The sequence below is a fragment of the Streptomyces sp. NPDC037013 genome, from assembly GCF_055607265.1.
Genome location: NZ_JBVJRV010000005.1, coordinates 1 through 112,261, shown reverse-complemented (window position 1 = coordinate 112,261; position 112,261 = coordinate 1). Strand labels below are relative to the sequence as shown.

The following is a 112,261-nucleotide window of genomic DNA, read 5'->3' as shown; positions in this document are numbered from 1 at the left end:
GGAGGAGGTCCATCTTGTACATCGTGGTGGGGCCGAACAGCTCGTCCTGCGCCCGGTAGTACGCGGCGGCCACCCGCGCGAAATGGCCGGTGCGCGGATCCAGCCAGTCCGGTCGCGCGAAGCCCACCCAGTCGCCCTGCGGGATGGTTCTCGCGCCCGGGTTCTTCGCCTCGAAGCCGGGCGGCACGGTCCCGAAGTATCCCGGCAGGACCGGCGTCATGCCCAGCTCACGCAGCCGGTCGCAGATGCGCCGGCCCAGCCGGGCGCGGGCGTCGAGCAGCTGCCGGGAGACCGGGTGCGGGAACGACGACATGTTCTGCAGGAGCCACCACGGCTGGTGGGCGGGGCCGGGTATCCAGGCCCGCAGTTCCTCGTCGGTGTGGCCGAACTCCTGGAAGGCGCGGTGGTACACGGCGTCCGCGCCCGCGTAGACGAGGACTTCGTTGTAACCGTGCAGGGCGAGCACGTCGATCTCGTGCTCCCAGTACTCCCAGTCGTGATAGGCGCCCGTGTAGCCGTCGTTGGTGTCGTTCAGGACGAAGCGGTGCGGGGTGTTGGCGGCGCCGGTGAGGGGCGCGGAGGGGGCGGGGAGCCGCTCGGGGAGGTGGTCGGTCCGGCTGCCGGCCCAGGTGATGCCGGCGTGCGTGACGTGTTTCAAGTAGTGGCGCAGTCCGGTGAGTTGGGTGGCCGGGCCGGTCGCCGTGACGGTGATGTGGCCGCGTTCGCCGGTGACCCGGAAGGAGTCCCCGGCGCCCGGCTTCACGGGAGCGGTGCGGAAGGTGATCTGGTCCCAGTGGCGGGGGAGCAGCCGCCGGGCCGCTTCGGCGGCGGAGGTCCGGCGCGGGGCGGGTGCGCCGCCGGCCGGGGTGGCGCCGCCGGCCGGGGTGCCGGAACAGGCGACGGCGGCGGCGCCGGCCGTGCCGGCGATGCCGGTGAGGAACGTGCGGCGGGGGAGAGGCATACGGGCTCCGTCGGTCGGAAGATCGGAAGAGGGGTGCGGGCGCGCGGTGCATACCGAGGTGTCTCTTCCCGCCCGCCGCGCCCCCGACGCGCCCCCGACGCGCCGGTGCGGCCCGCGCGTGTCCGGATCGGTTCGAGCTTGTTGGTTTCGGTGAACGGCGTCCTTGGGCCGCTCATTCATCGGAGCGATCGGCGCGGATTCGGCCAATAACACTGAACGAGCGCCCAGTTGGGCCCATTGACATCCGATGTATTCATCTCTACGTTCCCGAGCGACCCCCCACCCAGGGAAACCCCGGGAGCCGCCCCATGCGCCACAGAGCCACTGGACTCGCCCTGCTCCTCGCCGCCACTCTTGCCGCCACGGCCGTCCCGTCCGCCACAGCCGCCCCGGCCATCACCCCAGCCCCCGCCACCGCCCCCGCCACCACCTCCGGCCCGGGCACCGACCACGCCTCGGACGACCCCTTCACCGCCGACCGCACCAGCTGGTTCCGGCAGGACCGCTTCGGCATGTTCATCCACTTCGGCGCGTACTCGAACCTGGAGGGCGAGTACCGCCGCCCCGACGGCACGACCTGCCGCAACGCCGAGTGGATCAAGCGGCGGTGCGACATCCCCATGGACGCGTACGAGAAGCAGGCGCAGGACTTCGACCCCGCGGACTTCGACGCGAAGGCCGTCGTGAAGGCCGCCGCGGACGCCGGGATGCGCTACATCGTCATCACGTCCAAGCACCACGAGGGCTACGCGATGTGGCCGACAAAGGTGAACGACTGGAACCTGCGCGACCACTCGTCCTTCGACAAGAACCGCGACATCCTCGCCGAGCTGAAGAAGGCCGCCGACGACGCGGGCATCAAACTCGGCTTCTACTACTCGATCTGGGACTGGCACGACAAGGACTTCCCGGACCCTGCCACCTTCCCGAAGTACGAGAAGCGCATGTACGCCCAGCTCAAGGAGCTCGTCGAGAACTACGACCCCGCCCTGCTCTGGTTCGACGGCGAGTGGGACACCGAGAACCCCCACAACCCGTGGACCGCGCGGGACGGCGAGCGCCTGGAGTCCTACCTCCGCGGCCTCGACCCCGGTCTGGTCATCAACAACCGCGTCGGCAAGCGCCGCGTGGTCGACGGCGACTACGGCACCCCCGAGCAGGAGATCCCCGGCGCCCCCGTCGACGGCCAGCTCTGGGAGTCCTGCATAACCCTCAACGACCACTGGGGGTACGCCCGTTACGACGAGAGCTGGAAGTCGCCGCAGACCCTGACCCGCAACCTCCTCGCCACCACCTCCCGCAGCGGCAACTACCTCCTGAACGTCGGCCCCGACGCCCGCGGCCGCATCCCGCAGCCCTCCGTCGACCGCCTCAAGCAGATGGGCGACTGGCTGCGGAAGGACGGCCAGGGGAACGCGGTCTTCGGCGCCCGGTACGGCGGCCTCGTCGAGGAACCCGACTGGGGCTCGGTGAGCCGCAAGGGCGACAAGCTGTACGCGGCGGTCACGCGGTGGCCCGCGGCGGGCGGGACCCTGCACCTGAAGGCGCGCACGGAGTTCACGGTGCAGGAGTCCCGGGTCCTCGGCAGCGGCCAGAAGGTGACCGTCACCAGATCCGGCGACGGCTACGACCTCAAACCCTCCGGCACGGCCACCAACGACACGGCCACGGTGATCGAGCTGAAGGTCGACCCGGGCCCGACCGCCCGGCCGGGCCACGGCACGGGCCTGAAGCAAGAGCTCTTCGACAACCCGACGCTCACGGGCACCCCGAAGATCACCCGAACCGACGCCACCCTCAACCACGCCTGGAAGTACACCGGTTCACCGGCGGCCACGATCCCGGCCGACCGCTTCAGCATCCGCTGGACCGGATCGATCGTGCCGCGCCGCACCGAGACGTACACGCTGTCGACCGTCTCCGACGACATGGCACGCGTCTGGATCGACGGCAGGCCGGTCATCGACTCCTGGACCCCGCACGAGCCGAAGCTCGACAAGGCCCGGGTGGAGCTGGTGGCGGGCCGCCGCCACACGATCAGGGTCGAGTACGCGGAGCAGACGGGCGAGGCCCATCTGAAGCTGCTCTGGTCGAGCCCGGGGCAGGAACAGCAGATCGTTCCCCGAACGCAGCTGTTCACACCCTGACGGAGCAGATTCGCGGCGAATCAGGTCCCAAGTCCCTGATTCCTGGGACTTGGGACCATTGCCTCCGGGACCAACGGCGGGCAATCGCAGCCGTCGGTGTTGGCAATGTTGATCGACGTCCGTCTCCGAGAGCCGGACGTCCGACCACGGTGCCGACAGAGAGAGTGAACAGCCACGTGAGCGCGCCCGAAGCCCCCGAGACACCGGCACCACCCGCGCCCGAAGCCGTGGCCCGTCACCGTGCGCTCTTCCGCGCCATCCACCGCCGCAAGCACCCGCGGCTGCGCCGCTCCGACATCACGGTCACCGAAGAAGCCCAGGTCAAACGTGCGGTGAAGGCGACCGCCCTGGGCAACGCCATGGAGTGGTACGACTTCGGTGTCTACGCCTACCTCGCCGTGATCATCGGCAAGGAGTTCTTCCCCTCCGGGAACGACACCGCGCAGACCCTCTCCTCCCTGGCGACCTTCGCCGCGGCCTTCCTGGTGCGCCCCATCGGCGGCATGTTCTTCGGCCCGCTCGGCGACCGGGTCGGCCGCAAGAAGATCCTCGCCCTCACCATGATCATGATGTCGTCGGCGACGCTCGCCATCGGCCTGATCCCGAGCTACACCTCGATCGGCGTCTGGGCACCGGTCCTGCTCGTGCTCTGCCGCATGGTGCAGGGCTTCTCCACGGGCGGCGAGTACGGCGGCGCGGCCACCTTCATCGCCGAGTACGCCCCCGACAAGCGCCGCGGCTTCTGGGGCTCCTTCCTGGAGTTCGGCACCCTCATCGGCTACACCGTCGCCGCCGTCCTCGTCACCGCCCTCACCATGGGCCTCAGCGAAGACGCCATGCAGTCCTGGGGCTGGCGCATCCCGTTCCTCGTGGCCGCCCCGCTCGGCCTCATCGGCCTCTACCTCCGCCTGAAGCTCGACGAGTCGCCCGCCTTCCAGAAGATGGAGGAAGGCGAAGGCCCCGCGGCCGAACGCCAGAAGAAGTCCTTCAGGGAGTCCTTCTTCGGCCAGTGGCGCGCGATGCTGCTCTGCATCGCCCTGGTCGCCGCGTTCAACGTCACCGACTACATGCTGCTGTCGTACATGCCGACCTACCTCACGCAGCTCGGCTTCGGCGAGACCGGCGGCCTGATGTCCATCGTCCTCGTGATGCTGATCCTGATGGCCCTCATCAACTCCGTCGGCCGCCTCTCCGACCGCATCGGCCGCAAGCCGGTCCTGATGGCCGGCTCGGTCGGCTTCTTCGTCCTGGCCCTCCCCGCCTTCCTCCTCATCAAGCAGGGCGGCACGGTGGCGGTCTTCTCGGGCCTGCTCATCCTCGGCCTGGCCCTGGTCTGCTACCTCGGCGCCATGTCCTCGTCGCTGCCGGCCCTCTTCCCGACCGACGTGCGCTACGCCTCGCTCTCCATCGGCTTCAACATCTCCGTCTCCCTCTTCGGCGGTACGACCCCGCTGGTGGTCGCCGCCCTGATCGGCGCCACCGGCAACGACCTGATGCCCGCGTTCTACACGATGCTCGCGGGCCTGGTCGGCATCATCGCCGTCGCCGCGATGAAGGAGACGGCACGGCGCCCGCTGGAAGGCTCCCCGCCGTCGGTGGGGACGGACGAGGAGGCGCGGGAACTGGTGGAATCCCAGCGTCAGATACGCGAGGCGTAACGCACGAACTGCGCCCAGGCGCGGGGCTCCAGGGCGAGCCGGGGCCCCGCGGGACGCTTGGAGTCGCGGACGTGGATGGTGGTGGGGCAGGGGGCGACTTCCACGCAGTCGTCGCCTGAACCGCTGCTGTAGCTGGACTTGCGCCAGGTGAGGGCGACTTCAAGGCAGTCGCCGTCGCCACTGCTGCTGTAGCTGCTCTTGAACCACGCCAGTTCGGGGGTGCTCATTGCGCTCCTCGCATCCGCTCCAGCAGGCTCACCGAGTCTGCAAGGGAGAGAGCCTGTGAGCGCATCCTGGCATATCGCGCCTGGAGGACGCTGATCTCCTTCGGCTCGGAGATGAACTGGCCATTGCGCTGCCCCTCGTTGTAGGCATACCACTTGTTCTCCGGGGTCTCCAGCAGTTGCATGGGGCCCGCGAGGCCTGCATGGCTTCCACTCGCCAGAGGCATGATCTGAATCTCGATATTGCGGCGTTCGGTGAGACCGAGAATGTGCTGGATGACCTCCTGGGTGACGCTCGCCCCGCCGACGTGGCGCAGGAAGAGGTGTTCCTCAAGGATGAAGCTGTAGGCCGTGTTGGGACGGTCTATCAGCAGCTTCTGGCGCTCGGCGCGTGCCACCAGGTGAGTCTGCACCTGGTCGTCACTCAGCGGCGGAAGCTGGTCGACGAAGAGCGCCCGAGCGTATGCCTCGGTCTGCAAGAGGCCGGGAATCATGCGGCATTCGTACGTGTAAAGAGTCACCGCCTCCTGCTCCAACTGCGCCCACCTGCGGAACCAGGAAGCCAGCCCCCGCTGCCGTGACAGCTGGTGCACGGTCACCCGGAGCGTGCCGAACGCGTCCAGCGACGCCTCGCACCGGTCGACGAAGCGCGCCGGCGGGAAGCGTCTGCCCTGCTCGACGGAGGCGAGGAAATGGGCCGAGTAGCCGATCTCCGGGGCCAGCGCCTCCTGGGTGTAGCCCGCGCGTTTGCGGAAGCTCTTGAGGACCGCGCCGAAGGCCTTGAGGCCATCGCTCGGTTCGGGCTCGGTACCGCCCGGCGTACTTGACGACATCACGGGTATCCCCTGACGCTCGTTTACCTTCCCCGCCAACTCGCCCATCGTCACGTTGGGTCACCCGTACTGTCCACCGTTCGCACTCGTACAATTACTGAGCGTACGAGTTTCGCCCCTGGTGCCGGATCCCGTGGCGCGGCCACGGTGGGCGCATGCCGATCCGAACCGGAACCGCGCGGCCCGCCCGGGACTTCGCGCAGTGCTTCAGCGCCACGCCCCGAGGGGCCCGCCTCGCGAGGAGGCTGGCCAGGTATCACCTGGACGGCTGGGGCATCCCGTACGACAGCGAACTCTCGGACGCCGCCGAGGCGATCGTCGCCGAGCTGGCCGCGAACGCGGTGACGCACGGGCGCGTGCCGGGCCGTGACTTCCGGCTGCACCTGACGCTCCGCGCGGACACCCTCCGTATCGCGGTGACCGACACGCGGGGTGAACGGCTTCCTCCCGGCGTGGTCGAACTCCCGGACCCGGAAGCGGATTCGGGGCGGGGGCTCGTGATCGTGGCGGCGCTGGCCGCGGAGTGGGGGGTGGTGGGACAGGGCGTCGGCAAGACGGTGTGGGCGCACCTTGCCGTGAACGCTGTTGATTCCGGGGGGAGTTCGGGTCCGGAGTAGGCGGGGGCGGTGTTCACCGTGTGTACATTCGGGTGGGGTGTCACCGGACGCCCGGCGTACGCCGGGCCGACACGGACGGGCCCCACTCTCACGCAAGATCCATCCGTTCCCGGAACGAGGAGACATCGCGTGACCAGACACTGTCCGACCCGTCGAACAACCATAGGTGCGGTACTCGTTGCCCTGGCGGCCACGCTCACCGCGACCACGGCTGCCGCCCCGGCCGCCGAGCCGCTGCCCGCCGTCACGCCCCGGGCCGAGACGCCCGTGCTCCACGACGACGACGCGGGCGGCAACGCGGACGCCGACGATCCGGCGATCTGGCGCGACGCCGCGCACCCGGCGCGCAGCCTGGTGATCGCCACGGCGAAGGAGGGCGGTCTGCGCGCGTACGACCTGGACGCGCGCCTCGTACAGTCGGTCGCCGCCCCGCCCGCCACCGGCCCGGACGACGCGCCGGGCCGCTTCAACAACGTCGATCTCGTGCACGGCCTGAAGCTCTCCTCCGGCCGCGCCGACCTGGCCGTCACCAGTGACCGGGGCAACGACCGGCTGCGCTTCTACCGCATCGACCGCGACCGCCCCGGCGGCCCGCTCACCGACGTCACCGACCCGGCCGCCCCGCCCGTCTTCTCCGCCGACCAGACGGAGATCAACGGGCAGCGGACCGCGTACGGGCTCGCGACCTGGCAGGACAAGGCCAGCGGTCATTCGTACGCCCTGGTCAGCCGCAGGGAGCGGACCACCGTCGCGCTCCTCGAACTGCTCCCCGGCCGGGACGGCAAGGTCGGTTACCGCACGGTCCGCACCCTGGACCTGCCGTCGACGTTCCGGCTGCCGGACGGCACGTCGTGGACGCCGTGCGCCGAGCCCGGTGAGCTTCCGCAGGTCGAGGGCATGGTCGTCGACCCGGCGGACGGCACGCTCTACGCGGGGCAGGAGGACGTCGGCATCTGGCGCATGCGCGCCGACCTCACCGGAAAGCCCCGGCTCATCGACAAGGTGCGGGAGTACGGCGTCCCCGGCGTCTACGACGAGGGGACGGAGGAGTGCGTCCCGGGCGCCGACCCCGGCTACGGCGGCAAGCGGATCGCGGCCGACGTGGAGGGTCTGACCCTGGTCGCCGAGTCCGGCGGGGACGGCTACGTGCTCGCCTCCAGCCAGGGCGACAACACCTTCGCCGCGTACGACCGTGAGCCGGGCGATCACCACGAGTACGAGGGCGGCTTCCGCGTCACACCGGCCGGTGGCGCCCTGGACGGTTCGGAGGAGTGCGACGGGGCGGCGGCCCTGAACGAGCCGCTCGGCCCGGCCTATCCGCACGGCCTGCTGGTCGTCCAGGACGGTCACGACGCCCCCGGAGAGGGCGACCGGCCGGCCACGAACTTCAAGTTCGTGGACCTGGGGAAGGTCTTGAAGGCCTTGGACGACTGACCGGATCCTCATGGCGTCAGGGGCCGTCAGGGGTGCCAGGGCGTCAGGGGCGTCGCGGGCCCGGCCGCAGCACCGCCGTCGCCAGCGCGAGGCCGGCCGCCGCGATGCCCGTGGCGACCCAGAAGGCGAGCCGGTAGCCGTCGGCGGTGGCGGTGACGAGGTCCGTGCCCTGGCCGGTGAGGGAGTCGGTGCGGCTCGCGGCCAGGGTCGTCAGGACGGCGAGACCGAGCGAACCACCCACCACCTGCGTGGTGTTGAAGAGACCCGAGGCGAGTCCCGCGTCCTCGTCCGAGGCCCCGCCCATCGCGAGCCCCGTCACGGCGGGCATCGCGGCGGCGAACCCGGCCCCGAGCAGCAGCATCGCGGGCAGGACGTCGACGGCGTACGAACCGTCGGCGGGCAGCCGGGCGAGGAGCGCGAGGCCCGCCGTGATCAGGGTGAGCCCCGCGAGCAGGGTGCGATGGGCGCCGTACCGGCCGATGACCTTCGCGGAGAGTCCCAGCATCAGCACGCCGATGACGACGGGGGCCGGCAGGAAGGCGAAGCCGCTCGCCAACTCCCCGAAGCCCAGGACGCGTTGGAGGTAGAGCGCGCCGATGTACTGGAAGCCGTACATCCCGGCGATCATCAGCATCTGCACGGCGTTGGCGCCGGTCAGGGTGCGGGAGCGGAAGAGGCGGAGCCGGAGCAGGGGGTGGGCCGCGCGGGCCTGGCGGACCGCGAAGACGACGAAGAGCAGGAGTGAACCGGCGGCGAGGAGCGCCGTTTCGGCCGTGCCGTGCTCGGCGGCGGTGACGATGGTGTAGACGGTCAGCATCAGTGCGCCGGTGACGAGCGCGGCACCCGGGTAGTCGGCCCCGTCGCGCAGGCCGGCGCCGCGGTCGGCGTCGAGCACCCGTACCGCCGCGACCAGCGCCACGACACCGATGGGCAGGTTGATCAGAAAGATCCAGTGCCAGTCGAGGGTCTCGGTGAGCGCGCCGCCGAGGAACGTGCCGATCGCGCCGCCCGCCGCGCCGACGGCACTGAACACGGCGATGGCCCTGGCCCGGTCGCGCGGCTCCGGGAAGAGGGCGACGAGCATGCCGAGCACCACGGCGGAGGTCATCGCGCCGCCGACACCCTGGAGGGCGCGGGCCGCGACGAGCAGGCCGGGGCCGGTGGCGACCCCGCACAGCACGGACGCGACGGTGAAGACGGCGAGCCCCGACACGAACATCCGCTTGCGGCCGACCAGATCGCCCAGCCGTCCGGCGAGCAGCAACAGCCCGCCGAAGGCGATGAGATAGGCGTTGACCACCCAGGCGATCCCGGCCGCCGAGAACCCCAGATCGCTCTGGACGGACGGCATCGCGACGGTCACGATGGTGCTGTCGATGATGGTCATCAGCGCGCCGGACGACAGGACGGCGAGCGAGGTCCACGGGGACGCGCGCCGCCGGGGCGCCGGGGCGGGCAGCGTGGGGGCCTGCGACGCAAGGGCCTGCGGCGCTGGGGAGTTGACCTCGGACACGGCCTGGGACATGGTGACGACCTCCGTACCTGGCACCGTTGACCTGCAAAGGTGCACGACTTGTAACGGGGTTCATCGTGGGTGACCATGGTCGCCGGCAGAAGGAGGCACTTTGATGTCCCAGGGGAACACGCGTGTTACCGCCCAGGTCGTGAACGCGGAGGCGTGCCCGGTGCGGGAAGTTCTTGACAGGGTGGTCGGCAAGTGGAGCGTGTCGATCATCATCGCCGCAGCCCACGGCCCCATCCGCTTCACCGAACTGGAGCGCGCGGTCGAGGGCATCAGCCGCCGCATGCTGACCCTGACCCTCCGCAACCTGGAACGCGACGGCCTCCTCGTACGAACGGTCCACCCGACGGTCCCGCCGAAGGTCGAGTACGAACTGACACCGGTGGCCCGCGAACTCCACGGCACACTCCTGCGCCTCACCGGCTGGGCGGAAGAACACAGAGTGACGATCGCGGAGTCCCGCGCGGCCTACGACGAGAGGAAGGGCCTGGTGGACGCGTAAAGCCTCCGGTCGCCCGTAGCGGCTACTGTCTGACATTGGCTTGTGCACCTTGCAACGTGAGGCATCGGGGGTAGTCGGCCATGGGGGACCTGGGCAAGGGCGACTTCGAGGTGGCCTCGCACGGCCTGTCAAGGGCGGCGGCGGGAGCCCGGCCCGCCCAGGTGGCGTGGGCTTCGAAGAGCGACGTCGCCGAAGGATCGGCCACGGCGGATCAGGTGGCACTCATGGAGTCGTTCGCGGCGGATCACATCAGTGGCGAGGAGTTCGCCGTGGCGTGGCTGGGTGCCCGACGGACTCGACTCAGCCGGTGACCGGGGCGCGGGCCTGCGTGTCACCGGAGGGGGTTTTTCGAGAGGGGACATGGGGCGTGGGCCGGTCCGGAAATGGTGGTAGGTCCCTGGAGGAGCTGGAGGGTCGGCGCTGGCCGGATCCGCCCGCGGACGCGACCCCCATGGTCAGGAACGTGTACGAACTGCGGCGTCGTCCCGTCGGGACACTGGAGCCCCACGAGCTGGCCCGGCTGATCCGGCAGGACGTCGGGGTGCCCTGGCTGCTTCCCCCGGCCGTGGAGATCCTGCGGGACACCGTGCCGGAGCAGGCGGAGGGCGGCTGGTTCGACGAGGACCTGCTGTATGCGGTCGTCGCCGGCAAGCCCGAGGTCTGGGCCGCCGCCCCCGAACTCGCCCTGGAGCTCCGCGACATCGTGGCCGGCCTGACCGGCCTCTCGCGCTACGTCCGCAAGGAGATCGACGCGTTCCTCGCGGCGGCCTTCGGGGACGGCTGAGAGTACGCGCGGCCCGGCAACCGGCTTTTTCTGGAGCCGCACGTTCAACGCCGTGTCGCCCCTGTCGCCCCACCTCTCTCCCCGTACTCCAACTCCCGTGCCCGCAGCCCCGCCTGGAAGCGTGACGTGGCGCCGAGCGTCGTCATCAGCTCCGCGACCCGCCTGCGGTACGTGCGCAGGGACATGCCCAGTTCGCGTGCCGTCACCGCGTCCGTCTGACCGGCCCCGAGCGCCCGAAGGACCCGGCGCGCCTCCTCGTCCAGTACGGGCGGCCGCGTACGGCGGAACTCCGCGAGGTCGATGGCCGTCTCCCACGCCGCGTACACCAGCGTCCTGACGCCCTCGACCGCGACCGCGGACCGGATCACCGTGAAGGGCCGGACGCCCCGGACCGGTGCGCCCGCGAGGATCGCGATCCGCCGGTCGATGACGATCGCCTCGTGCACGAGCGGCGCCGCGGAGATGCGCACCTGCGCGCCCGACTCGGCGATCCGCAGCAGCCGTTCCTCGGACTCCTCGTCCGCGAGGGCTCGCGGCGTGTACAGCTTGCGCATCACCAGGCCGCCGGGGGTGAGCGGCGGCCGCCTGCCTCCGGCGAACGCGGCGTTGACCCCGGGCGAGAACGTCACCAGGTCCGCGGCCGCGCACAGAAACTCCTCCCGCGCTCCGGTGATCAGGTCGCCCGCCCGGCGCACCAGCTCCCGCTCGCCCCGCAGGGACACGATCTGGTCGTTCTGTGATGTGCTCGGCATGGTGGCGACAGTCTGCGGGGCCCCGCGCGGGGGGTCAACGCTGGCAGCAAGTGGCCATGTGTTCGCGTACGAAATGCGTACGCCGGAGGATCTGGCCATGGCGATCACCGAGAGCACCACTCAGCACCCGGGCGGCGCGGCCGCCTGTGCCGGCCAGTTCCGCATGGGCGGGGAACTCCTCGTCCACCGCATGGGATTCGGCGCCATGCGGCTTCCCGCGCCCCGCTGGGAAGGGCCCGCGCGCGACCCGGAACGCGGCATCGCCGTGCTGCGCCGCGCCGTCGAGCTCGGCGTGAACCACATCGACACGGCGGCCTTCTACTTCTTCGAGGACATCGCGGCCAACGACCTCATCCGCAGGGCCCTGCACCCGTACGCGGACGACCTGGTCATCGCCACCAAGGTCGGGCCCGGCCGCCTCCCGGACGGCAGCTGGACGGATCCGGCCGGCCCGGCGGAGCTGCGCGCCGCCGTCCACCGCAACCTGCGCGAGCTGGGCCGCGACCACCTCGACCTGGTCTACCTCCGCTTCCTGCGGAGCGACGGCCCCGGCGAGGACCGCTTCGCCACGCTGGCGGCGCTGCGCGAAGAGGGGCTGATCCGGCACCTCGGCGTCAGCAGCGCCACACCGGAACAGCTCGCCGAGGCGCGGGAGATCGCGCCCGTCGTCGCCGTACAGAACAGGTTCAGCCCGCTCACGCGCGAGCACGCGGAGCTGGTCGACCTGTGCGCGGAGCAGGACATCGCCTACGTCCCGTACTTCCCGTTCGGCGGCGCCGGAGCCCCCGACCTGGAGGTGCTCCGGCGCGTCGCCGACCGGCACGGGGCCACGCCCGCCCAGATCACGCTGGCCTGGCTGCTCGCCGTCTCCCCGGCGATGCTGGTCATCCCGGGCACGTCCTCCCCGGACCACCTGGAGGAGAACGTGGCGTCGGCCGCGCTGCGGCTCGACGCCGACGACCTCGCCGAGCTCACCTCACTCGCCTACCAGACCGCTTCCACCCACTCCGGGTGATCGATGAACGGGTTCCGGTTGTGCTGGAACCGGTCGAATATGACCTGGTTGCGGTTCTTCTCGAACGCGTCCGGCGGGTCCTCGTCGCTCCACTGCTTCAGGACGGAGAGGCGGCCGATGGCGGGCGCGCTGCCGTTGTCCACCTTGTCGTTGGGCTCCAGGTCGGGGAAGCCGTCCTCGCCGTCGTACCGCACGGCCATGTAGAGGATCATCCGGGCCACGTCGCCCTTGACCGCGTCGCGCGGTTCGAAGGAGTCGCCGTCGGTCAGGCTGCCGGGGGCTCCCGCGACGGCGCTGCCGCCGTTGTCGAAGTCCTTGTTGCCGCGGATGCTGTTGACCGTGACGTCCTCGGGACGCAGGTGGTGGATGTCGGTGCCGGGCCCGGTGGACGTGCCGAAGTCGCCGTGGGACTTGGCCCAGACGTGCTCGCGGTTCCAGTCGCCCTGGTCGCCGCCGCTCGCGCTCTTGCTCCGTGAGGTGCCGCTGTAGAGCAGGATCACGTGGGAACTGTCCGCCGGGTCCTGATCGGTCGTCTTCAGCGCGTCCCAGACCTGGTCGTACGTGAGCTTCGTCTGGTGGCTGACGATCGTGTGCAGCGCGGACTTGAGCTCGGGGCCCGTCTTGCCGAGCGCGTCCTTGTAGTACGTGTCGTCGTACGCGGCGCGGGGCGCGGTGATGGGGGAGGGCGCGGCGGAGGGCGTGGCGGAGGGCGTGGCCGTCGCGGTGGCCGGCAGGGTGATGCCGGCGAGCACCGCGGCGGCGGTCAGGGCCAGTGGTTTCCAGCGGTGTACACGCGGGAGGGGCATGTGGGGGTGTGTCCTTTCCCGGAGGTCTCGCGCGCGCCGAGCACCGGGCCGGGCGGCCAATCGGCGGGCGGTCTACGCGAGTTGACTAATCAACCATCGGGAGAGTGGCACGGATGTGCGTACGGCCGCGTGAACGGGATGGGTTGGTTGGGTGACGATGTCATGGACACGCTCTCGATGGCGCCGTCTACACCGCCTGCACGGTCACCGCCGCCCCCCGGACTGGCCCACGCCACCGGCGGGTTCGGCCTCTACGCCCTGACAGGGGGCGAGGCACTCGTCCTGGTCCTAACGGCCTTCGCCTCACGCTGAGGGGCGCCCGGCAGTCTCACGGTGAGCCATCCGCAAGGGCGGAGTCGGCGTGAGTGGTGCCAGTCGGTTGCCGTTCCTAGGGGTCCTAGGTTAAAACTAGGACCCCTAGGAAATGAGGAGTGTGCATGGCGCGGGCAGGGCTGACGGCGGAGCGGGTGACGATCGCGGGTGCCGAGCTGGCCGACGAGGTCGGACTCGACCAGGTGACCATGTCGCAGTTGGCGCGGCGGCTCGGCGTGAAGGACGCGAGCCTCTACGCGCACGTCCGCGGCCTCGAGGATCTGCGCGGACGGATCGCCCTGCTGGCGGCGGACGAGAAGACCATCCGCATCGCGGAGGCGACCTCCGGGCGGGCGGGCAAGGACGCGCTGGTCGCGTTCGCCGACGCATGGCGGGAGTACGCCCACGAGCATCCGGGCCGCTACGCGGCCACGCAAGCCGCGATCCAGATCGACCCCGAGCTGGCCGCGAACGCGCCCGGACCACGGCGTGCGGTCGAGCTGACCTACGGCGTGCTGCGCGGCTACGGACTGGCCGAACCCGACCTGACCGACGCGGTCCGGTTGCTGCGCAGCACGTTCCACGGATTCGTCGCCCTGGAGGCGGCAGGCGGGTTCGCACACGAGCGTGCGCCACAGCACTCCTGGATCCGTGCCCTCGACGCCCTCCACACCCTCCTGGAGCACTGGCCCCCGTCCCGAGAAGGAGACTCTTCATGACCGCCCCCGCCATCGGCAGCCTGCGCGTGAACGGCGCGAACCTGCACTACGAAGTACGCGGCCAGGGCCCCCTCCTGCTGCTGATCCCCGGAGGCGCGGGCGGCGCGGCATCCTTCGACGGCATCGCCGAGGACCTGGCCGCCGAGTACACCGTCGCGACCTACGACCCGCGCGGCATGTCCCGCAGTACGCTGGACGACCCCGAGGCCGACCAACGCGTGGCCGAGCACGCCGACGACGCGCTGCGGATCATGGATCTGCTGTCGCCCGGAGAGCCCGCCCGGGTGTTCGGCTCCAGCTCGGGCGCGATCACCGCCCTGCACCTGCTCACCGCCCACCCCGAACGCGTCGAGCGCCTCGTGGCGCACGAACCGCCGCTGGTGGAGGTCCTGCCGGACGCCCCCGTTCATCGCGCGCTCATCGCGCGCGTGCAGGAGACCTTCAACTCCGAAGGGCTCATGCCGGCGATGGCCGTGTTCGCCGCCGGCATGAGGAAGGACGGCGACACCGCCGAGCCGAAGGCCGCGGTCGAGCTGCCACCGCAGGCGGCGGCCCGGGCCGAGCGGACGATGGCCAACCTTCCCTACTTCGTCCGGCGCATCGTGCCCGGCTTCATGTCCTACGTCCCGGACATCCAGCGGCTGGAGGAACTGTCGGACCGATGCGTGCTCGCTGGCGGTGAGGACTCGCGCGGCGAGCTGCCCTACCGCCCGGCCGCCTTCCTGGCCGAGCGTCTCGCCATGGAACTCCGGCACTTCCCCGGCGGGCACACCGGCCTGACCACGCACCCCGCTGAATTCGGCGAGTTCCTCCGGAAAGCACTCCGAACCTGACCCCGCGTCCCCCCTCGGCGTGCTCGACCGTGGCCGGCAGAGATGGTTGCGCCGCGTTGCGTGCCGCAAGGCGTTCCACTTCTCGTACGAAGGCGGCGGCGAGGGACGCCTGACCTGCGGCCCGGGCCGCGACCCTCGTCCCCATGGCGCGGCCCGTCCAGTGGTGTCTTGAGGAGCTGCTGGCGTCGGGCGGTCAGCCCGGGGGCAGGGGCGGTGCCGGCGTCGCGGAGTGTGCGGGATGAGGTCCGCTCACGTCCGTCGCGGCGACGCGAGGACGTAGCGGCCGCCGCCGCGCGGCTCGGTGTGCTCGCCGGCCTGCCAGCCCGCCCGCTCCAGGGCCGCCGCGCACGCCCGCAGTCCCTCCGGCGTCGGTTCCCGGACGGCGACGGCCTCCGGCTGCGGCGTCTCCACCACTCGGTACCCCTCCTCGCCGGGGCCCGCCGGGCGGCACCCCGCCGCCTCCAGGGCCAGCGCCGCCGCCCGCACGAGATGCGTGCGCTCCCACGCGCAGGGGCGGTCCCTCGCCCCGTCCGTGTTGGTCATCCGGCGCAGCTCGACCAGGCCCTCCCAGGCGCCGCGTACCTCCCGCGCCCGTGCCGGGCCCCCGGGTCCCGGTGGCGCGGGCTCCGTGCCGGTGCGGGCGGCGAAGCCCCCGGAGGCGGCCGGGGGTGGGGGCGCGGCGGGGGCGGGGGTCGGCTCCTCGTCCGCCCCGTCCCGTATGCGATGGCCGGCCGGTGTCAGGAAATACGCGTGCGGGGGCCGGGGATGGCGGAAGGCGAGACGCGCCCGCACCAGGCCCGTCAGCTGGGACTCGCTGCCGGACAGGCGTCCGGTCCGCGGGTCCGCGGCCTCGATGATCCGTCGCTGGGCGGCTGTCGGAGGCTTCACCGCGCACGCACCCCTTTCCCGGCCGGTTCCGTCACCTGCCTTTGATGGTGCCCTGTGCCACTGACATCAGGAGTTCGAGGACCCGGCGGTCCTCGTCCGCGTCCGCCCGCTCCCCGGGGTCGCCCGGATACGTGTCGAGGAGCACGTCCGTCGCGCCGAGTCCCGCCAGTGTCTCCAGGTCGTCGCGGATCTGCTCCACGCTGCCGTGCCCGAGCGGCCGGTCCGGGGTGTCCTGCCGCTGCCCGAGCCGGATCTGCAGGCGCGGCACCAGGGCGGGGGCGGGGCGGCCCGCCTCATCGGCCTCGGCCGCGATGCGGGGGAGCGCCGAGTCCAGCAGCTCCCTGCTCGGCATGAACGGGTGCCAGCCCTCGCCGAGGCGGCCCGCGCGGCGCTGCGCCGCGGGGGAGTTGCCGCCCACCCAGACGGGCAGGTGCGGGCGGGTCGCGGGGGCCGGGGCGGTGCGGACGCCCTCGTACGAGACGTACTGGCCCGAGAAGGACGTCGGGTCCTCGCGCCACGCGGCGCGGATCGCCATCAGGTACTCGTCGGTGATCGCACCGCGCTCCCGGAAGGGCACGCCGAGCACCTCGTACTCGGCGGCGGACCAGCCCACACCGGCGCCCAGGATGAACCCGGCGTCGTTCAGCCGGTCGATGTTGGCGGCCATGCGGGCCGTCTGCAGCGGGTGCCGGTAGGGGATGACGGTGATGGTGGTGCCGAGCCGCAGCCCCGGCACCCGGCCCGCGAGATGCGCCGCGAGCACGAACTGGTCGTAGAACGGCGCCGGATAGACCTCGTGGACGTCGGGCGTCACCGCTATGTGGTCGGAGATCATCGCGAACTCGAAGCCGAGTTCACGCGCGTCGGTCGCCTGCCGGACGAGGGAGTCGGGGGTGGTGCCTGAGCCGAAGTTGAGGAGGTTCACGCCGTATCGCATGAGCGCAGTCTTGATGATCATCATCGCGCCTGTCGAATGCGGGGAGCCTCGCCGGCCGGGCCGCGACCACCGGCCGGGCCCGGCCCGCTCACCCGGCCGGGCCGGTCAACTCACCAGCTGCGGACGCAGGTTCCAGCTCGCCACCACATGCCGCCGGTGCTCCGTGGACAGCCGGCTCACCGTGCCGGTGGCCAGCAGGAACATCGAGCCGCCCGACGCGGGCAGGCCGAGACGGCGGGCCGTCAGGACGCGCAGGAAATGGCTGTGGGCGAAGAGGACGACGCTGCCCTCGTTGTCGGCGAGCGCCGCGTCCACCTTGGCCAGCATGCGGTCGGCGCGCTCGCCCACCTGCTCCGGGCTCTCGCCGGGGTGCTCCGGAGGCCCGGGGGCGACACCGTCGGTGAAGAGGTACCAGTCCGGCCGGGTGCGGTGGATGTCGAAGGTCGTGACGCCCTCGTACGCGCCGTAGTCCCACTCGCTCAGATCCGGGTCGACCCGGGCGTCCCCGAAGCCGGCCAGCTCCGCGGTCTCCCGCGCACGCTGCCGCGGACTGGTGAACGCCGCCCCGATCCGGAACCGCCCGATGAGCGGGGCGAGCGAGCGGGCCTGCTCCCTGCCGTTGTCCGTGAGGGGGATGTCCGTGACGCCGGTGTGCTTCCCCGAGAGGGACCACTCCGTCTCGCCGTGCCGGACGAGGAGCAGATCGCCCATGGTCGTGCCGTTCCTGTTCTTCCGGTGGTGGCGGCGCCGTCCGGCACCGCCACCACCGAGCCTGCCACGCCCCCCGGGCCGCACGCCCGGCGGGACCCGGCAAGCGGGTCCCGCAGCGACCCCGCGTCCCTACATGCCCTGCGGCACCCGGGCGGGGCGGCCCGAGCCGCGCGTCAGGGCGTAGCCGCCGACACCCGCGAGCGCCGCGAGGACACCGCCGGCCGCCGTCCAGAGCCAGCGCGAGGACCACCAGCCGCCCGACCAGCCGTCCTCCGGCTCCACCGCGGCCGCGGTCTGCCGCTTGTCCGAGCCCGCGCCCGGCACCAGCGGCTCACCGAGCGAACCGTCCACCGCCTGCGCGCCGCCCGCGTCGGTCGCCGTGACCTTCGCCTCGGCCCGCACCGGCAGCCCCAGGTCGTCCGCCTCGAGGTCGGTGACGGTCAGCCGCGCGTAGTAGGTGCCCGGCAGCGGATCGTTCGCCCACTCCTCCGACCAGGCCCTGACCGTGCGCAGCGTGCAGGAGAGGGAGACCGAGGCGGCGTCCTGCGCTGCCGTCCGCGCGGGCGTGCCGAGCCGGCAGGCCTGGCGGCGCCGCAGCCCGTCGTACACGTCGATCCGCCAGGTGGACGCGGCGTGCCGGGCCGCGGCGTCGGGGAGCTTCACCGTCGCGTGGACGGTGGCGCGCTGCCCGGTGTCGACGGGGAACGCCCAGTAGAGGTAGTCGCCCGTGGACGCCTCCGCCGTGGCCTCCTGGTCGATGCGGAGCGCGGGCGCGGTACGGAACGACGTGCCCGCCTCCGTGACCTTCTCCGCCGGCTCGTCGTCATCGGCCACCGCGAGTCCCGCGGCGCCGGTCACGGCGAGCAGGGCGGCACCGGTCACCGCGGCGAAGCGCCGCACCACACGTGTCGTACGCATCAGTTGGTCCTCCAGACCGCGAAGCGCCAGCGCGAGAGCCAGCCCCACACCAGGCCGGCCAGGAAGCCGACGAGGACGAGCAGACCGAGCAGCCACCAGCCGTGGCCGAGCCCGAAGAAGGCGACGTCCGAGGCCTCGTCGGGGGAGTCGACCAGGTCGACGGCGAGCTCGACCGGCAGACCCGGCGCCTTCTTCACGGACGCGGGCGCGGAGAACGAGTTGCTGACGCGCAGACAGACGGTCTCGGCCTTGTTCCCGCCGTCCTCCTCCTCGTCGTCCGCCTCCGGTATCGGATGCCGCAGCCCGGTCGATATGACGTCGGTGCGCCCGTCGCCGGACTCCTGGCCGCGCACGAGCTCACGGCCCTGCGGTGTCTCGGCGCGCAGCAGCACGCCGTAGTCCTGGTTGACGGCCCGGTCCGCGGCCACGCTCACCGAGGCGCGCAGCTCCTTGCCCGCCGGGACGCTCACGCGGTACCAGCGGTGCTCGCCGAACTTCTCGCGGTCGGTGTAGAGACCCGGCTTCAGCTCGGGGGCGTCGGTGCACTGCGCGGCGCCCTTCGCCTCGACGGGCGTGACGACCGGATCGGCCGCGCGGTCCACCAACTGCTTGACGCGGCCCGCCAGTTCGTCGGTGTGCCGGACCGAGGTGTAGGTGCCGCCGCTGGCCTCCGCGATGCAGCTCAGCTGGTCGCGGGTCTTGGCGTCGGGGACCAGGCCGAGGGTGTCGATGGTGAGGTGGATGCCCTTGGCGGAGATGTCGCGGGCGACCACGCACGGGTCGAGCGGCTGGCAGGTGTCCTCGCCGTCGGAGATCAGCACGATGCGGCGGCTGCGCTCGGCGGTGTCGTCCGTCAGGTCGTCCGCGGCCTTGAGCAGCGTCGGGCCGATCGGGGTCCAGCCGGTCGGCGCGAGCGTCGCCACGGCGGTCTTCGCGTCGGTGCGGCCCGCCTTGTCGAGCCGCTCCACGGGGTAGAGCAGCTCGGTGTCCTTGCAGCCCGTCCTGCGGTCGTCGCCGTGGTAGTTGGCGCCCAGGGTGCGGATGCCGAGCGCGACCTCGTCCGGGGTCGCGTCGAGGACCTCGTTGAAGGCCTGCTTCGCGGCGGCCATCCGGGACTTGCCGTCGATGTCGCGGGCCCGCATGGAGCCGCTGACGTCGAGGACCAGCTCGACCTTGGGTGAGGGCTGTGCCGGTTCGTCGTCGTCATCGGCGGCGGCGGGGCCCGCCGTGACGACACCGGCGGTCAGGGCGGCGAGCAGGGCGATGACCCAGGCCGCCGGCCGTTGTCTTGTGATCATCGCCGGATACTATTGATCTCCGGCGCGCATCCCCAAAACGAGGCCGGAACGGCACGCACAGCCACCGCCTGACCACACGTCACGCGCGGACGCGCGGCGTCAGTCAGTACGCGCACGCGTGGATCAGCGCCGCAGCTCCCGGCCGCCGAACGCCCCGGACCCGTCCGCCTGCTTCCACCACGTCTCCATCGCGGCCTGGTCCATGGCCCGCCAGTCCGGGGTCGCCTGGACGAGGGCCGCGCCGAGCCGCCGCCCCAGATCCACCATCGAACGGCCTGAGGGGGTCCGGTCCGCGTCGTACGCCGCCAGGGCCTCTGCCCAGGTGTCGGCCGCGGTGAGGGCCGACTCAAGGACCGTGGCGTCCTGCAACGCCTTGACCGCGCCCGCGCCGGTGTGCGGCCGGGCCACCGCCGCCGCGTCGCCGACCAGCAGGACGCGCTCGGCGGTGCAGCGGGGCGCGGTGAAGTCGTACATGGGCTGGAGGAACAGTTCGGCGGGCGCCGTCTCGCGCAGCACCGCGCCCCAGTAGGGCGGCAGCAGTTCGTCGGCGACGTACGCGAGATGCGCGGCGAGCGCCTCGGTGAGACCGCCCGGCGGCAGGCTGGTGGGCCCGGTGAGCCGCAGGTCGAGGCCGAGCCCGAGGTCGAGTCCGGGCGGCGGCGCGGTGTACAGGACCCAGTTGACGCGGTGGCCGCCCGCGCCGTCCGGGATGCGGTAGATGATGACGTGCCCGCCGGGGAAGACCGCGTAGACGCAGTCGTCCTCGGCCCACAGCTCCGGATCGGCCAGCCGTGCGTCGGGGAACGCGCCGCGCCAGGCGAGATAGCCGGCGTAGGCGGGCCGCACGTCCCCGAAGCGGGCCGCGCGGACCGCCGAGCGGTAGCCGTCGGCACCGATGACGAGGTCGTGGCGGGTGCGTTCCGCGTCGGTGGTCACCTCGACGCCCCCGTCGCCGCCGGGACCCACCGCCCGTACGGTGGCGCCCGTGCGGAACCCCACGTCCCGCGGCAGGCGGCCGCGCAACTCCCGCCAGAGCGGACCCCAGTTGTACGTACGGAAGGGGAACGGCAGCACGGCGATCTGCCGCCCCACGGGCGAGGGCGCCGCGTCGTCCCGCACGTACCAGCGCCGCCGCACGAGCTGCACCCAGGGCATGCCCGCGTCCATGTACCCGGCGGATTCCAGCTCCGCGTAACGGGAGTCGTGCACGGCGAGCCCCACGCCCCGGTCGGCCAGGTCCCCCGCGGCGCGCTCGTACACCGTGATCTCGTCCGCGCCGCCCCGGTGCGCGGCGAGGGCCGCGGCGCACCCGGCGATGCTGCCGCCCACGACGGCGACGCTGCCTCCACGCATCATGCGGCCATCCTGGCAGGCACCGTGACCACCTGTCAGCGCAGCGAGACCCCGCGCCCGGCGAAGAAGGGCTCGAACTCGTCGGCGGACAGTTCGGCGGTTCGGGTGCGGGCGTCGACGCCCGACGGGTTGTGGAAGTGCAGCCGCCCGTCGGCCGTACGCCCGGTGACCAGCACCAGGTGGCCGCCTCGGCCCGGCGAGGGGCGGTGCGGGCGGCGAATCTCGAAGTGCACCGACGCGATCACCTGCCGCCCCTCGTCGAGCAGCGCGCCGATCTCCTCGACGGTCAGGTGCCGGTGCACCTCGGCGCCGACGCCGTGCTCCTCGCGGGCGTACTCGGCGAACGGGGCATAGACCAGCCCCCGGATCACCCCGTCCGTCTCGGTGTACGCGCCGTACTTCAAGGCGCCGTCCCGCAGCGCGAAGAGGGAGGGCGCGGACTGGCCGAGCGCCATCCGGAAACAGGTGAGGCCGCACAAGTGGCCACACCAGCGCGCGTAGTCGTCGAGGGTGGCCGCGCCCGAGGTGCGCCACGCGGGGTCGGCGGCGCGGTCGAAGCCCTCGTACACGATGGGCGCGACGAGCTCGGGCGAGGCGAACTGCGTGTGGACGGGCACGGCACAGGTGGTGCAGGACGGCACGGTGCTCCCGGGGTCGGCGTCGGATCAAGGATTCACTGACGGTATCCGCTCAGGAAGCGGCCGATGCGGCTGATCGCCGCGTCCAGGTCGTCGGCGTGGGGGAGGGTGAGGATGCGGAAGTGGTCGGGGCGGGGCCAGTTGAAGCCCGTGCCCTGGACGACCTGGATCTTCTCCTGGAGGAGGAGGTCCAGGACGAACTTCTCGTCGTCGTGGATCGGGTGGACCTTCGGGTCCAGGCGCGGGAACGCGTACAGGGCGCCCTTCGGCTTCACGCAGGAGACGCCCGGGATCTCGTTCAGCTTCTCCCAGGCGCGGTCGCGCTGCTCGTGCAACCGGCCGCCGGGCGCGGTGAGTTCGCGGATGGACTGGCGTCCGCCGAGCGCGGCCTGGATGGCGTACTGGGCGGGGGCGTTGGGGCACAGCCGCATGGAGGCGAGCATCGTCAGCCCCTCCAGGTAGTTCTTCGCGTGCTGGCGCGGGCCGGTGACGACCAGCCAGCCCGACCGGAACCCCGCCACGCGGTACGTCTTGGAAAGACCGCAGAAGGTGAGGACCACGAGGTCGGGGGCGAGTGCGGCGACGCTGTGGTGCACCGCGTCGTCGTACAGGATCTGGTCGTAGATCTCGTCGGCGAAGACCATCAGGCCGTGCCGGCGCGCCAGGTCGAGGATGCCCTCCAGGATCTCCTTCGGATAGACCGCGCCCGTGGGGTTGTTGGGGTTGATGATCACGACGGCCTTGGTGCGGTCGGTGATCTTCGAGGCCATGTCGTCGAGGTCGGGGTACCAGTCGGCGGACTCGTCGCACACGTAGTGGACGGCCTTGCCTCCGGAGAGGGTCGTGACGGCGGTCCAGAGGGGGAAGTCCGGGGCAGGGATGAGGACTTCGTCGCCGTCCTCCAGGAGGGCCTGCACGGCCATGGTGACGAGCTCGGAGACGCCGTTGCCGAGGAAGACGTCGTCCACGGAGACCTCGTCGAGGCCGAGCGCCTGGTAGCGCTGGGCGACGGCGCGGCGGGCGGAGAGGACGCCGCGCGAGTCCGTGTACCCGTGGGCGTTCGGGAGCATCCGGATCATGTCCTGGACGATCTCCTCGGGCGCCTCGAAACCGAAGAGCGCGGGGTTGCCGGTGTTGAGGCGCAGCACGCTGTGGCCCGCCTCCTCCAGGGCGTTGGCGTGCTCGATGACGGGGCCCCGGATCTCGTAACAGACCTCGCTGAGCTTGCTCGACTGCCGGAACTCCATGCGGTGCGCCTCCCGTGACGTGTGTTACTTGGTTTTACCAAGGCTCCGCTTGGAAAGTCCAACAACTTGCATAGACTATGCCGCATGCCACCTCGCCGAAGCTACGACCAGTACTGCGCGGCAGCCCGGACCCTCGACGCCGTGGGCGACCGCTGGACCCTGCTGATCGTCAGGGAGCTGCTCGTCGGCCCCCGCCGCTACACCGACCTCCACGCCGACCTGCCGGGCGTCAGCACCGACGTGCTCGCCTCGCGCCTGAAGGACATGGAGCAGCGGGGCCTGGCGACCCGCCGCAGGCTGCCCCCGCCCTCGGCCGCGTACGTCTATGAACTCACCGCGAGGGGCCAGAAGTTGCGGCCCGTCCTGGCCGCCCTCGCCGCCTGGGGCGCACCCGCCCTCGCGGAGCGCGCGCCCACGGACGCGGTGCGGGCGCACTGGTTCGCGCTCCCGCTGCTGCCCCGGCTCGCCGCGACCGGCGCCGAAGGCGTCGTGGACGTACGCCTCGACGAGGGCTGCTTCCACGTACGCCTGACCGAGGGGGAGCCCGCCCACGGCGACGGGCCCGCGCCCGACGGCGCCGACGCGGGCATGGTCCTGGACGCGGCCACCTGCGTGGCGGTGAGCCGCGGCGAACTCACCGTCGGACAGGGCGTGAAGGAGGGCAGGATCGAGGTCACCGGCGATTCGGTCCTCGCCAAGGCGCTGCGCGCGACCTGAGGGGACCGCGCGGGCGGCGACATCCCTGGGGTGCCCTCGGCGTCACGGCAGGGGCGCGCCCCGGGCCGTGACCCACAGCTCGTACCACTCCTCGTGGGTGAGCTCGGGCTCGCGGCCGACCGCGTCGCGGCAGGCGAGGATGCGCTCGGGCCGGCTGGTGCCGATGACCGGCGCGATGCGGGCGGGATGGCGCTGGAGCCACCACAGCAGGATCGTCTCGGGCGTGGTGCGTTTGCGCGCGGCGAGGTCGGCGACCAGCCGCGCGGCCGGCGAGTCGACGCGGCCCGTGAAGCGGCCCTGGGCCAGGGCGCCCCACGCCTGGAGCCGCACGCCCTGCGCCACGCAATATTCGAGCGTGCCGTGCGGGAAGCCGTTCCCGGCCGCCGCCGGGGTGTTGACCAGGACACCCGCCTCGACCCAGTCCCGGTCGGCGAGGCTCATCTCCAGCTGGTTGGCGACGAGCGGGACATCGAGGTGCGCCTGGAGGTGCGCGATCTGCGCGGCGCTCATGTTCGACACGCCGAAACGGCGCACCAGACCCTGCGCGTGCAGGGAACCGAGCGCCGCCGCGATCTCCTCCGGCCCGGTCAGCGGGTCGGGCCGGTGCAGCAGAAGCACGTCGATCACGTCGGTCCTGAGCCGGGTGAGGCTCTCCTCGACGCGCCGGACGATGCTCGGCCCCCGCAGGTCGTACAGACCGGGCCTGCCCCCCTCGGCCTGCCGGATGCCGCACTTGGTCTGCACGACGATGCGCTCCCGCAGGCCGGACGCCCTGGCGAGCAGCTCGCCGAAGACTGCCTCGGCCTTGCCGTGCCGGTAGATGTCGGCGTGGTCGAACGCCGTGATGCCGATGTCGAGCGCGGCCGCCACGGCCGCCTCGGCGTGCGCGATGTCCGCGGCGGTGTGCGGCGCGGTGTCCCAGGTGCCGCCGAGCCCCATGCACCCGTACAGCGGCCGCCCGGCGGGTACCTCGTGGTCCGCGCTCAACGTCACTCCCTCCATGCGGCCGCTCAGGGGCGGAGCCGGGTGGCGGTGTCGAGGTAGAAGGCGTCGATGCTCTGGACGGCCTTCTCGAACTCCTCCAGGTTCACCGGCTTGGTCACGTACGCGTTGGCGTGACTGCTGTAGGCGCCGGTGACGTCGTCGGGCGCGGAGGACGTGGTGAGGACCACCACGGGGATCGCGTGCAGGTCCTCGTCGCTCTTGAGGACCTTCAGCAGGTCCCGGCCGTTCATGCGGGGCATGTTCAGGTCGAGGACGATGAGGTCGGGGCGCGGGGTGTCCGCGTCCCGGAGGTGCTCCAGCGCGGCCACTCCGTCCGGGACCTGGACCAGATTGCGCGCCCCGCGTTCGCAGAGGGCTTCCTGGATGAGCATCGCGTCGGCGATGTCGTCCTCGACGAGCAGCACGTCGAAGGGGCGGGCGGGGGTGGTCATCATCGGGTGCTCCGTGGGTCGTTCGTCGGAGTGGTGGAAGAGCCCGGGCCAACGGCGTCGGGCTCCCTGACGGGTCATGCCGCAGGCGGCACCGATCTGCGGGTAGGCGGCACCCGCACGGGCCGCGGCCACCGCCGCCTCCCGCTGGAGCCGCTCCGTGGCCTGCCGTACGTGGTCCAACAGGTGGAGCAGAGCCAGGGCGTGTGCCGGGCCCCCCGACGCCGGGGACGAGGAGGAATCCAGCAGCTCGCGCGTGAGACGCCGCGCAACGTCACTGACCGCCGCGTCCGCGACGGCAGCCGTCTCCTGCGCGGTGGTCCGCAGAGCGAAGTCGTTGCCTGGCATACCCCGCACCCTAGATCCCCCGGGCGGCGGCGACAACAACGGTTGTCGGCCTCTAGAGTGTGCTGGCCGTGATCCCTGACGGCCGAGAACCGGAGGAGCCCACACGATGACCGGCGACGAGAGACCACCGCACCCGCGGGGACTTTCCGCGTGGACGACCCTGCGCTGGCTCCGCGTGGGCGTGGCAGGTTCCCTGACGGTACTGGCACTGCTCGGAGCGGTGGGCACCTGGGTCCTTGGCAGGAGCCAGTCCATCAGCGACGACCTCGTCGACGTGCGCTCTCCCGCGGTGATCACCGCGATCCGCCTGGAGTCGGCCCTGCTCAACCAGGAGACCGGCATCCGCGGCTACGGACTCACCGGAGCGCCGGAATTCATCACCCCGTACGAGAAGGGGCTCGCCCGGCAGAAGGCGGAGTCCCGGCGTCTCACCGCGCTCCTCGACGGCGACCGGGCCGGCCTGGCCGACCTGAAGAGGGTACGGACCGCCGCCGAGGCCTGGCAGCGGCGGATCGCCCGGCCGATCGCCGCCGAACCGTCCGGCGCCCCCTCCGAGCTGGCCATCCGCCGGGCGGCGGAGGGCAAGAAGACCTTCGACGCCGTGCGCAGTGCCCTCAGCGGCCAGCAGGACCACCTGCGCGCGGACCGCGCCCGGGTCAGGGACGACCTCGAGGCCACCGTGGCCCTGCGCAACTGGGTGTTCGGCGCCATCGGGGTGCTCATCGTCGCCCTCGCGGGACTGGTCTTCGAAGGCCTGCGGCGCGGCATCAACCGGCCGCTGGAACAGCTCGGCACGGACGCCCGCGCCATCGCCGGAGGTGATTTCGAACACCCCATCACCCCGACAGGCCCCGCCGACCTGCGGCACCTGAGCGTCGAGATCGACTTCATGCGCCGGCGGCTCGTACGGGAACTGGCCTTCGCCGAGGAGGCGCGCCTGCGGCTGGACGCGCAGACCGCGGACCTCCAGCGCTCCAACGCCGAGCTGGAGCAGTTCGCCTATGTGGCCTCCCACGACCTCCAGGAACCGCTGCGCAAGGTCTCCAGCTTCACCCAGCTCCTCCAGCGCCGCTACGGCGGCCAGCTCGACGAGCGCGCCGACCAGTACATCGACTTCGCGGTCGACGGCGCGAACCGCATGCAGATCCTCATCAACGACCTGCTGGACTTCTCCCGGGTCGGACGGATGCACAACACCCACCAGAGCGTCGACCTGGGCGAGGTGCTCGACCAGACGCTCTCCGCGCTGAGCGTCTCCATCGAGGAGTCCGGGGCGGTCATCACCCACGACCCGCTGCCGACCCTGATCGCCGACCCCACGCAGATGGGCATGCTCTGGCAGAACCTGATCGGCAACGCCGTCAAGTTCCGCCGCCCCGACGTCCCGCCGAAGATCCACGTCACGGCGGCCCGCGACGGCGACCTGTGGTCCTTCACCGTCACCGACAACGGCATCGGCATCGCGCCGGAGTACGCCGACAAGGTCTTCGTCATCTTCCAGCGGCTGCACACCAAGGACGCCTACAGCGGCAGCGGCATCGGCCTCGCCATGTGCAAGAAGATCGTCGAATTCCACGGCGGCACCATCGGCATCGACACCGACCACCGCGACGGCGCCCGCATCGCCTTCACCCTGGCCCCGGAGCCCGCCGAGACGCCCGACCTCACGGTCCTGCCCGAGGCGACCCGCTCCGACCTGGAGCAGGCCCGATGACCGCGGTCACCGCGCTGGGCCCCCAGGAGGCCGCCGACGAGCCGGTCTACCGCATCCTCCTGATCGAGGACGACCAGGGCGACGCGCTGCTCGTCGAGGAACTCCTCCACGACACCGGGCTGCGCTTCGAACTCACCACCCGCACCACCCTGGCCCTGGCCCGCGCCGAGCTGGCCGCGGGCCGGACCGACTGCGTCCTCCTCGACCTGCACCTGCCCGACGTCTCCGGCATCGACGCGCTCGTCGGTGTCCGGGCCGTCGACCCGCACACCGCGGTCATCGTGCTGACCGGCCTCTCCGAGGCGCAGGCCGGCGCCGACGCCATGGGCGCGGGAGCCCAGGACTACCTCGTCAAGGGCAAGGTCGAGGCGGAACTGTTGCGCCGCACCGTGCGCTACGCCGTCTACCGCAGCAAGACCGAACGCGCCAACTCCGAGGCGCAGGCGGCCAAGTTGCGCGCCGAGGAGAACGCCCGCCTGGAACGCGGCCTGCTGCCCCAGCCGATGCTCGACACCTCCACGGTACGGGTGACCACCCGCTACCTGCCGGGCGCCGCCCTCACCCTGCTCGGCGGTGACTTCCTCGACGTGGTCGAGGGAGACGACGGAGTGCTCCACGCCGTCGTCGGCGACGTCAGCGGACACGGCCCCGACGCCGCCGCGCTCGGCGTCTGCCTGCGCATCGCCTGGCGTTCCCTCATACTCGGCGGCCACCGCGGCGCCGACCTGCTGCACCTTATGGAACGCATCCTGATCGCGGAGCGCGGCAGCCGGCACCTCTTCGCCACCTGCACCCTCCTCACCCTCGACCAGGACGCGGCCACCGCCACCCTCCACCTCGCCGGCCACCACGAGCCCCTCCTGACGACGGCCGAGGGCACCCGCGAACTGACCGCCGCCCACGGCATCGCCCTCGGCATCGCCCCCGGCCTGCGCGGCTGGCCCGCCACCGTCATCCCGCTCCCCGCCGACGGCGCCCTGACCCTGTACACCGACGGCCTCACCGAAGGCCACAGCGGCCCCGGCGACGAACGCCTCGGCGTCGAGGGCCTGCTCACCCTGATGGAGAACCTGCCGCCCGCGGACCCGGCGGCCCACGTCGACCTCCTCATCAAGGAGACCCACGCCCTGAACGCGGGCCGCCACTCCGATGACCTGGCGGTACTCCGCCTGGACTGGGGCAGCGGGGGCTGACACCACGCTGGATTACGATGGACACTCCCTGCCGGAGGCCAGAGAGTTGGGCGGCTCGAGAGAATGCTGACCGAGGTCACCGCGACCCGCTACGTGGAACCCCTGCGCACCGGTGGCTCCGTCCCCGGTGTCGTCGAGGCCGACGATCTGGGTACGTACGTCGTGAAGTTCACCGGGTCCGCCCAGGGCCGCAAGGCGCTCGTCGCCGAGATCATCGTCGGTGAGCTGGCGCGCCGGCTCGGGCTGCGCTTCCCCGAGCTGGTCCTCGTGCACTTCGACCCGGCGGTCGCCGCCGACGAACCGCATCAGGAGGTCCAGGACCTGCTGCGCGCCAGCGCCGGGCTCAACCTCGGCATGGATCTGCTGCCGGGGGCCAAGGACTTCACCCCCGAGGCCATCGACGTCGACCCGCTGGAGGCCGGCAAGGTCGTCTGGCTCGACGCGCTCACGGCCAACGTCGACCGCACGGTGCACAGTTCGAACCTGATGATCTGGCCGACGTTCGGCGTCCGGCCGCCGCGGCTCTGGCTCATCGACCACGGCGCGGCCCTGGTCTTCCACCACCGCTGGGGCGCGTCCGCCCCCGACAAGGCGTACGACTTCCGGCACCACGCCCTCGGGGTGTACGGGCCGGACATGGCGGCGGCCGACGCCGAGCTCGCGCCGCTGGTCACGGAGGCCGTGCTGCGCGAGATCGTCGGCCTCGTGCCCGACGCCTGGCTGGCCGCCGAGCCCGGCTTCTCCTCGCCCGCCGAGGTCCGCGAGGCGTACGTCGGCCACCTGCTGGCCCGCGCCCGCGCCTCGGCGGCCTGGCTGCCCACCTGCTTCCCCAGCAGGGGCGAGCTGGCGGCCGCGGACGCGCGCCGCGCCGCGGCCACCGAGAAGGGCCGGCCCGACTGGCTCAAGCGCGTTCCCGACCTGCACGGGAAGCCCGCGGCGGAGCAGGACTGGTCGCGTCACGTGGGCTGAGGCGCGGCCCGGGATGCCACTTGGCCCCCGGCGCTGTGCGGTGCCGGGGGCCAGGTGGTGACGGTACGGGAGACTCAGCCGAGCTGCTCGTAGGCCGGGAGGGTCAGGAAGTCCGCGTAGTCCGCGTCCAGGGAGACCTGGAGGAGGAGGTCGTGGGCCTGCTGCCACTTGCCGGCCGCGAAGGCCTCGTCGCCGATCTCCTCGCGGATCGCGGCGAGCTCCTGCGCGGCGACCTTGCGGGCCAGGTCGGCCGTGGCCGTCTCGCCCGTCTCGAAGACGACGCCCGCGTTGATCCACTGCCAGATCTGCGAGCGCGAGATCTCGGCGGTGGCCGCGTCCTCCATGAGGTTGAAGATGGCGACGGCACCGAGGCCGCGCAGCCACGCCTCGATGTAACGGATGCCGACCTGGACGGCGTTGACGAGACCGTCGTAGGTGGGCTTCGCGTCGAGGGAGTCGATGGCGATCAGGTCCTCGGGCGCGACCTTCACCTCCTCGCGCAGCCGGTCCTTCTGGTTCGGCTTCTCGCCGAGCACCGCGTCGAAGGACTTCATGGCGATCGGGACCAGGTCGGGGTGGGCCACCCACGAGCCGTCGAAGCCGTCGCCGGCCTCGCGGTCCTTGTCGTTCTTGACCTTCTCGAACGCGACCTTGTTGACCTCCGCGTCCTTGCGGGACGGGATGAAGGCGGCCATGCCGCCGATCGCGTGCGCACCGCGCTTGTGGCAGGTGCGGACGAGGAGTTCGGTGTACGCGCGCATGAACGGCGCGGTCATCGTCACGAGGTTGCGGTCCGGCAGGACGAACTTCTCGCCGCCGTCACGGAAGTTCTTGACGATGGAGAAGAGGTAGTCCCAGCGGCCCGCGTTCAGCCCCGAGGCGTGGTCGCGCAGCTCGTAGAGGATCTCCTCCATCTGGTACGCGGCGGTGATCGTCTCGATCAGGACGGTCGCGCGGACCGTGCCCTGCGGGATGCCGACGTAGTCCTGCGCGAAGACGAAGATGTCGTTCCAGAAGCGGGCCTCCAGGTACGACTCGGTCTTCGGGAGGTAGAAGTACGGGCCCTTGCCGAGCTCGATGAGGCGCTTGGCGTTGTGGAAGAAGTACAGGCCGAAGTCGACGAGCGCGCCGGGGACCGGCTTGCCGTCGACCTGGAGGTGGCGCTCGTCCAGATGCCAGCCGCGCGGCCGCATGACGACCGTGGCGAGCTCGCCGGCGTCCTTGAGGGCGTACGACTTGCCGGTGCGCTCGTCCGTGAAGTCGATGCGGCGCTCGTAGGCGTCGGTGAGGTTGAGCTGACCGAGGACCACGTTCTCCCACGTGGGGGCCGAGGCGTCCTCGAAGTCGGCGAGCCAGACCTTGGCGCCCGAGTTGAGGGCGTTGATCGTCATCTTGCGGTCGGTCGGACCGGTGATCTCCACGCGGCGGTCGTTCAGCGCGGCCGGGGCCGGCGCGACCTTCCAGGAGTCGTCCTCGCGGATCGCCGCGGTCTCCGGGAGGAAGTCCAGGGTGGAGGTGCGGGCGATCTCGGCACGGCGCTCGGCTCGCCGGGCGAGGAGTTCGTCACGCCGGGGCGTGAACAACCGGTGCAGCTCGGCCACAAAGGCGAGGGCCGCGTCGGTGAGCACCTCTTCCTGCCGGGGCAGGGGCTCTGCGTCGACGATGGCCAGCGGCGACGGCGCTAGTGCGGACATGAGCTGTCACTTCCTTCAGAGAGCTGCACGGACGGTGCCGGGCGAGCCGCCGGGCAGACGCGATGGCACTGGGTGCCACAGGAGCCGAGGTGCGACTGTGGGCCCCGTCCGAGATAACGGGCCTTCTGGTCAGTGGATACTAGTTTCCTCATAGTGGAAGTTCAATGGTTTGTTGATGTCGAGATTCTTCTCGTCGACAGAACGTGTCGCTGAGTGCCACCCCGGTCACTCCACGTGGGCCGGTGTTCCGGGCGCCCCGGGGGGCGCCGTGATCCCGGTCTCGAGGCGGCTCAGATCCTCGGCCGTGTCGATGTCGTACGCCTCGGCCACGTCCCCGCACTCGACCAGCTCGATCTCGCGGGCGTGCTCCCGCAAGTAGTCGCGCGCCCCCCGGTCGCCCACCGCGAGCGCCTCGATCCCGGCCCAGTGCGCGGAGCCGAACAGGACCGGATGGCCGCGCCGCCCCTCGTACGCCGCCGCCGCGAGCGTCGAGGGTGAGCGGTAGGCGGCGCGCACCCGGCCGGTGGCCAGGGCGCCGATGCCGGGCTGGTCCACGAGCGAGACCAGGGCGGCGGCCGCGTCCGTGCCGCGCAGTGAGCCGAGGCCGGCCCGCAGCGAGGACCCCATGCCCTCCTCCCACTCGGGGTTGTCGACCAGGACGCAGCCGGGGAGCGAGGCCCGCGCGCGCACGGCGTCGGCGGACGCGCCGAGGACGACGTGCACCCGTGCGCACCCGGCCTCGCGCAGCACCCGCACGGCGTGCTCCACCAGCGGCCGCCCCCGGTGCTCCAGGAGGGCCTTCGGCCGCCCGCCGAGGCGCCGCCCGCCGCCCGCGGCGAGCAGCAGCCCGACGACCTCCTCCGGTCCGTCGGCCCGCGCGTTCATCGCTTCTGTCGTCATGTCTCCTGGATACACCCGACGCGGCGGCCTCCGCGCCCGCCCGCCTCGCGTACGCGTCACTTCCGCCCCAGGTCCCACAGCGTTCACAAAGTGGCGCTTCCCTATCGGGAACGGTTTACTGACCCGCGGTCCCCAGGTGCCTGACCAGCACCACGGGGCCCAGGGAACACGCACGAGAACGGCGCACGGAGACGTGCGAGGGGGAGAACTGTGTTGCGGAGTGTGGAGCAGAGACGGATGAGCGGCGGCGACGAGGACCCGCGGGTGGCGGAACTGCGTACCGCCGTGGCCCGGCTGCGCCGTGAACTCGCCGCGCATCCCGCGGAGTTCGCGGACCGCGGCATCGCGGAGGAGGAGCTGGCGGCCCTCGCGGAGATGGCGTACGGAGACGCCCCCGAGATCCCCAGGATGCGCAGGTCCCTGCTCCTGGTGGCGGGCGCGATCGGCTCGGTCAGCGCGCTCTCGGCCGGGCTCGCCGGGGTGCGGGGCGCGGTGGAGACGTTCGGGGAGCCGGAGAGGCGCTGAACGCGCGGGACGCGACGCACATCACATGCCGCCCCGCGTCCGGCGTCGCTTAGGAGACCGGCGAGCCACCGGCCCCGACCGCCCCGAGCGCGAGCGGCGTCGGCGTCACGCCACCCAGTGGCGGCCGTTCACCTCGTCCTCGGTGGCGCCGGTGGCGCGCAGGTCGCCCGCGAGCGCGGCGGCCAGCCGCCGGACGGCCTCTTCCAGCTGGTCGGAGGGGAGGGTGAACGGGACGCGGAGCCGGTTCTCGTGCGTCCCGGGGTCCGCGCCGAAGCGGGAGCCGCCCTCGATCCGTACCCCCTGCGCGAGCGCCGCGCGGGCCAGCGCGGAGGCGATCGGTCTGCCCAGGTCCACCCAGAGCGAGAGCCCGCCCGGCGGCAGCTGCCAGCGCCACTCCGGCAGGTGGCGGCCGAGCGAGGTGGCGAGCGCGTCCCGCTGGGCCCGCAGCCGCGGCAGCCGCTCGCGCAGCACGTCGTCCATGCCGCGCAGCAGATGGAGCGCCATCAGCTGCTCGATGACCGGCGTCGCCATGTCGCTCGGCACGCGTTTCGTCGTCAGCTCGGTGATCAGCCCCGACCCGGCCCGCACCCAGCCGATCCGCAGCCCTCCCCAGTGCGTCTTGCTCAACGACCCCACGGTGACGACCTGTTCGCCCGTCCCGTGCGGCGCGAGCGAGGCGAAGGGAGCGGGCGGCGGACCGTCCAGGGCGATGTCCGAGATGGTCTCGTCGATCAGCAGCCAGGTGCCCGTGGCGCGGGCCGTCTCCAGGACGCGCACCCGCTGCTCGCGCGGCATCAGGCTGCCCGTCGGGTTCTGGAAGTCCGGTACGAGATACGCGATGCGGGGCGCCGCCTGCCGCAGCGACGACTCGACGAGATCGCTGTCCCACCCGTCCTCGGTGACCGGTACGGGGACCGCGCGCAGTCCGGCGCCGCGGATCGCGTCGAGGGCGTTGGGGTAGGAGGGGTTCTCGACCAGGACGCGGTCGCCCTGCCTGCCGAGCAGGGAGAGGGAGAGCGACAGGGCGTGCTGGGCGCCGGTGGTGATCAGGATCTGGTCGGGCAGCGTGGGCAGTCCGCGCCGGGTGAACCGGTCGGCTACGGCGGCCCGCAGCGCCGGCAGCCCGTACGGGTGGTAGCCCGGCGTCGGCGCGTGCTCGGCCAGCATCGCACCGGCCGCGGCGAGGGCCGCGCCGAGTTCCGCCTCGGGGGCGCCGGGCGCGGCCACCGCCAGGTCGAGGACGTCGTCGCCGGCCAGGAAGGCGGCCACGTTGGACGGGCGGCGCCCGTGCGGCAGTTCGGTCCAGGTGCCGGCGCCGCGGCGGCTGCGCGCGAAGCCGCCCTCGCGCAGGACGTCGTAGGCCGCGGTGACGGTGGCCCGGCTGACGGTCAGCGCCGAGGCCAGCTCGCGCTCGGCGGGGAGCCGGGTGTGCAACGGGATGCGGCCGTCGAGGAGCAGGGTCCGCACGCCCTGGGCGAGCGCGCGGTAGCCGGGGTGCTCGCCGGTGATGCCGGTCAGCAGGCCGGCGAGACCGCGGCTCCCGAGCCTCCTGTCCACGGTGTGGACCACACGTGCGTCATCCATGCCAACTCCCGTTGATTGGCCCTGCTCCCCAGGCCAATCAGCGTACAGACTCCCCCTCATGGAGCTTCGGACAGGAGCTTGTGACGACTTCTTTGGCGGCTGCGGCCACTTTGGCCCGGGGAAGGTGTACGGATGTCAGCGCGTGGAGCGGATGCGGGAGCGGGGCGCGTCGTGGTGGGGGTCAGCGGTTCACTCGCGAGCCTGGCGGCGCTGCGGGCGGGTGCGGAGCAGGCGCGGCGCGGGGGCGGTGTACTGCTCGCGGTGCTGGCCTGGGAGCCGCCGGAGGGCGAGGGGTTGTACGCGCGCCGCCCCGATCCGCAGTGGGCCCGGCACTGGTGGACCGAGGCCGGGGCGCGTCTCGACGGCGCCTTCGACGAGGTCTTCGGCGGTGCGCCGCCCGGCGTGGAGGCCGAGCGCCGGGTGATCAGGTCCCGTCCGGGCCCTGCCCTGTGCGACCTCGCGAGCGGCCCGGACGACCTCCTTGTCCTCGGCACGCGCCAGGCCGCGCACGGCGTGAGCCGCACCCAGCGCTACGTCCGTACGCACGCGTCCTGCGCCGTCCTCACGGTCCCGGCGCCCGCGGCGCCGAAGGGCTTCCGCCGGACGCTGCGCAGGATGACCCCGGACGACTTCGCCCTGGTGGGCCCCACATTCCAGAAGGCGACCCACCCGAACCCCGGGTGACGGCGCGCCCGAACCCCGGGTGACCGCGTCAGGAACCGGGCCCCGCGCTGACCAGAGCCGCCGACAGCTCCACCGCCACCTGCTGCAGCACCGGCACGATCTTGTCCGTGGCCGCCTCGGTCACCCGGCCCGCGGGGCCGGAGATGGAGATCGCCGCGGCGGTGGGGGAGTCGGGCACCGGCACGGCAAGGCACCGGACACCGATCTCCTGTTCGTTGTCGTCGACCGCGTACCCGGTGCGGCGGACCTCTTCGAGGGCTGCGAGGAAGCCCTCGGGAGTGGTGATCGTCTTCTCCGTGGCGGCCGGCATGCCGGTACGGGCGAGCAGCGCCCGCACCTCCTCCGGCGACGCGTGCGCGAGCAGCGCCTTGCCGACCCCGGTGGAGTGCGGCAGGACCCGGCGGCCGACCTCGGTGAACATCCGCATGGAGTGCTTGGACGGCACCTGCGCGACGTACACGATCTCGTCGCCGTCGAGCAGCGCCATGTTGGCCGTCTCGCCGGTCTCCTCGACGAGCCGGGCGAGGTAGGGCCGCGCCCACGTGCCGAGCAGGCGGGAGGCGGATTCGCCGAGGCGGATCAGGCGCGGGCCGAGGGAGTAGCGGCGGTTGGCCTGCTGGCGTACGTACCCGCAGGCGACCAGCGTGCGCATGAGGCGGTGGATCGTGGGGAGCGGCAGGCCGCTGCTTGCGGAGAGTTCGCTGAGACCGACCTCGCCCCCCGCGTCCGCCATCCGCTCGAGCAGATCGAAGGCGCGCTCGAGGGACTGGACGCCACCGCTGGCGGCGGGGGCTTTGGAGGCGGCGATTTCAGCAGGGGCGTCGCTGGCGCTTGACGTCGGCACGGCGCGTTCCTTTCGGTGCTGGCGGGCAAGGATGCAGCCTACCGGTCGGTTCTTCACCAGGACTCTTGCTCGTCCTGCCGTCGTCGCCGGTCAGGGGGTCTTTGTCCCCGTCTTCGCGGGGTTGTCCCCGGACCCCTCGGCGCTCGCGTTGTGCGTAGCTACGTTCTGGTAAGCGGAATTCTAATTCCACGTTGTGGAAACGTCCAGTGCGGACCGGAATGAGAGGAGTACGGGACCGGAGTGCCGAAGCGCACCCTTGACGCCGTGGACGCAAGCGTGAAAACTCCTTCAACAGAACGTTGAATTCCGTTAAGCGGAAGCAAAAGGTCTGTGTAGCGGAACAGAAGAGAGGGGACGCGGTGTCCGGACAGGACGTGGACGTGGACACGACGGCGGGTGCGGGTGTGGAGCTGGTGCTCCGCTCCACCCGTGTCATCACCCCGGAGGGGACCCGGGCCGCCTCGGTCGCCGTCTCCGGCGGGAAGATCGTGGCCGTGGGCGCGTACGACGCCGAGGTGCCGGCCGGCGCACGCCTGGAGGACTTCGGCGACGACGTCCTGCTGCCCGGCCTGGTCGACACACACGTCCACGTGAACGACCCGGGCCGCACCGAGTGGGAGGGGTTCTGGACCGCCACCCGCGCCGCGGCCGCCGGCGGCATCACCACCCTCATCGACATGCCCCTCAACTCCCTGCCGCCCACCACGACGGTGGAGAACCTGCGCACCAAGCAGGAGGTGGCCCGCAGCAAGGCCCACATCGACGTCGGCTTCTGGGGCGGGGCCCTCCCCGACAACGTCCAGGACCTCAAGCCGCTGCACGACGTCGGCGTCTACGGGTTCAAGTGCTTCCTCTCGCCCTCGGGCGTCGAGGAGTTCCCCGAGCTGAACCAGGACCAGCTCGCCGCCTCCATGGCCGAGATCGCCGGCTTCGGCGGACTTCTCATCGTGCACGCCGAGGACCCGCACGAGCTGGACGCCGCCCCGCACAAGACCGGCCCCAAGTACGCGGACTACCTCCAGACGAGGCCCCGCGTCTCGGAGGACACCGCGATCGAGGGCCTCATCGCCGTCGCCAAGCGGATCGGCGCGCGCGTCCACGTGCTGCACCTGTCCTCCTCCGACGCCCTGCCGCTCATCGCCGCCGCCAAGCGCGAGGGCGTCCGGCTGACCGTCGAGACCTGCCCCCACTACCTGACGCTGACCGCCGAGGAAGTCCCGGACGGCGCGAGCGAGTTCAAGTGCTGCCCGCCCATCAGGGAGGACGCCAACCGCGACCTGCTGTGGCAGGCGCTGGCCGACGGCACCATCGACTGTGTCGTCACCGACCACTCCCCGTCCACCGCCGAGCTGAAGACCGACGACTTCGCGACCGCGTGGGGCGGCATCTCCGGACTCCAGCTGAGCCTGCCCGCCGTCTGGACCGAGGCCCGCAGGCGCGGGCACTCCCTGGAGGACGTGGTGCGGTGGATGTCCACCCGTACCGCCGAGCTGGTCGGACTCGACCGGAAGGGCGCCATCGAGGCCGGCCGGGACGCCGACTTCGCGGTCCTCGCGCCCGACGAGACCTTCACCGTGGACCCCGCTGAGCTGCAGCACCGGAACCGGGTCACGGCGTACGCGGGCAAGACTCTCAGCGGCGTCGTGAAGTCCACCTGGCTGCGCGGCGAACGCATTCTGCACGGCGGCGAGTTCAGCGAACCCGCCGGCCGTCTTCTGGAAAGGAACAACTGAACGTGACGGCGATACCTTCCTTCACCGGCGACGCGAGCCCCTACGGCGGCGGCGAGCCCTACGCCGACTACCGCACGGCCGACTTCCCCTTCACCCAGTACGCCAACCTCGCCGACCGGCAGCTCGGCGCCGGTGTGATCGCCGCCAACGACGAGTTCTTCGCGATGCGCGAGAACCTGCTGCTCGCCCACCCGGCCGTGTTCGACCCCGAGCACTTCGGCCACAAGGGCAAGGTCATGGACGGCTGGGAGACCCGCCGCCGGCGCGGCACATCGGGCGAGCACCCGTGGCCCACCGCGGACGACCACGACTGGGCGCTCGTGCGGCTCGGCGCCCCGGGCGTCGTGCGCGGCATCGTCGTCGACACCGCCCACTTCCGCGGCAACTACCCGCAGGCCGTCTCCGTCGAGGGCACCAGCGTCGACGGCTCGCCGACGCCCGAGGAGCTCCTCGCCGACGACGTGAAGTGGACGACCCTCGTCCCGCGCACGCCCGTCGGCGGCCACGCCGCCAACGGCTTCGCCGTCGACGTCGAGCAGCGCTTCACGCACCTGCGCGTCAACCAGCACCCGGACGGCGGCATCGCCCGCCTGCGCGTCTACGGCGAGGTCGTCGCCGACCCCAAGTGGCTCGCCGCGCTCGGCACCTTCGACGTCGTCGCCCTGGAGAACGGCGGCCAGGTCGAGGACGCGTCCGACCGCTTCTACTCGCCGGCCACCAACACCATCCAGCCGGGCCGTTCCCGCAAGATGGACGACGGCTGGGAGACCCGCCGCCGCCGCGACAACGGCAACGACTGGATCCGCTACCGGCTCGTCCAGCAGGCCGAGGTGCGCGTCGTCGAGATCGACACCGCCTACCTCAAGGGCAACTCCGCCGGCTGGGCCGCCCTGTCCGTCCGGGACGGCGAGAGCGGTGAGTGGACCGAGGCGCTGCCCCGTACGCGGCTGCAGCCCGACACCAACCACCGCTTCGTCCTCGGCGCCCCGGTCGTCGGCACGCACGTGCGCGTCGACATCTTCCCGGACGGCGGCATCTCCCGCCTGCGCCTGTTCGGTTCGCTGACCGAGGACGGCGCGGCCAAGCTGGCCGCCCGTCACCAGGAGCTGGGCGGCTGACCCGCCCTTGAGCGTGGGGCGCGCCGGGTGGACAGCCCCGGCGCGCCCCACACCCATGCCCGGACCGCGCCGGCGCCCGGCGGCCCCGCTACGCCGAGTGCCCGCCGTCCACCGTGAGTTCGGTGCCCGTCAGGTACGCCGCGTCGTCGCCGGCCAGATAGCCGACCAGCGACGCCACCTCGTCGGGCGAACCGAACCGGCCCAGCGCGGTGTTCTTCCTCTGCGGCTCGGCGAACGGCCCGTCCGCCGGGTTCAGCTCCGTGTCGACCGGGCCCGGCTGCACCAGGTTCACGGTGATGCCGCGCCCGCCGAGCTCGTACGCCAGCGACCTCGTCAGGCCCGTCAGTGCCGACTTGCTCAGCCCGTACAGGGTGCCGCCGGGACCGCCCGCGTAACGCGTGAGCGCCGTGCCCACGGAGACGATCCGGCCCCCGTCGCGCAGCAGCCCGGCCGCCGCCTGGGAGGCGAGGAACACCGAGCGGACGTTGACGGCAAGCACCCGGTCGACGTCAGCGAGCGTCAGGTCGCCGATGGGGCCGAGTACGCCGATGCCCGCGTTGTTGACCAGGATGTCCAGGCCGCCCAGGTCGTCGGCGGCGCGCTCCACGGAGCCCGCCGCGTCCCCGGCGTCGGCCGCGTCCGCCCGCAGCGCGAAGCCGCGCCGGCACATGGACTCGATCTTCGCGACCACCTCGTGGGCCGCGCCCTCGTCGCGTACGTAGGTGATCGCCACATCGGCGCCCGCCGCGGCCAGGCGCAACGCGATCGCCGCGCCGATGCCGCGGCTGCCGCCGGTGACCAGAGCCGTCTTGCCGTCGAGAGAAGACATGTCCGTACCTCTTCGTGTGATGGTGAGCTTCATGCGCTGAAAAGTGCCGCAATGGGCAAGAAGTGCTTGCGGGTTCAATGAAAGTCGTCCGGCGGCGCGACGGCTGGCGGCTATCGGACGCGGATCTCCGCCCCACGCGGGGACTTCCTGCCGTGATCTTGGGCCGGTACGGTGTGCGCTCCGCGTGCGAGCCGCCGAAGTCTCCACACCGGCCCGCCCGTTGGAGACAGCCCCGTGTCGACGCTCGCCACCCCCGCCGCGCTCGCCCCGCGCCGCACCTGGCACACCGATCTGCCCGTCCTGCTCGTCGCCGTCGTCTGGGGCGCCAGCTACCTCGCGGCCAAGGGCATCACCACGACCCACACGGTCGTCGCCGTGCTCGTCCTGCGCTTCGCGCTGGTCCTGCCCGCGCTCGTGGCGGCCGGGCTGCGCCCGCTGCGCGCGCTGACCGGGGCGCAGTGGCGCGGGGGAGCGGTCCTCGGGCTGATCCTCGGCGGGATCTTCCTCCTGGAGACCTACGGGATCGTCCACACCTCGGCGACCAACGCCGGGCTCATCATCAGCCTCACCATGATCTTCACGCCGCTCGCCGAGGCCGCCACGGAACGCAGGCGGCCACCGCGCGCCTTCCTGGCGGCGGCGGGCCTCTCCGTGCTCGGGGTCGTCCTGCTGACCCAGGGCGCGGGCTTCACCCGGCCCTCCGCCGGTGACCTGCTCATCCTGCTCGCCGCCCTGGCCCGCACCGCGCACGTCCTGGCCATGTCGCGCCTGCGGGCGGTACGGGGCGCCGACTCCCTGTCCCTCACGACCGTCCAACTCGGTACGGCCGTCACGGTGTTCGCCGCCCTCGCCGCGGCCGGCGCAGGGGAGCCGCCGTGGTCGGCCGCCGCCGGGTTCGGCGCGGGGGAGTGGGCGGGACTGCTCTTCCTCTCGGTGTGCTGCACACTCTTCGCCTTCTTCGTGCAGATGTGGGCGGTGCGCAGGAGCTCGCCCTCCCGGGTCAGCCTGCTGCTCGGCACGGAACCGCTGTGGGCCGCGGTCACCGGCATCGCGCTAGGGGGCGAACGGCTCGGGGTCGCGGGGCTGGTGGGAGGCGTGCTCGTCCTGGCCGGGACCAGTTGGGGGCGGCGGGCGGTCCGTTGAGCGGGCGACCCGCGGCCGACGGTGTGACCGACCCGTGAACTCCCGGAAAACTTCACAGACTTGACGTTGACACGCCAACCTCTACGCGCGTCACACTGGGCGCATGCGAATCCCCCCACGAAGCCGATTCCTCGGCGCCACCGCCCTCGCCGCCGCGCTCCTCGTCGGCGGCCCCGCAGCGGCCGGCGCGGGCGCCGCCCCGGCCGCCCCGTCCGCGTACTCCGTCTCCCACACCGCCCCCCGCTCCGCCGCCGCGGTCGGCGACATCTGCTACTCCGCGCTGCCCTCCCAGGCCCACGACACGCTGGACCTCATCAAGGCGGGCGGCCCCTACCCGTTCCCGCAGGACGGCACCGTCTTCCAGAACCGCGAGAACGTGCTGCCGCGGCAGAGCTCCGGCTACTACCACGAGTACACCGTCATCACGCCCGGCTCGGACGACCGCGGCGCCCGCCGCATCGTCACCGGCGACAAGAGCCAGGAGGAGTACTACACCGCCGACCACTACGCCTCGTTCGACCTCGTCGACCACGGCTGCTGAACCGGCGGACCACAGCGGCGCCCCTGCCCCACGGCGGGGGCGCCCTCACCCCTGAGGGCGGCTCTGCGCGGCGGCGAGGAGCGCGCAGGCCAGCACGATCAGCGTCACGCTCGCATAGGTCTCGTAACCGTCCAGGAAGCCGAGACGCTGTACCAGGCCCCAGCCGCGCAACGCGCCGGTGACCCTGTTGACCAGCCCGGCCACCCCCTGGAGCAGCAGGATCACACCGAGGAACTCCAGTAGCCGCTTCATGGAGAAGATCCTCGTCCCGGCGCTTTCCCGCGGGCATCGGCCGCGGGGCGCTGATCTCCCCGCGGCGCGGGTCCGAAAGTCGGTGACCTGGGCGACTTTGGTCGACGATCGCGCCCGGGACGCGTCGAGGGCCTCTCCGGGTGCGTAGATTTGTCGACCATGAGCGGCACAGATCCCACGCGACGGCCCGAGCCGAGGGCGGAGCCCGCGCCGGCGCCGGCGTCCGAGCCGGTGCCCGGTCGCGGGCCCCTGGCCGGCAGCCCGTGGGCACTGCCCTCGGCCGTCGCCCGGGAGTTCGACCCGAGCCGGGCGACGGGCCGGGCCCGGCGCACCGCACGCGACTGGTTCGTCGACTTCTGCTGCTTCGGCGCCGCCGTCCTCATCGGCCTGATCGGCGCCGACTCGGTCAGCGGGAACCCGCACGTCTCGCAGGGCGCCGCCGAGCTCGACCAGATCCTCGGCGCGCTCGCCTGCGCCGCGGTCTGGCTGCGCAGGCGCTGGCCGGTCGGGTTCGCCCTCGCGATGGTGCCGGTCGGCATCGCCTCCGACACGGCGGGCGGCGCGATCGCGGTGGCGCTCTTCACCCTCGCCGTGCACCGGCCGTTCCGGTACGTGGCGTGGATCGGCGGCGCCTCCATCGCGGCGGTGCCCCTCACGTACTGGCTGCGGCCCGACAGCGAGATGCCGTACGGGGTCGCCGTCGGCTTCGGCGTGGTGGTGAGCGCGGCGGTCATCGGCTGGGGCATGTTCGTCCGCTCCCGCCGCGAACTGCTGCTCAGTCTCCGCGACCGGGCCGTCCGCGCCGAGAACGAGGCGGCTCTCCGCGCCGAACAGGCGCAGCGGCTCGCCCGCGAGGACATCGCCCGCGAGATGCACGACGTGCTCGCCCACCGCCTCACCCTGCTCAGCGTGCACGCGGGCGCCCTGGAGTTCCGCCCCGACGCGCCCCGCGAGGAGATCGCCAGGGCGGCCGGCGTCATCCGGGAGAGCGCCCACGAGGCCCTGCAGGACCTGCGCCAGGTGATCGGCGTGCTGCGCGGCGGCGGCACGGACGCGTCGGGCCGCCCGCAGCCCACGCTCACCGCCCTGGACGCGCTGGCCGCCGAGTCCCGCGAGGCGGGCATGAAGGTCGTCCTGGACAACCGCGTCGCCGACCCCGCGGCCGTCCCCGCCGCCCTCGGCCGCACCGCCTACCGCATCGCCCAGGAAGGCCTCACCAACGCCCGTAAACACGCGCCGGGCGCCGAGGTGACCGTCACGGTCGGGGGACGGCCGGGCGAGGGCCTGACCCTGTCCGTGCACAACCCCGCGCCGCCCGGCCCGGTACCGAAGGTGCCCGGTTCGGGGCAGGGGCTGATCGGCCTCGCCGAACGGGCCGCGCTCGCCGGCGGCAGGCTCTCCCACGCGCGGGGGGCCGACGGCGGATTCCACCTGGAGGCCTGGCTACCGTGGGCGTCATGAAACCGATCAGGCTGCTGCTCGTCGACGACGATCCGCTGGTGCGCGCCGGGCTCTCCTTCATGCTCGGCGGCGCGGACGACATCGAGATCGTGGGTGAGGCGGGCGACGGCACCGAGGTGGCACCCCTGATCGGCGAACTCCGGCCCGACGTCGTCCTCATGGACATCCGCATGCCCACGATGGACGGCCTCGCCGCCACGGAGGCGCTGCGCCGGCGCCCCGGCGCGCCCGAGGTCATCGTCCTCACCACGTTCCACGCCGACGAGCAGGTGCTGCGGGCGCTGCGTGCGGGCGCCGCCGGATTCGTCCTCAAGGACACCGCCCCGGCCGAGATCGTGGCCGCGGTGCGCGCGGTGGCGGCGGGCGAACCGGTGCTCTCGCCGACGGTGACCCAGCAGCTGATCACCCAGGTGACCGGCGTCGACCCGCAACTGGACCGCAGGCGCCGGGCCCTCGACCGGCTGGCGGAGCTCGGCGAGCGCGAGCGCGAGGTGGCCGTCGCGGTCGGCCGCGGCGGCTCCAACGCGGACATCGCGGCCGAGCTCTTCCTGAGCGTCGCCACGGTCAAGGCGCACGTCTCCCGGATCCTGACCAAGCTGGACCTCAACAACCGCGTGCAGATCGCCCTGTTGGCGCACGACGCGGGCCTCCTCGACCAGGACGGCCGGGAGGGCTGAGGGGAACCGATCACCTCCACCGGCACGTTGACCACGAAGTGACGCGACCCGGAGGAGACCGCATGGCGCAGAGCATCGACCTGGCGACGTACGGAGAGCGGTTCCGGGAGGACCCGCACTCCGTCTACGCCGACCTCCGCGCCCTCGGACCCGTCCACCGCGTCCGCCTGCCGCCCCCGGAGGAGGACATCGGCGACGACACCTACCTGGTCGTCGGGTACGACGCGTGCAAGGCCGCGCTCACCGCCCCCCGCTTCGCCAGCTCCTCGGGGGTCGCCGGCTTCGCCTTCCACGAGGAGGAGCTGATCGGCACCCACCTGCTGATCGCCGACCCGCCCCACCACACCCGGCTGCGCAGGCTCGTCACCCGTGAGTTCACGATGCGCCGCGTCGAGGCGCTGCGCGCCCGCATCCAGGGCATCACCGACGACCTCCTGGACGCGATGCTCGTGCGGGGCGAGTCGGCGCGGACCCGCAGGGCCGACCTGCTGGAGGCGCTCGCCTTCCCGCTCCCGATCACCGTCATCTGCGAGCTGCTCGGCGTCCCCGACATCGACCGCACCGCCTTCCGCCGCATGTCGAACGGGGTGGTGGCCTCCCCGACCCAGGAGGCCGAGCGCGCCGCCTTCGAGGAACTGGCCGCCTATCTCACCGCGTTGGTCGAGAACAAGCGGTGCTCGGCGCCCGGCGAGGACCTGCTGAGCGCCCTCATCCGCACCACGGGCGACGAGGACGGCGACCGGCTCTCACCCGCCGAGCTGCGCGCCATGGCCTTCGTACTGCTGATCGCCGGACACGAGACGACGGTCAACCTGATCGCCAACGCCGTGCACGCCCTCTTCACCCACCCCGACCAACTGGCCGCGCTGCGCGCCGACATGACGCTCCTGGACGGCGCCATCGAGGAGGCACTCCGCTTCGAGGGTCCGGTGGAGAGCGCCACGTACCGCTTCGCCACCGAACCCACCGAGCTGGGCGGCGTCGTCATACCGGCCGGCGCCGTCGTCCGCATCGCCTTCGCCGCGGCCGACCGGGATCCCGCCCGCTTCCCCGACCCCGACCGGTTCGACATCCGCCGCGCCCCGCAGGGCCACGTCGCGTTCGGGCACGGCCTGCACCACTGTCTGGGCGCGCCGCTGGCCCGGGTGGAGGCGAAGATCGCCCTCGGCTCCCTCCTGGAGCGCTGCCCGGAGCTCGCTCCGGACGGGCCTCCGGGGGAGTGGCTGCCGGGGACCCTGATCAGGGGGATGCGGCGGCTTCCCGTCCGGTGGTAGTAGTCGGGCATGACCGAGCCCTCCACCGCGCAGCCGGCCGACCCCGCCACCGAGGCCCTCGGGCCGCAGCCGGCCGCGGACCAGCCCCCGTCCGACCCCATCGACCTCGCCATGGCCCAGAAGGTCCTGGACGCCCAGCCGTTCAGCCGCCTCGTGGGCGCCCGCGTCACCCGGTTCGGTGAGGGCGCGGCCACCCTGGAGATCGACGTCCGGGAGGAACTCCAGCAGCAGAACGGCTTCCTGCACGGCGGCGTCCTCGCCTACGCCGCCGACAACAGCATCACCTTCGCGGCCGGAACCACCCTCGGTCCCGCCGTGCTGACCTCGGGCTTCTCCATCCAGTACGTGCGTCCCGCGACCGGCGCCGGACTCGTCGCCCACGCCGTCGTCATCCACTCGGGCCGCCGTCAGGCCGTGGTCCGCTGCGAGTTGTCCGCCGTCGGCGCCGAGGGAGCCCAGACGCTGTGCGCGATCGCCCAGGGCACGGTGCTCTCCACGGCGTGAGCGGGAGCCCGGCGCACGCGGCGTACGGTGCGTGAGGGGTTCGGGGGGCTCAGCCCTCGTACCCCTCCGGGTCCTCCGGGATCTCCGCCATCCGCACCGGCCGCCGCTCGCGCCGCGAGAGTTCGCACGCCTCGGCGATCCGCAGCGCGTGCAGCGCCTCACGGCCGTCGCAGGGGTTCGCCCGGTCGCCGCGTACGACGTCGACGAAGGCGGTGAGCTCCGCCTCGTACGCGGGGGCGAAGCGCTCCAGGAAGCCGGGCCAGGGCTTGACCGGCGCGGGCGGCCCCGCGGGCTCCGCGGAGGTGAGGGGCGTGCGCTCGTCCATGCCGACCGCCAACTGGTCGAGCTCCCCGGCCAGTTCCATGCGGACGTCGTACCCCGCGCCGTTGCGGCGGGTCGCGGTCGCCGTGGTGAGCGTGCCGTCGTCCAGGGTGAGGACCGCGGCCGCCGTGTCGACGTCGCCCGCCTCGCGGAACATCGCCGGACCGGTGTCCGAGCCGGTCGCGTACACCTCCGTGACCTCGCGGCCGGTCACCCACCGCAGGATGTCGAAGTCGTGGACCAGGCAGTCGCGGAAGAGGCCGCCGGAGAGCGGCAGGTACGCGGCCGGGGGCGGCGCCGGGTCCGAGGTGATCGCCCGCACGGTGTGCAGCCGGCCGAGCCGTCCCGACCGCACCGCCTCGCGCGCCGCCGCGTACCCCGCGTCGAAGCGCCGCTGGAAGCCGAGCTGCAGCACCGTGCCCGCCGCCTCCACCTCGGCGAGGGCGGCCAGTGTGCCCGGCAGGTCGAGGGCGATGGGCTTCTCGCAGAAGACCGGCAGTCCGGCCCGCGCCGCCCTGCCGATGAGCGCGGCGTGTGCCGACGTCGCCGCCGTGATCACCACCGCGTCCACCCCGGCGGTGAAGACCTCGTCCACCGAGGAGAGGGCCGTCGCGCCGGTGCGGGCCGCGAGGTCGGCCGCGCGCGCGGCGTCCACGTCGGCCGTCACCAGGGACGACACCCCGGGGTGGCGGAGCAGCGCCGCCGAGTGGAAGGTGCCGATGCGGCCTGTCCCGATCAGTCCGATGCGCATGGCCCCACCCTCGCGACGCCGACGACTCCTGTCAATGGTTTGTCCGGACAACAGAACTTTAAGGAGTGACGGGACCGCGGCCGATCCGGCCTCCGGCGCCGGGTGTCAGCGGGTGTCAGGACGTCTCGAGCGCCTTCAGGTACCAGGAGTGAAAGTCCTCCGCTATGTGGTGCTCGTGCGGGACGAGGACGCCGCCGGCTTCATAGACGCTCGACCTCATGTTGAGCTGGCACATCTCACAGACGTCGAAATCCTGCTGGTTCACGCGGTGGAACAGTTCGACGGAATGGTCGAGCCGCGCATCCTCCGGGACGTCTTTCGCGAACAGCCAGTCGCACTCGACGACCGTGCGTTCCGCGGAGACGGGGAAGAGGCGGTGGAAAATGACGTGGTCGGGAACGAAGTTGATGAAGACCTGGGGGTTGATGGTGACCCCCCAATATGTGCGGTCCTGGTCCTCGGTGATGCCGGGGAGTTTGTCGAACCCGCCGGTGCCGTCGATGCTGAACGCTTCCGCGTCGTCCCGGAGCCTGAGGCCGCGTCCCACATAATGCTGGGCCGCGTAACCCTGGACGCATTCGGGGAGGACGCTCGTCAGCTCGGGGTGGATGGAAGCGCAGTGATAGCACTCCATGAAGTTCTCGACGATGATCTTCCAATTGGCCTTGACCGTATAACTGATGCGGCGGCCGACCTTTAGCTCCGCCAGCTGCCAGCTGTCGACGCCCTGTTCGTCGCCGAACCGCCGGGTGATCGCGTCGACGACGGTCTCCTCGAAGGACGGCGGCTCCTCGGTGAGGCAGACCCACACATAACCGAGGTATTCCCGCGTGTGGACCCGCTTGAGGCCCCAGTCGTCGCGGTCCACGTCGGGCATCTTGGCGAGGTGCGGCGCCGCGACGAGCCTGCCGTCCAGGCCGTAGGTCCACGAGTGGTACGCACACCGGATGGTGCGCCTGACCTCCCCATACTTCTCCTTGCAGAGCAGGAACCCGCGGTGCCGGCAGACATTCAGGAAGGCCTGGACCACGCCGTCGTGTCCACGGACCACGACCACGTTCTCCCGGCCCACCTGGGCCGTGCGGAACTTGCCGGGAGTGGGCACGTCCGACACATGCGCGACGGCGAACCAACTCCGGTGGAATATACGGTCCCGCTCCCGCTCGAAGATCTCCGGATCACTGTAGTGGCGACCGGAGGGGGTCGCCATCAGGCTGGGCACGATGGTGGTCACTTCTCTTCCCTTCCGATCCTCGCTGTCGGCGGTGACGGACCACCGGCCAGATCTTCTTGTCGGTGAAGTTTCACCTACTGCCATCTACAGAAGTACCCGGAGTGCCCTCAGGACTCAAGACTTTCCGGACCGCGGCTCCAGGTCCGCAACATGCGATAAAGCCGCCGGGCGCGGCCGCAGTAACTCACCGTGTACGCGGATGAATTCCGGCCGGGAAGCGCATCCGCCATGGGGCATATTCCCGGAACAGGCGAGCAATCCACGAGATGCCCGTCCGAAGGTGGCTGACCAACGCTGGTGGAACTGTCGCCCCCGAGGAGGAATTGAGCATGGTGGAAGATCTGCTCGCCCGAACCGTCCCGGAATCGGGCCAAAGTTATGCACGTGGCGCCGGCGACGTTCCGCTCCTTGAGGAGACCATCGGAGAGAATTTCGACCGGATCGCCGCTTCCTTCGGTGCCCGCGAAGCGCTGGTGGACCACGTGACGGACCGCCGGTGGACGTACGCCGAACTCGCCGACGACGTCGACACCGTGGCCCGCGGGCTCCTCGCGCTCGGGATCACCAGGGGCGACCGCGTCGGCCTGTGGGCGCCCAACTGCGCGGAGTGGACCCTGACGCAGTACGCGACGGCCAAGATCGGCGCCATTCTCGTCACCATCAACCCCGCCTACCGCACCCACGAATTGGAGTACGTGCTCAACCAGGCCGGGGTGCGGCTCCTCGTGGCCGCGAAGAGCTTCAAGACCTCCGACTACGCGAGCATGATCGCCGAGGTGCGGCCCGCGTGCGAGCGCCTCGAACACGTCTTTCTCATCGGGACCGACGACTGGGACACCCTGCTGGCCGGCGGGGCGCACATCACCCCCCGTCAGCTGGCGGAGGCCGCCGCGTCGCTGGACGCCCGGGACCCGATCAACATCCAGTACACCTCGGGCACGACGGGGTTCCCCAAGGGTGCGACGCTCTCGCACCACAACATCCTCAACAACGGTTACTTCGTCGGCGAGTTGTGCAACTACACCGAGGCCGACCGGGTCTGCATCCCCGTGCCGCTCTTCCACTGCTTCGGCATGGTGATGGGCAACCTCGCGACCACCAGCCACGGCGCGTGCATGGTGATCCCGGCCGAGGTGTTCGACCCCGGCGCCACCCTGGAGGCCGTCCACGCCGAGCGCTGCACCTCGCTGTACGGCGTTCCGACCATGTTCATCGCGGAGTTGGCCCACCCGGCCTTCGACTCCTTCGACCTGTCCTCCCTGCGCACCGGGATCATGGCGGGCGCGCCGTGCCCCGTCGAGGTGATGATGCGGGTGATCGACGAGATGGGCATGGCGGAGGTGACCATCTGCTACGGCATGACGGAGACCTCCCCGGTGTCCACCCAGACCCGCGCGGGCGACTCCCTGGAGCGCCGCGTCTCCACGGTGGGGCGCGTCGGCCCGCATCTGGAGGTCAAGGTCGTCGACCGGGAGACGGGCGCCCTGCTGCCCTGCGGCGAGCAGGGCGAGGTCTGCACCCGCGGCTACTCGGTGATGCAGGGCTACTGGGAGCAGCCGGACAAGACCGCCGAGGCCATCGACGCGGACGGCTGGATGCACACGGGCGACCTCGGGGTCATGGACGCCGACGGCTATCTGAGCATCACAGGACGGCTGAAGGACATGGTCATCCGCGGCGGCGAGAACCTCTACCCCCGGGAGATCGAGGAGTTCCTCTATACCCACCCCGACGTCCTGGACGCACAGGTCATCGGCGTACCCGACCCGCACTACGGCGAGGAGTTGATGGCCTGGATACGGATGCGGGAGGGCGCCGAGCCGCTCACCGCCGCCTCACTGCGGACGTTCTGCGACGGCAAGCTGGCGCACCAGAAGATCCCCCGCTACGTGCGCGTCATCGACGAGTACCCGATGACCGCCAGCGGCAAGGTGCGCAAGGTGGAGCTGCGCGAGCTCGCCGCCGACCTGCTGCACGCCGACAGCGCCGACCGCGCCGACTAGCCGGTGAGCGCCTGCGTGCCCGAACGCCGTTTTCAAGCAGCGCATCGCCCGAACTCTCGCCCCCACAGGAGGACTTCGTCATGACCGCCGAACTCGTACCACAACCAGGCACACCGGACTCGCCGCCACCCGCCCCGGGCACGCACCCGCGCCCAGGACGGCGTGCGCCCGGAGGACGGCTGAACTCCCTGACCGGTCTGCGGTTCATCGCCGCGTTCCTCGTCCTCATCGGCCACGCCGCCTACGTGCCCGTGTTCACGGATCCTGGGACGTTCGAGTCCTTCCACACCCGCGGGGTCGCCCTGGGGTACCTCGGCGTCTCGGTCTTCTTCGTCCTCAGTGGATTCGTGCTGACCTGGGTGGCGAAGCCGGGCGACCCCGCGAGGTCCTTCTGGCGACGACGAGCCGCCAAGATCCTCCCCACCCACGTCGTCGTCTTCGTCTTCGGCGTCATCTATCTGCTCGCGCAGGACCTGCCGGTCAAGCCGCTCCAGGCGGCCGCGACGCTGTTTCTGGTGCAGGCATGGCTGCCCGACAGCTCCTTCGTCATCTACTCCGTCAACGGCATCACCTGGTCGATCTCGGTCGAGCTGGCCTTCTACGCGGTCTTCCCCCTGCTCATCGTCTGGGCGCGGCGGATCAGGCCGGAGCGGCTCGTGCACTGGTTCATCGCCGTGGCCGTCGCCGCGCTCGCCGTTCCCGTGTTCTCGTCCCTCGTCCTTGCGGGCCCCGACAGCCCCGTGCTGCCGGGCCTCTCCTGGGCGCAGCTGTGGGTCGGCTACTTCAGCCCGCCCGTCCGCGGCCTCGAACTGGTCGCGGGCATGCTGACCGCCCGACTGATCAGCGAAGGCAGGTGGACGCTGCGCGTGGGCGTGCTGCCGGCGTCGCTCGCCGTGGCCGGGGCGTACGTGCTCGCCCTCTACCTGCCGGTGGTGTACAGCTTCGGCGCGTGCTTCGCCGTACCCGTCGCCGTGCTGGTCGCCGCCCTGGTCACCCGCGACCTGCAGGGCCGGGGCAGCTGGCTCGGGCGCAGGCCGATGGTGTGGCTCGGTGAGGCCGCGTACGGGTTCTGCCTGGTCAATCTGATCCTCCTGTTCTCGATCCACATCGTGCTCGGGAGGCCGGTCATGGGCACCGCGCCCGCGGTCCTGTACCACCTGGGGACGGGGCTGGTCTGCGTCGTCGTCGCGCGGCTGCTGTACGTGTTCGTGGAGATGCCGGCGACGCGCCGATGGGGGCGGAAGCGGGACGCCGTACGGCGCGAACCGAAGGACGCGGCGGCCTCCGGCCGGGTGTGACCGCCGGGCACGGCCGCGGAGGAGCCGTGCCCGCAGCGGTGGCCATCGAGCCCCTCCGGCGCTCTCGCCGAAGGGGCTCATGCGGTGTCGTGGCTGGTCAGAGCCGTAGGCGCCCCGACCGCAGTGCCCGCATTCTTGTCCGGACAACAGAACTTCAGAACTTCCCGTCATCTTCTCCTGGGGCTACGCTCGCCCCGTGTCCAAACCAGTCGCCAAAGCCGCCCGGGACAAGCAGGTCCAGGACCTCACCGTGGACCTCCGGCTCGGCGTCGACCGCAGCAGCCCCGTCCCGCTCTACTTCCAGCTGGCCCAGCAGCTAGAGGCGGCCATCGAGCGCGGCGCCCTCACCCCCGGCAGCCTCCTCGGCAACGAGATCGAGCTGGCCGGGCGGCTCGGCCTGTCCCGGCCCACCGTCCGCCAGGCCATCCAGTCCCTCGTCGACAAGGGCCTGCTGGTGCGCCGTCGCGGCGTCGGCACCCAGGTCGTGCACAGCCAGGTCAAGCGCCCCCTGGAGCTCAGCAGCCTCTACGACGACCTGGAGGCCGCGGGCCAGCGCCCCGAGACCCGCGTCCTGCGCAACACCCTCGAACCCGCGTCCGCCGAGATCGCGGCGGCACTCGGGATCGCCGAGGGCGACCCGGTGCACCTCGTCGAGCGGCTCCGGCTCGCCCACGGCGAACCCATGGCCCACCTGCGCAATCACCTGCCCCCCGGGCTCCTGGACCTCGACAGCGCCCACCTGGAGGCCACCGGCCTCTACCGCCTGATGCGCGCCGCGGGCCACACCCTGCACAGCGCGCGCCAGTCCGTCGGGGCCCGCGCCGCCACCGCCGGGGAGGGCGCGCTGCTCGCCGAGCCCGCCGGCGCCCCGCTGCTCACGATGCGGCGCACCACCTTCGACGACACGGGCCGCCCGGTCGAGTACGGCTCGCACGTCTACCGGGCGGCGCGCTACTCCTTCGAGTTCCAGCTCCTCGTACGGCCGTGACCGGGACGGCCGCGGCTCCCCCGGAGGCCGTAACAGTCGTCAGAATGTTCAGACAATTCCATTGACGCTTCCGCGCACCCCCCGCTAGAACTCCTCAAGCCGCACCCGGGCGGCCGGAGGAAGAGGGTGGTTCACATGCGCACATTCCGCACGGTGAAGGGCGTCACGGCCTGTCTGGCGGTGATCGCGCTCGCCGCAGGCTGCAGCAGCTCCGGCGGCAAGGACGACGAGGACACGTCGGGCGGCGGCGGAGGCGGCAAGGGGGTGAACACACCCCGGCTCAAGATCGCGATGGTCACGCACTCCGGCGAGGGCGACACCTTCTGGGACATCGTCCGCAGCGGCGCCCAGCAGGCGGCGCGCAAGGACAACGTCCAGTTCCTCTACGCCAACGACAAGGAGGCCAAGGGCCAGGCCGAGCTCGTCCAGTCCTTCGTCGACAAGAAGGTCGACGGAATCGTCGTGACCCTGGCCAAGCCCGAGGCCATGCGTTCCGTGCTCGCCAAGGCGAAGGCCGCCGGGATACCGGTCGTCACGATCAACTCGGGCGGCGAGTTCTCGGCGAAGTTCGGCGCGCTCAGCCACATAGGCCAGGACGAGTCCGTGGCGGGCGAGGCGGTCGGCGAGGAGCTGAACAAGCGCGGCAAGAAGAAGGCCCTCTGCGTCATCCACGAACAGGGCAACGTCTCCCTCGAACAGCGCTGCGCCGGCGTCAAGAAGACCTTCGAAGGCTCGGTGGAGAACCTCAACGTCGAGGGGACCAACGCGCCCGGCGCCCAGTCCTCCATCAGCGCGAAGCTCCAGGCCACCAAGGGCATAGACGCCGTCGTCACGCTCGGCGCGCCCATCGCCGCCTACTCGGTGAAGGCCAAGGACGAGGCGGGGAGCAAGGCCGAGGTCGACACGTTCGACCTGAACGCCGAGGTCGTCAAGCGGCTCAAGGCCAAGGAGGTCGGCTTCGCCGTCGACCAGCAGCCCTACCTCCAGGGCTACCTCTCCGTCGACGAACTGTGGCTCTACAAGACCAACGCCAACACCCTGGGCGGCGGCAAGCCCGTCCTCACCGGACCCGCGATCGTCACCGAGAAAGACGTGCCGAAGCTGGAGAAGTACACCGCTCGCGGTACCCGATGACCACATGCGTGATCCGCGTGGTCGATACTTGGGCGGCTGGGGCCGGGGATCCGGACCGGCCGCACAGGGCAGCAGAGCAAGAAGGGCACGGCGTCGTGGCAAGGGTGAAGACAGGGGTACGTGCGGTGGGCGCCGCGCTGGTCGCGGTGCTCGGCGTCACCGCCGGACTGACCGGATGCAGCAGCACCGGGGGCAAGCGGGCGGAGGACGCCCGTGAGGCCGCCGCGGCCGGCGGCAAGGCCGCGGTGAACACGCCGCGCTGGACCTTCGGCATGGTCACCCACTCGGGCGATGGCGACACCTTCTGGGACATCGTCCAGGAAGGCGCCGAACAGGCGGCCCGCAAGGACAACATCAAGTTCCTGTACTCCCACAACGCCGAGGCCCAGCAGCAGGCCCAGCTCGTGGACTCGTACATCGACAAGAAGGTCGACGCGATCATCGTCAGTCTCGCCAAGCCCGACGCGATGAAGGGCGCCCTGGCCCGCGCGAAGAAGGCCGGCATCCCGGTGATCACCGTGAACTCGGGCTCCGCGGAGTCCAAGAAGTTCGGCGCGCTCACCCACATCGGCCAGGACGAGACGATCGCCGGCGAGGCCGTCGGCGAGGAGCTCAACAAGCGCGGCAGGAAGAAGGCGCTCTGCGTCCTGCACGAGCAGGGCAACGTCGGTCACGAGCAGCGCTGCGCGGGCGCCAAGAAGACCTTCCGCGGCACCATGCAGAACCTGTACGTGACCGGCACCAACATGCCCGACGTGCAGTCCTCCATCGAGGCGAAGCTGCAGTCCGACAAGTCGGTCGACGCGGTCGTCACGCTCGGCGCGCCGTTCGCGGACACCGCCGTACAGGCCGCCGACAACGCCGGCAGCAAGGCCGAGGTCGACACCTTCGACCTCAACGAGAAGGTCGCCGCGGGCCTGAAGTCCGGCTCCCTCGGCTTCGCCGTCGACCAGCAGCCCTACCTCCAGGGCTACCAGGCCGTCGACCTGCTCTGGCTGTACAAGTACAACGCCGACGTCCTCGGCGGAGGCAGGCCCGTCCTCACCGGCCCGCAGATCGTCACCAAGGACCAGGCCGGCGAGCTGGAGGAATACGCGAAGCGAGGGACCCGATGACCGCGACAGCACCCGCGCCCACCCCCGACGCCAAGACCGACGAGCGCCTGGTCAAGACCTCGCCGCTGAAGAAGCTGATGGGCCGCCCCGAGCTCGGCTCGGTGGTCGGCGCCATCGCCGTCTTCATCTTCTTCTCGATCGTGGCGGACAGCTTCCTGCAGACCAACAGCCTTGCGACGGTCCTGTACGCGGCCTCGACCCTCGGCATCATGGCGGTGCCGGTGGCGCTGCTCATGATCGGCGGCGAGTTCGACCTGTCGGCGGGCGTGCTCGTGACGACCTCGGCGCTCGTCTCCTCGATGTTCAGCTACCAGATGACGGCGAACGTCTGGGTCGGCGTGGGCGTCTCGCTCCTGGTCACACTCGCCGTCGGCGTCTTCAACGGCGTGATGCTGACCCGTACGGACCCGCCGAGCTTCATCATCACGCTCGGCACGTTCCTGATGCTGACCGGTATGAACCTCGGCTTCACCAAGCTGATCAGCGGCACGGTCTCCACCAAGTCGATCTCCGACATGGAGGGCTTCTCCTCCGCCAAGAAGGTCTTCGCCTCCACGATCCCCGTCGGCGACGTCGACTTCAAGATCACCATCGTCTGGTGGCTCGCCCTGATCGCGGTCGCCACCTGGATCCTGCTGCGCACCCGCGTCGGCAACTGGATCTTCGCGGTCGGCGGTGGCGAGGACGCGGCCCGCGCGGTCGGCGTCCCGGTCGCCAAGACCAAGATCGGCCTGTACATGGGCGTCGCCTTCGGCGCCTGGATCTCCGGGCAGCACCTGCTGTTCAGCTACGACACCGTGCAGTCCGGCGAGGGCGTCGGCAACGAGCTGATCTACATCGTCGCGGCCGTCATCGGCGGCTGCCTCATCACCGGCGGCTACGGCTCGGCGGTCGGCGCGGCCGTCGGGGCGCTGATCTTCGGCATGGTCAGCAAGGGCATCGTCTTCGCCGAGTGGAACTCGGACTGGTTCAAGTTCTTCCTCGGCGTGATGCTGCTCCTGGCGACCCTGCTCAACCACTGGGTCCGCAAGCGCGCGGAGGCGACGAAGTGACCACGGACACGACGAAGAACGACGCCGTCCCCGAGGGCGGGCGCACGCCCCTCGTCGAGCTGGACGACGTCAGCAAGTACTACGGCAACATCCGTGCGCTCGAAGGCGTCTCCCTGGAGGTGCACGCGGGCGAGATCTCCTGCGTCCTCGGCGACAACGGCGCGGGCAAGTCCACCCTCATCAAGATCATCGCGGGGCTGCACCGGCACGACGCGGGCACCTTCCGCATCGAGGGCGAGGACACCAGGCTCGGCTCCCCGCGCGAGGCACTCGACCTGGGCATCGCCACGGTCTACCAGGACCTCGCCGTGGTGCCCCTGATGCCGGTCTGGCGGAACTTCTTCCTCGGCTCCGAGCCGACGAAGGGCACCGGACCCTTCCGGCGCATGGACGTCGACCTCATGCGCCGGACGACCCGCGCCGAGCTGCTGCGCATGGGCATCGACCTGCGCGACGTGGACCAGCCCATCGGCACGCTCTCCGGAGGCGAGCGCCAGTGCGTGGCCATCGCGCGGGCCGTCTACTTCGGCGCGAAGGTCCTCGTCCTCGACGAGCCGACGGCCGCGCTCGGCGTCAAGCAGTCCGGTGTCGTCCTGAAGTACGTCGCCGCGGCGCGGGACCAGGGCCTCGGCGTGGTCCTGATCACGCACAACCCGCACCATGCGTACCTGGTCGGGGACCGGTTCGTCCTCCTCAAGCGCGGCACGATGTTCGGCAGCTACGCACGTGCCGAGGTCACCCTCGACGAGCTGACCCGCCAGATGGCGGGCGGCTCCGAACTGGACGACCTCCGCCACGAACTGGAGGGCCGAGGCCCAGCCTGACGGCTGGGGTGGGCCCCGTAAGGGGCGCGGGGAACTGCGCGACCGGCCACGACGCACCCGCAGTCGCGTCCCCTCGCTCGCCGCGCAGGCGCGTCTGCGGCTTTTCGCGGGCCGAGCGCACAGTTCCCCCGCGCCCCTGGGGTACCCGGGGCCAGGGCACCGGGAATGGTCCCCCGCCCCGGGGTCCCGTTGTGCGCGCCCCCGCGAGCGTGAGGCAGAATCGCCGCAATGAGCACCTACCGCGACCTCGCGCACCGCGGCTCCGCCCGAGCCACCGTCCTGCGGACCGTGGGCACGCGTGAACGCCGATCCCATCTGACGGCCCCCCGCGTCAACACCGTCGGCATCGACATCGGTGGCACCAAGGTGATGGCGGGCGTCGTCGACCCCGACGGCACCATCCTGGAGACCCTCCGCACGGAGACCCCGGACAAGTCGAAGAGCCCCAAGGTCGTCGAGGACACCATCATCGAGCTGGTCCTCGACCTCTCCGACCGGCACGACGTGCACGCCGTGGGCATCGGCGCGGCCGGCTGGGTGGACGCGGACCGCAACCGCGTGCTCTTCGCCCCCCACCTGTCCTGGCGCAACGAACCCCTGCGCGACCGCATCTCCGGCCGCCTCGCGGTCCCGGTGATGGTCGACAACGACGCCAACACCGCCGCCTGGGCGGAGTGGCGCTTCGGCGCGGGCCGCGGCGAGGACCACCTCGTCATGATCACCCTCGGCACCGGCATCGGCGGCGCGATCCTGGAGGACGGCGCCGTCAAGCGCGGCAAGTTCGGCGTGGCCGGCGAGTTCGGCCACATGCAGGTCGTCCCGGGCGGCCACCGCTGCCCGTGCGGCAACCGCGGCTGCTGGGAGCAGTACAGCTCCGGCAACGCGCTGGTCCGCGAGGCCCGCGAGCTCGCCGCCGCCGACTCCCCGGTCGCGTACGGCATCATCGAGCGCGTCAAGGGCAACGTCCCCGACATCACCGGGCCGCTCATCACCGAGCTGGCCCGCGAGGGTGACGCGATGTGCGTCGAGCTCCTCCAGGACATCGGCCAGTGGCTCGGCGTCGGCATCGCCAACCTCGCCGCCGCCCTCGACCCCTCCTGCTTCGTGATCGGCGGCGGCGTCAGCGCCGCCGACGACCTGCTGATCGGCCCGGCCCGCGACGCCTTCCGCCGCCACCTCACCGGCCGCGGCTACCGTCCCGAGGCCCGGATCGCCCGCGCCCAGCTCGGCCCCGAGGCCGGCATGGTGGGCGCCGCCGACCTGGCCCGGCTGGTCGCCCGCCGCTTCCGCCGCGCCAACCGGCGCCGCGTGGAGCGCTACGAACGTTACGAGCGCTACGCAGAGGCGCGCCGCACCAACGACCGCACCTCCCAGGGAACCCCGTAGATGACCGTGCCCCGCCAGCCCTCGTCCCCGGACCTCCCCGGCACCCCCGGGCCGCCGGACCGCGACGGGGGCAAGGCCCGCAAGACAGAGGACCGCCGCCACATGATCCGCCGCCGCTGGCTAACGGCGATCATCATCGTGCTGCTCATCGGCGTCCCCGCCGGCTACCTGGTGATCTCCGCGAACCAGAGCCGCAACAGCGGCCGCGACAAGGAGGACAAGTACTCGGCGACCGGCCTCACCGCCGGCTGGCCCTCCCGGGTGCAGCGCCGTCTGTACGAGGTCCCGGTCCAGCCGTACTCCGAAGAGGTCGCGTACTACGAGACGAACAACTGGCGCACCAGCCGTCTCTACGTCCAGTTCCTGACCAGCAACGAAGGCCTGCGCAGGTTCCTCACGCAGATCGGCACCACCGAGGACAAGCTGAAGCGCGACGACATCACGATCAGCGAGCGCGACCGGAACGTCGTCGGCTGGGAGTTCACCGGGCCGGGCCCCTGGTCCGGCCTCACGCACCGGAAGAAGGACCCGAAGCCGACGCTGGACGTCGTCGTGGACCGCTCGAACGCACAGCACCCGATGATCTACATCGTGTCGACGACCACGCCCTGACCCTCACCGGGCGGCCGCCCACCCCTCGTACACGGCGGCCGCCACGGCCAGGTCCTCCCAGGCCATCCCGGCGGACTTGAACAGCCGGGGCCGCCCCTCCACCGGCGTCACCTCGCCCCGTACCAGCGCGTCCAGCGTGTGCAGCCCCTCCATCGCGAAGGCCCCCTCGGCCGCCGCGAGCACCAGGTCGCCGCACTCCCGCGCGGCCACCTCCCGGGACTCCGCGACGACGGTGGCCCGGCCCACCAGCCGGGCGTCGACCTCGCGGGCATCCGGCTCGTGCGAGCCGACCGCGACGACCGTCGCGTGGTCGGCCGGCAGCGAGCCGTCGAAGAGCGGCTCGCGCGCAGTGGTGCAGCAGCAGATCACGTCGGCCCGCGCCACGGCGTCCGGGGCCGCCGCGGCGGCGGAGAGCCCGGCGGCGCGGCAGCGCTCGACGAAGGCGGCCACCCGGTCCGCGTTCCGGGCGACGACGTCGACGTGGCGCACCGAGGGCCGTACCGCGCGTACCGCGTCCACGTGCCCCCACGCCTGCGGCCCCGTCCCGAAGACGAGCAGCCGCTCGGCGTCCGGGACCGCCAGCCGCCCGACCGCCACCCCGGAGACCGCGGGGGTGCGCAGCGAGGTCAGCGCGATGCCGTCCAGGAGGGCCAGCGGCGTGTGGGTCAGGCCGTCCAGGAGGAGGTACAGCCCCTGGACGCGGGGCAGCCCGCGCTCCGCGTTGCCCGGCGTGACCGTGGCGACCTTCACGCCGGTGTACGACGGCGTGGCCGAAGGCATCAGGAGCAGCTGGCCCCCTGGCACGTCCACGACACCGCGGGGCGGCTCCGCGGCCGGGTCGAGCCCGGCGGCGAGGACGCCCTCCAGTGCGTCGACGGCGGCGGCCATGGGGACGAGTCGGGCCATGGCCGCGGCGTCGAGGTGGGGCGTGGCGGGGGAGGAGGCCGGTGTGCTCATGCGGGTTCCCTGCCCCGCCCCCGGGCGCCCCTACCTGATCTTGATGACCGTTTTTCCGAACGGACCGGTCGATTCGTAGTACCGGTACGCCTCGGCGGCCTCCTCGAAAGGGAACACCCGGTCGATGACCGGGCGGAGCCGGTGCGCGGTGATGGCCTCGTTCATCCGGATGAACTGGGCCCGGCTGCCGACGGCAAGCGCCCGGACCGTGGCGGCGACGCCGAACAGCAGCCGGGGGTCGACCGGCGGCCAGTCGCCGGAGACGGACCCGACGAGGGCGACGTGCCCGTCGACGGCGACCGACTTCAGCGACTGCTCCAGCGTCCCCGCGGTGTCCACGACCCGGTCGACCCCGCGCCCCGACGTGAGTTCGCGGGCGGCGGCGTGCCAGTCGGGAGTGTCCCGGTAGTTGATCACCTCGTCGGCGCCCAGATCACGCAGCCGCCGCTCCTTGTCCGCGCGCCCCGTCGTGGCGATCACCTTCGCGCCCAGGAGCTTCGCGAACTGCACCGCGAACAGGGACACGCCGCCCGAGCCCGTCGCCAGCACGCTCTGCCCGCGCCGCACCCCGCGGCCGTCGCCGGTCAGGGCGTTCCACGCCGTGACGGCGGTGCAGGGAAGGGTCGCCGCCTCGGCGTACGAGAGGTGCTCGGGGATGTGTACGAGGGCCTCCGCCGGGACGATGGCCAGCTCGGTGAGCATGCCGTCGAGCGAGCCGCCGAGCTGCGGCAGATACGCCGGTTCCAGCGGGCCGTCCAGCCACTTAGGGAACAGCGTGGCGCTGACCCGGTCGCCCGGCCGCACCCGCCGGACGCCCGGCCCGACGGCGACGACCTGACCGGCACCGTCCGACACCGGTATGACGTCGGGTCTGACGGGGAGCACGTACTGCCCCCGGAGCACGAGGAGTTCGCGGAAGCTGAGGGAGGCGGCGTGGACCGCCACGGCGACCTCCCCCTCCCCGGGCGGGCGTGGCGCGTGGGTGCGCAGGGTGAGGGCGTCGAGGCCGCCGCCCTCGCCGAGGTGGTAGCTGCGCACCGTCGAGGGAAGCGCTCCGCCGGTCGTCGTGGTCATGGAGGTCATGGCGGTCATCGAGATCATCACCCTTCGATGAACTGGTAGTCGCTGACGATGCGGCCGTCGGCGTCGAGCATGACGATCTCCAGCCCCGCGCCGGCGACTTCGCCGCCGTCCTTGGGGGCCATCTCCCAGTTGAACTTGACGACGTAGTGGAGTCTGTCGGCGTTGCCGCGCGAGGTGAAGGTGAAGCCGCCGGGCGCGACGAACTCCTCGTGGGCTCGTGTCACCCGGTACTCCAACGCCCGGTGCCCGCGCGCCTCCAGGGCGAGACGGTCGAAACCGAGACCGGCGGCGGTCTCCGCCATCTCCTTGGGCGGCTGCAGTACGTGAACCGCGTCGGCGGACCACAGCTCGTGGATCGCGGCGCGGCGGCGCTCCGCGTCGGGCTCGTTCCACACGGCGACGTAACGGCGGGCGAAGTCCTGGATGTCCATCTCGGTCATGACCGTTCCTCTCGGTCGCCACGGGGTGTGGCGTCTGGCAACAACCGTGCCGGGAGCGCCTGTTGCGCGACAATTCCCCGCAGGGAATCGCCGACGGTGCCCGCGTGGGTTACACAGGAGGCATGATCAGTGAGACGACCACGGACGGGCTCCCCCGCGCGCTGCGCGAGTGGCGCACCCGGCGCCGCGTCAGCCAGTTGGAGCTCGCCACGCGCGCCGGCACCACCCAACGCCACGTCAGCTTCATCGAGAGCGGCCGGTCGGCCCCCGGCAGGTCGGTGATCATCCGGCTGGCCGAAGCCCTGGAGGTGCCGATCCGCGAGCGCAACGCCCTGCTTCTCGCGGCCGGTTTCGCGCCGGCCTACCCGCAGACCCGCCTGGACGACCCCCGGCTCGAACCGGTCCGGGCCGCACTCGAACGGATCCTGCGCGGCCACCTGCCGTACCCGGCGGTGGTGGTCGAACGGAACGGCGACCTCGTCTCGGCCAACACCGCCTTCCACGCGCTCACCGCAGGCGTCGCCCCCCAACTGCTCGTACCGCCGGTGAGCGTCCCCCGGGTCCTGCTGCACCCGCAGGGCCTCGCGCCCCGCATCATCAACCTCGACGAGTGGGCGTGGCACATCGTCGACAGCGTCCGGGCCGAGAGCGAGCGCAACCCGGACGACCGGGTCCGGCGCCTCGCCGACGAACTCACCGATCTCGCGCCACCGCGCCCGCGCGACTCACCGCACCACCTCGGCTTCGCCGTCCCGCTGCGCCTGCGACCGCACGACCCGGACGACGACCGCGAGTTGACGCTGATCACCACCCTCACCCACTTCGGCACCGCGGTAGACGTCACCATCGCGGAACTGCGCCTGGAGGCATTCCTGCCGGCCGACGAGACGACGAGCACCATGCTCACCGAACTCACCGAGCGGGCGGCGAGCGAGAGGGGGCAGTGATGGCCACTCGATCGCATCCCCCAGTCAGGGAGATGAGAGCCAAGAACTGGGCATGGGGCAGTTTCGGCGCGGCAAGTCTGCTGAACCTCGTCGCAGTGAACGCTGACCTTGACGGCCCGCTCTGGTTCGCACTTCGGGCCGTCGTCTCGGTCGTGTTCACCATCGCCCTGGCGACTTTCCTGGTGCTCAGGGTGCGGCGGTTCCGAGCGCGACGACGAGACCGAGCCGGGTCGTGATCTGTTACTCGGGCCACGCCGAGTTCTTGATGACCTCGACGAAGTCGCCGCGGACGAAGTCGGGTACGTAGTGGGCGAGTACGTCGGCCTTGACGTTGCCGAACGTCGTGTCGGGGCGGTCCTTGATGCCCTCGGTGAACGCGGACAGGATGCGGTTCTTGAAGTCGGGGCGGGGGTGGGCCTGCACCACGGCCGCGCGCTGTTCGTCGGAGATCGCGTGGTAGCCGAGGCCCAGTACGTCCAGTTCGACTCCCCGGGTCACCAGGGCGACTTCGGGGTCCATGTGCAGCGGGATCTCCGGCGTGGTGTGCAGGGCGATCGCCGTCCAGACCCGGTCGGCCTCCGCGCCGGTGATGCCGTTGGCGTGCAGGAACCGCCGTGCCTCGTCGGCGCCGTCGATCTCGAAGCGCTGGTCGGTGCGGCGGAACCGCTCGGTCAGCCCCAGGTCGTGGAACATCGCCCCGACGTACAGCAGTTCCGGATCGAACGCGAGTCCCTCTTCGCGTCCGCGCAGCGAGCCCCAGATGAACACGCGCCGGGAGTGGTCGAACAGCAGCGGTGAGGCCGCTTCACGGACCAGCTCGGTGGCCTCCCGGGCCAGCGCGCTGTCCGGGATCCGTACGCCCGCGATCGTTTCGCTCATGATCTCCACTTCCACTTCCTCGTCCGGCGGTCCGACTGCCCTTCCAGGGTCGCCGGGCGCGTAGCATGGCGCCATGTCCTTTCTGACAGCCAAACCACAGATTCAGACATGACGCATCGCGTGGGCTTCGTGGTGTTCGACGGCGTGACCATGCTGGACGTCAGCGGCCCCGCGGAGGTCCTGCACCAGGCGGGCCGCTTCGTCCACCCCTACGACCTGGTCCTGGTCTCCCCGTCCGGGGGAGAGGTGAGGACCTCGACCGGCATGCCGCTGAGCGGCACGGTGACGGCCGCCGAGGCAGGCCGGGTCGACACGGTGCTCGTGGCCGGCGGCGACCGCCTGGCCGAGCGGCCGGTGGACGCGGAGCTGCTGGCGACCACCCGCGCCCTGGCCGCGCGGGCGGACCGGGTCGCCTCCGTGTGCACCGGCGCCTTCGTCCTGGCCGGACTAGGCCTGCTCGACGGGCGCCGGGCCACCACGCACTGGCGGCACGCCGGTACCCTCGCCCACCGCCACCCCGCTGTGCGCGTCGAGCCCGACGCGATCCACGTCCGCGACGGCCGCTTCATCACCTCCGCGGGCATCAGCGCGGGCATCGACCTGACCCTGGCCCTGGTCGAGGACGACCACGGAGCCGACGCGGCCCGCCGCATCGCACGCGAACTCGTCGTCTTCCTGCAACGTCCGGGCGGACAGTCGCAGTTCACCACGGCCACCACCCCGCCCGCGCGCAACGACCTCCTGCGCACCCTGGTCGACTCCGTGCTGGCCGATCCCGCCGCCGACCACAGCCTGCCGTCCATGGCCCAGGCCGTGGCAGTCAGCCCCCGGCACCTGACCCGGCTGTTCCACTCCGAGCTGGGCACCACCCCCGCCCGCTGGGTCGAACGGGTCCGTCTGGACCGCGCCCAGCAACTCCTCCTCGACGGGCACAGCGTCACCTCGGCGGCCCGGCGCAGCGGACTGGGCAGCGACGAGACCCTCCGCCGCGCCTTCCTCCGCCACCTCGGCGTCACCCCCACCGCCTACCGCCGGCGCTTCACCACCACCGGCACGTCCTGAACGCCGGTTCCGCGCCCGCTCACTTCTCGGCCGCGGCCCGCTCCTGCGTGGCCGTGACCGTCGGGGACTTCCCGTCCTGGAGCTGCTGGAGACGCTTCAGCGTCGCGCCGAGCAGGGCCTGAGCCCCCGCGGGGTCGCCGCCGGTGTTGCCGTCGACCTGCACGCGGATGGCGACCTTCCCCGAGCGTGCGTAGCCGTAGACGCTGTCCTCACTGGCGCCGGGGTTGATCACGAGCGTGCTCTCGTCGCCCACGGACGGCTTCGTGGGCTGCTCCTTGCTCTTCTCGTCGCCCTTCCACGCCACGTGCGCGTCGTGCGCGTCCTCGGCCGTCTTGAAGAGGCAGATGTGCACCTCGGCCATGTTGAGCGTGGAGCCGTTGTACTCGTACGAGGCGTCGCTGCCCCGGGCCCACCCCTTCGGCACGGAGTCGTCCCCCGAGCGGTTGCAGTACTGCCCGTCCGTCGCCTCCTTGGTGCCGTGCACGGTGTACCCCGGAAGAACCTCGCCGTCGCCCGGCACGGCCCGGGTGAGCTCCGCCTGGGTGAGGTCCTTCGTGATCGGCTTCGGGGCCGGTGAGGAGACTTTCTTGTGGTCGCCCCGGGGGCCGGCGGCGGAGCCCGGGTCGTCACCGCCGGAGGAACAGGCGGTGAGGGCGGTCAGCCCGAGGAGTACGAGAGCGGCGGCAGGGGCGAGGCGTACACGTGACATGGGCAGAGCTTATCCAGCATGATCATGAACCTGCCGGGCCGGCGGGCTCAGAACCGGGCACGCGGCGGCGCCGTACAGCCTCGACCAGTGGCGGTGTGTGGTGCCGACTGCGGACCGGCGCTCCGTGGCGTGGGGGGTGACTCCGTGGTCCACACGGTTAGGGTGTGGCGCCGTACTCGGCGGATGACTTCCCCGGAAGAGATGGGACCGGTGCTCATGGACGCGGATCACGTGCGGCTGGTCGTCGCGGCGCAGCGCGGTGACCGGCGGGCGCGCGAGGAGCTCGTCTCCGCGTATCTGCCGTTGTTGTACAACATCGTCGGACGGGCCCTGAGCGGCCATGCCGACGTGGACGACGTGGTCCAGGAGACCCTGCTGCGCGCGGTGCGCGATCTGCCCGCGCTGCGGGCCCCGGAGAGTTTCCGGGCGTGGCTGGTGTCGATCACGCTCCGGCAGGTCAACACGTACTGGCAGCGGCAGCGCACCCTCGCCGACCGGACCACGCTCCTCGACGAGGCGCTCCCGGTGCCCGACGCCGCCGCCCCGCTGGAGGACGCGACGATCCTGCGGCTGCGCATGTCGGACGAGCGCGGTCAGGCGGTCGAAGCCGGTCGTTGGCTCGACGCGGAACACCGGGTGCTCCTTTCGCTGTGGTGGCAGGAGTGCGCCGGGCTGCTCAGCCGCCAGGACATCGCCGACGCGACGGGGAGCAGCGTCGCCCACACCGGCGTCCGCCTGCACCGCATGCGCGAGCAGTTGGAACTGAGCCGGACGATCGTCGCCGCGCTGGCTGCCGAACCGAGATGTCCGGGGCTCGCCGCGACCGTCTCCGGATGGGACGGCACGCGAACGTCCGTGTGGCGCAAACGGATTGCCCGGCACATACGCGACTGCGCGAGATGTGCGGGGACGGGTGCCGAGCGGGTGCCGGCCGAGTTGCTCCTGGCCGACCTCGCGCCGCTGGCCGTGCCGGCGGTGCTCGTCGGGTCGCTGATCGCGAAGGGCCTGCTGTCGGGTACGACGGTGACGGCGGCAGCGACCGCGAGCGCCGCGGGTACGACGGCAAAGGGCGGCGTCCTGGTCGGCAAGCTCCAAGCGGTGACCGCCCATCCGATCGCGGCTCTCGCCACGGGCGCGGTGCTCGTCACCGGGACCGCTGCGTACGTCGCCTGGCCGGAACCGGAACACCGGGCGCCCGGTGCCGTCGCCGCGCCGACGGCCCGTACGGCCACCACAGCTCCGTCGGCCACGCCGCCTCCGCCGAGCACGCCGTCTCCGTCGATCACCCCGTCGCAGTCGCAGTCGCCGTCGCCGTCGGGTCCGGCCGTGGTTCCGCTGGGCTTACGGGCCCTCGAGTCCGTGGACCGGCCCGGCCAATTCCTCACGTACGACGGGGACGTCGCGACGCTCGGCAGTGTTGCGGCCACCTTCACCGTCGGCAAGGGCCTCGCCGACGACCGGTGCGTCACGTTCCGGGCGGCCGACGGCCGGTACCTGCGCCACTCCTATCTGCGGCTGCGGCTGAGCGCCGACGACGGCAGCCGGCTGTTCCGGGAGGACGCCACCTTCTGCCCGCGCCCCGGGACGGCCGACGGATCGGTGACGCTGCACGCGCACAACTACCCGGGTTCCGCCCTGCGCCCCCGCGACGGATCGATCCGCCTCGACGGCTCCAACGGCACGCGTGCCTTCACCGGTCAGGCCTCCTTCGTCGTCCGCGCGCCGATGAGGTGAGGGCGCGGGCCCGCCGACTTCGGAACAGGGCCCCGCATTACGCTTTTCCGCTGCGAGATCCCTCACTGCGTGGGCGCGCGCTTTTTTCGTTACGCCGTCCCGCCTTCCCCAGCCTCCTCTTCAGGGGTGCCCTTCACCGGCGTTCCCCGTGACCTGTTCCCTGAAGAAGGCGACTTCCATGACCAGACACACCGCCGAGCCCCGCAAGGGCCTGCACCGGCTCCGCAGGCCCCGTAGGGCGCTGGCGATCGGGCTGACCGGCTCCGCGCTGGTGGCCGGTGCTCTCACGCTGCTCCCGGGCTCCGCCGGGGCCGCGGGCCTGGAGGCCGAGGCGTCCTCGTCGGGCCGGTACTTCGGCACCGCGCTGGCCGCGGGGCGGCTGAGCGACTCGACGTACACGTCGATCGCCGACCGGGAGTTCAACATGATCACCCCGGAGAACGAGATGAAGTGGGACGCGGTCGAGCCGTCCCGAGGGAGCTTCCGGTTCGCGGCCGCCGACAGGATCGTCGGCCGGGCCCTGGAGCACGGCCAGCGGCTGCGCGGCCACACCACGGTGTGGCACTCGCAGCTGCCGGACTGGGTGAAGGCGATCAACGACCCGAACACCCTGCGCGGCGTCACGAACAACCACATCAAGACCACGATGGGCCGCTACAAGGGCAAGATCTACGCCTGGGACGTCGTCAACGAGGCCTTCCAGGACGGCGGCAGCGGTGCGCTGCGCGAGTCGGTGTTCAAGAAGGTGCTCGGCAGCGGCTTCATCGAGGAGGCGTTCCGCACCGCCCGCGCGGCCGACCCGGCCGCGAAGCTCTGCTACAACGACTACAACATCGAGGACTGGTCGGCCGCCAAGACCCAGGGCGTGTACCGCCTGGTCAAGGACTTCAAGGCGCGCGGCGTCCCCATCGACTGCGTCGGCTTCCAGAGCCACTTCGGGGCGGGCGGCCCGCCGGCGAGCTTCAAGAAGACCCTCGACAGCTTCGCCGCCCTCGGCGTCGACGTGCAGATCACCGAGCTGGACATCGCCCAGGCGTCTCCCACGCACTACGCGAGTGCGGTCAACGCCTGTCTCGGGGTGCGGCGTTGCACCGGCATCACGGTGTGGGGCGTACGCGACAGCGACTCGTGGCGCGCGGACGAGAAGCCGCTGCTCTTCGACGCGGCCGGCAAGCCGAAGCCTGCGTACGATGCCGTCAAGAAGGCGTTCGACGCCGGTTCGGGTACGACCCCGGCCGACCGGGGCGACGGCACCGGCCGGATCAAGGGTGTGGCCTCCGGCCGCTGCATCGAGGTCCCGGGCTCCTCGACGGCCAACGGCACCCAGGTACAGCTGGGGGACTGCGACGGGCAGTCCCACCAGAGCTGGACGCACACCGCCGCCAAGCAGCTGAAGGTGTTCGGCGACAAGTGCCTGGACGCGAAGGAGAAGGGCACGGCGAACGGCACCGAGGCGGTCATCTGGGACTGCAACGGCGGCACGAACCAGCAGTGGAACATCAACACCAACGGTTCGATCTCCGGCGTTCACTCCGGCAAGTGCGTGGACGCGATCGGCGCGGGCACCTCCAACGGCACCAAGCTCCAGCTGTACACCTGCGCGGGCGTCGACAACCAGAAGTGGAGCGCACCCTCCGGGTCAGCGGGTGGCACGTGCGCGCTGCCCGCCACGTACAAGTGGCGTTCGACCGGCGCTCTCGCGCAGCCCGCGAACGGGTGGGCCTCACTGAAGGACTTCACCCACGTCACGTACAACGGCAAGCACCTCGTCTACGGGTCGATGTCGACGGGCACCTCGTACGGCTCGATGGCGTTCGCCCCGTTCACCGACTGGTCCGGCATGGGGACGGCCAAGCAGACGAAGATGAGCCAGAACGCGGTCGCGCCCACCCTCTTCTACTTCGCGCCGAAGAAGATCTGGGTCCTCACGTACCAGTGGGGTGCCTCGCCCTTCAGCTACCGCACCTCGGCCGACCCGACCAACCCCAACGGCTGGTCCGCGCCGCAGCCCCTGTTCACCGGAAAGCTGACCGACCCCGGGACCGGCCCGATCGACCAGACGCTGATCGGCGACGACCAGAACATGTACCTCTTCTTCGCCGGTGACAACGGCAAGATCTACCGGGCGTCCATGCCGATCGGGAACTTCCCCGGCAACTTCGGCTCGTCGTACACGACGGTCATGAGCGACACGGTCAAGAACCTCTTCGAGGCACCGCAGGTCTACAAGGTCCAGGGCCAGAACCAGTACCTGATGATCGTCGAGGCGCGGGGCGCGGGCGAGAACCGCTACTTCCGCTCCTTCACGGCGACCAGCCTGAACGGTACGTGGACCCCGCAGGCCGCCACCGAGTCCAACCCCTTCGCGGGCAAGGCCAACAGCGGCGCGACCTGGACCAACGACATCAGCCACGGCGACCTGATCCGGTCCAACCCGGACCAGACCATGACCGTCGACCCGTGCAATCTGCAGCTGCTCTACCAGGGCAAGTCCCCCAACGCGGACGGCCCTTACGACGCGCTGCCGTACCGGCCCGGTCTTCTGACCCTGCTGCGCTGACCCGTCCCCCAGACAGTCATCCGCAAGGAGCACACCTTCCCCATGAACGTCTCACCCCCCACCCGCACGGGCTCCCGGCGGCGCGGTCTGCACCGTCGCCGCGGGAGCGCCATCGCCCTGCTGCTCGCGGTGCCCGCCGCGGCCGTGCCGTACCTGCTCCTCATGCAGGACGACTCCCAGGCCGCGAAGGCCCGGACGTCAGCGGCAGCACCGTACAAGTGGAGCAACGCGCGGACCGTCGGCGGCGGTTACGTCCCTGGCCTCGTCTTCAACCAGCGTGAGAAGGGCCTGCTGTACGCCCGCACCGACATGGGCGGCGCGTACCGCTGGAACGCCCGTACCGAGGAGTGGATCCCGCTGACCGACTGGCTCGGCGAGAAGGAGTGGAACCTGCTCGGCATCGACTCCCTCGCCACCGACCCCGTCGACCCCGACCGGCTCTACCTCGGCGCGGGCACGTACACCAACGACTGGGCGGGCAACGGCGCGATCCTGAGCTCCACCGACCGGGGCCGCACCTTCCGGCGCACCGAACTGCCCTTCAAAATAGGCGGCAACGAGGACGGCCGCGGCGCCGGTGAACGCCTCGTCGTCGACCCGTCGAACAACTCGAACCTGCTCCTCGGCTCCCGCAAGAACGGGCTGTGGCGCTCCACCGACCACGGCGCGAGCTGGCGTCAGGTCGAGTCCTTCCCGGTCAAGGACGGGGCGGGCAGCGGCGCGGGCATCTCGTTCGTGACGTACGGGCCGAAGGGCAGCGGCATCGTGTACGTCGGTGTCGCCGACAAGTCCACGTCCCTGTACCGGTCGAGCGACTCCGGCGCCACCTGGCAGGCCGTCGCCGGGCAGCCGAAAGGGCAGCTGCCGCAGCACGGTGCCGTGACCGGCGACGGCACGCTCTATGTGACGTACACCGACAACCTCGGGCCCAACGGCGTCACCGGCGGCTCGGTGTGGAAGCACACGCCGGACGGCGGGAGTTGGAAGGACGTGTCCCCCTCGAAGGGCTCGTACGGCTTCTCGGGGCTCGCGGTCGACCCGCGCAAGCCGTCCACGGTGATGGTCACGACGCTGGACCGCTGGTACCCCGAGGACGAGATCTACCGCACCACGGACGGCGGTTCGAGCTGGCAGCCGCTGGCCGGCAAGTCCGTACGGGACGCCTCCGGCGCGCCGTACGTCGGCACCGGCACCGGGCACTGGATGACGGCCCTCGCGATCGACCCGTTCGACTCCGGGCACGTGCTGTACGGCACGGGCAACGGGATCTGGCGGAGCGAGGACGCCGACGCCCCGACGAGCCACTGGACCGTGGGGGCCAAGGGACTCGAGGAGACGGCGATCCTCGACGCCATCGCCCCGCCCGGCGGTGCGACCGTCCTGACCGCCATGGGCGACCAGGGCGGATTCCGCCACACCGATCTGACGCGGGTGCCGTCCGGGCGGATGAAGAACCCGCTGATGAGCAACAGCACCGACATCGACTACGCCGAGTCGAAGCCGTCGGTGATGGCGCGGGTGGGTACGGGCGGCAAGCAGGACGGCGCCTACTCCACCGACGGCGGCGTCACCTGGCGGGGCTTCGCCGCCGAACCGGTGGCCGGCGCCCACAGCGGCCGTATCGCCCTCGCGGCGGACGGCTCCACACTCGTATGGACCCAGGCCGGGCAGCCCCCGTACCGCTCGACGGACAACGGTGCGACCTGGACGAAGGTGCGGGGGCTCGGCACGGGGGCAGAGGTCGTCGCCGACCGCTCCTCGGCCCGCACCTTCTACTCCCTGACCGGCGGCACCCTCCACGCCAGCACCGACGGCGGCGCGACCTTCACCGCCCGCGCGGCCGGCCTGCCCGCCGACGGCCGCCTCAAGGCCGTGCCGGGCCGGGCCGGCGACCTGTGGATCGCGGGCGGCGGCAAGGGCCTGCTCCACTCCACGGACGGCGGCGGCACGTTCACCCGGCTCACCTCGGTGACGTCCGCGTCGGCGATCGGCTTCGGCAAGGCGGCGCCGCACGCCTCGTACCAGACGCTGTACCTGATCGGCACGGTCAAGGGCGTCACCGGCGTCTTCCGCTCCACCGACATAGGCGCCACCTGGACCCGCGTCAACGACCAGGCGCACCAGTGGGGCGCCACCGGCAGCCAGGGCGTCGTCACCGGCGCCCCCGACACCTACGGCCGCGTCTACATCGGCACCAACGGCCGCGGCCTCCAGTACGGCGACCCGTCCTGATCCCCGCGCATCATCCGTGACAGCGGGCCGTCCCCCTGGCCGAGGTGACATCAGGGCCGGGGGGACGGCCCCGCGGGCCGTCCTGATGGCCGGGCTTTCGGCAGGAGGAGTTCAGGAGGCGAGATGGAACCCTGCGCCGACGCCGCCGTTGGCGTTCATCTCGTCGATGATGCTCAGGATCGGCGAACTGTGCTGTGCGCCCCAGGCGTTGCCCACCAGTTTCTGACCGTCGACGACGGGAGCGCCGGAGTCGCCGCCGTCGGTCCAGATGAGGTGGTTGAACCAGATGCCGTTGGTGCCCAGTTTGATGCCGCAGGTGAGGCCGGTGCGGTGGCCCTGCTTGCACATGCGGGTGCCGTTGGCGGGCGGGGCGCCGATCGAAGTGATGGTCACCGATCCGACGGTGTTGGTGGGCGCGACCCTGGTCTCGTCCAGGTCGATCACCGCGTAATCCAGGCCCTTGGGCCCGGTGTTGAGGAGATTGTTCGGTGTGCTGACGTACGTCACCGTGCCGATGGCGCCCGTCTTCAGGTCGGGGCGGCTGTCGGGGATCGGGGCCGGAGCCGCGGCTGTGCCGGCGGGAGAGCTGTCCAGATACACCTTCTCGCCGACCAGCTTGTTGCCCTTGTCGTCGATGAAGCAGTGGGCGTTGGTCAGGCCGACGAGGTTGCCGGTGCTGTCACGGCCGACGGCGGTGAGCGTACAGATGAAGTAGCCCTGGGGTGCCTCCGGAGTCGGGCTCAGCCGGAAGATGAGCCCGCTGCCGCCGCCGACGGGCGTGAGGGTGTCCGCACCGGCGGACGGGGCGGTGGCGATGGATATGCCCGCCAGGAGAACGGCGAGGCCAAGGGTGCGCAGGGTTCGTAACATGCGTCTACTTCCCGTGTGAGGCTGGAGTGTTCAGATGTGATGACGCCACAGATGACGCCACATGAGAACACGGCCGGTCATCCGCCGCCAGGGCGTGAACTCCGGGGTCCAGTGCGGCGGCCGGGCTATATTCCCTGCGTGGACGACGATCACGGGCAACTCCTTTCGGGTCGCTACCGGTTGAGCCGACTGCTCGGCCAAGGTGGCATGGGCGCCGTCTGGCATGCCCACGATGAGCAGCTGGGGCGGGACGTCGCCGTCAAGGAGTTGCGGCTGCCCGAGCATCTGGGCGAGCCCGAGCGGCAGAACTGGATCGCCCGGCTCGACCGCGAGGCCCGTGCCGCCGCGCGGCTGAAGCATCCGGGGATCATCACCGTTCATGACCGGATATCCGGCCCCGACGGACGGCCCTGGATCGTCATGGAGTTGGTGGACGGCGGGTCCCTGGCCGACCTCGTCGAGGCACAGGGCCCGCTCACGCCCGAGCGGGCCGCCGACGTCGGGCGGCAAGTGGCGGCCGCGCTCGGTGCCGCGCACCGGGTGGGGATCACTCACCGGGACATCAAGCCCGCCAACATCCTCCTCGAAGGGGACCGGGTCGTCCTGACCGACTTCGGGATCGCCGCCCTCGAGGGAGACGCCACCCTCACCGCCACCGGCATGATCATGGGCACGCCCGCGTTCATGGCGCCCGAGCAGGTCCGGGGTCTGCCCGCGACGGCCGAGTCCGACCTCTGGTCCTTGGGTGCGACGCTGTACGCCGCCGTGGAGGGCCGCGCCCCGTTCGCCGGGACGGCCCCGAGCGCGGTCCTGGTCGCCGTCGTGACGGAGCCGCCGATTCCGGCCGTGCGGGCGGGGGTGCTCGGCCCCGTACTCGACGGGCTGCTGCACAAGGATCCAGCCGCACGCCTGACCATGGAGCAGCTGCAAGCCCAGCTGAACGGCTTGGCGGCACCAACTCCCGGCCCGGCGGGCCCCGCCGTGTTCGCGCTGCCCACGATGCCGGCGTGGAGCCCCGACGTGCGGCAGGCCGCGGCGGGGCCCACCGCCAGGCCGAGGCCCGCACCGCGCCGACGTCTCTCACGACGGGCCAAGTGGAGCATTGTGGCAGTGGTGTGCGTGCTGGCCGCGGCTGCCGGGTCCATCCCTTTCCTGCGGGACAACAGCGCGTACAAGACCAACCGGAGTGTGGCCGAGTCCCTGACCGCCCCCAAGGGCTTCTCCCGGACGGCCACGACCCACGTCGACCAAAACCGGGCACAAGTGACGTACACGTGGCCTGACCCGTGCGTCAATCACTGTGCCGACCAGGTCTCCCTGGTCGAAAAATGGTTGAAGCGACAGGCGGGCGTAGCCCGGGTCGACACCCTCGGCGCCGAACTCGGCGGCTGCCTCGACGACGAGTACGGCTGCCCCATCCTGGTCGAGCAGGCAGCGTCGTACAAAGACCCGACCCTCCAGAGCGCCGCACTCCAGACGAAGGACAGCCGACTCACTTTCCGGGTCGACGTGGGCCGATAGCCGCCGACCCACCCTGGGGCTGTTGGCTCAGCGGATCGGCCAGCTCTCCGAGCAGATCAGGGAGTTGGACGCTCGTCTGGCCCGGCTCGTCGAGGGTCATGCCCCGCAGCTGGTGGGGATCGGTCCGGACACGGCGGTTGCTCTGCTGATCACGGTGGGGGACAACCCGGAACGGCTGGGCAGGGAGGCGGCGTTCGCCGCTCTGTGCGGGGTCAGTCCCGGCGAGCGTTCCTCGGGACGCCGTCGGTTCCGCCGCTCTGTGCTTCAGCGTCAGCGAACCCGTCACCGGCGGCCCGCCGGGTCGGCGCTGTGGCATCAAGGGGGCGTAACGACTCTGCCGCAGGGCGTCAAGGGGGCGGAAAGACGGTTCGGAATCGACCAGTCTGGACCGCAGTCTGAGCGGACCAGACTTGAAAGGGATTAACCCGATGGCCGTCCTGACCACCTCGAATGCTGCGGCTCCGAGCGCCGAGGAACCTCCTGATCCCGGTGCCCGACACCGGCTCACCGCCGTCACCGGCCTCGCCGCGCTCTCCCTGGACGCGATGGCCTCCGTGGCGTACGGGCCCGAGGCCATCGTTCTGGTCCTGGCTGCCGCGGGTGCCCATGGTCTTGGCTTCACCCTCCCCGTCACGCTTGCGATAGCCGGCCTGCTGGCTGTCCTGGTCGCCTCGTACCGTCAAGTGATCGCGGCGTTCCCCGACGGGGGAGGCTCTTATGCAGTCGCCAAGGCGCACCTCGGCCGCCGTACGAGCCTGGTCGCCGCCGGTTCGCTGGTGCTGGACTACGTGTTGAACGTGGCCGTGGCTGTCACGGCCGGTGTCGCCGCCCTCACCTCGGCCTTCCCTGAGCTGTACGGCGACCGGCTGTGGATCTGCCTCGTCGTCCTCGTTCTGATCACCGCAGTGAACCTGAGAGGGATCGTCGAGTCGGCTCGTGTGTTCATCGTGCCCACGGCGATCTTCATCGGTGCGATTCTCGTCCTGATCGCCGTCGGACTGTTCCGTGATGCCCCCGTGTCCACTGCGGCTTCCGCCGGCCACGCCTCCGTGCTCGGGGACAACGCCACCACCGTCGGCGCTCTCCTACTGCTCAAGGCATTCGCCTCCGGCTGCTCGGCGCTCACGGGCGTGGAGGCGATCGCGAACGCGGTGCCATCGTTCCGCGCCCCGGCCGCCCGGCGGGCGATGCGTGCGGAGGTCGCGCTGGGTGCGCTCCTGGGCGTGATGCTGATCGGCCTGTCGGTGCTGATCTCCCGCTTCGGTCTCCAGCCGGTCGAGGGTGTTACCGTCCTCGCTCAGCTCGCGGATGCCTCCCTCGGCCACAACTGGGGCTTCTACGTGGTGCAGTTCGCGACCATGGTGCTGCTGGCGCTCTCGGCCAACACGTCGTTCGGCGGCCTACCGGTTCTGTTGAAGCTGCTGGCCCGCGACAACTACCTGCCGCACGTCTTCGGATTGAAGGCGGACCGTCAGGTGCACCGGCATGGCGTGGTGTGGCTGGCGGTGGTCTCGGCGGCTCTTCTGGTGTGCTCCGGCGGTGACACCAATACGCTCGTGCCGCTCTTCGCGATCGGTGTTTTCGTCGGTTTCACGATCGCCCAGACCGGCATGGTGCTGCACTGGCGCCGGGAGCGTGGACCCCGCTGGGCGGGCAAGGCTCTGCTCAACGGCCTGGGCGCGCTGCTGACCGGCGTTTCCGCGATCGTGGTCACGGCCACGAAGTTCCCCGACGGGGCCTGGCTGATCGTGATCGCCCTGCCGCTGCTCGTCGCCCTCTTCGAGCACGTCCACCGGACGTACGGACGCATCGGCGAGCGCCTCGGCATCGGCCGCATCCCAGAACCCCCGCGCCATCAGCGCTCACTCGTCCTGGTTCCGGTCTCCTCCCTGACCCGCCTGACCAGCGAGGCACTCACTGCCGCCGTCTCCCTGGGCGACGAGGTGCGGGCGGTGATGGTGTGTCACGCGGACGCCGAGGACCAAGCGGTGACCGAGGCGGTGGAGCGCCACTGGGCGTTGTGGGACCCGGGCGTGGAACTCATCCGCCTGCCGTCCGAGCGCCGTACGCTGGGCCGCCCGATCACCGCGTATGTCCGCGCACTGGCCGAGACCGAGCCCGGTACCCGAGTCACTGTGCTCATCGCCGAGACGGAGCCGGAGCGGCTGTGGCAGCGCCTGCTGCAGAACCAGCGCGGCGCGATCGTCGCCCACGCCGTTCGACGCGACACCGACGCGGTCATCTGCCGGCTCAGGTTCCGGATCGCCCGGTAGCTGCCCGCTGCTCGTCCGTCAGCCGACGTGGACGCGGGCACGGCGGTTCGCTGGGGCTCTCTCCAGCGGTTGTCGCTGTCTCCCGACCCTGGTAAGGGCCGCTGTCGGGCAGGTCGGTCAGCCGCCTACGTGGATGCCGGGTCGGTGGCCGGGGTCGGGTTCGTGTTTGCGGATGATCTCGCGTGTTACGGGGGCGGTGTCGCCGCGGCCGAGGAGGAAGTAGCGGAACATGTGCTTCAGGGGGCTGCCTTCGGCCCATGCGAAGTAGCAGTGTGGTTGGACGCCCGTGGTGTCGCGGAGGGCGAGGAGGATCGCGGCGATGGCGTTCGGGGCGGCCGGGGCCTCGGCGCGCAGGACCCGGTAGCCGTCGACCTCGACTCCATGGATGCACAGGGCTTCGCTGAAGTCGGAGGGATCGACCACGTCGATCTCCAGGAACAGCACGTCGGCCGGGCCGGGGACCGGGTTGTTGCCGCGCTGCTCGCGCTCCTTGTCGCCGTACTCGGCGCTGTCGCCGGCCTGGCGGCGGTTGGCGATGATATTGATCGAGTTGTCGTGCGCGAGAGTGTCGGTGATGAAACGGCGGGCGGCCTCGTCGAAGACAATGCGGTCGGCACGCAGCTCCGTGGTGCGGGACACGCGGGAGATCAGCGAGACGAAGATGATGCCGGCGATGAAGAAGCCGGAGATGGTGATGCCGTCGGGCTTGTCGAAGATGTTGTACACCAGGGCGTAGAGCAGGACGAGGGTGAGCAGCGCGAAGCCGACGGCCACCGGCCGGCGGCCGCGGCGAGCCACCGAGAGGGTCACCGCGAAGGCACCGGAGACCATCATGGCCAGGATGCCGGTGGCGTACGCGCCCGCCTGGGCGTCGACGTCCGCGTTGAAGGCGATGGTGATGAGGATGCACAGGGCGGTGTAGACGAGCACCACGGGCCGCACCGCGCGGCCCCACTCGGGAGCCATCCCGTAGTCGGGCAGGTAGCGGGGCACGATGTTGATCAACCCCGCCATGGCAGACGCTCCGGCGAACCAGAGGATGAGGATCGTGCTGATGTCGTAGGCGGTGCCGAACGCCTCCCCGACGTGTTCGTGGGCCAGCCAAGCCAGGGCGCGGCCGTTGGCGGCGCCGCCGGGCCGGAACTCCTTCTCGGGGATGAGGACGGTGGTGACGAAGCTGGAGGCCAGCAGGTAGACACTCATGATCAGGGCGGCGGTGGTCAGCAGCTTGCGGGCGTTGCGGATCCGAGATCGCAGTCGTTCCTCGTCGTCCGTGCCGTCGGCGGACACCAGCGGCATCATGCTCACCCCGGTCTCGAAGCCGGACAGACCCAGCACGAGCAGCGGGAACGCGAGGAGGGCCGGCGTCACCAGGTCGCCGATGCCGGCGCCGTCCCCGATGAGGGCATCCGTCCAGGCCGAGAACGCCCCGGCAGTGGTGAAGACGTGGACCAGGCCGAGGCCGATGACGACCGCGTTGAGCGCCAGGAAGATCGCGACCAGCGGGATGGCCACGCTCACGGCCTCGTTGAAACCGAGCAGGAACACCCCGCCGAGGACCAGCAACAGTGCCACCGTGAGGGCTACCTCGTGGCCGTGCAGGACCTCGGGGAAGAAGGGGTTCTCGACCACGTGCACGGAGGCGTCCGCGGTCGACAGGGTGATGGTGATGATCCATGACGTGGCCACGAAGCCGAGCAGGACCAGCACGAACAACTTGCCCCACCAGAACGGCAGCAGGTCCTCCAGCATCGCCACGGACCCCGCTCCGTGCGGGCTTTCCTTCGCCACACGCCGGTACATGGGCAGCATGCCCAGCAGGGTCAGGCCCACGATCAGCAGTGTCGCCAGGGGAGAAGCGGCGCCGGCGGCGAGCGCGGCGATGGCCGGAACATAGGCGAGGCTGGAGAAGTAGTCGACGCCGGTCAGGCACATCACCTTCCACCAGGCGTGTGGCTCGGCGTGTCCCCCGCCGGCCGCCGGCCCGACGGGCTGCACCTGGTGGCGCAGCATCCACCGGGCCAGGCGGCCGGTCGGCTGCGCCCGTAGGGCGGGGCTTTCCACTACTTCGGGCACCGCTGGGCCGTTCACGTCCTTCATGTCCCCCATCAATGTCTCCTCGCTCCCGGCACTGGTCAGGCAGTACTGCAGTGACGGCCTCGTGTGATCACCGAGTATGCGGCCTACGCGGAGTACCCCGGTGGCCGGGTTGTACGTGTCGGCCGTGCCGACGTACAGGCTCGTTGATGAGGGCAGAGCCACGGTGTATATCTCAAAACACTGCGACAGCGGCAGCGGGTGGGCTACGGGCGACGGAAGAACTCGATCGCGAAAGAGGCCATGAGCGCCCACGCGCCGATGCCGAGCAGCCATGGAACGTCAAGAGCTGCGCCGAGCGCGATCAGGAGCACGGCTGCGGCAGCAAGCACGTACATGGTGCGGCGCACGCCACGGTCAGGACCCCAGAAAGCTGCCACATGAGGAGACTGCCGCCGACCGCTGCGCTTGGAGTGATGCGACTCGATCCATGGCGCGTTCTTGACACCGACGCCCGTGCCACTCGACCCTTCCTGCCACAACTAGCGCAGGCCCGAAACGTTGAAGACGGAGCGGGTGGTCTCCGCATCGATGCGCAGGGACAGTCGACCGAGACTCGCCGCTCCGCGATCGAGGGCGCCGCGCTCCTGGGCAGCTCGCGCGTCGGTTTCGAGCCGCAGCCACAGGGCCGGGTTGGTGATGAGCACGCGCAGATCGACCTCTGCCCGTACGCCGTCAGTATCTGTCAACACCAAGCGCTGCGCGAAGCCGACAGGCCAGTCGAGCGCCGTGAGCCGGTCGGTCCGGACCGTCTTGGTGACCCACAGTCCCTTGACCGTCAGCCGGCTTGGTCCGGCGCTGACACGCGAGGGCAGCAGTATCACCAGCAGTGCTGCCGCCAGGGTGATCCAGGCCGTCGTCCGGAGCAGGGGCAGACCGTGCGCGCCCGCGTCGACGAGCAACGACGTTCCGAGCAGGAGAGTTGCGCACCCGATCGCATACCGAGCCTCGCCGATCCATCCCGCGTCGTACAGGGTGTCCGAGGGAACGTCCGCCTGGGGATACGGAGATGGGGGTGGCTGCATGGAGCCGACGCTAGGCTCTCCACCCACCCGACTTTGGGGCGGCTACGCGGTGTTTACGCCGCCGTCCGCAGAATTGACACGTCGCTGACGGGGGCAGGTCCCGTTGTGTGAGGGACGTACTCGCGGGCGAATTACCTACGTCTTGCGAGCCGCCGTCTCCGTGCCCTTGAGCGCGTCTGTCCTGCACGATTGTCCGTCCGTGCGGAGTGGTTTGGGCCAACCATCAGGGGGTCCGGGCCCCTCCGGTAGGACGGGCGTCGGCGCAGTCGGCTTCCAGCAGGTGAAGGCGGGCACGGGAGCTTAACGATCTCTTGATTCCGACCGGGGGAACGCGTGCTCGGCAGGCCCCGTCTGGCTCCGTGACCGATAGGAGTTCGCCGCACATGTTGCGGTGGGCATGTCTGAACGGGGAGTTGTCAATGCCTCAGAAGAGGCAGCACTCGCTGCTGATTTGTTCCGTGCTAGGAGTCTCTCTTCTTGCTGGAGGCGCTGTTCCGGCGCACGCGGCTGAGTCGCACGGTGAGGCGGATACGGGGGAGTTGATCAGCATTACGGAGGGGGAAGCTCCGGCTGTGACGTATGCGCGTGTCCAACAGCGTGCCGAGGAGATACATGCCCGCACCGCGGCGGACAAGAAGTGCACCGGGGTGTGGAAGCACAGCGTCGCCAACGTCGACTGGGACAGGACGCGCGCAGGTACTGTCCGCTGGAACTTCAAACTGACGGCGCGGTCGCGTGCCAAGCTCGGCCCGGCCGTGACGGTGTCCATGCCCAACGCCTGGGTGAACAACCATGCCATCAACGCACCGTACGGCCCTCATCCCCGGGCGAGCACGTACAACTTCCACGGCAGCATGAAGAAGTACAACCGCAAGGGGAGCAGTACGAAGCACACCATCCGCACCAAGAACAAGATCACTTTCTACTGGCTCGTCACGAGCCACAGCAACCCGCGAGCGGGTGCGACGCGTTACATCACCTGTCAGGTGCCGCCCAAGGGGTCGGGATGAGCCTGAGGCGCCGGCACACGGTTGGGAGCAGGCATGGGTAAAGGCAAGCGCAAGAACGGAGGCGGTGCGGGCAGGACGTTCGCTGTCCTGGGCGGCCGCCACGAACTGGAGGTACGGCGCCTCACGTGGACGTCTGAGCAGATCGAACTCTTCTACCGCATCACGCCTGCGCTTCCCGAGAGGTGGGCGGACGAGCCCGACGGTTCGATGACGGAGGCCGGGCCGCCGATCTTTCTGTCGTTGGAAGCGAAGGATGAGCTCGGTGGGGAATACACGGACGGCGGTGGTGCATTCGGTAGCGACCCAGAAGGTCGGTTCACCGAAGGCTCGCTCTCGCTGCAGCCAGGGCCGGCACCCGGAGCGGGATCGCTCGCCCTGGCTCTCTCGCTGACGTGCGGAGAACAGCAAAGCACTCATCGGATCGACATGCCGTTGTGAAGCGGGCGGGATGCCCCCCTGGAGGGCCGACGTCGATCGAGGCCGGTGGGCACCGCTTCGCCGGCGCCAGGACTGCGGCCGCTCTCCTGCGCCAGAGGCCTGCGGGCCGGGGAGGCCGGTTGCCCGTGGCGCTCAACTGGATTGCCGTTCGGGATGGGCAGGGCCAGGTCGCTGGTTGCGGTGAATCTCCTGCAGGAGCCCGGGACGGTCGGGGTTCCCCAGGTCTGACGCACTCAAGTCGATAGTGATCCCGTAACCGTGATGCAGCACGTTGTGGGTCATGTCTTCGAGAGTAAGTCCTGCCTCTGACAGCAGAGTTGATTACCGCGGCGGGGCTGGTCGGTGGCGGTGTCTCTGTCAACGAGCAACCCCGAACCGCCGCTTACCTTCGTGCGCTGTTGTGGTCGGCTGGGATCAGGTTCTGGGTGTTACGTACGGGTAATCGAGCATGTTCTGCGGTCGCCGAGCGGGGGCGGGAGGGTGGGGTGGGCGCTGTCCCCGGGCCCGGGGTCTGACTCATGATTTTTCTGACCGAAGTGTCCCGCTGTCACAGTGTCGGCTGTTGGCCGGGGATGGTGCGTTGTCGGTACCGGGCTGGCGAGGCGTGTCCCGACAGGGGCCTGCCGTTCATTGTGGCGTCCTCACGATTCTGACCGTCCGACGCGGCCCGGTACCGGCAACGCGACACGTCATCGGACCGGGAAGGAAATCGGGTATGGCGAGTTCGACCATGTCCAGTACGTTGCCTGCTCCGAAGCCCCGTCGTCGCCCTGCGGGGGAGGTGGTGCTGGGGGTGGATACGCACCGGGATGCCCATGTGGCTTCGGTGCTCTCCTTGACAGGGGCGGTGCTGGCCACCGACGAGTTCTCGGCCACCGCAGCCGGCTACCGCGCTCTGCCCAGAGCGTGGACGTATTTGACGTGAACTGGATGGATCGGGCCGATCGCCGTAGGCGCGGCAAATCGGATCCACTCGATGCCCAGAATGCGGCGAGAGCTGTGCTGAGCGGGCGGGCCTGTGCTCGTGCCAAATCGGGCGATGGGCCGGTGCAGATCGCCAGGATGTACAAACTCACGAAGGCGTCGGCCGTCAAAGCCCGCACCCGGACCATCAACCAGCTCAAGGCCGTGATCGTCACCCTGGCATCCCGGATCGGACAGCTCTCCGAGGAGATCCGCGAGGTGGACGCTCGGCTGGCCCGCCTCGTGGAATGCCATGCCCCTCAGCTGTTCGATGTGGTGGGGGTTGGCCCGGACACGGCCGTCACTCTGCTGATCACCGTGGGGGACAACCCAGAACGGCTGGACAGCGAGGCGTCCTTCGCTGCCTTGCGCGGGGTGGGCCCCGTCGAGCGTTCCTCGGGGCGCCGACAGTTCCGTCGCCTCAACCGCGGCGGCGACCGGCAGGCCAATGCTGCGCTCCACCGCATTGTGTTCACCCGCCTGCGGGTCGACCCGCGTACCCAGGCGTACTACGAGCGCCGGATCAAGGAGGGTAAGAACCGGCGCGAATCGTTCGCTGCCTCTGACGGTACGCGGCCCGGGAGGTCCTCCACCCGGTCGAACAGCTACCATCCGACCCCCGGACATAGGGTCTGTCGTGACTGATGAGAGGGTCGGGCGGGTGAGTGAGCCACCGAAGAACACCCTGCAATACCGCTTTGACGGGCCCGAAGACGCCCCCGTGCTGATCCTGGGGGCCTCCCTCGGTACCACATGGCACATGTGGGATCGCCAGGTACCCGAGCTGATCCGGCAGTGGCGGGTGTTCCGCTTCGACATGCCCGGACACGGCGGGGCGCCCGCCCACCCGTGCGGTTCCGTCGGCGAGCTGGCCGACCGGCTGCTCGCCACCCTCGACGAGCTCGGCGTGCAGCGCTTCGGGTACGCGGGCTGCGCCTTCGGCGGTGCCATCGGCGCCGAACTCGCGCTCCGGCACCCGCAGCGCGTCGCCTCGCTCGCGCTGATCGCCGCGTCGCCGCGGTTCGGCACGGCCGACGAGTTCCGTCAGCGCGGGGTCATCGTGCGCAGCAACGGCCTCGACCCCATCGCCAGGTCCGCGCCCGACCGCTGGTTCACGCCCGGCTTCGCCGCCGCCCAGCCGGCGATCACCGACTGGGCCGTGCAGATGGTGCGCACCACCGACCCGGGGTGCTACATCGCGGCCTGCGAGGCGCTCGCCGCCTTCGACATCCGCGCCGAGCTGGCCAGGATCGGCGTGCCGACGCTGGTTCTCGTCGGCTCAGAGGACCAGGTCACGGGACAGGGCGAGGCCCGCACCCTCGTCGCGGGGATCCCCGACGCGCGGCTCGCCGTCGTGCCCGGCGCCTCGCACCTCGCGCCGGTCGAGCAGCCCGCGGCCGTCACCGACCTCCTCGTACGCCACTTCTCCACCGCCTGGCAGCCCGCGCCCGACGCGACGCTCGGCCAGTCGGCGATCGGCGCGCCGCCCGTCAAGCCCGTCCTCGCGCCGCCGCCGCCCGTCGCGCCCGCCGGTGAGATCGCCGCGGCGGAGCAGCCCGAGGCCGTCGAGGGCGGGGCCCGCCCCGACCTGTACGAGGCCGGGATGAAGGTCCGCCGCGAGGTCCTCGGCGACGCGCACGTCGACCGGGTGCTCGCCTCGGCAGACGACTTCTCCGGCGAGTTCCAGGAGCTCGTCACGCGCTACGCCTGGGGCGAGGTGTGGAATCGGCCCGGTCTCGACCGCCGCTCCCGCAGCTGCGTCACGCTGGGCGCGCTGGTCGCGGGCGGCCACCTCGAAGAGCTGGCCTTCCACACCAGGGCGGCGCTGCGCAACGGACTCACCCCCGCCGAGATCAAGGAGATCCTGTTGCAGGCGGCCGTCTACTGCGGCGTTCCGGCGGCGAACTCGGCGTTCAAGGTCGCGCAGGCCGTGATCCGTGAGGAAACCACGCCGCAGGAGTAGCAGGATGGACGGCATGACGTTCTCTGCCGACACCCAGACCCCGCGCGCGGGGCGCATGACGTTCACGAAGAAGTCCCACGCGTGCGTGCGGCTCGAAAAGGACGGGCGCACCCTCGTCGTCGACCCCGGCGGCTTCAGCGAGGAGGACGCCGCGCTCGGCGCCGACGCGATCCTCGTCACGCACGAGCACCCGGACCACTTCAACGAGGACCGGCTGCGCGCCGCCATGGAGACGAACCCGGCCGCCGAGATCTGGACCCTGAAGTCCGTCGCGGACCAGATCTCGGCGGCCTTCCCCGGGCGCGTGCACACCGTCGGGCACGGCGACACCTTCACGGCCGCCGGATTCGAGGTCGAGGCCCACGGGGAGCTGCACGCGGTCATCCACCCGGACATCCCCAGGATCACCAACGTCGGGTACCTGGTCGACGGCTCGGTCTTCCACCCCGGCGACGCGCTGACCGTCCCCGGCCGGCCCGTCGAGACGCTGATGCTGCCCGTCATGGCCCCCTGGAGCAAGATCTCCGAGGTGATCGACTACGTACGGGAGGTCAGGCCGCAGCGCGCCTACGACGTCCACGACGCGCTCCTCACCGACCTCGCCAGGCCCATCTACGACAACCAGATCGGCTCCCTCGGCGGCACGGAGCACCTGCGTCTGACGCCGGGGGAGTCGGCCGAACTCTGACTGTCGGTGGCGCCGGGTAGGTTGTGGGACATGCGCATTGCGACCTGGAACGTGAACTCGATCACCGCCCGTCTGCCGAGGCTCCTGGCCTGGCTGGAGAGCACCGGCACGGACGTGCTGTGCATACAGGAGACCAAGACGACGGCCGAGCAGTTCCCCGCCGCCGAGCTCCGCGAGCTGGGCTACGAGTCGGCGGTGAACGCGACGGGCAGGTGGAACGGCGTCGCGGTGGTCTCCAAGGTCGGCCTCGACGACGTCGTGAAGGGCCTGCCGGGCGGTCCCGGGTACGACGGCCTCGATGAGCCGCGCGCGCTCTCCGCGACCTGCGGCCCGGTCCGCGTCTGGTCGGTGTACGTGCCGAACGGCCGCGAGGTCGACCACGCCCACTACGCCTACAAGCTCCAGTGGTTCGAGGCCCTCAAGGCGGCGGTCGCCGAGGACGCGGCGGGCCCCCGCCCGTTCGCGGTCCTCGGCGATTTCAACGTGGCGCCGACCGACGACGACGTCTGGGACCCGGCGCTCTTCGTCGGCGCCACCCACGTCACCCCGGCCGAGCGGGCCGCGCTCGCCGCCCTGCGCGAGACGGGCCTCACGGACGTCGTGCCCCGCCCCCTGAAGTACGACCACCCGTTCACGTACTGGGACTACCGCCAGCTTGGCTTCCCGAAGAACAGGGGCATGCGCATCGACCTCGTCTACGGGAACGCCTCCTTCGCCAAGGCCGTCTCCGACGCGTACGTGGACCGCGAGGAGCGCAAGGGCAAGGGCGCGTCCGACCACGCCCCGGTCGTCGTCGACCTGGACGTGTAGCGGCCGTCGGGCTAGGGCACGAGAAGCCGCAGCTTCACCGAATCCGCCAGCGCCGCGAGGCCCGCGTCGCCCGGGTGCAGATGGTCCCCGCTGTCGTAGGCGGGCGACATCCGCGCCGGGTGCGCGGGGTCCCGCAGCACCGCGTCGAAGTCGAGCACGGCGTCGAAGTCGGCGCCGCCGCGCAGATAGGCGTTGACGGCCTCCCGCCGCTCGTTCGCGGCCGCGGTGCAGAGCGACTCGCCCTCGCACGGCCCGATCGTCGCCGCCACGGCCCGCAGCCCGCGGGCGTGCGCGCGCCCGGCGATCTCCCGGAGCCCCGCGATCACCTGTTCCGCGCCGGCACCCCAGCGCACGTCGTTGACCCCCTCGAAGACGACGACGGTGCGCGCCGAGGTCTGGGCGAGGACGTCGCGGTCCAGCCGGTGCAGGGCGCTGACGCCGCCGGTGTCGGTGGAGACGCCGTCACCGGGGTAGCGGTCGGCGATCACGCGGTTGGCGGAGATGCCCTGGTTGAGCACCCCGTAGCGGGGCACGGCCGACTGGTCGCGCAGCCGGTCCGCGAGCACGTCGGGCCAGCGGTGGTCGGCGTCCGGCGTCGACTTCACGCCGTCCGTGATCGAGTCGCCGAGCAGCACCACCGAGCCGGGCCCGCCGCCCACGTCGACGCCGGTGAGCAGCGGCCACGTCGTGATCGTGGAGGTGTACGCCGCCGCCGAGCCGTCCGCCGCGTGGTCGCCCGGCGTGCTCACGTAGGAGTGCTTGAGGGCCTGGCTGTGCAGTGGGGCCGATGACACGGGCCCGGGCAGGTGGAAGCTGACCAGGAGGTTCGCGTCGGCGGGCACGTCAAAGGCGAGCGGATCGCTGTACGCCTGCGCGCCCGCCGGGATCTCCGTGCCGGGCGAGCCGCGGAAGGACAGCCGCCGCGGTGTGCCCCGCGCGCCCGCCCCGGACTCCTGCACCGCCGCCGTCGCCCCGCCGATCCGCACCGGCGCCGACGCGAACGTGTTGTCGAGCCGGATGCGCACGCGGGGGCCGCCGGTACTCGTGTGCACGACGAGCCGTACGGTCCGGTCGGCCCAGGGGCCCACCGCGGCGTGACCGGCCGTCGACGCCGACCAGGTGCCCGTCCAGCCGCGCGTGCCGGCCCGCACCGACAGCGCGAACACGTGCAGGTCCGCGGCGCCGGGGTCACGGGGCAGCCGCACCGATGCGACCTCGCGGCCGCGGTCCAGCGGCACCGTCACCACGTACAGCCGTGCCTTCTCGGCGAGTTGGCCGCCGGGCGTGTTGATGTGTGGCAGGGCGACGGACTTCGTGGCGAGCGGGCCCGAGCGCCAGTCGGGCGCGGTGAGCCGGAAGCCGCCGCGCGAGCCGTCCCGGTAGCGGACCGTGCCCGTGCCGCTCGCCTCGCCGCCCGTGCCGGCCACCAGGAAGGCGAGGGCGTTCCCGCGGCCGCGCACCCGCACCCTCTGCCCGTCGGAGCGCACGTTGTCCGGCGCGCCCGGCGCGGTGCGCGGCCAGCGGAGGCGGGCCCCCTCGACGCCCAGTTCGCGCCCGGGAGTCCACCCTGCCGCGGCCAGATCCCGTGCGGACAGCGAGCCGCCCGCACCGTCGAAGTCCGCGTCGGCGGGCCGCTCGTCCGCGCTGACCGCGCGATTGTCGAAGAGCCGCTCCAGGGGGAGCGGCGCGGTCCCGTGCGGGGGCGCGGCCTGTGCCGATGCCACCGGGACGAGACCCGTGAACAGGGTGAGCGCGGCGGCCGCTCCCCAGATACGTCGGCGCACGGCAGACCCTCCCGCGTGTGATGGCCCGGTGGATGAGCGGCGGGCGATGAGCGATGGGTGAAGAGTGGGAACGAGTGGGGACGGATGCGCCATGAAGCTAAGGAGGCCGGGGAGACCCGTCAATGAGGGGCGCGTGAACACGGCGCGAACTCGCCGCGTCCACCGGCCCGTTCAGCGCTCCGCCGACACCAGCCCGTGCTCGTACGCGAGGATCACCAGCTGTACGCGGTCGCGGGCGCCGAGCTTGGCGAGCAGCCGCGTCAGATAGGTCTTCGCGGTGGCGACGCTGAGGCAGAGCTCCGCGGCTATCTCGGTGTTCGACAGGCCGCGCCCCACCAGCGTCAGGACCTCGTGCTCGCGGTCCGTGATGCCCGTGAGCGCCGTCCCGCGCGCCGCCACGGGCGCGGGCCGTCCCGCGAACTCCCTGATCAGCCGGCGTGTGACGCCCGGCGCCAGCAGGCCGTCGCCGGTCGCGACGACGCGCACCGCGGCCAGGATGTCGTCCAGGGCCATGTCCTTGACGAGGAAGCCCGCCGCGCCCGCGCGCAGCGCCCCGTACACGTACTCGTCGTCGTCGAACGTGGTCAGCACGACGACGTGTGCGGCCGTCGGGCCCGATGTGATCCGCCGGGTGGCCTCGATGCCGTCCATGCCCGGCATCCGGATGTCCATCACCACGACGTCTGGCCGCAGTTCGGCGCAGGCCCGCACCGCCTCCTCGCCCGACGAGGCCTCACCGGCGACCTCGATGTCGGGGGCCTCGGTGATGACCATGCTCAGTGCGGTACGGACGAGGGGCTGGTCGTCGACGAGCAGGACACGGATGGTCATCGGGCCACCGCCGCGACCGGCAGGGGCAGCCGGGCCCGCACCCGGAACCCGCCCCCGGGGCGGGGGCCTGCACTGAACTCGCCGTGCAGCAGGGCGACTCGCTCGCCCATGCCCACCAGGCCGTATCCAGTGTCCGGGTCCCGAGCCGTCGCGCCGCCCCGGCCGCGGTCCTCGATCTCGATGACGATCTCCTCGTCGCGGTGGTCGACGCGGACCGTGCAGGCCGTGGCCGCCGCGTGCCGCACCACGTTGGTGACCGCCTCCTGGATGATGCGGAACGCCGACAGGTCGACGTCCGTGGGCAGCGGCCGCCGCTCTCCCCGCCACACCACGTCCACCCGCACCCCGGCCGCCGTCGTCGACGCGGCGAGGCGCTCCACGTCCGCAAGCCCCTCGGCGGGCCCGCGCGGCGCCGCGTCCCCGGCATCGCTCTCCCGCAGCGCGCCCAGCATCCGCCGCAGCCCGGCGAGGGTCTCGCGGCCCGCCGTCTCGACCGCGGTCATCGCCTCCCGCGCGCCGGCCGGCTGGGTCTCGACGACCCGGGCCGCCGCGCCCGCCTGGAGGGCGATGATGCCGATGCTGTGCGCCACCGTGTCGTGCATCTCCCGTGCGATGCGCAGCCGTTCGGCGGTGACGGCCTGCGCCGTGGCCTGGGCGCTCAGCCGCTCCGCGTAGGCGGCCGCCCGCCGCACCGAGTCGCCCACCAGCCAGGCCACCGCGGCCATCAGGGAGTAGGTCCGCCAGTCCGACCAACTGTTGCTGTGCGTATACGGAAGCTGGATCGGCAGACCGAGCAGCTGCCGCAGGAGCGCGTGGGCGGGCAGGACGCAGAGCGCGAGGACGAGGGCCGTCCGGCGGGCACCGGGGGTCCCGGTCGCCACGACGAAGCCGACGGCGATGTCGACGGCCGCGTACTGGAGGAAGGTGATGCCGGTCTCGTCGAGCGCCAGCGTGGCCGCGTACGAGGCGGCGATCAGCATGACGAGGGCCGTCAGGGGGCGGCGCTCCAGCAGCCGCGCGGCGAGCAGCGCCGTCCCGGTGGCGAGGGCGACGACCAGCCACTCCGCCGGGCCGGGACCCTCGAACGCGCTCGTCGGCATCATCGGGAGCCCGGAGTAGGACCGCGCGGCGACCGCCATGCCCAGACACCAGGAGACGGTGGCCCACACGCCCGGGGGCGCGTGCCTGAACAGGGACAACGACGGGGTGACGGACATGGGCCGATCGTAGCCAGCCGGACGCGCACGGGCATCGCACCCAGGGTGTACAACCCCGGTCGACCCCGCCCGCCGCCAAGTGTCGGCGCAGGGCCGACGACGGGCGGGGGCGGCGCGCGGCACCGTGGTCCCCATGATCGAAGCCGACGAACTGACGAAGAGATACGGGAAGCGGCCGGCGGTGAACGCCCTCAGTTTCCAGGTGAGTCCGGGGCTGGTGACCGGATTCCTCGGCCCGAACGGAGCCGGCAAGTCCACCACCTTGCGCATGATCCTCGGCCTGGACGCCCCCACCGGCGGCTCGGTCACCGTGTGCGGGCGGCCGTTCCGCGACCGGGCACGCGGACTGCGCCACGTCGGCGCCCTCCTCGACGCCGGTGACGCGCACGGCGGCCACACCGCACGCGCCCACCTCGCCGTCCTCGCCCGCGGCAACCGCATCCCGCGCTCCCGCGTCGACGAGGTGCTCGCGGAGGTCGGCCTGACGGAGGCGGCCCGGCGCCGTGTCGCGGGGTTCTCGCTCGGCATGAGGCAGCGGCTCGGCATCGCCGCCGCGCTCCTCGGCGGCCCACCGGTGCTGCTCTTCGACGAACCGCTCAACGGACTCGACCCCGAGGGCGTGCTGTGGGTGCGCGGGCTCTTCCGGCGGCTGGCCCGCGAGGGCCGCACCGTCTTCGTCTCCAGCCACCTCATGTCCGAGATGGAGCACACCGCCGACCGGCTCGTCGTCATCGGCCGCGGCCGGCTCATCGCCGCGGAGAGCCTCGCGGCGTTCGCCGGCCGTGCGGGCGGCGCCACGGTCACCGTGCGGACGCCGGACGCGCCCGCTCTCGCCCGGCTGCTGACGGCCGAGGGCGCGTCGGTGCGCGCCGACGGCGACGGACGGCTCCTGGTGACCGGCGCCGACGCGCCCCGCGTCGGCGAACTCGCCCTCGCCCACCGGGTCCCGCTGCACGAACTGGCCACCCGCACGGCCTCCTTGGAGGAGGCGTTCATGGAACTGACCGCCGACAGCGTCGAATACCCGGCAGGAGAGCCCCGATGACCCGCAGCCCGACGGCCGCGTTCCGGCCCCGCTTCGGCGACCTCGTCGCCGCCGAGTGGCTCAAGCTCAGGTCGCTGCGCTCCACCGGCTGGTCCCTGCTGATCGCCGGGCTCGCCGTCGTCGCCGTCAACGCCGGTACGGCGTACGACACGGTCCGCTACTGGACGGCGGGTGACGCGGCACACCGGGAGCGGTTCATCCGCGACGGCATCCCGCTCCAAGAGGCTTTCACCGCCAACTCCACCCTGGTCCTGGTGGTCTCGGCCGGCGCGTTCGGCGCGCTCTTCCTCGTCGCGGAGTTCCGGACCGGGCTGATCCGTACGACGTTCGCGGCGGTCCCGGCCCGGCGCCCGCCGATGGCGGCCAAGATCCTGGTGACGGCCGCGGTGATGACCGTCTTCGGGGCGGTCGTCGCGGGCCTCTCCTTCTGGCTCACCCAGGCTGTCCTCTCCGGCAAGGGCCTCGGCGTCCCGATCGGCCACCCCGGTGCGTGGCGGCTCGTCACCGCCTCCGCGCTGCTTGCCCCGGTGTCGGCTCTGGTCGGCATGGCCCTGGGGGCGCTGCTGCGGCACGGCGGAAGCACGATGGTCGCCTCGTTCGTCCTGCTGCTCCTGCTGCCCGTCACGCTCAGCGAGGACCGTTACTGGACCGCGGTCCTCGGCCACGCGCTGCCGTACAAGGCGTGGCTGCGGCTGTCCGGGCCCGGCGGTGCCGACGTGTCGTACCCGTGGACGCCGTCGGGCGCGTGGTTCGTCCTGGCCGTGTGGCCGCTCGCCGCCGCTGCGGTCGCCGTGGTGGCCGTCGACCGCCGCGACCTGTGAGCGGGGAGGCGGGGCGCCCCCGTCAGGCCTCGCTCTTGCCCTCGGCCCTGACCACCACCGCGTACGAGCCGATGCCGAGCAGGCGGCTGCCCGCGATCCGGTCGCCGCGCGAGCCGTGGAGGGCCTCGATGCGGCCGGAATCAGGGTCGAAGGCGACGTCGGCGAGGGTCCCGGCGAGGTCGCCGAGCTCCGTCAACAGCCGCTTGCCGAGCAGGTTCTGGCCGTCGGACGAGTCCACGGAGGTGAACCGGGCCGCCGCGGCCGTCCCGACGACGACCGCGTCCGGCCCCACCGCGTGAACGTCCGCCCAGGCGATGACGTCACCGCCGTCCTTGACGCCGTCCAGGCGGAGGGCGGTGATCAGCGCGCCGTCCGGTTCGACGACGAGCCCGGCGACGGTGCCGATGTGCCCGGCGTCGTCCGCGCTGACCACCGGCCGCCCCACGGTCTGACTGAGCAACATCATCGGCTCCGCTCCTCACCGGTCGCATCGAGCCCGGCCGTCGGCGGCGGGTCCGTGGGGTGGGGGCCGCCCGTGGTCGTGAGACCGTCGGTGTCGGCGAGGCGTTTGCGCCACAGGGCCGCGGGCAGGTCGATGACGTCCTCGACGACGTGCTCGGTGTCCCGCGCGGGGATCATCAGGGTGTCGCCGGTCATGGCAGGGCGGTCGCCGAGCGGCAGGAAGACCTTCCGCTCGTGCCGGCCGAGCGCCTCGGTGGACGACATCTCGACGCCGACGACCCGCCCTTCCCGACCTGCCTCGACCAGGACGTCGAGCACGGTCCCGATCTGCGCCCCCTGGTCCGTCAGGACGCGCGCCCCGCGGACCAGACCACCGGAGGCCTTCTCCCAGGAGGCGACCGCCGACTTGTCCTCCAGGGCCTGCGCCGAGGTGATCATCACGGCATCCGCGCCCAGGGCGTGCACCGCCGCCCACGGCAGGCTCTTGCGCAGCGGCCCGGAGAGCAGGCCCCGGCCGGCCAGCGTGAACCCGGCGATCCGGCCGCCCGCGCCGTCGAGCACGACATCCTTGACCTGGGCGACGGCCTCGCCGTCCAGGGTGACCACCGGCCGCTTGGTGAGGTCACCCGCGGCCATGACCTTCGGCAGGGGAGCCGTCATCGCGCCCTCCCTCGCCCGGGGCGCCGCCCGCGCCGCACCACGATCACACCGCCGCTGCGCCGCCGGGCCTGCACGCCGACCACCGCGGCCGACAGCAGAGCCACCACGACGATCACGGCGACCACCCACGCCCACCACACCATCGTCCACCTCCCGGACCGTTCCGCACCGACCCTCAGGCCTTTCCGGGTACCCCGCGGTGCGGAAGAGTCACCTGCCGGAGGACGGACTCGGCTTACGCGGAAGGGAGTTGGGAGCCGTGGCCGAACCAGGGGTGCCACCCGGCCCGCGCCGGCGGCCGGTCCGCCCGTACGGGAGGTGAGCCTGCGGTGTGATTCGGACGATTCCGTGATCAACTGATGCAAGATACATTTGGAGATACGGAAGAAGCGCCCGGCCGCGCGTCCGGCGGCGCCACCCGACGGAAGAGGCCGATCATGAACATCCCGTTCCTCGACAAGTGGCGCAGGCGGCACTCCGCGACGGACCCGGCCGAGGGGCTCGCGGCCGCTTTCCTGGACGATCCGGACGGCGTCGCCGAACTGCTCTCCGAGTGTGAGCTGCTGCGTTCCCAGGCGAGCGCCGCCGGGCTCGAACTCGACGACTCCCCTGCCTCGTTGGGCGCCCTCGACCAGCTCCTGCCGCGCTGGCGCGACGACCCCGAGCTGCTGCCGTGGCTCGGCAACGACGCGGGGCTCTACCTGGGCAGCGTGGTGGTGCGGACCGTGCCGGGCGCGACCTGGCACGTCTGGCCCGGCGGCAGCCCCGTCGTGCGGCTCGCGTCGGGCCGGGACATCCCGGTCGTCGAGGCGGGGCTGGACTGGGCGGTGCAGGGAGCGCCCGAGCTCTCGCAGGTCTACGCGGAGGCCTCCGAGGCGTAACCAGAATTGCCTCAAATACGGTTAATGCCCATAAGTGCGTGTCGTCCAGTAAGTCCCGTTTTTACGCGGATAGTTTGCGCGGACGTACACAGCTGAGAGTGGGCAGGTCTTGCCATGGCCGTCGATCCGTTGATCGAGCTGCGTGATGTGAACAAGTACTACGGGAAGCTGCATGTCCTCCAGGACATCAACCTCACCGTCGGCAAGGGGGAGGTGGTCGTGGTCATCGGCCCTTCGGGGTCGGGCAAGTCAACACTGTGCCGGACGATCAACCGGCTCGAGACCATCCAGTCCGGAGAGATCAGACTCGACGGGCAGCCCCTGCCCGAGGAGGGAAAGGCGCTCGCGAGGCTCCGCGCGGAAGTGGGCATGGTCTTCCAGTCCTTCAACCTCTTCGCGCACAAGACCGTCCGCCAGAACGTCTCGCTCGCCCAGATCAAGGTGCGGGGCCGCAAGAAGGACGAGGCGGACAAGCGCTCCGGTGAGCTCCTGGAGCGCGTGGGACTGTCCGCGCACGCCGAGAAGTACCCCGCACAGCTCTCCGGCGGGCAGCAGCAGCGCGTGGCCATCGCCCGCGCGCTCGCCATGGACCCCAAGGCGCTGCTCTTCGACGAACCGACCTCGGCCCTCGACCCCGAGATGATCAACGAGGTCCTCGAGGTCATGCAGCAGCTCGCCCGGGACGGCATGACCATGGTCGTCGTCACCCACGAGATGGGCTTCGCCCGCTCCGCGGCCAACCGGGTCGTCTTCATGGCCGACGGCCGCGTCGTCGAGGACCGCACCCCCGAGGACTTCTTCACCCATCCGGAGAGCGACCGTGCCAGGGATTTCCTCTCCAAGATCCTCAAGCACTGACGGGGGGCCGTGCTCGTGAAGCGACACACCATGCGCCACACCCTGCGCCACACCGCGCGGACGACCCGCCTGCTCGCGGTGCTCGTCCTGGCCGCCTGCGCCGCCGCTGCCTGCGGCCGGGACGGCAGTCCGCCGACCAAGGGGCCCGCGGCCGAGAAGCTGCCCGAGTACCGCGTGACGAGCGGCTTCCGGCTGCCCGATTCGCGCACCTGGAAGAAGGCGAAGAGCCGCGGGCGGTTCATCGTCGGCGCCAAGGAGGACCAGCCCTACCTCGGCGAGAAGGACCCGGCCAGCGGCCACTACTCCGGCTTCGACATCGAGATCGCCAAGATGATCTCGGCCTCGCTCGGCCTCGACCCCGGCAGGATCGAGTTCAAGACCATCGCGTCGGCGAACCGCGAGACCGCCCTGCAGAACGGGCAGATCGACTACTACGTCGGCACCTACACCATCAACGACAACCGCAAGAAGCTCGTCGGCTTCGGCGGCCCCTACTACATGGCGGGCCAGGGCCTGCTGGTGCGCAGCGACGAGGACGACATCAAGGGCCCCAGCGACCTCGCGGGCAAACGCGTCTGCTCCGCCGCCGGCTCCACGCCCTACCAGCGGATTCAGCACGACTACCCCGAGGCGACCCTCGTCGCCTACGACACATACTCGGTCTGCGTGGACAACCTGCTGACCTACCAGGTCGACGCCGTCACCACCGACGACGCGATCCTGATCGGCTACGCCGCCAAGGTGCCCGACGAGCTCAAGGTGGTCGGCAAACCGTTCTCGAAGGAGCCGTACGGCATCGGCGTGCCCCGCGGCGACAACGCCCTCAGGTTCGCCGTCGACGACGCCCTGGCGGCCCGCGAGAAGGCCGGTGACTGGAAGAAGGCGTACGACGCCACACTCGGCCTCTCCGGGGTCCCGGCGCCAAAACCGCCCGCCATCGACCGCTACCCGGCGAGCTGAGGAGGCGTCGTGGACGTACTGACAGACAACTTCTCCACCTTCGGCAAGGGCTTCCTCGGCACCGTCGAACTCACCGTCTACGCCTCGGTGCTCGCGCTCGTGCTCGGCTTCGTCATGGCCTCGTTCCGGGTGGCGCCCGTCGGCTCCTTCCGGGCGTTCGGCACGGCCTGGGTCACGGTCCTGCGCAATACCCCGCTCACGCTGCTCTTCTTCGCGGTGCTGCTCGGGCTGCCGCGGTTCGGCCTGGTGCTGCCCTTCAAGGTGTTCGCGGTGCTCGCCCTCGGCTGCTACACCTCCGCCTTCATCTGCGAGGCGCTCAGGTCCGGCATCAACACCGTGCCCAAGGGCCAGGGCGAGGCGGCCCGCAGCCTCGGCATGTCCTTCGGACAGACCCTGTCGATGGTGGTGCTGCCGCAGGCCTTCCGGTCGGTCATCGCGCCGGTCGGCTCCAACCTCATCGCGCTCGCCAAGAACTCCGCGATCGCGGGCGCGTTCAGCGTCACCGAACTGCTCGGCACGTACAAGACGCTCAACGAGCTGGGCTACAACATCATCTGGACCTTCGTCTGGATCGCCCTCGGCTACCTCATCATCACCCTCGCCATCAGCGCGATCTTCAATGTCCTCGAAAAGCGCTGGGGAGTCGCCCGATGAAAGCCCTCTCCCACGACTCCACCGCCCTCTACGACATCCCGGGCCCACGGACCGTCCGGCGGCACAAGCTGTACGGGGTGCTCTCCACCCTGGTCGTGCTCGCGCTCGTCGGATGGGTCCTGTACCTGCTCTTCGACACCGGCCAGTTCACCGCGACGAAGTGGAGGCCCTTCGAGTACAAGGGCATCCAGGAGCTCCTCCTGCGCGGTCTCGGCAACACCCTGAAGGCCTTCGCCATCTCCGCGGTCCTCGCGCTCGCCCTCGGCGGGCTCCTCGCGATGGGCCGGCTCTCCGACCACCGCCCGGTGCGCTGGCTCGCCACGCTGCTCGTGGAGTTCTTCCGCGCGATGCCGGTCCTGGTGATGATCTTCTTCGTCTTCGTGGCGCTGAAGGTCCAGCCACTGCCCGCGCTGGTCGCCGGGCTCACGCTCTACAACGGCTCCGTACTCGCCGAGGTCTTCCGATCCGGCGTCAACTCCGTGGAGAGGGGGCAGCGGGAGGCGGCCTACGCACTCGGAATGCGCAAGACACAGGTCATGACACACGTCCTCGTACCGCAGGCCGTTCGTGCCATGTTGCCCGCCATCATCAGCCAGTTGGTGGTGGCCCTGAAGGACACCTCGCTCGGTTATCTGATCACCTACGAGGAGTTCCTCCACGCCGGGAAGCTCATCGCGTCGAACCTCGACTACGATTTGCCCTTCATCCCCGTGGTCATGGTGATCTCGCCGATCTACATCGGGATGTGCATGTTGCTGTCGTGGTTCGCCCAGTGGGTGTCCAGACGTCAGCGGCGCAACCCCAAGACCGAGGCCGCGGACGTGGCCCCGGCGGAACCAGGGACGCTGCTGCCGGGAGCGCAGTAGCTCGTAGGGCCATGCCCGGCCCGGCAGCAGCCGGAGATCACTGCTCGCGCAGGGGAACGGACACGTACGACGGGTCCGTCGCCGGTGAGGAGAAGGTCAGCTGCGCGCCGGTCGGGTTGTGCTCGATGTAGAGCGGGTCGACCGTGTCGACGACCAGGGCGAGCTTGTGCCCTGCCGGTACGTCGTAGGCCGTGGAGAACAGCTCCAGGTCCACGCCGAACGGCTTTCCCGGCGTCTTGCCGTGGAAGGTGTACGGCGCGTTGCTGACCAGCTTGCCGAGGCCGAGCGGGCCCACGTCGTAGAGGTACGCGACGAGGGTGCCGCTCTCCTTGGTGCCGGTGAGCGTCGTGTGCACCTTCACCGTCCCGCGCACGCGCTGGGCGCTCGCGTACCGCTCCGACTGCCAGACGCCGGTGTAGCGGCGCGGGAGCAGCGGCACCGAGGCCATCGGCGGGATCTTCAGGAACTGGTCGAGGGCGTTGGAGAGGATGGCGATGCCGCCATTGGCGCCCGAGTCGACGTTGGTGTGGATCGTGGTGGTCCCGGCCATCGCGATCTTCTCGCGGGTGGGGCCGACCGACTTCCAGTCGGGGTAGCCCTCGTAGCCGCCGTCGGAGCGCGACTTGAGCTGGACGGGCTGCTCGTCCTCGATGCCGTTCTCCGCGCCCTTGAGGTAGTGGTCGAACCAGCGCCGGGTGGAGGTCCAGGTGTCGTTGGGCAGACCGAGCAGGCCGGTGGCCTCGGCCGTGGCGTGGTCGCCGGGGCGGAACTCCAGGCGCTTGGGGCCGGTCAGACGCTCGTAGAACTCGGCGTACTGGTTGGGCGGGAAGAGGGTGTCGCCCCAGGCGTTGCCGAGCATGATGGCGGCGCCGTTCTCGTTGATCCGGTCGAGGTGGGTCGCGGGGGAGCGCTTGGCGCCCCAGGCGATCATCTCGTCCTCCTTGTCGAGGTTGGACCCGAGGAAGTCCTTGAGCGTCTCCTGCAGTTCGGCGCTCGGGCGGCCGGTGAGCGCGCCCGCGCCGCCGAGCAGGGCGGCGGCCTGGCTGTGCTGGGTGCGGCCGCTGTAGATCGAGTCGATGAGGTCGCCCCAGCCGCTGAGCGCGGCGACGGCCTTGACCCGCTTGTCGTGGCCGGCGGCGAGCAGGCTGATGCCCGCGCCGTACGAGACGCCCGCCATGCCGACCTTCGACGGGTCGGCCGGGGTGTGGGCGAGGGTCCAGTCGATGACCTTGGAGGCGTCGGCGATGTCCTCGGGCCCTGCGGTCTCGATCTCACCGCCGGACTGCCAGAAGCCGCGCGAGTTGTAACTGACCACGACATAGCCGGAGTCGGCGAGCTTCTGGGCCTGGGCGACGTACTCGATCTGGGGCATGGCCCAGCTGGTGGGCAGCACGATCGAGGGGTACCGCGCCCCGGCCCCCGCGTCCTTGGGGGTGAAGACGTTGGCCTTGAGGACGGTGCCGCCGTCACCGGGGATGTCGACGAAGCGCACATCGGCAGAGGCGCCAAAGGTGCCGGAGCCCGCGGCCGGCGGCGCGGCGGGCGGGGCCGCCTGCGCCGTCGGGGCGAGACCGAGGGCGGCGCCGGCGACGAGGGTCGCGCAGACGGCGCCCGCGGTGGTCGTGCGCGGGGCCCGGTGCGGGTGCGGAGCTCTCACGGGTCACTTCCTCACTCGTTGAAAGTGCAAAGTGACCCGACGGTAACCTGATCCTTTACCGGGGGTAACCCGTCGGTAAGTTACGCCCGGGTAACGATAGTTGAGGCCGCCGCCGCTACTTCAGGGCGCTCTTCGCCTGCCAGTCGGACCAGGAGATGTTCCACTCGCCGTAGCCGTTGCCCGGGTCCGGGACACCCTTCGAGCCGCTGCCGGTGACCTCGAACGGGTCGCCTATCTGGGCCTGGCCGTAGAGCCAGCCCGCGTCGCCGTCGCTCATGCCGATGCAGCCCGAGCTGTGGTTGGTGTTCCCGAAGTACGAGGCGTTCCACGGCGCCGCGTGCGCGTACATGCCCGACCAGGTCAGGCGCATCGAGTCGTCGACCATCTTGTTGTAGCTGTTGCTGCCGGAGAGCCCGACCGTCTCGGAGCGCATGTTGATCGTGCCCTCCTTCGACATCAGGACGGAGGTGCCGCCCCAGGAGGCCTTCTCGCCGCCGGGGGTGCCGGCCGACATCGGGAGCGTCCGCACGGTCTTGCCGTCGCGCGTGAGGGTCGCCGTCTTGCTGTCCAGGTTCACCTTGACGACCTGGCTCCTGCCGACGGTGAAGCGGGTGGCGTAGTCGCGCACGAACCAGTCGTCACCGCCGGAGTCGATGCCGTTGAGCTTCGCGTCCAGCTTCACCTTCGTACCGGACTTCCAGTACTTCTCGGGGCGCCAGTCGACGCGGTCCTTGCCGTCGTAGTTCTTGATCCACCCCCAGGATCCCGTGGTGCCGTTCTCCGTCGTCACCTTGAGGTTCTTCTCCACCTCGGCCTTGTTGCGCACCGGGTGGTCGAAGGTGATCGACAGGGGCTGGGCGATGCCGACGGTGGTGTCCTTGCCGGGGGCGAGGGTCACCTTGTTGACCTTCCCGGGCGCGGCCGTCCTGAAGGACGACTTCGCGGTGCCGCCCTTGTCGGTGCTCGCCTCGACCCGGTAGGAGGTGCCGGGTGCCACCGTGCGCCGGGAGGTCCAGGTGGTGCCGTTCGCCGACACCTTGCCGGGCAGCTTCGTGCCCTTGTCGTCGGCGACCGTCACCTCCTTGAGCCTGCCGGCGGCCAGCTTCACGGTGACCGGGCCGCCCGCCTTCGCCTGCTGCCCCGAGAGATTCACCGAGATCTTCGGTTTCTCGGCGGCCCCGGCGGCGCCGGACGAGCCGCTGCCGCCCGAACAGGCGGTGAGGGCGGCGGTGAGCACCGCGAGGCCCGCGGCCGCCGCGTGGCGGGTGCGAAGGGGGCGTCGGCGGCTCGAAGAGCTCTGGGGGGTCAAGAAAACTACCTCCGTGCGAATGTGGACTGCACGGAGAGAGGGGAGATCGCCCGGACGGGTTGCCTGTTGTCCGGAAATTCCCCGCTAGGTCACAGAAGGAGCCGGATCGTGGCGGCTCTCCGTGAGGGCCGCGCTACTTGGCGCGATGGGAGGCACGGGCAGGTGCGGGCAGCGGGGTCCTCGCCTCGCGCGTCACGTCGCCGACGAGCTCGACGACGTCGGGACCGTATGCCTGCGAATTGACGATCTTCAGGAGCAGCACGAAGGCGTTGCCGCCGTACTTGCGGGCGAGCTTCTCGTGGTTGCGGGCCAGATAGCGGGTGGCCGCCTGGCTGGTCACCGCGCGCTGGCCGCAGAAGAGGAAGACGGGTCTGGCGTCCGGGTTCCGGTCCGCGGTGAGCCGCGCCAGGATCACGTACTCCGTGAGGCCGGCCTCGAGGCGGTAGCGCTCGGCGCCGATCTGGAAGGCGCCGCGGTCGGGGACCGGCTCGGGGTCGGTGTTCACCCGCACGCCGGGCAGCAGGGAGTGCATGTGCGCGGCCATGCGGCGATTGGCCGCGGGCGATCCCACGCAGAACTCGGTGCGCTCGCCGAAGCCCTGCTGGGCCGCGTCGTGCGCGACGACCTGGGCGTGCGCACCGCACTCCTTGATCACCGCGGCCAGCTCGATGAGCGCGAACACGTCCTGGCGCACCACCATCAGCTCGGGACCGCCCGCGTCGCGGTTGACCACGAGCAGCGACTCGGAGTTGTCGGGCAGCCCGAAGAAGGCCTGCTTGCGGCGGAGCCTGCGCTTCCACAGGGCGCCGCGGGTGAGCCAGCCAAGGACGGCGCCGATGCCGACCACGATCAGGCCGAGGACGATGTTCCGCACGTCTTCAGTCATGGGGGCGCATGCTAGCGGGCCCCCGGATCGGTGTTCGAGGAGGTCCTGACGCGATGCCGCGCGCGAAGTTACGCTGCGCGGACGGTTGTTGACAGGAGGTACGAATGCGTCGCGCTGTCGTACGGAATCTGACGCTATTGGCGGTCGGAGGGGTATTGGTGTCGGTCGGGGCCGCCGCGCCCCCTTCGCCTACGCGCTCAGCGGAACCGGCATCCGCCCGCCCGGCGGTGGGCACACCGGCCAAGACACCACTCGCCGTCGGATACGGCGGCGCCGTCGCCAGTGTCGACCCGGACGCATCGGCGGCCGGCATCGAGGTCCTGCGCAAGGGCGGCAACGCCGTGGACGCGGCCGTCGCCACCGCCGCCGCGCTCGGCGTCACCGAGCCGTACTCGGCGGGCGTCGGCGGCGGTGGCTACTTCGTCCACTACGACGCCAAGAGCCACCGGGTCAGCACCATCGACGGCCGCGAGACGGCGCCGCGCACCGCCGACTCCGGGCTCTTCCTGGAGAACGGCCGGCCGATCCCGTTCGCGGACGCGGTCACCAGCGGCCTCGGCGTCGGCACCCCCGGCACGCCCGCCACCTGGCAGAAGGCGCTCGACACCTGGGGCAGCAGAAGCCTGCGCACGCTCCTGAAGCCCGCCGAGCGGCTCGCGCGCCACGGGTTCACCGTCGACCCGACGTTCCGCGCGCAGACCGAGTCGAACCAGGAACGGTTCGCGGACTTCCCCGCCACGGCGAAGCTGTTCCTGCCCGGCGGCAGGCTGCCGGTGGTCGGCTCGACCTTCAAGAACCCCGACCTGGCCCGCACCTACGACGAACTGGGCCGCAAGGGCGTGGGCGCGCTCTACCGCGGCAGGCTCGCCAAGGACATCGTGCGGACCGTGAACGAACCACCCGTCGCCCCGGACGCCGACCGCGTGGTCCGGCCCGGCGACCTCTCCACCGAGGACCTCGCGACGTACGAGGTGAAGCGGCAGAAGCCGACCAAGGCCTCCTACCGCGGCCTCGACGTCTACTCCATGGCACCCTCCTCCTCCGGCGGTACGACCGTCGGCGAGGCCCTCAACATCCTGGAGCGCACCGACCTCTCCAAGGCGTCGAAGACGAAGTACCTGCACCGCTACATCGAGGCCAGCCGCGTCGCCTTCGCCGACCGCGGGCGCTGGGTCGGCGACCCCGCCTTCGAGGACGTACCGACCAAGCAGCTCCTCACGCAGCGGTTCGCCGACTCGCGGGAGTGCCTGATCAAGGACGACGCCGTCCTGAACAGCCCGCTCGCCCCCGGCGACCCGCGCCACCCCCGGGCGTGCGGCACGGGTGACGGGGCGGCCCCGACCACGTACGAGGGCGAGAACACCACGCACCTCACGGCGGCCGACAAGTGGGGCAACGTCGTCGCGTACACCCTCACCATCGAATCGACCGGCGGCAGCGGCATCACCGTGCCCGGCCGCGGCTTCCTGCTCAACAATGAACTCACCGACTTCTCCTTCGCCCCCGCCGACCCGGCGGTGCACGACCCGAACCTGCCCGGACCCGGCAAGCGGCCGCGCTCCTCGATCGCCCCGACGATCGTGCTCAAGCACGGCAAGCCGGTGGTGGCCCTTGGCTCGCCGGGCGGCGCCACCATCGTCACCACCGTCCTGCAGACCCTGACGGGCTTCGTCGACCGGGGCCTGCCGCTGGTCGACGCCATCGCCGCACCGCGCGCAAGCCAGCGCAACGCGGCCCAGACCGAGCTCGAACCGGCCCTCTGGAACAGCCCGCTGCGCACGTCACTGGAGTCGATCGGGCACTCCTTCAAGCAGAACCCCGAGATCGGCGCCGCCACGGGCGTGCAGCGGCTGCCCGACGGCAGGTGGCTCGCCGCCGCCGAGAAGGTCCGCAGGGGCGGCGGATCGGCGATGGTGGTGCGCCCCGCCGAGTGAGCCGGCGCGTCCGGGGGCGCGGCCCCCGGGCGCACCGCGCGGATTCCGCGGACGGATGTGGCCTGCGGAAAACTGCATGTAGTCGTCCCGTAACTCATCTGGTGTTATGTTCCGCACCGGAAGACTCCACGTCTCCACGGGGCGGTGCTGAACAGATGGCAGTGGGACAACTCCCGGACCACGTACGGGAGTTCGCAAGGTACTTGAGGGGACTGCTCGGCCGGCTCGACCAGGAGTCGGGCTGGTGCGGCGTGTTCTGGCAGCGGGACCCCGACGGCATGCGCGCCTGCCTCGACGGTGCCGAGGTGCCGCCCTGGGACGTGGTGCAGGCGCTGCTCCACGACCTCGCGGCGGACCGGGGCACGGCCGAGGCCGAGCGCGAGACGGGGCTGGCCCGCGCCCTGCACCGGGCCTCGCTCGACGCGTACGACGCGCGGCCCGGCGGCCTGGAACTCCTCGGCGACCGGCTCGACATGATGCTCAGGGAGCAGCGGGTCGCCCTGGAGCGGCAGGCGGATTTGACCCGGCAGCTCACCGCGGCGACCGACCCCGGCGACATCGACCGGCTCACCCTCGACCTCGCCTGGGTGCGCGACGACCACGACCGGGCCACCGCCCGCTGCGCCGAGCTCCAGGAGCGCATGGACCGGCTGACCGAGGCGGCGCGCCCGTCGTGGGTCGACCTCGGCACGCCGGCGCCGGACGGCGACTTCGGCGGGGCGCCGGTGGCCGGCTTCGCCGGTGAACCGGTCGACGTGTTCGACGCCGGGGCGCGAGACGAGGGACTCGGCGTACCGAGGCAGGAGCCCGCGCCGGGAGCGTTCGCAGGGCAGCCCGGGCAGCCCGAGCGGGCTGAACGTGCCGGACGTGCCGATCGGTCCGAGCGGTCCCGGCGGCGCCCGCGCGGCGCACGGTTCGCCGGAGCAGGGTCCGGGTCCGGCTCCGGTTCCGCGGACGGCGGCGCGGAGGGCGCGGGGGGCGCGGGCGCCGCGTCCGCCCCGGCCCACGCGCGCGAGACGCCCCGCGGCGCACGGTTCGCGTCCGCAGTGCCGTCACCCGGCCCCGCGCCCCACCCCACGGACGCCGCCGCCGACGCGGACGCCGCCACCGGTGCCGAAGCCGACGCCCGCGCCACCTCCGAGGCCGTACGGGACCTCATCCGGCTCCGCGGCGAGGGCCGCAGCGGCGAGGCGCACGGCGTGCTCGTCGAGGCCGCGGGCTGGCCCGCGTCCCGGCTGCCCCTCTTCGCCGGCGAACTGCACCGCGCGGGCCTCGGCGCCGACTGGTCGACCCTGCTCTGGGAGGCCGCCTCGCTGCCGCCCGGCCGGCTCGTCGCGCTGGCGGACGCGCTGGCCGGGGCGGGCCGCGCCGACGACTGCAGGAAGCTGCTGCGCCAGGGCGTCGCGCGTCCCGCCCCCGAGATAGCCGAGGCGATCCTCGCGCTGATGGACGCGGGCCGCGAGCGGGAGGCCCGCGCGCTCCTCGACTCCTACCTGCGGGTCCGCACCCCCGAGGACGTGGCCCGCTGCGCCCACTCCGACCCCGACCGGCTCATCCCCGTACTCCTGGAGACGGCCAAGAAGGTCTCCGACGAACACCACTGGGACCTCGTGCACGCCCTGCGGGTGGCGGGGTTCAGCGCCTGAGCCGGGCCGCTCCGACGCCCGCTCCGGTGCCTCTCCCGTACCGCTTCGCGCCCGTTTCTCGCCCGCTCGGGTGCGAAACATGATCGACTCCGCCGGTTGACGGCGATGGTCTTGCTCAGCCCCTCGGCGGAGGCTTACGTTCTCCTAATCCACGCAGCAAGTCTACGTGCGTAGAAGCTCTCTGACGTCCTCTCAAGGACCCGCGAAGGAGCAGCTCATGGTCAACGTCGTACGCGCCGCACTGGTCCAGGCAACCTGGACGGGCGACACCGAATCCATGATCGCCAAGCATGAGGAGCACGCCCGCGAGGCGGCCCGCCAGGGGGCGAAGGTCATCGGGTTCCAGGAGGTCTTCAACGCCCCCTACTTCTGCCAGGTCCAGGAGCCCGAGCACTACCGCTGGGCCGAGCCCGTCCCGGACGGCCCGACCGTGACCCGCATGCAGGCGCTCGCCCGCGACACCGGCATGGTCATCGTGGTCCCCGTCTTCGAGGTCGAGCAGTCCGGCTTCTACTACAACACCGCGGCCGTGATCGACGCCGACGGCAGCTACCTCGGCAAGTACCGCAAACACCACATCCCCCAGGTCAAGGGGTTCTGGGAGAAGTACTACTTCAAGCCGGGCAACGTCGGCTGGCCGGTCTTCGACACCGCCGTCGGCAAGGTCGGCGTCTACATCTGCTACGACCGCCACTTCCCGGAAGGGTGGCGGCAGTTGGGCCTGAACGGCGCCCAGATCGTCTACAACCCCTCCGCCACCTCACGCGGTCTCTCCGCCCACCTCTGGCAGCTGGAACAGCCCGCGGCCGCCGTCGCCAACGAGTACTTCGTCGCCGCGATCAACCGCGTCGGCCAGGAGGAGTACGGCGACAACGACTTCTACGGCACCAGCTACTTCGTCGACCCCCGCGGCCGGTTCGTCGGCGAACCGGCGAGCGACAAGGCCGAAGAGCTCGTCGTGCGGGACCTCGACCTCGGCCTCATCGAGGAAGTACGCCACCAGTGGGCGTTCTACCGCGACCGCCGCCCCGACGCCTACGAAGGACTGGTGCAACCGTGACCGACCTGTACGACCGCCACCGGGCCGTGCTGCCCGACTGGCTCGCGCTCTACTACCAGCGGCCCATCGAACTCACCCACGGTGAGGGCCGCCACGTGTGGGCCGCCGACGGCACCCGGTACCTCGACTTCTTCGGCGGCATCCTCACCACCATGACGGCGCACGCCCTGCCCGAGGTCACCAAGGCGGTGAGCGAACAGGCCGCCCGGATCATCCACTCCTCGACCCTCTACCTCAACCGCCCGATGGTCGAACTCGCCGAGCGTGTCGCGGCGTTGTCCGGCATCCCCGACGCCCGCGTCTTCTTCACCACCTCCGGCACCGAGGCCAACGACGCGGCGCTGCTGCTCGCCACCGCCCACCGGCGCTCGAACCAGATCCTGGCGATGCGCAACAGCTACCACGGCCGCTCCTTCACCACCGTCGGCATCACCGGCAACCAGTCCTGGTCGCCGACGAGCCTCTCGCCGCTCCAGACGCTGTACGTGCACGGCGGCGTCCGCAGCCGCGGACCGTATGCCGCCCTGAACGACGCCGAGTTCACCGCCGCCTGCGTGGCCGACCTGCGGGACATGCTCGGGCAGAGCCGCGGGGGAGTGGCGGCACTGATCGCCGAGCCCATCCAGGGCGTGGGCGGCTTCACCTCACCGCCCGACGGCCTCTACGCCGCCTTCCGCGAAGTCCTGGACGAGCACGGCATCCTGTGGATCTCCGACGAGGTGCAGACCGGCTGGGGCCGCACCGGCGAGCACTTCTGGGGCTGGCAGGCACACGCGGCCGGCGGCCCGCCCGACATCCTCACCTTCGCCAAGGGCATCGGCAACGGCATGGCGATCGGCGGTGTCGTCGCCCGCGCCGAGGTGATGAACTCCCTGGACGCCAACTCCATCTCGACGTTCGGCGGCTCCCCGGTCACCATGGCGGCCGGTCTCGCCAACCTCGCGTACCTCCTGGAGCACGACCTCCAGGGCAACGCGCGCCGCGTCGGCGGACTCCTCATCGAGCGGCTGCGGGCGATCTGCGCCCAGCTGCCCGTCGTGCGCGAGGTGCGCGGGCGCGGCCTGATGATCGGCATCGAGCTGGTCGAGCCCGGCACGGACCGGCCCAACCCCCGGGCGGCCGCCGCCGTCCTGGAGGCCGCCCGCGACGGCGGGCTGCTCATCGGCAAGGGCGGCGGGCACGACACCAGCGTGCTGCGCATCGCCCCACCGCTCTCGCTGACCGTCGCGGAGGCGGAGGAGGGCGCCGCCATCCTCGAACGGGCGCTGCGGGCCGCCTGAGGGCCCTGCAGGGCCGTTCCGGCCCGTTCTCCCCGTACGTACGGCCTTCGCGGGCCCGCAGGAAAAGGAGCGCACCACATGAGCAACCGCACCTTGATCACCGGCGGCCTGGTCATCACGGCCTCCGACGAACTCCCCGTCGACGTACTGGTGGAGGACGGCCGGGTCGTGGCCCTCGCCACCCGCGAGAGCCACGGCTGGAGCGCCGACCGCGTGATCGACGCCACCGGGAAGTACGTGATCCCCGGTGGCGTCGACGCCCATACGCACATGGAGATGCCGTTCGGCGGCACGCTCGCCTCGGACACCTTCGAGACGGGCACCCGTGCCGCGGCCTGGGGCGGCACGACCACCATCATCGACTTCGCCATCCAGCCCAAGGGCGGGACGCTCGCCGAGGGGCTCGATGCCTGGCACGAGAAGGCCGCCGGGCGGTGCGCCGTCGACTACGGCTTCCACATGATCATGTCCGACGTGAACGCGTCCTCGCTCAAGGAGATGGACCGGCTCGTCACGGCCGGCGTCACCTCGTTCAAGCTCTTCACCGCCTACCCCGGCGTCTTCCTCTCCGACGACGGACAGATCCTGCGGGCGATGCAGCGGGCGGGCTCCAACGGCGGCCTGGTGATGACGCACGCCGAGAACGGCCTCGCGATCGACGTGCTGGTGGAGCAGGCGCTGGCGCGCGGCGAGCGCGACCCGCGCCATCACGGCGAGGTCAGAAAGGCGCTCCTGGAGGCCGAGGCGACGCACCGGGTCATCAAGCTGAGCCAGGTGGCGGGCGCCCCGCTGTACGTGGTGCACGTGTCGGCGCAGGAAGCCGTCGCCGAACTGACCCGGGCCCGTGACGAGGGCCTGCCGGTCTTCGGTGAGACCTGCCCCCAGTACCTCTTCCTGTCCACCGACAACCTCGCGGAGCCCGACTTCGAGGGCGCGAAGTACGTCTGCTCGACGCCACTGCGGCCGCGCGAGCACCAGGCGGTGCTGTGGCGCGGGCTCCGCACCAACGATCTGCAGGTGGTCTCCACCGACCACTGCCCGTTCTGTTTCAAGGGGCAGAAGGAGCTGGGCCGCGACGACTTCTCGAAGATCCCCAACGGCATGCCGGGCGTCGAGAACCGCATGGACCTGCTGCACCAGGCCGTCGTGGACGGACACATCGGCCGGCGCCGCTGGATCGAGGTCGCCTGCGCGACACCGGCCCGCATGTTCGGCCTGTACCCCCGGAAGGGCACGATCGCACCGGGCGCAGACGCGGACATCGTCATCTACGACCCGCACGCCGAGCAGACCATCTCGGCGCAGACCCACCACATGAACGTCGACTACTCGGCGTACGAGGGCAAGCGCGTGACGGGACGGGTGGAGACCGTGCTCTCCCGCGGCGTCCCGGTCATCGACGGCCGGGTCTACAAGGGGCACGCGGGCCACGGGTCGTATCTGCGGCGGGACGTCTGCCAGTACGCGTGAGTCCGAGCGCGGCCCGCCCCGGCGCGGGCCGCGTGTGACCCGCGTCACTTCGGGGAGGGGTTGGCTGGCGGGTTGCGGCCGTGTCACTATTTCCGCACGCCGACTCTGCCCAAAACCCGCCGCGAGGCCGGGGGTTGAGCGCGTAGCCGCCGGTCCGTCCGGGCGAGCCAGAGCCCACGCGCCGTGCAGTACCGATTCCCTTCGTAACTCATCTCATGCGTGACGTATGCCCCCCTTTCGCGGGCGGGGCTCACAGGCATGTCCAGAACCGGAGACGGCCTTCGGCCGGTCTCCCGGAATCCGCCGCGTGTCGATTCCTCGCACCGCCGCGTTCTCACGGTGTCAGGCAGGCGTCATTTCTTCCAGAACTACGGATGTTGCTATCTCGATGCAGAACAGACATGGGGAGTTGAGCGCGTTGACGACACCGACCTCGGCGCAGGGGGTGTCAGGAATGAGCCGGTCTCGCACGGTCGGCGTGGGCCGCGCCCACGCGAAGGCCATCGTGCTGGGGGAGCACGCGGTGGTGTACGGCGCCCCGGCGCTCGCGCTGCCCGTGCCGCAACTGGCCATCACCGCGAGCGCGGGATGGTCCGAGCGGCCCCCGGGCGACACGGAGGGCGTCTCCCTGACGATGACGGGATCCCCGCTGCGGCCCGTCTCGACCCAGGCGTCCGAAGGGCTGCGGCGGCTGATCGCCGAATTCCGGGCCACCTCGGACGTACCCGACGACGTGCACCTCGACATACTCCTGGACTGCGCGGTCCCGCCCGGCCGGGGCCTCGGATCCAGCGCGGCCTGCGCGCGGGCCGTCGTCCTCGCACTGGCCGACCTGTTCGAGCGGGAGATCACACCGCAGGCCGCGTTCGAACTCGTGCAGACGGCGGAGAACGTGACGCACGGCCGGGCCAGCGGCGTCGACGCACGTGCCGTCGGCTCCTCCGTGCCCCTGCTCTTCCGGGCCGGCGAGGTGGAGGAACTGCCCGTCGGCTGCGACGGGTTGTTCATCATCGCCGACAGCGGCGAGGTGGGCCGCACCAAGGACGCCGTCACCCTGCTGCGCAAGGGCTTCGAGCGGCACGCCGGGGCGCAGGAGCGCTTCGTGCGCCGGGCCACCGAACTGACCGACGAGGCGCGCTACGCGCTGGCCGACGGCAAACCCGAGGAGCTCGGCTCGCGCCTTTCGGAGTATCACGAACTGCTCTCCGCCGCCCGGTTGAGCACCGACCGCATCGACACGCTGGTCGGCGCCGCGCTCGCGGCGGGCAGCCTCGGCGCGAAGATCACCGGCGGCGGGATGGGCGGCTGCGTCATCGCACTGACCCAGTCGGAACAGGCCGGCGCGGTCACCAGACAGCTGCACGAGGCCGGCGCCACACAGACATGGGTCGTACCACTCAGGGGGTTTGTCGGTCATGACGTCTGAACAGCTGGCCACGGCGGTGCGCTCCGCGGGACAGGACACGGCGGGCCGCGCCACCGCCGTGGCGCACCCGAACATCGCCCTCATCAAGTACTGGGGCAAGCGCGACGAGCGGCTCATCCTGCCGCGCACCGACAGCCTGTCGATGACCCTCGACATCTTCCCGACGACCACCACCGTGCGCCGGGCCCCCGAGGCCGGCCACGACGAGGTGACCCTCGGCGGCCGCCCGGCGGAGGGCGAGGCGCGCCGGCGCATCGTCACCTTCCTCGACCTCGTCCGCGAACGGTCCGGCCTCGGCCACCGGGCCGTCGTCGAGAGCGAGAACACCGTCCCCACCGGCGCCGGCCTCGCTTCGTCGGCCAGCGGCTTCGCCGCCCTGGCCGTCGCCGCGGCCGCCGCCTACGGCATGGACCTCGACGCCACCGCGCTCTCCCGGCTCGCCCGGCGCGGCTCCGGCTCCGCCTCCCGCTCCCTCTTCGGCGACTTCGTCGTCTGGCACGCGGGACGGGCTACGGGCACGGAGGAGGAGGCCGACCTCAGCTCGTACGCCGAGCCCGTCCCCACCGGCCCCATCGACCCCGCCCTGGTCGTCGCCGTCGTCAATGCCGGACCCAAGGACGTGTCGAGCCGCGCCGCCATGCGCCGCACCGTCGACACCTCCCCGCTCTTCGAGCCGTGGGCCGTCTCCAGCAAGGACGACCTGGCCGACATGCGACAGGCCCTCGGCCGCGGCGACCTCGAAGCCGTCGGCGAGATCGCCGAACGCAACGCGCTGGGCATGCACGCCACGATGCTGGCGGCCCGCCCCGCCGTGCGCTACCTCTCGCCGGCCACCCTCACCGTGCTCGACGGCGTGCTGCAGCTGCGCCGCGACGGCATCGCCGCCTACGCGACCATGGACGCCGGGCCGAACGTGAAGGTGCTCTGCCGCAACGCGGACGCCGACCGCGTGGCCGACGTCGTACGCGGTGCCGCCCAGGGCGGCGCCATCCACATCGCCCGCCCCGGCCCTGGCGCCCGGCTGCTGACCGGGGACGGGCGATGACCGCTCGCCCGACGGTCGTCAGGCGAGCGCCGGGCAAACTGTTCGTCGCGGGCGAGTACGCGGTGGTGGAGCCGGGCAACGCGGCGATCCTCGTCGCCGTCGACCGGTACGTCACCGTCACCGTGTCCGACCCCGGCGAACCCGGCGTCGTCCTCTCCTCCGACCTCGCCGCGCGACCGGCACACTGCCGGTGGCAAGACGGCCGGCTCCACGGCCGCGACCCGGCGGACGAGCGGGCCCTGCGGGAGGGGTTCGCCCACGTCGCGGCGGCCGTCGAAACCGTCGGCCTGCTGCTCGCCGAGCGCGGCCTCCCCGCACCCGCGCTCGACATCTCCGTCACCAGCGAACTGCACGAGAACGGCACGAAGTTCGGGTTCGGATCGAGCGGTGCCGTCACCGTGGGCACCGTCGCCGCCATGGCCGCCTTCTGCGGCCTCGACCTGCCGGCCGACGCCCGCTACCGGCTCGCGATGCTCGCCACGGCGGGCATCGAGGCCAAGGCCTCCGGCGGCGACCTCGCCGCCGCCACCTGGGGCGGATGGATCGCCTACCGGGCACCCGACAGGACCGCCGTCCTCGACCTGGCCCGCACCGCGGGGATCGAGGCCGCCCTGCGCGAGCGCTGGCCCGGTCACGACGTACGCACCCTGCCGCCGCCCAAGGGCCTCACCCTGGAGGTCGGCTGGACCGGGACACCCGCCTCCACCTCGTCCCTCGTCTCGGACCTGGACCGGCGGACCTGGCGGGGCAGCGCCTCCCACGAACGGTTCATCGAGACCTCCGGCGACTTCGTGCGTGCCTCGATCGACGCATTGGAACGGGGCGACGGCGACGACCTGCTGCGGCAGATCCGGCGCGCCCGGCAGGAACTGGCGCGCCTCGACGACGAGGTCGGGCTCGGCATCTTCACCCCCCGGCTCACCGCGCTGTGCGCCGCCGCCGAAGACGCCGGCGGCGCGGCCAAGCCCTCGGGGGCGGGCGGCGGCGACTGCGGCATCGCGCTGCTCGACGCCGGGGCGCCACTGGACATCGCCCACGTACGGAAACGGTGGACCACGGCGGGGGTGCGGCCCTTGCCGATCCGTCCCGCCATGGAAGGGAACGAGGAATGATCTCTCAACGCAAGGACGATCACGTCCGGCTCGCCGTCGAGCACCAGCGCCAGCACACCGGACACAACCAGTTCGACGAGGTGTCGTTCATCCACCACGCCCTGGCCGGCATCGACCGGCCGGACGTGTCCCTGGCCACGACCTTCGCCGGCATCTCCTGGCCGGTGCCGCTCTACATCAACGCGATGACCGGTGGCAGCGTCAACACCGGCGTCATCAACCGGGACCTGGCCATCGCCGCCCGCGAGACCGGCGTCGCCGTCGCCTCCGGCTCCATGAGCGCGTACTTCAAGGACCCCTCCTGCGCCGACACGTTCAGCGTGCTCCGCAAGGAGAACCCGGACGGGTTCGTCCTGGCCAACGTCAACGCGACGGCCTCCGTCGACAACGTGCGGCGCGCCATCGACCTGGTGCGGGCCGACGCCCTGCAGATCCACGTCAACACCGCGCAGGAAACACCGATGCCGGAGGGCGACCGGTCCTTCTCCTCCTGGGTCCCGCAGATCGAGAAGATCGCCGCGGCCGTCCCCGTCCCGGTGATCGTCAAGGAGGTCGGCAACGGTCTGAGCCGTGAGACCGTCTTGCTCCTGGAGAGCCTCGGCGTGCAGGTCGCCGACCTCGGCGGCCGGGGCGGCACGGACTTCGCCCGCATCGAGAACGGCCGGCGGGAGCTGGCCGAGTACTCCTTCCTGCACGGCTGGGGCCAGTCCACCGCCGCCTGCCTTCTGGACACCCAGGACGTCGGTATCCCCGTACTCGCCTCCGGCGGCGTCCGCCACGCCCTCGACGTGGCCCGCGCCCTGGCGCTCGGCGCGTCCGGCGTCGGCGTCTCCGGCGGATTCCTCCGCACGCTCAAGGACGAGGGTATCTCCGCGCTGATCGCGCAGATCTCCTCCTGGCTCGACCAACTGGCGGCACTGCAGACCATGCTCGGCGCGCGCACGCCCGCCGAACTGACCCGCTGCGACCTGCTGATCCACGGCGAGCTCCGTGAATTCTGCACAGACCGAGGCATCGAGACGCGGCAGTTCGCCCAGCGTTCCCGCATCGTCGAATCCCTCCACGAACTGACGGGAAGCACCCGATGACCGAGACACACGCGATCGCCGGCGTCCCCATGCGCTGGGTCGGCCCCCTGCGCATCACCGGCAACACCGCCACCGTCGAGACCCAGGTCCCGCTCGCCACCTACGAGACACCGCTGTGGCCCTCCGTGGGCCGCGGCGCCAAGGTGTCCATGCTGGCCGAGAAGGGCATCGTCGCCACCCTCGTCGACGAGCGGATGACCCGCTCGGTGCTGGTCGAGGCGACGGACGCGCAGACGGCGTACACCGCAGCGCGGACCATCGAGGCACGGATCGACGAACTCCGTGACGTGGTGCGCGGCTGCAGCAGGTTCGCCCAGCTGATCAACATCCGGCACGAGATCACGGCCAACCTGCTCTTCATCCGCTTCGAGTTCGTCACCGGCGACGCGTCCGGGCACAACATGGCGACGCTCGCCTCCGACGCGCTCCTGCGCCACCTGCTGCAGACCGTGCCGGGCATCTCCTACGGCTCGATCTCCGGCAACTACTGCACGGACAAGAAGGCCACCGCGATCAACGGCATCCTCGGCCGCGGCAAGAACGTGGTCACGGAGCTCCTCATCCCGCGCGACGTGGTCACCGACGTGCTGCACACGACCGCCGCCAAGGTGGTCACGCTCAACATCCGCAAGAACATGCTCGGCACCCTGCTCGCCGGCGGCATCCGCTCGGCCAACGCCCACTACGCGAACATGCTGCTCGGCTTCTACCTGGCCACCGGCCAGGACGCGGCGAACATCGTCGAGGGCTCCCAGGGCGTCACCATGGCCGAGGACCGCGACGGCGACCTCTACTTCTCCTGCACGCTGCCGAACCTGATCGTCGGCACGGTCGGCAACGGCAAGGGCATCGAGTTCGTGGAGACCAACCTCGCCCGGCTCGGCTGCCGCGTCGAGCGCGAGCCCGGGGAGAACGCCCGCCGGCTCGCGGTGATCGCGGCGGCGACCGTGCTGTGCGGGGAGCTCTCCCTCCTCGCCGCACAGACCAACCCCGGTGAACTGATGCGGGCGCATGTGCAGTTGGAGCGCGAGACCAAGACGGAAACGGTGGGTGTGTAGGGCATGTCCGGTGGTTCGGGGATAGG

Annotated in this window: 106 protein-coding genes (1 of these 106 cut by a window edge); 64 read left to right on the top strand and 42 right to left on the bottom strand. The window is 71.4% G+C overall.

The window, feature by feature from the left end; all coding sequences use genetic code 11:
- Positions 1-961, bottom strand: the 5' portion of a protein-coding gene (locus ACZ7DY_RS19560) for an alpha-N-acetylglucosaminidase (RefSeq protein WP_471136932.1). 1,259 nt of this gene lie to the left of the window's left edge; only the first 961 of its 2,220 coding nucleotides appear in the window; it begins with the start codon at positions 959-961; its stop codon lies off the left edge, out of view.
- A 308-nt stretch (positions 962-1,269) separates the two neighbouring features.
- Between ACZ7DY_RS19560 and ACZ7DY_RS19555 the strand changes: the two genes are divergently transcribed.
- Both ACZ7DY_RS19555 and proP read left to right on the top strand, forming a co-directional pair.
- On the top strand, positions 1,270-3,108 hold the full coding sequence (locus ACZ7DY_RS19555; RefSeq protein WP_471136930.1) for an alpha-L-fucosidase: 1,839 nt from the start codon (positions 1,270-1,272) through the stop codon (positions 3,106-3,108).
- A 176-nt stretch (positions 3,109-3,284) separates the two neighbouring features.
- Complete coding sequence (gene proP / locus ACZ7DY_RS19550; RefSeq protein WP_471136928.1) at positions 3,285-4,766, top strand: glycine betaine/L-proline transporter ProP; 1,482 nt, start codon at positions 3,285-3,287, stop codon at positions 4,764-4,766.
- Here proP and ACZ7DY_RS19545 read toward each other — a convergent pair.
- Positions 4,748-4,993: a DUF397 domain-containing protein gene (locus tag ACZ7DY_RS19545; protein WP_471136926.1), complete on the bottom strand. Its 246-nt coding sequence runs from the start codon at positions 4,991-4,993 to the stop codon at positions 4,748-4,750. The genes proP and ACZ7DY_RS19545 overlap by 19 nt on opposite strands.
- Positions 4,990-5,871: a helix-turn-helix domain-containing protein gene (locus tag ACZ7DY_RS19540; protein ID WP_471137694.1), complete on the bottom strand. Its 882-nt coding sequence runs from the start codon at positions 5,869-5,871 to the stop codon at positions 4,990-4,992. Before ACZ7DY_RS19540 ends, ACZ7DY_RS19545 begins: the two co-directional genes overlap by 4 nt.
- A gap of 107 nt (positions 5,872-5,978) precedes the next feature.
- On the opposite strand from ACZ7DY_RS19540, the gene ACZ7DY_RS19535 reads away from it, so the two are divergent.
- Complete coding sequence (locus tag ACZ7DY_RS19535; protein ID WP_471136924.1) at positions 5,979-6,440, top strand: ATP-binding protein; 462 nt, start codon at positions 5,979-5,981, stop codon at positions 6,438-6,440.
- Between the two features lie 129 nt (positions 6,441-6,569).
- On the top strand, positions 6,570-7,874 hold the full coding sequence (locus tag ACZ7DY_RS19530; protein WP_471136922.1) for a phytase: 1,305 nt from the start codon (positions 6,570-6,572) through the stop codon (positions 7,872-7,874).
- Positions 7,875-7,917: 43 nt separating this feature from the next.
- Here ACZ7DY_RS19530 and ACZ7DY_RS19525 read toward each other — a convergent pair whose 3' ends face one another.
- Positions 7,918-9,399: an MFS transporter gene (locus tag ACZ7DY_RS19525; RefSeq protein WP_471136920.1), complete on the bottom strand. Its 1,482-nt coding sequence runs from the start codon at positions 9,397-9,399 to the stop codon at positions 7,918-7,920.
- A gap of 103 nt (positions 9,400-9,502) precedes the next feature.
- Between ACZ7DY_RS19525 and ACZ7DY_RS19520 the strand changes: the two genes are divergently transcribed.
- The 3 genes from ACZ7DY_RS19520 (at position 9,503) to ACZ7DY_RS19510 (ending at position 10,682) form a co-directional block, all read left to right on the top strand.
- Positions 9,503-9,898, top strand: a complete 396-nt coding sequence (locus ACZ7DY_RS19520; RefSeq protein ID WP_471136918.1) for a winged helix-turn-helix transcriptional regulator — start codon at positions 9,503-9,505, stop codon at positions 9,896-9,898.
- Between the two features lie 80 nt (positions 9,899-9,978).
- Positions 9,979-10,209 (top strand): hypothetical protein, encoded by a 231-nt coding sequence (locus tag ACZ7DY_RS19515; protein WP_471136916.1) that lies wholly within the window; start codon positions 9,979-9,981, stop codon positions 10,207-10,209.
- Entirely contained in the window at positions 10,173-10,682 is a 510-nt protein-coding gene (locus ACZ7DY_RS19510) for a contact-dependent growth inhibition system immunity protein (protein WP_471136914.1), read from the top strand. Before ACZ7DY_RS19515 ends, ACZ7DY_RS19510 begins: the two co-directional genes overlap by 37 nt.
- A 44-nt stretch (positions 10,683-10,726) precedes the next feature.
- Here ACZ7DY_RS19510 and ACZ7DY_RS19505 read toward each other — a convergent pair whose 3' ends face one another.
- Positions 10,727-11,434, bottom strand: coding sequence for a helix-turn-helix transcriptional regulator (locus ACZ7DY_RS19505; protein WP_471136912.1), 708 nt, complete (start codon positions 11,432-11,434; stop codon positions 10,727-10,729).
- 97 nt (positions 11,435-11,531) lie between these two features.
- Between ACZ7DY_RS19505 and ACZ7DY_RS19500 the strand changes: the two genes are divergently transcribed.
- The gene (locus ACZ7DY_RS19500) at positions 11,532-12,449 is read left to right on the top strand and encodes an aldo/keto reductase (RefSeq protein WP_471136910.1); all 918 of its coding nucleotides are present in this window, start codon (positions 11,532-11,534) and stop codon (positions 12,447-12,449) included.
- Here the strand turns inward: ACZ7DY_RS19500 and ACZ7DY_RS19495 are convergent.
- Positions 12,419-13,255 (bottom strand): endonuclease I family protein, encoded by an 837-nt coding sequence (locus ACZ7DY_RS19495; protein WP_471136908.1) that lies wholly within the window; start codon positions 13,253-13,255, stop codon positions 12,419-12,421. The genes ACZ7DY_RS19500 and ACZ7DY_RS19495 overlap by 31 nt on opposite strands.
- A 437-nt stretch (positions 13,256-13,692) precedes the next feature.
- Here ACZ7DY_RS19495 and ACZ7DY_RS19490 point away from each other — a divergent pair, with 437 nt between their 5' ends.
- Entirely contained in the window at positions 13,693-14,286 is a 594-nt protein-coding gene (locus ACZ7DY_RS19490; RefSeq protein ID WP_471136906.1) for a TetR/AcrR family transcriptional regulator, read from the top strand.
- Complete coding sequence (locus ACZ7DY_RS19485) at positions 14,283-15,119, top strand: alpha/beta fold hydrolase (protein ID WP_471136904.1); 837 nt, start codon at positions 14,283-14,285, stop codon at positions 15,117-15,119. Before ACZ7DY_RS19490 ends, ACZ7DY_RS19485 begins: the two co-directional genes overlap by 4 nt.
- Positions 15,120-15,368: 249 nt before the next feature.
- On the opposite strand, the gene ACZ7DY_RS19480 is transcribed toward ACZ7DY_RS19485, so the two are convergent.
- The 8 genes from ACZ7DY_RS19480 to ACZ7DY_RS19445 all read right to left on the bottom strand — a co-directional run bounded on the left by ACZ7DY_RS19480 (position 15,369) and on the right by ACZ7DY_RS19445 (position 23,109).
- Complete coding sequence (locus tag ACZ7DY_RS19480; protein ID WP_471136902.1) at positions 15,369-16,007, bottom strand: hypothetical protein; 639 nt, start codon at positions 16,005-16,007, stop codon at positions 15,369-15,371.
- 31 nt (positions 16,008-16,038) lie between these two features.
- Positions 16,039-16,944: a TIGR03619 family F420-dependent LLM class oxidoreductase gene (locus ACZ7DY_RS19475; protein ID WP_471136900.1), complete on the bottom strand. Its 906-nt coding sequence runs from the start codon at positions 16,942-16,944 to the stop codon at positions 16,039-16,041.
- A 105-nt stretch (positions 16,945-17,049) separates the two neighbouring features.
- Positions 17,050-17,655: a histidine phosphatase family protein gene (locus ACZ7DY_RS19470; protein WP_471136898.1), complete on the bottom strand. Its 606-nt coding sequence runs from the start codon at positions 17,653-17,655 to the stop codon at positions 17,050-17,052.
- Between the two features lie 129 nt (positions 17,656-17,784).
- Entirely contained in the window at positions 17,785-18,573 is a 789-nt protein-coding gene (locus tag ACZ7DY_RS19465) for a hypothetical protein (RefSeq protein ID WP_471136896.1), read from the bottom strand.
- On the bottom strand, positions 18,573-19,871 hold the full coding sequence (locus tag ACZ7DY_RS19460) for a VWA domain-containing protein (protein WP_471136894.1): 1,299 nt from the start codon (positions 19,869-19,871) through the stop codon (positions 18,573-18,575). Before ACZ7DY_RS19460 ends, ACZ7DY_RS19465 begins: the two co-directional genes overlap by 1 nt.
- Positions 19,872-19,994: 123 nt before the next feature.
- Complete coding sequence (locus tag ACZ7DY_RS19455; RefSeq protein WP_471137691.1) at positions 19,995-21,224, bottom strand: FAD-dependent monooxygenase; 1,230 nt, start codon at positions 21,222-21,224, stop codon at positions 19,995-19,997.
- 35 nt (positions 21,225-21,259) lie between these two features.
- Positions 21,260-21,841 carry a cysteine peptidase family C39 domain-containing protein gene (locus tag ACZ7DY_RS19450; protein WP_471136892.1) on the bottom strand — a complete coding sequence of 194 codons (582 nt, stop codon included), beginning with the start codon at positions 21,839-21,841 and terminating at the stop codon, positions 21,260-21,262.
- Positions 21,842-21,897: 56 nt separating this feature from the next.
- Positions 21,898-23,109, bottom strand: a complete 1,212-nt coding sequence (locus ACZ7DY_RS19445; RefSeq protein WP_471136890.1) for a pyridoxal phosphate-dependent aminotransferase — start codon at positions 23,107-23,109, stop codon at positions 21,898-21,900.
- Positions 23,110-23,193: 84 nt separating this feature from the next.
- Here ACZ7DY_RS19445 and ACZ7DY_RS19440 point away from each other — a divergent pair, with 84 nt between their 5' ends.
- Positions 23,194-23,826: a winged helix-turn-helix transcriptional regulator gene (locus tag ACZ7DY_RS19440; RefSeq protein ID WP_471136888.1), complete on the top strand. Its 633-nt coding sequence runs from the start codon at positions 23,194-23,196 to the stop codon at positions 23,824-23,826.
- Positions 23,827-23,868: 42 nt separating this feature from the next.
- Here the strand turns inward: ACZ7DY_RS19440 and ACZ7DY_RS19435 are convergent, their stop codons facing one another.
- Complete coding sequence (locus tag ACZ7DY_RS19435) at positions 23,869-24,813, bottom strand: aldo/keto reductase (protein ID WP_471136886.1); 945 nt, start codon at positions 24,811-24,813, stop codon at positions 23,869-23,871.
- A 23-nt stretch (positions 24,814-24,836) separates the two neighbouring features.
- Complete coding sequence (locus ACZ7DY_RS19430; protein ID WP_471136884.1) at positions 24,837-25,607, bottom strand: response regulator; 771 nt, start codon at positions 25,605-25,607, stop codon at positions 24,837-24,839.
- A gap of 106 nt (positions 25,608-25,713) precedes the next feature.
- Here ACZ7DY_RS19430 and ACZ7DY_RS19425 point away from each other — a divergent pair, with 106 nt between their 5' ends.
- From ACZ7DY_RS19425 to ACZ7DY_RS19415, 3 genes are all read left to right on the top strand, one after another.
- Entirely contained in the window at positions 25,714-27,321 is a 1,608-nt protein-coding gene (locus tag ACZ7DY_RS19425) for a sensor histidine kinase (RefSeq protein WP_471136882.1), read from the top strand.
- Positions 27,318-28,514: a PP2C family protein-serine/threonine phosphatase gene (locus tag ACZ7DY_RS19420; RefSeq protein WP_471136880.1), complete on the top strand. Its 1,197-nt coding sequence runs from the start codon at positions 27,318-27,320 to the stop codon at positions 28,512-28,514. Before ACZ7DY_RS19425 ends, ACZ7DY_RS19420 begins: the two co-directional genes overlap by 4 nt.
- 63 nt (positions 28,515-28,577) lie before the next feature.
- On the top strand, positions 28,578-29,483 hold the full coding sequence (locus ACZ7DY_RS19415) for a HipA family kinase (RefSeq protein WP_471136878.1): 906 nt from the start codon (positions 28,578-28,580) through the stop codon (positions 29,481-29,483).
- A gap of 74 nt (positions 29,484-29,557) precedes the next feature.
- Here the strand turns inward: ACZ7DY_RS19415 and aceB are convergent, their stop codons facing one another.
- Complete coding sequence (aceB, locus tag ACZ7DY_RS19410; RefSeq protein ID WP_471136876.1) at positions 29,558-31,177, bottom strand: malate synthase A; 1,620 nt, start codon at positions 31,175-31,177, stop codon at positions 29,558-29,560.
- A gap of 225 nt (positions 31,178-31,402) precedes the next feature.
- Positions 31,403-32,077 (bottom strand): nucleotidyltransferase family protein, encoded by a 675-nt coding sequence (locus ACZ7DY_RS19405; RefSeq protein WP_471136874.1) that lies wholly within the window; start codon positions 32,075-32,077, stop codon positions 31,403-31,405.
- Positions 32,078-32,314: 237 nt separating this feature from the next.
- Here ACZ7DY_RS19405 and ACZ7DY_RS19400 point away from each other — a divergent pair, with 237 nt between their 5' ends.
- Complete coding sequence (locus tag ACZ7DY_RS19400; protein WP_471137690.1) at positions 32,315-32,602, top strand: DUF5955 family protein; 288 nt, start codon at positions 32,315-32,317, stop codon at positions 32,600-32,602.
- A 105-nt stretch (positions 32,603-32,707) separates the two neighbouring features.
- Here the strand turns inward: ACZ7DY_RS19400 and yczR are convergent, their stop codons facing one another.
- Positions 32,708-34,186: a MocR-like transcription factor YczR gene (gene yczR / locus ACZ7DY_RS19395; RefSeq protein ID WP_471136872.1), complete on the bottom strand. Its 1,479-nt coding sequence runs from the start codon at positions 34,184-34,186 to the stop codon at positions 32,708-32,710.
- A 132-nt stretch (positions 34,187-34,318) separates the two neighbouring features.
- Here yczR and ACZ7DY_RS19390 point away from each other — a divergent pair, with 132 nt between their 5' ends.
- Positions 34,319-34,870 (top strand): universal stress protein, encoded by a 552-nt coding sequence (locus ACZ7DY_RS19390; protein WP_471136870.1) that lies wholly within the window; start codon positions 34,319-34,321, stop codon positions 34,868-34,870.
- A gap of 28 nt (positions 34,871-34,898) precedes the next feature.
- On the opposite strand, the gene ACZ7DY_RS19385 is transcribed toward ACZ7DY_RS19390, so the two are convergent.
- Positions 34,899-35,714 (bottom strand): IclR family transcriptional regulator, encoded by an 816-nt coding sequence (locus tag ACZ7DY_RS19385; RefSeq protein WP_471136868.1) that lies wholly within the window; start codon positions 35,712-35,714, stop codon positions 34,899-34,901.
- A gap of 359 nt (positions 35,715-36,073) precedes the next feature.
- Between ACZ7DY_RS19385 and allB the strand changes: the two genes are divergently transcribed.
- Both allB and alc read left to right on the top strand, forming a co-directional pair.
- Complete coding sequence (allB, locus tag ACZ7DY_RS19380) at positions 36,074-37,447, top strand: allantoinase AllB (protein WP_471136866.1); 1,374 nt, start codon at positions 36,074-36,076, stop codon at positions 37,445-37,447.
- A gap of 2 nt (positions 37,448-37,449) precedes the next feature.
- Positions 37,450-38,565, top strand: coding sequence for an allantoicase (gene alc / locus ACZ7DY_RS19375; protein ID WP_471136864.1), 1,116 nt, complete (start codon positions 37,450-37,452; stop codon positions 38,563-38,565).
- 88 nt (positions 38,566-38,653) lie between these two features.
- On the opposite strand, the gene ACZ7DY_RS19370 is transcribed toward alc, so the two are convergent.
- Positions 38,654-39,394, bottom strand: a complete 741-nt coding sequence (locus ACZ7DY_RS19370) for an SDR family NAD(P)-dependent oxidoreductase (RefSeq protein WP_471136862.1) — start codon at positions 39,392-39,394, stop codon at positions 38,654-38,656.
- Between the two features lie 234 nt (positions 39,395-39,628).
- Between ACZ7DY_RS19370 and ACZ7DY_RS19365 the strand changes: the two genes are divergently transcribed.
- Entirely contained in the window at positions 39,629-40,537 is a 909-nt protein-coding gene (locus ACZ7DY_RS19365; RefSeq protein WP_471136860.1) for a DMT family transporter, read from the top strand.
- 103 nt (positions 40,538-40,640) lie between these two features.
- Complete coding sequence (locus tag ACZ7DY_RS19360; RefSeq protein ID WP_471136858.1) at positions 40,641-41,078, top strand: guanyl-specific ribonuclease; 438 nt, start codon at positions 40,641-40,643, stop codon at positions 41,076-41,078.
- A gap of 45 nt (positions 41,079-41,123) precedes the next feature.
- Here the strand turns inward: ACZ7DY_RS19360 and ACZ7DY_RS19355 are convergent, their stop codons facing one another.
- A complete protein-coding gene (locus ACZ7DY_RS19355; protein ID WP_471136856.1) occupies positions 41,124-41,330 on the bottom strand; it encodes a hypothetical protein in 207 nt (68 codons plus the stop codon).
- 159 nt (positions 41,331-41,489) lie between these two features.
- Between ACZ7DY_RS19355 and ACZ7DY_RS19350 the strand changes: the two genes are divergently transcribed.
- The 4 genes from ACZ7DY_RS19350 (at position 41,490) to ACZ7DY_RS19335 (ending at position 45,246) form a co-directional block, all read left to right on the top strand.
- On the top strand, positions 41,490-42,791 hold the full coding sequence (locus tag ACZ7DY_RS19350) for a sensor histidine kinase (RefSeq protein WP_471136854.1): 1,302 nt from the start codon (positions 41,490-41,492) through the stop codon (positions 42,789-42,791).
- The gene (locus ACZ7DY_RS19345) at positions 42,788-43,468 is read left to right on the top strand and encodes a response regulator (RefSeq protein WP_471136852.1); all 681 of its coding nucleotides are present in this window, start codon (positions 42,788-42,790) and stop codon (positions 43,466-43,468) included. The genes ACZ7DY_RS19350 and ACZ7DY_RS19345 overlap by 4 nt, the downstream gene beginning before the upstream one ends.
- 62 nt (positions 43,469-43,530) lie before the next feature.
- The gene (locus ACZ7DY_RS19340) at positions 43,531-44,742 is read left to right on the top strand and encodes a cytochrome P450 family protein (protein WP_471136850.1); all 1,212 of its coding nucleotides are present in this window, start codon (positions 43,531-43,533) and stop codon (positions 44,740-44,742) included.
- 111 nt (positions 44,743-44,853) lie between these two features.
- Positions 44,854-45,246: a PaaI family thioesterase gene (locus ACZ7DY_RS19335; RefSeq protein ID WP_471137688.1), complete on the top strand. Its 393-nt coding sequence runs from the start codon at positions 44,854-44,856 to the stop codon at positions 45,244-45,246.
- Between the two features lie 49 nt (positions 45,247-45,295).
- On the opposite strand, the gene ACZ7DY_RS19330 is transcribed toward ACZ7DY_RS19335, so the two are convergent.
- Complete coding sequence (locus ACZ7DY_RS19330; protein ID WP_471136848.1) at positions 45,296-46,318, bottom strand: Gfo/Idh/MocA family protein; 1,023 nt, start codon at positions 46,316-46,318, stop codon at positions 45,296-45,298.
- 115 nt (positions 46,319-46,433) lie between these two features.
- Positions 46,434-47,528, bottom strand: a complete 1,095-nt coding sequence (locus ACZ7DY_RS19325) for an aromatic ring-hydroxylating oxygenase subunit alpha (RefSeq protein WP_471137686.1) — start codon at positions 47,526-47,528, stop codon at positions 46,434-46,436.
- A 353-nt stretch (positions 47,529-47,881) separates the two neighbouring features.
- On the opposite strand from ACZ7DY_RS19325, the gene ACZ7DY_RS19320 reads away from it, so the two are divergent.
- From ACZ7DY_RS19320 to ACZ7DY_RS19280, 9 genes are all read left to right on the top strand, one after another.
- A complete protein-coding gene (locus tag ACZ7DY_RS19320) occupies positions 47,882-49,555 on the top strand; it encodes an AMP-binding protein (protein WP_471136846.1) in 1,674 nt (557 codons plus the stop codon).
- Between the two features lie 80 nt (positions 49,556-49,635).
- Positions 49,636-50,853 (top strand): acyltransferase family protein, encoded by a 1,218-nt coding sequence (locus tag ACZ7DY_RS19315; protein WP_471136844.1) that lies wholly within the window; start codon positions 49,636-49,638, stop codon positions 50,851-50,853.
- Between the two features lie 250 nt (positions 50,854-51,103).
- Positions 51,104-51,841, top strand: a complete 738-nt coding sequence (locus ACZ7DY_RS19310; protein ID WP_471137685.1) for a GntR family transcriptional regulator — start codon at positions 51,104-51,106, stop codon at positions 51,839-51,841.
- 135 nt (positions 51,842-51,976) lie between these two features.
- A complete protein-coding gene (locus ACZ7DY_RS19305; protein ID WP_471136842.1) occupies positions 51,977-52,975 on the top strand; it encodes a sugar ABC transporter substrate-binding protein in 999 nt (332 codons plus the stop codon).
- 95 nt (positions 52,976-53,070) lie between these two features.
- The gene (locus ACZ7DY_RS19300; RefSeq protein WP_471136840.1) at positions 53,071-54,090 is read left to right on the top strand and encodes a sugar ABC transporter substrate-binding protein; all 1,020 of its coding nucleotides are present in this window, start codon (positions 53,071-53,073) and stop codon (positions 54,088-54,090) included.
- Positions 54,087-55,142 (top strand): ABC transporter permease, encoded by a 1,056-nt coding sequence (locus tag ACZ7DY_RS19295; RefSeq protein ID WP_471136838.1) that lies wholly within the window; start codon positions 54,087-54,089, stop codon positions 55,140-55,142. Before ACZ7DY_RS19300 ends, ACZ7DY_RS19295 begins: the two co-directional genes overlap by 4 nt.
- Positions 55,139-55,966 (top strand): ATP-binding cassette domain-containing protein, encoded by an 828-nt coding sequence (locus ACZ7DY_RS19290; RefSeq protein WP_471136836.1) that lies wholly within the window; start codon positions 55,139-55,141, stop codon positions 55,964-55,966. Before ACZ7DY_RS19295 ends, ACZ7DY_RS19290 begins: the two co-directional genes overlap by 4 nt.
- Before the next feature lie 228 nt (positions 55,967-56,194).
- Positions 56,195-57,352, top strand: coding sequence for an ROK family glucokinase (locus tag ACZ7DY_RS19285; RefSeq protein ID WP_471136834.1), 1,158 nt, complete (start codon positions 56,195-56,197; stop codon positions 57,350-57,352).
- Positions 57,353-57,964, top strand: a complete 612-nt coding sequence (locus ACZ7DY_RS19280; RefSeq protein WP_471136832.1) for a sugar kinase — start codon at positions 57,353-57,355, stop codon at positions 57,962-57,964. It abuts the gene before it with no gap.
- Positions 57,965-57,967: 3 nt separating this feature from the next.
- Here ACZ7DY_RS19280 and ACZ7DY_RS19275 read toward each other — a convergent pair whose 3' ends face one another.
- Genes ACZ7DY_RS19275 through ACZ7DY_RS19265 form a run of 3 tightly spaced genes read right to left on the bottom strand, consistent with a single transcriptional unit; the run spans position 57,968 to position 60,444 of the window.
- Positions 57,968-58,921 (bottom strand): ornithine cyclodeaminase family protein, encoded by a 954-nt coding sequence (locus ACZ7DY_RS19275; RefSeq protein WP_471136830.1) that lies wholly within the window; start codon positions 58,919-58,921, stop codon positions 57,968-57,970.
- A 30-nt stretch (positions 58,922-58,951) separates the two neighbouring features.
- Positions 58,952-60,013, bottom strand: a complete 1,062-nt coding sequence (locus ACZ7DY_RS19270; protein ID WP_471136828.1) for a zinc-dependent alcohol dehydrogenase family protein — start codon at positions 60,011-60,013, stop codon at positions 58,952-58,954.
- Positions 60,014-60,021: 8 nt separating this feature from the next.
- Positions 60,022-60,444: a hypothetical protein gene (locus ACZ7DY_RS19265; RefSeq protein ID WP_471136826.1), complete on the bottom strand. Its 423-nt coding sequence runs from the start codon at positions 60,442-60,444 to the stop codon at positions 60,022-60,024.
- A 122-nt stretch (positions 60,445-60,566) separates the two neighbouring features.
- On the opposite strand from ACZ7DY_RS19265, the gene ACZ7DY_RS19260 reads away from it, so the two are divergent.
- Positions 60,567-61,391: a helix-turn-helix domain-containing protein gene (locus tag ACZ7DY_RS19260; protein WP_471136824.1), complete on the top strand. Its 825-nt coding sequence runs from the start codon at positions 60,567-60,569 to the stop codon at positions 61,389-61,391.
- A 240-nt stretch (positions 61,392-61,631) separates the two neighbouring features.
- Here ACZ7DY_RS19260 and ACZ7DY_RS19255 read toward each other — a convergent pair whose 3' ends face one another.
- Positions 61,632-62,270 (bottom strand): HD domain-containing protein, encoded by a 639-nt coding sequence (locus tag ACZ7DY_RS19255; protein ID WP_471136822.1) that lies wholly within the window; start codon positions 62,268-62,270, stop codon positions 61,632-61,634.
- A gap of 108 nt (positions 62,271-62,378) precedes the next feature.
- Between ACZ7DY_RS19255 and ACZ7DY_RS19250 the strand changes: the two genes are divergently transcribed.
- Positions 62,379-63,332, top strand: coding sequence for a GlxA family transcriptional regulator (locus ACZ7DY_RS19250; protein WP_471136820.1), 954 nt, complete (start codon positions 62,379-62,381; stop codon positions 63,330-63,332).
- 19 nt (positions 63,333-63,351) lie between these two features.
- On the opposite strand, the gene ACZ7DY_RS19245 is transcribed toward ACZ7DY_RS19250, so the two are convergent.
- Entirely contained in the window at positions 63,352-64,041 is a 690-nt protein-coding gene (locus tag ACZ7DY_RS19245; protein ID WP_471136818.1) for a hypothetical protein, read from the bottom strand.
- A 183-nt stretch (positions 64,042-64,224) separates the two neighbouring features.
- Between ACZ7DY_RS19245 and ACZ7DY_RS19240 the strand changes: the two genes are divergently transcribed.
- The 3 genes from ACZ7DY_RS19240 (at position 64,225) to ACZ7DY_RS19230 (ending at position 70,567) form a co-directional block, all read left to right on the top strand.
- Entirely contained in the window at positions 64,225-65,775 is a 1,551-nt protein-coding gene (locus tag ACZ7DY_RS19240) for a sigma-70 family RNA polymerase sigma factor (protein WP_471136816.1), read from the top strand.
- A 178-nt stretch (positions 65,776-65,953) separates the two neighbouring features.
- Positions 65,954-68,335: a non-reducing end alpha-L-arabinofuranosidase family hydrolase gene (locus ACZ7DY_RS19235; RefSeq protein ID WP_471136814.1), complete on the top strand. Its 2,382-nt coding sequence runs from the start codon at positions 65,954-65,956 to the stop codon at positions 68,333-68,335.
- A gap of 42 nt (positions 68,336-68,377) precedes the next feature.
- Positions 68,378-70,567: a WD40/YVTN/BNR-like repeat-containing protein gene (locus tag ACZ7DY_RS19230; protein ID WP_471136812.1), complete on the top strand. Its 2,190-nt coding sequence runs from the start codon at positions 68,378-68,380 to the stop codon at positions 70,565-70,567.
- Between the two features lie 111 nt (positions 70,568-70,678).
- Here ACZ7DY_RS19230 and ACZ7DY_RS19225 read toward each other — a convergent pair whose 3' ends face one another.
- Positions 70,679-71,437, bottom strand: a complete 759-nt coding sequence (locus tag ACZ7DY_RS19225) for a chymotrypsin family serine protease (RefSeq protein WP_471136810.1) — start codon at positions 71,435-71,437, stop codon at positions 70,679-70,681.
- Positions 71,438-71,575: 138 nt separating this feature from the next.
- Between ACZ7DY_RS19225 and ACZ7DY_RS19220 the strand changes: the two genes are divergently transcribed.
- From ACZ7DY_RS19220 to ACZ7DY_RS19210, 3 genes are all read left to right on the top strand, one after another.
- A complete protein-coding gene (locus tag ACZ7DY_RS19220) occupies positions 71,576-72,958 on the top strand; it encodes a serine/threonine-protein kinase (RefSeq protein WP_471136808.1) in 1,383 nt (460 codons plus the stop codon).
- A gap of 112 nt (positions 72,959-73,070) precedes the next feature.
- The gene (locus ACZ7DY_RS19215; protein ID WP_471137683.1) at positions 73,071-73,382 is read left to right on the top strand and encodes a transposase; all 312 of its coding nucleotides are present in this window, start codon (positions 73,071-73,073) and stop codon (positions 73,380-73,382) included.
- Between the two features lie 4 nt (positions 73,383-73,386).
- A complete protein-coding gene (locus ACZ7DY_RS19210) occupies positions 73,387-75,231 on the top strand; it encodes an APC family permease (RefSeq protein ID WP_471136806.1) in 1,845 nt (614 codons plus the stop codon).
- A gap of 117 nt (positions 75,232-75,348) precedes the next feature.
- On the opposite strand, the gene ACZ7DY_RS19205 is transcribed toward ACZ7DY_RS19210, so the two are convergent.
- The 3 genes from ACZ7DY_RS19205 to ACZ7DY_RS19195 all read right to left on the bottom strand — a co-directional run bounded on the left by ACZ7DY_RS19205 (position 75,349) and on the right by ACZ7DY_RS19195 (position 78,353).
- The gene (locus ACZ7DY_RS19205) at positions 75,349-77,331 is read right to left on the bottom strand and encodes an APC family permease (RefSeq protein WP_471137680.1); all 1,983 of its coding nucleotides are present in this window, start codon (positions 77,329-77,331) and stop codon (positions 75,349-75,351) included.
- A 203-nt stretch (positions 77,332-77,534) separates the two neighbouring features.
- Positions 77,535-77,660, bottom strand: coding sequence for a hypothetical protein (locus ACZ7DY_RS19200; protein ID WP_471136804.1), 126 nt, complete (start codon positions 77,658-77,660; stop codon positions 77,535-77,537).
- Positions 77,661-77,810: 150 nt separating this feature from the next.
- A complete protein-coding gene (locus tag ACZ7DY_RS19195) occupies positions 77,811-78,353 on the bottom strand; it encodes a hypothetical protein (RefSeq protein ID WP_471136802.1) in 543 nt (180 codons plus the stop codon).
- 572 nt (positions 78,354-78,925) lie between these two features.
- On the opposite strand from ACZ7DY_RS19195, the gene ACZ7DY_RS19190 reads away from it, so the two are divergent.
- The 6 genes from ACZ7DY_RS19190 to ACZ7DY_RS19165 all read left to right on the top strand — a co-directional run bounded on the left by ACZ7DY_RS19190 (position 78,926) and on the right by ACZ7DY_RS19165 (position 84,225).
- Positions 78,926-79,363 (top strand): hypothetical protein, encoded by a 438-nt coding sequence (locus tag ACZ7DY_RS19190; RefSeq protein WP_471136800.1) that lies wholly within the window; start codon positions 78,926-78,928, stop codon positions 79,361-79,363.
- Between the two features lie 33 nt (positions 79,364-79,396).
- A complete protein-coding gene (locus ACZ7DY_RS19185) occupies positions 79,397-79,801 on the top strand; it encodes a hypothetical protein (RefSeq protein ID WP_471136798.1) in 405 nt (134 codons plus the stop codon).
- Between the two features lie 906 nt (positions 79,802-80,707).
- Positions 80,708-81,409, top strand: a complete 702-nt coding sequence (locus ACZ7DY_RS19180; RefSeq protein ID WP_471136796.1) for a transposase — start codon at positions 80,708-80,710, stop codon at positions 81,407-81,409.
- Positions 81,410-81,425: 16 nt separating this feature from the next.
- A complete protein-coding gene (gene pcaDC / locus ACZ7DY_RS19175; RefSeq protein ID WP_471136794.1) occupies positions 81,426-82,727 on the top strand; it encodes a bifunctional 3-oxoadipate enol-lactonase/4-carboxymuconolactone decarboxylase PcaDC in 1,302 nt (433 codons plus the stop codon).
- A 55-nt stretch (positions 82,728-82,782) separates the two neighbouring features.
- Positions 82,783-83,415: an MBL fold metallo-hydrolase gene (locus ACZ7DY_RS19170; RefSeq protein ID WP_471137678.1), complete on the top strand. Its 633-nt coding sequence runs from the start codon at positions 82,783-82,785 to the stop codon at positions 83,413-83,415.
- A gap of 30 nt (positions 83,416-83,445) precedes the next feature.
- Positions 83,446-84,225, top strand: a complete 780-nt coding sequence (locus ACZ7DY_RS19165; protein WP_471136792.1) for an exodeoxyribonuclease III — start codon at positions 83,446-83,448, stop codon at positions 84,223-84,225.
- An 11-nt stretch (positions 84,226-84,236) separates the two neighbouring features.
- Here ACZ7DY_RS19165 and ACZ7DY_RS19160 read toward each other — a convergent pair whose 3' ends face one another.
- The 3 genes from ACZ7DY_RS19160 to ACZ7DY_RS19150 form a co-directional block, all read right to left on the bottom strand.
- The gene (locus ACZ7DY_RS19160; RefSeq protein WP_471136790.1) at positions 84,237-86,009 is read right to left on the bottom strand and encodes an SGNH/GDSL hydrolase family protein; all 1,773 of its coding nucleotides are present in this window, start codon (positions 86,007-86,009) and stop codon (positions 84,237-84,239) included.
- A gap of 171 nt (positions 86,010-86,180) precedes the next feature.
- A complete protein-coding gene (locus ACZ7DY_RS19155) occupies positions 86,181-86,840 on the bottom strand; it encodes a response regulator (RefSeq protein WP_471136788.1) in 660 nt (219 codons plus the stop codon).
- On the bottom strand, positions 86,837-88,057 hold the full coding sequence (locus tag ACZ7DY_RS19150) for a sensor histidine kinase (protein ID WP_471136786.1): 1,221 nt from the start codon (positions 88,055-88,057) through the stop codon (positions 86,837-86,839). The genes ACZ7DY_RS19155 and ACZ7DY_RS19150 overlap by 4 nt, the downstream gene beginning before the upstream one ends.
- 133 nt (positions 88,058-88,190) lie before the next feature.
- On the opposite strand from ACZ7DY_RS19150, the gene ACZ7DY_RS19145 reads away from it, so the two are divergent.
- Together ACZ7DY_RS19145 and ACZ7DY_RS19140 are read left to right on the top strand one after the other, a co-directional pair.
- Positions 88,191-89,102: an ATP-binding cassette domain-containing protein gene (locus tag ACZ7DY_RS19145; protein ID WP_471136784.1), complete on the top strand. Its 912-nt coding sequence runs from the start codon at positions 88,191-88,193 to the stop codon at positions 89,100-89,102.
- Positions 89,099-89,923, top strand: coding sequence for an ABC transporter permease (locus ACZ7DY_RS19140; protein WP_471136783.1), 825 nt, complete (start codon positions 89,099-89,101; stop codon positions 89,921-89,923). Before ACZ7DY_RS19145 ends, ACZ7DY_RS19140 begins: the two co-directional genes overlap by 4 nt.
- 22 nt (positions 89,924-89,945) lie before the next feature.
- On the opposite strand, the gene ACZ7DY_RS19135 is transcribed toward ACZ7DY_RS19140, so the two are convergent.
- Genes ACZ7DY_RS19135 through ACZ7DY_RS19125 form a run of 3 tightly spaced genes read right to left on the bottom strand, consistent with a single transcriptional unit; the run spans position 89,946 to position 91,188 of the window.
- Complete coding sequence (locus ACZ7DY_RS19135) at positions 89,946-90,389, bottom strand: PRC-barrel domain-containing protein (protein ID WP_471136781.1); 444 nt, start codon at positions 90,387-90,389, stop codon at positions 89,946-89,948.
- Positions 90,386-91,045 carry a PRC-barrel domain-containing protein gene (locus ACZ7DY_RS19130; RefSeq protein WP_471136779.1) on the bottom strand — a complete coding sequence of 220 codons (660 nt, stop codon included), beginning with the start codon at positions 91,043-91,045 and terminating at the stop codon, positions 90,386-90,388. The genes ACZ7DY_RS19135 and ACZ7DY_RS19130 overlap by 4 nt, the downstream gene beginning before the upstream one ends.
- Positions 91,042-91,188: a hypothetical protein gene (locus ACZ7DY_RS19125; RefSeq protein ID WP_471136777.1), complete on the bottom strand. Its 147-nt coding sequence runs from the start codon at positions 91,186-91,188 to the stop codon at positions 91,042-91,044. Before ACZ7DY_RS19125 ends, ACZ7DY_RS19130 begins: the two co-directional genes overlap by 4 nt.
- A gap of 294 nt (positions 91,189-91,482) precedes the next feature.
- Between ACZ7DY_RS19125 and ACZ7DY_RS19120 the strand changes: the two genes are divergently transcribed.
- The 5 genes from ACZ7DY_RS19120 to ACZ7DY_RS19100 all read left to right on the top strand — a co-directional run bounded on the left by ACZ7DY_RS19120 (position 91,483) and on the right by ACZ7DY_RS19100 (position 95,264).
- Positions 91,483-91,926 carry a DUF6278 family protein gene (locus tag ACZ7DY_RS19120; RefSeq protein ID WP_471136775.1) on the top strand — a complete coding sequence of 148 codons (444 nt, stop codon included), beginning with the start codon at positions 91,483-91,485 and terminating at the stop codon, positions 91,924-91,926.
- Between the two features lie 114 nt (positions 91,927-92,040).
- Positions 92,041-92,784, top strand: a complete 744-nt coding sequence (locus ACZ7DY_RS19115) for an amino acid ABC transporter ATP-binding protein (RefSeq protein ID WP_471136773.1) — start codon at positions 92,041-92,043, stop codon at positions 92,782-92,784.
- Positions 92,785-92,814: 30 nt separating this feature from the next.
- Entirely contained in the window at positions 92,815-93,744 is a 930-nt protein-coding gene (locus tag ACZ7DY_RS19110; RefSeq protein WP_471137676.1) for a glutamate ABC transporter substrate-binding protein, read from the top strand.
- A 9-nt stretch (positions 93,745-93,753) separates the two neighbouring features.
- On the top strand, positions 93,754-94,398 hold the full coding sequence (locus ACZ7DY_RS19105) for an amino acid ABC transporter permease (protein WP_471136771.1): 645 nt from the start codon (positions 93,754-93,756) through the stop codon (positions 94,396-94,398).
- The gene (locus ACZ7DY_RS19100) at positions 94,395-95,264 is read left to right on the top strand and encodes an amino acid ABC transporter permease (RefSeq protein ID WP_471136769.1); all 870 of its coding nucleotides are present in this window, start codon (positions 94,395-94,397) and stop codon (positions 95,262-95,264) included. Before ACZ7DY_RS19105 ends, ACZ7DY_RS19100 begins: the two co-directional genes overlap by 4 nt.
- Positions 95,265-95,301: 37 nt before the next feature.
- On the opposite strand, the gene ACZ7DY_RS19095 is transcribed toward ACZ7DY_RS19100, so the two are convergent.
- From ACZ7DY_RS19095 to ACZ7DY_RS19085, 3 genes are all read right to left on the bottom strand, one after another.
- Positions 95,302-96,921, bottom strand: a complete 1,620-nt coding sequence (locus ACZ7DY_RS19095) for a CocE/NonD family hydrolase (protein WP_471136767.1) — start codon at positions 96,919-96,921, stop codon at positions 95,302-95,304.
- A 115-nt stretch (positions 96,922-97,036) separates the two neighbouring features.
- On the bottom strand, positions 97,037-98,230 hold the full coding sequence (locus ACZ7DY_RS19090) for a L,D-transpeptidase (RefSeq protein WP_471136765.1): 1,194 nt from the start codon (positions 98,228-98,230) through the stop codon (positions 97,037-97,039).
- Positions 98,231-98,363: 133 nt separating this feature from the next.
- Positions 98,364-99,116, bottom strand: a complete 753-nt coding sequence (locus tag ACZ7DY_RS19085) for a hypothetical protein (RefSeq protein WP_471136763.1) — start codon at positions 99,114-99,116, stop codon at positions 98,364-98,366.
- A gap of 104 nt (positions 99,117-99,220) precedes the next feature.
- Between ACZ7DY_RS19085 and ggt the strand changes: the two genes are divergently transcribed.
- The 10 genes from ggt to ACZ7DY_RS19035 all read left to right on the top strand — a co-directional run bounded on the left by ggt (position 99,221) and on the right by ACZ7DY_RS19035 (position 112,235).
- Positions 99,221-101,050: a gamma-glutamyltransferase gene (gene ggt, locus ACZ7DY_RS19080; protein ID WP_471136761.1), complete on the top strand. Its 1,830-nt coding sequence runs from the start codon at positions 99,221-99,223 to the stop codon at positions 101,048-101,050.
- 155 nt (positions 101,051-101,205) lie between these two features.
- Complete coding sequence (locus tag ACZ7DY_RS19075) at positions 101,206-102,696, top strand: hypothetical protein (RefSeq protein WP_471136760.1); 1,491 nt, start codon at positions 101,206-101,208, stop codon at positions 102,694-102,696.
- Between the two features lie 217 nt (positions 102,697-102,913).
- The gene (locus ACZ7DY_RS19070) at positions 102,914-103,756 is read left to right on the top strand and encodes a nitrilase-related carbon-nitrogen hydrolase (RefSeq protein WP_471136758.1); all 843 of its coding nucleotides are present in this window, start codon (positions 102,914-102,916) and stop codon (positions 103,754-103,756) included.
- Positions 103,753-105,036 (top strand): aspartate aminotransferase family protein, encoded by a 1,284-nt coding sequence (locus ACZ7DY_RS19065; RefSeq protein WP_471136756.1) that lies wholly within the window; start codon positions 103,753-103,755, stop codon positions 105,034-105,036. Before ACZ7DY_RS19070 ends, ACZ7DY_RS19065 begins: the two co-directional genes overlap by 4 nt.
- Before the next feature lie 78 nt (positions 105,037-105,114).
- Positions 105,115-106,506 (top strand): dihydropyrimidinase, encoded by a 1,392-nt coding sequence (hydA, locus tag ACZ7DY_RS19060; RefSeq protein WP_471136754.1) that lies wholly within the window; start codon positions 105,115-105,117, stop codon positions 106,504-106,506.
- 454 nt (positions 106,507-106,960) lie between these two features.
- Positions 106,961-107,932 carry a mevalonate kinase gene (mvk, locus tag ACZ7DY_RS19055; RefSeq protein ID WP_471136752.1) on the top strand — a complete coding sequence of 324 codons (972 nt, stop codon included), beginning with the start codon at positions 106,961-106,963 and terminating at the stop codon, positions 107,930-107,932.
- Positions 107,922-108,977, top strand: coding sequence for a diphosphomevalonate decarboxylase (gene mvaD / locus ACZ7DY_RS19050; RefSeq protein WP_471136750.1), 1,056 nt, complete (start codon positions 107,922-107,924; stop codon positions 108,975-108,977). The genes mvk and mvaD overlap by 11 nt, the downstream gene beginning before the upstream one ends.
- Positions 108,974-110,089, top strand: coding sequence for a phosphomevalonate kinase (locus ACZ7DY_RS19045; RefSeq protein ID WP_471136748.1), 1,116 nt, complete (start codon positions 108,974-108,976; stop codon positions 110,087-110,089). The genes mvaD and ACZ7DY_RS19045 overlap by 4 nt, the downstream gene beginning before the upstream one ends.
- On the top strand, positions 110,086-111,177 hold the full coding sequence (fni, locus tag ACZ7DY_RS19040; protein ID WP_471136747.1) for a type 2 isopentenyl-diphosphate Delta-isomerase: 1,092 nt from the start codon (positions 110,086-110,088) through the stop codon (positions 111,175-111,177). The genes ACZ7DY_RS19045 and fni overlap by 4 nt, the downstream gene beginning before the upstream one ends.
- Positions 111,174-112,235, top strand: a complete 1,062-nt coding sequence (locus ACZ7DY_RS19035; RefSeq protein WP_471136745.1) for a hydroxymethylglutaryl-CoA reductase — start codon at positions 111,174-111,176, stop codon at positions 112,233-112,235. The genes fni and ACZ7DY_RS19035 overlap by 4 nt, the downstream gene beginning before the upstream one ends.
- The last annotated feature ends 26 nt before the right edge of the window (positions 112,236-112,261 follow it).

Bases quoted from the DNA above. Each gene is read 5' to 3' on its own strand.
- ACZ7DY_RS19555 (WP_471136930.1), top strand. From the start codon at position 1,270: ATGCGCCACAGAGCCACTGGACTCGCCCTGCTCCTCGCCGCCACTCTT.
- ACZ7DY_RS19545 (WP_471136926.1), bottom strand. From the start codon at position 4,993: ATGAGCACCCCCGAACTGGCGTGGTTCAAGAGCAGCTACAGCAGCAGT.
- ACZ7DY_RS19540 (WP_471137694.1), bottom strand. From the start codon at position 5,871: ATGGGCGAGTTGGCGGGGAAGGTAAACGAGCGTCAGGGGATACCCGTG.
- ACZ7DY_RS19535 (WP_471136924.1), top strand. From the start codon at position 5,979: ATGCCGATCCGAACCGGAACCGCGCGGCCCGCCCGGGACTTCGCGCAG.
- ACZ7DY_RS19525 (WP_471136920.1), bottom strand. From the start codon at position 9,399: ATGTCCCAGGCCGTGTCCGAGGTCAACTCCCCAGCGCCGCAGGCCCTT.
- ACZ7DY_RS19520 (WP_471136918.1), top strand. From the start codon at position 9,503: ATGTCCCAGGGGAACACGCGTGTTACCGCCCAGGTCGTGAACGCGGAG.
- ACZ7DY_RS19515 (WP_471136916.1), top strand. From the start codon at position 9,979: ATGGGGGACCTGGGCAAGGGCGACTTCGAGGTGGCCTCGCACGGCCTG.
- ACZ7DY_RS19505 (WP_471136912.1), bottom strand. From the start codon at position 11,434: ATGCCGAGCACATCACAGAACGACCAGATCGTGTCCCTGCGGGGCGAG.
- ACZ7DY_RS19500 (WP_471136910.1), top strand. From the start codon at position 11,532: ATGGCGATCACCGAGAGCACCACTCAGCACCCGGGCGGCGCGGCCGCC.
- ACZ7DY_RS19495 (WP_471136908.1), bottom strand. From the start codon at position 13,255: ATGCCCCTCCCGCGTGTACACCGCTGGAAACCACTGGCCCTGACCGCC.
- ACZ7DY_RS19490 (WP_471136906.1), top strand. From the start codon at position 13,693: ATGGCGCGGGCAGGGCTGACGGCGGAGCGGGTGACGATCGCGGGTGCC.
- ACZ7DY_RS19485 (WP_471136904.1), top strand. From the start codon at position 14,283: ATGACCGCCCCCGCCATCGGCAGCCTGCGCGTGAACGGCGCGAACCTG.
- ACZ7DY_RS19475 (WP_471136900.1), bottom strand. From the start codon at position 16,944: ATGCGATACGGCGTGAACCTCCTCAACTTCGGCTCAGGCACCACCCCC.
- ACZ7DY_RS19470 (WP_471136898.1), bottom strand. From the start codon at position 17,655: ATGGGCGATCTGCTCCTCGTCCGGCACGGCGAGACGGAGTGGTCCCTC.
- ACZ7DY_RS19465 (WP_471136896.1), bottom strand. From the start codon at position 18,573: ATGCGTACGACACGTGTGGTGCGGCGCTTCGCCGCGGTGACCGGTGCC.
- ACZ7DY_RS19460 (WP_471136894.1), bottom strand. From the start codon at position 19,871: ATGATCACAAGACAACGGCCGGCGGCCTGGGTCATCGCCCTGCTCGCC.
- ACZ7DY_RS19455 (WP_471137691.1), bottom strand. From the start codon at position 21,224: ATGCGTGGAGGCAGCGTCGCCGTCGTGGGCGGCAGCATCGCCGGGTGC.
- ACZ7DY_RS19445 (WP_471136890.1), bottom strand. From the start codon at position 23,109: ATGGAGTTCCGGCAGTCGAGCAAGCTCAGCGAGGTCTGTTACGAGATC.
- ACZ7DY_RS19440 (WP_471136888.1), top strand. From the start codon at position 23,194: ATGCCACCTCGCCGAAGCTACGACCAGTACTGCGCGGCAGCCCGGACC.
- ACZ7DY_RS19430 (WP_471136884.1), bottom strand. From the start codon at position 25,607: ATGCCAGGCAACGACTTCGCTCTGCGGACCACCGCGCAGGAGACGGCT.
- ACZ7DY_RS19425 (WP_471136882.1), top strand. From the start codon at position 25,714: ATGACCGGCGACGAGAGACCACCGCACCCGCGGGGACTTTCCGCGTGG.
- ACZ7DY_RS19420 (WP_471136880.1), top strand. From the start codon at position 27,318: ATGACCGCGGTCACCGCGCTGGGCCCCCAGGAGGCCGCCGACGAGCCG.
- ACZ7DY_RS19415 (WP_471136878.1), top strand. From the start codon at position 28,578: ATGCTGACCGAGGTCACCGCGACCCGCTACGTGGAACCCCTGCGCACC.
- aceB (WP_471136876.1), bottom strand. From the start codon at position 31,177: ATGTCCGCACTAGCGCCGTCGCCGCTGGCCATCGTCGACGCAGAGCCC.
- ACZ7DY_RS19405 (WP_471136874.1), bottom strand. From the start codon at position 32,077: ATGACGACAGAAGCGATGAACGCGCGGGCCGACGGACCGGAGGAGGTC.
- ACZ7DY_RS19400 (WP_471137690.1), top strand. From the start codon at position 32,315: ATGAGCGGCGGCGACGAGGACCCGCGGGTGGCGGAACTGCGTACCGCC.
- yczR (WP_471136872.1), bottom strand. From the start codon at position 34,186: ATGGATGACGCACGTGTGGTCCACACCGTGGACAGGAGGCTCGGGAGC.
- ACZ7DY_RS19390 (WP_471136870.1), top strand. From the start codon at position 34,319: ATGTCAGCGCGTGGAGCGGATGCGGGAGCGGGGCGCGTCGTGGTGGGG.
- ACZ7DY_RS19370 (WP_471136862.1), bottom strand. From the start codon at position 39,394: ATGTCTTCTCTCGACGGCAAGACGGCTCTGGTCACCGGCGGCAGCCGC.
- ACZ7DY_RS19360 (WP_471136858.1), top strand. From the start codon at position 40,641: ATGCGAATCCCCCCACGAAGCCGATTCCTCGGCGCCACCGCCCTCGCC.
- ACZ7DY_RS19355 (WP_471136856.1), bottom strand. From the start codon at position 41,330: ATGAAGCGGCTACTGGAGTTCCTCGGTGTGATCCTGCTGCTCCAGGGG.
- ACZ7DY_RS19350 (WP_471136854.1), top strand. From the start codon at position 41,490: ATGAGCGGCACAGATCCCACGCGACGGCCCGAGCCGAGGGCGGAGCCC.
- ACZ7DY_RS19345 (WP_471136852.1), top strand. From the start codon at position 42,788: ATGAAACCGATCAGGCTGCTGCTCGTCGACGACGATCCGCTGGTGCGC.
- ACZ7DY_RS19340 (WP_471136850.1), top strand. From the start codon at position 43,531: ATGGCGCAGAGCATCGACCTGGCGACGTACGGAGAGCGGTTCCGGGAG.
- ACZ7DY_RS19335 (WP_471137688.1), top strand. From the start codon at position 44,854: ATGGCCCAGAAGGTCCTGGACGCCCAGCCGTTCAGCCGCCTCGTGGGC.
- ACZ7DY_RS19330 (WP_471136848.1), bottom strand. From the start codon at position 46,318: ATGCGCATCGGACTGATCGGGACAGGCCGCATCGGCACCTTCCACTCG.
- ACZ7DY_RS19325 (WP_471137686.1), bottom strand. From the start codon at position 47,528: ATGGCGACCCCCTCCGGTCGCCACTACAGTGATCCGGAGATCTTCGAG.
- ACZ7DY_RS19320 (WP_471136846.1), top strand. From the start codon at position 47,882: ATGGTGGAAGATCTGCTCGCCCGAACCGTCCCGGAATCGGGCCAAAGT.
- ACZ7DY_RS19315 (WP_471136844.1), top strand. From the start codon at position 49,636: ATGACCGCCGAACTCGTACCACAACCAGGCACACCGGACTCGCCGCCA.
- ACZ7DY_RS19305 (WP_471136842.1), top strand. From the start codon at position 51,977: ATGCGCACATTCCGCACGGTGAAGGGCGTCACGGCCTGTCTGGCGGTG.
- ACZ7DY_RS19295 (WP_471136838.1), top strand. From the start codon at position 54,087: ATGACCGCGACAGCACCCGCGCCCACCCCCGACGCCAAGACCGACGAG.
- ACZ7DY_RS19285 (WP_471136834.1), top strand. From the start codon at position 56,195: ATGAGCACCTACCGCGACCTCGCGCACCGCGGCTCCGCCCGAGCCACC.
- ACZ7DY_RS19280 (WP_471136832.1), top strand. From the start codon at position 57,353: ATGACCGTGCCCCGCCAGCCCTCGTCCCCGGACCTCCCCGGCACCCCC.
- ACZ7DY_RS19275 (WP_471136830.1), bottom strand. From the start codon at position 58,921: ATGAGCACACCGGCCTCCTCCCCCGCCACGCCCCACCTCGACGCCGCG.
- ACZ7DY_RS19270 (WP_471136828.1), bottom strand. From the start codon at position 60,013: ATGACCGCCATGACCTCCATGACCACGACGACCGGCGGAGCGCTTCCC.
- ACZ7DY_RS19265 (WP_471136826.1), bottom strand. From the start codon at position 60,444: ATGACCGAGATGGACATCCAGGACTTCGCCCGCCGTTACGTCGCCGTG.
- ACZ7DY_RS19260 (WP_471136824.1), top strand. From the start codon at position 60,567: ATGATCAGTGAGACGACCACGGACGGGCTCCCCCGCGCGCTGCGCGAG.
- ACZ7DY_RS19255 (WP_471136822.1), bottom strand. From the start codon at position 62,270: ATGAGCGAAACGATCGCGGGCGTACGGATCCCGGACAGCGCGCTGGCC.
- ACZ7DY_RS19250 (WP_471136820.1), top strand. From the start codon at position 62,379: ATGACGCATCGCGTGGGCTTCGTGGTGTTCGACGGCGTGACCATGCTG.
- ACZ7DY_RS19245 (WP_471136818.1), bottom strand. From the start codon at position 64,041: ATGTCACGTGTACGCCTCGCCCCTGCCGCCGCTCTCGTACTCCTCGGG.
- ACZ7DY_RS19240 (WP_471136816.1), top strand. From the start codon at position 64,225: ATGACTTCCCCGGAAGAGATGGGACCGGTGCTCATGGACGCGGATCAC.
- ACZ7DY_RS19235 (WP_471136814.1), top strand. From the start codon at position 65,954: ATGACCAGACACACCGCCGAGCCCCGCAAGGGCCTGCACCGGCTCCGC.
- ACZ7DY_RS19230 (WP_471136812.1), top strand. From the start codon at position 68,378: ATGAACGTCTCACCCCCCACCCGCACGGGCTCCCGGCGGCGCGGTCTG.
- ACZ7DY_RS19225 (WP_471136810.1), bottom strand. From the start codon at position 71,437: ATGTTACGAACCCTGCGCACCCTTGGCCTCGCCGTTCTCCTGGCGGGC.
- ACZ7DY_RS19210 (WP_471136806.1), top strand. From the start codon at position 73,387: ATGGCCGTCCTGACCACCTCGAATGCTGCGGCTCCGAGCGCCGAGGAA.
- ACZ7DY_RS19205 (WP_471137680.1), bottom strand. From the start codon at position 77,331: ATGAAGGACGTGAACGGCCCAGCGGTGCCCGAAGTAGTGGAAAGCCCC.
- ACZ7DY_RS19195 (WP_471136802.1), bottom strand. From the start codon at position 78,353: ATGCAGCCACCCCCATCTCCGTATCCCCAGGCGGACGTTCCCTCGGAC.
- ACZ7DY_RS19185 (WP_471136798.1), top strand. From the start codon at position 79,397: ATGGGTAAAGGCAAGCGCAAGAACGGAGGCGGTGCGGGCAGGACGTTC.
- ACZ7DY_RS19170 (WP_471137678.1), top strand. From the start codon at position 82,783: ATGACGTTCACGAAGAAGTCCCACGCGTGCGTGCGGCTCGAAAAGGAC.
- ACZ7DY_RS19165 (WP_471136792.1), top strand. From the start codon at position 83,446: ATGCGCATTGCGACCTGGAACGTGAACTCGATCACCGCCCGTCTGCCG.
- ACZ7DY_RS19155 (WP_471136788.1), bottom strand. From the start codon at position 86,840: ATGACCATCCGTGTCCTGCTCGTCGACGACCAGCCCCTCGTCCGTACC.
- ACZ7DY_RS19150 (WP_471136786.1), bottom strand. From the start codon at position 88,057: ATGTCCGTCACCCCGTCGTTGTCCCTGTTCAGGCACGCGCCCCCGGGC.
- ACZ7DY_RS19145 (WP_471136784.1), top strand. From the start codon at position 88,191: ATGATCGAAGCCGACGAACTGACGAAGAGATACGGGAAGCGGCCGGCG.
- ACZ7DY_RS19140 (WP_471136783.1), top strand. From the start codon at position 89,099: ATGACCCGCAGCCCGACGGCCGCGTTCCGGCCCCGCTTCGGCGACCTC.
- ACZ7DY_RS19135 (WP_471136781.1), bottom strand. From the start codon at position 90,389: ATGATGTTGCTCAGTCAGACCGTGGGGCGGCCGGTGGTCAGCGCGGAC.
- ACZ7DY_RS19130 (WP_471136779.1), bottom strand. From the start codon at position 91,045: ATGACGGCTCCCCTGCCGAAGGTCATGGCCGCGGGTGACCTCACCAAG.
- ACZ7DY_RS19125 (WP_471136777.1), bottom strand. From the start codon at position 91,188: ATGGTGTGGTGGGCGTGGGTGGTCGCCGTGATCGTCGTGGTGGCTCTG.
- ACZ7DY_RS19120 (WP_471136775.1), top strand. From the start codon at position 91,483: ATGAACATCCCGTTCCTCGACAAGTGGCGCAGGCGGCACTCCGCGACG.
- ACZ7DY_RS19115 (WP_471136773.1), top strand. From the start codon at position 92,041: ATGGCCGTCGATCCGTTGATCGAGCTGCGTGATGTGAACAAGTACTAC.
- ACZ7DY_RS19110 (WP_471137676.1), top strand. From the start codon at position 92,815: ATGCGCCACACCCTGCGCCACACCGCGCGGACGACCCGCCTGCTCGCG.
- ACZ7DY_RS19100 (WP_471136769.1), top strand. From the start codon at position 94,395: ATGAAAGCCCTCTCCCACGACTCCACCGCCCTCTACGACATCCCGGGC.
- ACZ7DY_RS19085 (WP_471136763.1), bottom strand. From the start codon at position 99,116: ATGACTGAAGACGTGCGGAACATCGTCCTCGGCCTGATCGTGGTCGGC.
- ggt (WP_471136761.1), top strand. From the start codon at position 99,221: ATGCGTCGCGCTGTCGTACGGAATCTGACGCTATTGGCGGTCGGAGGG.
- ACZ7DY_RS19075 (WP_471136760.1), top strand. From the start codon at position 101,206: ATGGCAGTGGGACAACTCCCGGACCACGTACGGGAGTTCGCAAGGTAC.
- ACZ7DY_RS19070 (WP_471136758.1), top strand. From the start codon at position 102,914: ATGGTCAACGTCGTACGCGCCGCACTGGTCCAGGCAACCTGGACGGGC.
- hydA (WP_471136754.1), top strand. From the start codon at position 105,115: ATGAGCAACCGCACCTTGATCACCGGCGGCCTGGTCATCACGGCCTCC.
- mvk (WP_471136752.1), top strand. From the start codon at position 106,961: ATGAGCCGGTCTCGCACGGTCGGCGTGGGCCGCGCCCACGCGAAGGCC.
- mvaD (WP_471136750.1), top strand. From the start codon at position 107,922: ATGACGTCTGAACAGCTGGCCACGGCGGTGCGCTCCGCGGGACAGGAC.
- ACZ7DY_RS19045 (WP_471136748.1), top strand. From the start codon at position 108,974: ATGACCGCTCGCCCGACGGTCGTCAGGCGAGCGCCGGGCAAACTGTTC.
- fni (WP_471136747.1), top strand. From the start codon at position 110,086: ATGATCTCTCAACGCAAGGACGATCACGTCCGGCTCGCCGTCGAGCAC.
- ACZ7DY_RS19035 (WP_471136745.1), top strand. From the start codon at position 111,174: ATGACCGAGACACACGCGATCGCCGGCGTCCCCATGCGCTGGGTCGGC.